Genomic DNA, 111,924 nt, shown 5'->3' with positions numbered 1-111,924 from the left:
GCGGTATTCGGACCTGCGGGTGGCCGTCCGCAACGGGGATGTCGACGCGACCCGGGCGCTGGTGGCCCGGACCTCCGTCATGGACTCCTGGCGGAAGTTCCCGGACATCGACCCTGACCTCCCCGAGCACCTCCTGCCGGCACCGTGGCCACGCCAGGCGGCCAGGGAACTCATGCTGGAGATCCACTCCGCTCTGGGCTCGCTCGCCGAGGCGCGGCTCATCGAGGTCGCGACACCATACTGGCCGGACGCCGCGTCATGGATCACCCACTTCGAGGCGTCGGAGGTCGCGGCCTCTGTCAGCGGGGACGGCTTCGGCGGAGACGGCATCGGCGGAGACGGCTTCGGCGGCAACGGCTGAAGAAACTTTCACGCGCTCGAACGGCTTGCCCGTCCGCCGGAGCGCGTTCCGTGCCCGCCGCGGCACGTGCCTTCTCGGCCGGCCCGCCGCCGTACGAGATTTCGCCGAAGCCTCGGGCCGACGGGCATCGTGACCTGCGCCGGAGTGACCGGCACCGGCCTGTCCTCCCGGCACGAGGCAGGAGCCGGTCATGCCCTTCCTCCAGCCGGCCGGCCCACGCCCGGACCCGGATGATCAAGGGGCGTCATCGGTCCGCACGCCTGCGGGCCGACTGCCCGAATGCCGTTGCTTGACACTTTTTATTACCACCGTGATATTAACTGCACGCTGCTCTCATCGGCTCGTTTCGCCTGACACGGGCGAAACCTGCAGTCGATTGTTCGCCACATCGATCTCCAGATTCGGTCGGCGCCCACCAGCCTGGCCGCGGTGGGAGCTGCCGTTTCCGTTGTCGGACTCCCTCGGCGTGCGCCCGTATGCGACGTCCGGCGCGGAGTGCCGTCGTGACACTGTCGGAGGGCGAAATGAGAAAACGCTCGATCATCAGCGCATTAGTGGTGGCCGCGGTCGCCCCGGTCTGCGCCGGAATTGTGGCGCTGACCACTACGCCGGCCGCCGCGGCGACCGGCGGCTCGGGCCCTTACCCGGCTGATTACGAGACCTCCACCAGCCTGCCCAATCACACCATCTATCGGCCCAACACCCTCCCGTCCGAAAAACTCCCCGTTTTCGTATGGGGCAACGGAGGATGCTCCGCCGACGGGACGGGACAACTGCCCTTCCTCCGTGAGATCGCCTCGCACGGATTCCTGGTCATCGCCAGCGGCAGCCCGGGCGGTTCCGGATCGACGACGTCCCAGATGCTCACCCAGTCCATCGACTGGGCGGTCGCGGAGAACAACCGTCAGGGCAGCAAATACAACGGCAAGATCGACACCAGCAAGATCGCCGTAGGGGGCTGGTCCTGCGGCGGGCTGGAGGCCTACGCCGTTTCGAACGACTCGCGCATCACCACGACCACCATCTTCAGCAGCGGCCTGCTGAACGACTCCGACGACTACCAGCTCTACCGGCTGACGAAGCCGATCGCCTACTTCATCGGCGGTCCCAGTGACATCGCCTACCCGAACGCCCTGGACGACTGGGGCAAGTTGCCCGCGGGCCTGCCCGCGTTCATGGGCAACCTGAACGTCGGGCACGGTGGCACCTACACGCAGACCAACGGCGGCGAGTTCGGCCGTGTGGCGGTGCTCTACCTCAAGTGGCGGCTGAAGGGCGACACCACGGCCGGCACCAACTTCGTCGGCCCCAACTGCGGCCTGTGCAACACGCAGTGGCAGGTCCAGCAGAAGAACCTCACGCTCGGCGACAGCAGCCCCTCCCCGTCACCCGGCGGCAGCCCGACCCCCAGCCCGACCCCCAGCCCGACCGTGTCTCCGACCCCCGGTGGCGGTAGCGGGGCGGTCAGGGGGGTGGCCTCCGGCCGCTGCCTCGACGTGCCGAACGCCAGCACCAACGACGGCACCCAGGTGCAGATCTGGGACTGCCACGGCGGCAGCAACCAGCAGTGGAGCTACACCTCCTCGCAGGAGCTCCGGGTCTACGGCAACAAGTGCCTCGACGCGGCCGGCACCGGCAACGGCGTCAAGGTCCAGATCTACAGCTGCTGGGGCGGCGACAACCAGAAGTGGCGCCTCAACTCGGACGGCTCCATCCAGGGCGTCCAGTCCGGGCTGTGCCTGGACGCCGTCGGAGCCGGCACCGGCAACGGCACCAAGATCCAGCTGTACTCCTGCCACGGCGGCACGAACCAGAAGTGGACCTGGAACAGCTGACCCGCGTCCGTGGCCTGCGGTGCGTACCCCCCACCCCGCACCGCAGGCCACTCCGGCCGTGCCTCGGCCGCTGCGACTAACCCCGTTCGAGCGGCTGCTGTTCGGCGTCGGGCTTCGCCGGCTGCGGCGCGTCGTCCTCCACGAAGCGAGGACGGCAGGCGAACCAGCCGGCGATCGCCCCGGGGACGGCGGTCGCGGCGAGCACCACGAGCGGGACCGACCACGATCCGGTCGCCTCGCGCAGCAGGCCCAGACCGATCGGGCCGACGCACGCCAGTCCATAACCGATGCCCTGAACGAAGCCCGACACGGCGGAGGCCGTCTGCGGGCTCCTGGTCCGGCGGTTGATGAGGGTCATGCAGAGCGGGAAGGTGCTCACCCCGATCCCCAGCGCGCACACCCATACCAGCGTGCCGCCGAGCGGGGACAGGAGCAGGCCCAGGTATCCCGCCACCAGGAAGACCGCGCACCCGACGACCACGACGAACGGGTTCGTCATGCGCGTGGCCAGGTGGGGAACGACCAAGGCCGCGAGCATGCCCCACGCCGAGTAGAGCGCGACCATGGTTCCGCCCAGGGCCGCGCTGCCTCCCGCGTCGGTGAGCACGGCCGGAACCCAGGTGATGATCGCGTAGTTGGACAGCGACATCATCGCGAAGAGGATCACCAGGCCCCAGGCCGTCGATGACCGGCTGATCCTCGGTCGCGCATCGGCAGCCGTCACGGCCGCGGGCGCGTGGTGATCGGCGGGCAGCCTGAGCGCCAGGACGAGCCAGACCACACAGGCCACCGCGGCCGGTCCCGCCCAGATGCCCACCGAGAGCCGCCACGTCGCCGCTTCCGCTATCGGAACCGCGAGGAGCGGGGCGGTGAACTGACCGGCCTGCAGGAGGATCAGGTAGAGCGAGGTTCCCAGCGCCACCCGGTCGGCGAACCATGCCTTGACCAGCGGAACGATCACGACGTTCGCGGCTCCGATTCCGGCCAGTGCCAGCACGGTCGAAAGCAGCAGCAGCGAGGGCGCCGGCGAGAAGGCGCGCGTCAGGAGCGACAGGGCCGTCAGGCCCAGCGCCACAGTGGCCGTGCGCTCGAGTCCGAACCTCCTCGTCACCGCCGGGGCGAGAAACCCGAAGATGCCGAAGGACGCCGCAGGCACCGTGCCGAGCAGGCCCGACAGCGCCACCCCGAAGCCGAGATCGGATCCGATGATTTCCAGGAGCGGAGTGAACCCGGTCACGGCCGTTCGCAGGTTGACCGCTGTCAGGGCGATGGCGACCCAGGCCCACAGGGTCAGACGCCCACGGCGTAACGGAACGAGCGACGAGGAGAGCGCTGTCACGTTATACTCCAGTGTAAGGTCAGCAGATGATGGGATTATGGGATGACCCACGAAGAGTCTGACACGCGACAGCCGGTGCGTCGAGTGGGTCTTATCGACCAGGCCGCCGAGCGCTTCCGCGAGGAGGTGACCTCCGGACGCTGGCCGGTCGGTGAGCGGATACCGTCCGAGGCCGCACTGGTGGCACAGTTCGGGATCGGCCGGAACACCGTGCGCGAGGCGGTGCAGTCGCTGGTGCACGCGGGTCTGCTACGCCGTGAGCAGGGCCGCGGCACCTTCGTCATCTCCACTTCGGAGCTGACGGGCACTCTCGAACGTCAGCTCGGCGGCGGCACCCGTCGCCACTACCTGGAACTCCGCCTTGCCCTGGACAGCGCAGCAGCGTCACTGGCCGCGATGAACCGCTCGGACGCCGACGTCGAACTGCTCCGCGAGCTGTGCGACCGCCGGGAAGCGAGCTGGTCGTCCGACGACCCCGACCTGCGCGCGAGCGCGGACCTCGCCCTGCACCGGGCGATCGTGGCGGCGACGCACAACCCTCTCTACGTCAAGCTGTACGCCAGCATGCTCGACATCTTCGCCGCCCACATGCGCGACGAGAAGAACGAGGACGAGGCCGCGGCGCACCGCCACCACCGCGAGCTGGTCCAGGCGATCGCGGACGGGGACGCCGACCGTGCCGCCATGAAGGTGGGAGCCATCTTCAAACTCTTCATGCGCTGAACCACGCGACCACCCGCTGCCCCAGGTGATCGCTGCCGGCCAGCTACCCGGCGCCGGAGGGACGGCGAATCGAATGCCCGAACCTTTTGTCGCACTCGTATGCCAGGATCTCCGTGATCTGTCCCCAGGAAAAAACAGGATTCCCATGAGCGGCTACGAGTGGCTCGATGACGACGCCTTCTGCGCGACCTTCGTCCGCGGCCTCACCCCGCACGAGGCGCTGGCCCGCTTTGGCATCGACGTGTTCGACGGCGATGACGAAGAAGGCGAAATCGATGAGGGCCTCATCTGTGCCCGGCCGGCCGAGGGCGGGACCATTCTGAGCGAGTGGAACGGCTACGCCGGCACGCTGGACGAGGTCCTGCGGCCCTTGTCGGCCGGGACGGTCACGGCGAGTGTCTTCGTCAACGTGAACAGGCTCGCGTCCTTCGTGCATTACGCTGACGGCCGCGAAATCCTCTCCTTCGATCCGCTGTTTCCCGGCGACGAGGATGGCATCCCGGAGGACTACCTGGCCGACCGGGCCGAGCTCGGATTGGTCGGTGACAAGTCGGAGGGCGGGCTCGCCGCTGCGCTGCTGCTGGCCGAGCGCATCACCGAAGTGCGGCCCAACGCCTCCAGCGACACCGTGGCCGCCCACGCCGTTCTCGAATACTGAGCCGCTTCCGCCGCCACCGGCGGCGGAAGCGGCGGCCCTCGCCCTGTTTCCGGCCCGGACACGCCCTCCGTGAGCGACAGGGACGGCCCTCATCTTTCCCGGCTCCGGTAGGTGGCCCGCAGCTCGATCAGCTTCTCCCGGGCCACCTCGTCCAGGGCCCGGCGCTGATCCGGGTCCTCCTCCCAGGTGGCCTCCGCGCACAGAACCCTGGCCGCCTCGTGCGGCTCGGCATCGCGCACCACGTACCAGACGCTCTCGCCGCGGCTTGGCCTCTCGTGATCGCGGCGGAGGATCGTCACGATGCCGGAGACGAGGATCTGCCTGGTCCACGGGTTCCTGGCCAGAATCTGCCGGTCCACTGTCAGCCCGCCGTCCATGAGCTCGCCGCCGAGCAGGTCGTCCTCCCACCGCCACACACGGCGGCTGACACCCGGCGGTATATGCAGGGCGCCGCGGCCTTCGACGGGCACGGAGAACGTCAGGGTGCCGCTGCGGCACAGCTCCTTGGCGATGCGCTCGCCGTCGGCGTACTCACGCAGCTGCTCCTCGCCCAGGTGCCGCCCCGGCAACGAGCCCCACCGTGCCTGCTCGGCGTAGTAGCGGTCGATCAGCGGATCCTTGAACCGCCCCGCACGCGCGAGCGGCGGTGTGCAGGAGGCCGGAGTGAGGTCCATGCCGTCCTCGATGTCCGCCCCCGCCGCGCGCAGCAACTCGTACAGGGAGCCGCCCCTCTCCTCGGCCTTGCGGCGCATCCTGTGCAGCCAGCCGTCGAAGGTGTCCAGGTCCGGGTCCGTGCGCAGCGACGCCCAGTCCGCCACCGCCGAGACCGGCACCGGCACCTCCCGCCTCGCCGACGGTTGCACGAGCTGCTCGGGCTCGAGGTCGATCGAGTAGTACAGAACCCCGCGCGCGATATAGGAGAACGGCGCCGCATGCTTGATCGGGTCGAAGACATCCCGGATCGGCCAGAACCTCAGCAGCCACGACTCCTCGCACTCACCTGTGCCATGTCCGTCGCCCGGCTCGGGCTCACGCAGGTACATGTCCACGCCGTACTCGAAATGCGGCGGCCCGATCAGGAAGTCATGTCTCCTGCCGTCCGCCATCGAGTCGATCGAGACCACGCCGCTCTCCGCGACGAACGTCGCCGAGCTGACCGGCGTCCACGAGGCATCCGCGCGCTCGGGCTCGGCGTCCCAGGACTCCATCCGTACGGCCGCGAGGAAGTGGAGGATCTCCTCGGTCGGGGAGCTCCACGCCGGCAGGTCGGTGCCGTCCAGCCCGAACGTGTTGTACTCGATGTGGATCTCGTCGTCGAGCCTGCGCAGCAACTGTGCCATGTCAGCGCCTTCGCCCTTGTCGGTGATCATCCTGGCTTGGCGGAGTATGACCCATACCACCGACAATCCGCGTCGCGCCGCACACAGCCTGATCGCATCGCGGGCGCATAGGGCGGACCGCCACCCGGCTATCGTGCACCGTCAGCATGCTTGATGAGACAACGGCGAATCGAGCGAATCTGTGAGCGACATCTTGTCGATCATCCCGACCGATCCGCACTGGCAGCCCGCACGCGACGCGGCCGAACGCACTGCGGCGATCTTCAGCGAGCTGTTCGCTCCCGTACGTCCCAACAGGAAGCACCTCCAGCCCCGCGTCCCGATGGCCGACTACGCCGCGCTTCGCCGCGAGGACGGCCTGCCCGTCGATCCCTGGCTGCGCGTGCACGTACGTGCCGGCGGAGTGATCGAAAAGATCGCCCGGCGATCCATGGTGGTGGCGGGCACCCTTGAGGAGTGGCGAGGCTGGACCGGCCTTCCGTTCGACAGGACGGGCGACGTAGAGGTTCCGGGGGCGCTGGTGCCCGTCCACTGCGACACCGACCACGGCCGCGCGGTGTACGTCGAACCCAACGTCTGGGTGCGCCACCGGCTCCAGTAGCCGCCGCAGGCAGCGCGTGCAGTGTTAGAGAGGACGGCCCCGCGACGGGCGGCGGGCCTGCGGGCGCGCCCCGGCTACACTCCGCCGAATGGATCAGCCCCTGCCCCACACGGCTCGGTCTCTTGCGGCGGACCTGCACGCGCTCGGCGTGACCGCGGGCGACGTCGTGCTCCTGCACTCGTCGATGAGAAGCATCGGCTTTGTCGCCGGCGGCCCCCAGACCGTCGTGCAGGCGTTGCTCGACGTGCTCGGCCCGGACGGCACCCTCGTCGTGCCGACCCACACGCCTGCGAACACCGATCCGGCCGGCTGGCGGCATCCGCCCGTCCCTGTGGAGTGGTGGCCGGTGATCCGCGAACAGGCGCCCGGCTTCGACCCGTTGCGTACACCGAGTCAGTGGATGGGCGTCATCGCCGAGACGGTCCGCACCTGGCCCGGCGCCCTGCGCAGCGATCATCCACACGTCTCGTTCGCCGCGCTTGGCACGCACGCGGCGGACATCGTCGACGGGCACCGACTCGACGACGCGCTGGGGGAGCGCTCACCGCTCGGCGCGGTGTACCGGCTGGATGGGAAGGTGCTGCTGCTGGGGTGCGAGCACGGCTCGAACACGTCGCTCCATCTGGCCGAGTGGCGGCAGGCATCACCGCCACGCGCCATCACCGGCGCCTCTGTCCGGCAGCCCGACGGGGCAAGCCAGTGGATCACCTGGATCGACGTGGTGCCCGATACGGACGACTTCGAGCGGCTCGGCACCGATTTCGAGGCCACGGGCGCGGCCATGTCCGGCAAGGTCGGCTGCGCGACGGCACGCTTGATGTCCCAGCGTGCTCTGGTCGACTTCGCGACAGGCTGGATGGCCGCCCATCGTCCCTCGGCGAAGCAGCGGCCAGACCTGTCGGCGAGCACGGGCGCTCCCTGTTCCACCCCGTCCTCTTCGTAGCCGCCGACGCCCCCGGACGCGGTTTCGTCGAGCGCTCCACGGGTGAAGCGCTCAGGTCCGCCGCGGTGCGGCCTGTCGCCGCCGTCGGGGAACTTCGAACAGCCACGTCGCGCGCACTGCGAGCAGCCCGCGGTGGATCGCCAGGCTCAGGCCGATCACCGCGGCGGTCAGCAGAATCGGATACTCCGCCACCATAAGCGCCTGTCCGATGCCACCCAGCCCGGACATCGGACCGACGAGGAACCCGTGCAGCAGGGCGAGCAGCGGCATGTGGATGACGTAGATCGGCAGCGTTCGTCGTCCGAGGGCGGCGAGCGCGTCCCCCACCGGGCGCCACCTGCCCACTCGCGCGGCGGCGGTCACGCCGAAGGCCACCGCCGCGACGGACACCGCCGGCCACACCCCCACCCACCGCTGACCGCCGGTCACGGCCATGACCGTCAGCGCCGCGGCGTACGCCACGAGGGTCAGGGCCAGGCGGCGGTTCGTGGCGGTCGTCGCCCACCGTTCGACGTACGGCTTGAAGTACAGACCGCCGAGGAAGAACACCAGGTTCTGGTAGACACCGCCACGGTCGCCCGGGGTGGCGAGCACGCCGGCGGCCGTGATGACGGACAGGGCCGCGGCGGCCGCGAAGATCACCGGCCGCGGCGCCCACCGTACGGCCCTGGCGAACGCGAAATAGAGCGCGAGGGCGTACAGGTACCAGAGGTTGGACGGGGTGATGGTCAGCTGTTCCACCAGCCCGAGCACGGAATCGGCGTGGGCGGTGTCGAAATCCGGGACCGCGGCCAGGATCACGGTGTGGATGAGCAGCCAGACGGCGTACAAGTACAGGAATTTGGCGACGCGGGATCTGCCCAGCACCCGCCACGGGCGGTTTACGGCGTTCGCCGCGAAAACCCCTGAGATGGTGAAGAACAGCGGCATCCGAAGCGGCAGAAGCTGCTCGCCCAGTGTTCCCCAGGCACTGGGGACGGGAGAGCCGGCATGCCATCTGATCTGCAGATAGTCCTTGACGATGACATGCCACAACACCACGAGGATGATGCAGGCGCCCTTGGCGACGTCCGCCCACTGTGCCCGTTGCCGGGTCGCGTCGGCACCGGGCGTGGTCCGGGCGTTCCCGTCGTGAATCCGAACGGTCGTCACGATTCTCCTTGGTCAGCGTGAGGAAGGGCGCGCGGGAGCCCCCGGGCGGCTGATTCGGTTTCCGGCCGGGTTTCCTGCTTCGGGGGGCAGCGGCCTGTCAGGGCCAGGGCGCGTGGGAGTGGGAGGTCCCGCTGAGCGGACCGGGGGCCTCTTGAAGGCGGCTGTCGGCTCTGGAAAAGCTTCGCTGCCGGGCACGGGACGGCGCATCGGCCTCAGGGCAGGGATCTGCCCGGCACCGGCTCTACCTTTCGGCCGATTTCGGCATCCCGCACTCTGACTACGCTGGTCACGATGACGATGCCGCAGATCCGACGCTTGTGGTTACGCCTGGGCCAGGTGGCCGGGCTGATCGTGATGGCGTTGCTCGGGATCATCGACCTGCGCTACGGCATGCTCCAGCTCTCCCCTGTCGGCCTTGTGCTGTCCCTGGCGCGGGTGGGGCTGGCCGTGGCCACCGTAGGCGTCTGGCTCCCCGAACACCCGCAGAACTCCCGGCGCCTGCCGTCGCTGGCTCTGCTGCTCGCCGCCGCGTCGATCGCCGGCACCGTCGCCACGCTGAGGGCCGGGTTCGGCCCGGCGGGCGCGTGGGGCTTCGCCGAGACGTGCGGCCTGCTCGCGAGCATTTACGTGGTGGCGCGCCGGGGGGCGCCCAGGTCGTCGGTCGCCGCGGTTCTGGCCCTTGGGCTGGCCGGGGTCCTGCTGCCGTTGCGCGGTGTCGCCGACGACCAGTACGTCATAGCCGCGCTCCTCGTCGCCCTCGGCGTGGCCGGCGCGAGCGCGGGTGGGGCCTACCTGCGGTTCCTGGACCGTGGGCGGGAGCAGGTTCTCGTCACGATGCGGGCCGAGCAGCGCGCCGAGTTCGCCCGGGAACTGCATGACTTCATCGCCCACCACGTCACGGGAATCGTGGTTCAGGCACAGGGCGCGCGGTTCATCGCCGAGCAGGATCCGCAGCGGGTGATCCTCGCCCTGGAACAGATCGAGCAGGCCGGCGCGGAGACGATGAACTCGATGCGGCGGATGGTGGGCGTGCTGCGCGACCCGCACGCCGCACCGGACGCGCCGTTGACGCCGCTGGCCGGGCTCACGGAGCTCAACCCGTTGCTGGCGGGCTTCAACGGTTCAGGTGCGCCGGTGGCCCACCTGAACGTTGACGGAGATCTGGACGGGATTCCCGTCGAGGTCTCCACGACGGCCTACCGGGTGGTGATGGAGGCGTTGACGAACACCCGCAGACACGCGGCCGGCGCCCGATCGATCGACGTGCAGATCTCCCGCGGCCCGGAGTCCCTTTTCGTCCGGGTGACGGATGATGGCGCCACCCCGCGCGCCGCCGGGCCCCGGCGACAGCACCGGTACGGTCTCATGGGCCTCACCGAGCGGGTCCATGCCCTCGGCGGACGGTTCTCCGCCGGGCCCGGTGCCGGGGGTGGCTGGGTGGTCGACGCGGAGCTGCCGCTCGAACACGAGGCGGCGCGGTGATTCGAGTAGTGATCGCCGACGATCAGGCCATGGTCCGGACCGGCTTCAGCATGATCATCGACAGCCAGCCGGACATGGAAGTGGTGGGCGAGGCGGCGGACGGCGTGGCCGCGGTCGACCTGGCCCGGCGGCTCCGGCCCGATGTGGTGCTGCTGGACATCCGGATGCCCCGGATGGACGGCCTGGAGGCGCTCCGGCTGCTGGCGGGCAAGGATGTCGCCGACCCGATCAAAGTGGTCGTGGTGACCACCTTCGATCTCGACGAATACGTGCACACGGCACTGAGCACCGGCGCGTGCGGGTTCCTGCTCAAGGACTCGGGGCCGGCACTACTGGTGGAGGCGGTCCGGGCGGCGGTGTCGGGCGATGCCATGATCAGCCCGTCGATCACGGTGCGGCTGCTGAAGCATCTCAGCCCCCCGGCCCGGGCGCACGACGACGCGGGCCTGTCGCCGCGGGAACTCGACGTGGTGAAGTTGATCGCCCGAGGCCTGACCAACGCGGAAATCGCCGAGCATCTGTTCATCGCCGTCGGCACCGTCAAGACGCATCTGGGCAGCGTGCACATGAAGCTGGGCGCCCGCAACCGGGTGGAGATCGCGGCCTGGGCGTGGGAACACCGCCTGGTCGATTGAGCCGCCGGGCTACGGCGGACAACGGCCCCGACCTGGGCGAGAAACAGTCCACGAGTGCCCGCTGCTGACCGCCCCTTCATGGCCGCTAATGGCCCGGCGATCAGGCTCGCGACCTCGCTTTCTGGCAGCAGCTCATTCAGACAGGGACTTCGAATATGAGCTCGAGGCCGTCCACCTCGTCCCACTGCTCTCCGACCTCGACGAAGCCGAATCCGGAGATAGTGGCCAGGGACGCGGTGTTCTCGGGGCTGATCGTCACCCGCGCGGTTCTCACTCCGGATTCGGCTACGGCCCGACGCATCAACTCGGTCAACATCGTCCTGGCGTACCCCTGACGGCGGTAGCCGGGAGCCACCGAATAACCGATCTCCACCATGCCCGTCTCATCCGGCGGCCCATGGAACCCGGCATACCCCACCACGACGCCCTCGGGCTCGGCCACTACGGCTCGGGTGAGCCACCCCGCGCTACCCGGGTCCGTGGCCAGCTGATTGACCCGATACCGCCAGACCCACTTTGCCTGATCGGTGAGGAAGTAGTCCGTGAGCTCGACTCCTGCCTCGGCACTGGCCCGGGCAAGGTCGTCCTCCAGCAAGGCGGCCATGGCCGTGCTCGTCAGATCGACAAATCTCACTGACCTCAGGTCCGTACGGGCTGGTGGCCGGCGTTCGGGCTCATCTGTCACAGCGCGGATGATTGCGGAGCGCCCCGGACCGTGTCCAACGGTTTTCGGAGTGGTCGATGTCCAGCGGGCTCACGTCACGACCTCAATGCGTTCACTCGGCCCAAGACCTTCGCCTTGGGTCGAAGGGGCGGCGGATGCTCGTCGCCAGGCCGCGTCGCGCAGCAGGCGCAGGCCGTTGAGACCGACGATTACCGTGGAGCCCTCGTGACCGGCCACGCCGAGTGGGAGGGGCAGCTCGCCGATCAGGTCCCAGGCGACCAGAACGGCGATGAATGTCGCGGCAACGACGAGGTTGGCGACGACCAGACGGCGGGCGCGTCGGGCCAGAGCTATTACAGCGGGTATGGTGCCGAGGTCATCACGGGTGATGACCGCGTCGGCCGTGTCGAGCGCGAGGTCGGACCCGTGACGGCCCATGGCGATGCCCACGTGTGCGGATGCCAGCGCGGGGACGTCGTTCACGCCGTCGCCGACCAGCGCCACCCGTGCCTCTCCGTTCTCCAGCCGGCGTACTTCCTCCACTTTCTGTTCGGGCAGTAGTCCGGCACGTACGTCCCTGATGCCGACCAAGCCGGCCAGCCGATTTGCGGCATGAGGGTTGTCACCGGTCAACAGGACTGGTGGGGAATCGGTCATGGCGTTCAGGCGGGCGATCACATCCGCGGCGCCGGCTCGAATACGGTCGGCCAGAGCCAAGACGGCGACCGGCTGACTGTCCAGGTGCATCAGCACGGCACTGTGGCCGCTGTCCTCCAGTTCGGTCACTACCGCGTGCGCCGCGCCTGAGCGGTCGGGGAGGCGTACGGGGCTGCCGATCTCCACTGAATGTCCGTTCACCTGGGCACGGACACCACGTCCGGGTAGCGATTCGAATGTTTCGGCGGTAGGCCAGGTCAGGTTGGCGTGACGGGCGGCTTGCACGATCGCGCGGCCCAGCGGATGCTCCGAGCCCGCCTCGGCTGATGCGGCCAGCGTGAGCAGGTCATCACGGCTCATGCTGGTGCCGGGCAGAGGGCGGATCTGGGCGATGTGGGGGCGGCCCTCGGTGAGGGTGCCGGTCTTGTCGAAGGCGACCCGAGTGATGGAGGCGAGGTGTTCCATCACCACAGCGGACTTGACCAGCACTCCATGACGGCCGGCGGTGGCGATGGCGGCCAAGAGCGGGGGCATGGTGGCGAGCACGACCGCGCACGGCGATGCGACGATCATGAAGGTCATCGCGCGGAGCAAACTGTCCTGCACAGCCACGCCCCACAGCAGCGGCAGCGCGAACAAGGCGATGGTGGCGATGACCATGACCAGGGAATATCGCTGCTCGACCTTCTCGATGAGCAATTGAGTACGGGCCCTGGTGGCGCTGGCCTGCTCCACCATGGCGACAATCCGGGCGATTACCGTCTCGCTCGCTGGTCGGGTCACCCGTACGCGCAAAACGCCGGTGCCGTTCAGGGTTCCCGCGAAGACCTCGTCGCCCGGCTGCTTGTCGACGGGCAGGCTCTCCCCGGTGATGGACGCCTGGTCGACGTCGCCGGCACCGGCGACCACTTCGCCGTCAGCGCTGATCCGCTCTCCAGGCCGCACCACGATGATGTCGCCAACGGCCAGCGCGACGGCCTCAACGATGTGTTCGTCACCGGAATCGGTCACGCGCGTCGCCCGGTCGGGCGTCAGGTCGAGCAACCCTCGGACAGAGTCGGAGGTGCGCTTGGTGGCCACCGCTTCCAACGCTCCGGAGGTGGCAAAGATGACGATCAACAGTGCGCCGTCGAAGACCTGCCCGATCGCGGCGGCGCCGATCGCCGCAGCCACCATCAGCAGATCGACATCCAATGTTCTGTTACGTAGCGCCTTGAGCCCTGCCAGGCCGGGCTCCCATCCTCCAGCGGCGTAGCAGGCCAGGTAGAGGCTCCACCACAGCCACGATGGCGCTCCGCCGAGTTGGCAGATACCACCCGCTGCGAACAGCGCCGTTGCCGCCAGCGCCCAACGCACCTCAGGCAGCGCCCAGGTGCTGGAGCGACGGAAAGGCAGCCGATCAGGCAGTGCTGACGTGGCGTCAGGCTGCGGGGAGGTTTCCAGGTCCACAGTCATTGTGTCATCGTATATGCGCACTTATGCAGATACGCAAGCAAGTGGCCTTTCGGGTTATGCTGGCGGCATGCACACCTCGCTGCCCGACTTCGACATGCCGAACGAGGAACAGGTGCAGCTGGCCGCCGAGTCGTTCCGACTGCTGTCCGACCCGACGCGGATAAAAATCATGTGGGCGTTGCTGCAAGGGGAGTCGTCCGTGGCCTGCCTGGCCGAACTCGCCCAGGCCGCCCCCACGGCAGTCAGCCAGCACTTGGCCAAGCTTCGCCTCGCCGGATTGGTCAAGGGCCGGCGCGAAGGGACCTTCGTCTACTACACCGCCGCTGACGAACACGTCCGACGCTTGCTGGCACAGGCTCTCTACCATGCTGATCACATTGACCGCGATGAGTCCGCGATCTCACCCGGATCGACACGCACGCCTGCCTAGCAGTTCTCAGGCTGTGTGCCGAGGAGGGACGTACCCAGGTTCGGCCTGGCGCCGAAGGCGATCAATCAGAAGTGATGTTCTGACGTCACGTCTGCGAGGTCGGGCCGCTGCTCGGGCGGGATGCCTCGGTGGAGCTCGACGGGCGGCGGCCAGCCGGCGAGGTGGCCGCCGCCGTCGAGCTGTTGTTCAGCGGTGGCTCTCCGCCGCGGACCTGAGCGCGTCGAGCGTGGACTGGTGTGGCTGGTCGAGGACGGCCTTCGACTCGTCGACGAGGCCGGTCAGGCGGGCTACCTCGGCGTCGGTCAGGTTCTCGGCGACCTCGGCCGCGGCGATGTTGGTGCGCAGGTGATCGGGGTTGGTCGTGCCGGGGATGACGACCATGGCAGGGGAACGGCGTAGCAGCCAGGCCAGCGCTACCTGGGCCAGCGTCGCGCCGAGGCGCTCCGCGGGGCCGGTCAGCGCGTCGTAGCTGGTGAGCCGCCCAGAGGCCAGCGGGAAGTAGGGAACGAACATGATGCCCTGCGCCTCGCAGTCGGCGAGGACCTGGACACCGCTGCGGTCGAGCAGGTTGAAGCGGTTCTGCACGGCCGCGATCGGCGTCATCTTCTGCGCGCGAGCCAGCATCTGCGGCGTCGCGCCGGACAGACCGATGCGGCGGATGAGCCCCTGGTCGCGCAGTTCGACGAGCACGCCGAGCGAGTCCTCCAGCGGCACGTCGCTCTCCTCGCTCTGCGCACCAGGAGTGTCGCCGCCGAGCCGCAGGTACGTCAGCTCGCTCACCTCCGTACCCAGGTCGGTCAGCGCCTCGTGGACCTGCCGGCGGACCGTGTCCGGGTGGTCGGTGATGATCCACGACCCGCCTGGGCCGCGCCCGGCGCCGACCTTGTTGCCGACGATCACCCCCTCCGGGAACGGCCGCAGCGCCTCCCCGATCAGCCGGTTCACCGTACGCGGCCCGTAGGCGTTCGCGGTGTCGAAGAACGTGACTCCCAGCTCGACCGCCAGGCGCAGCACCCGCCGCGCCGACCCGGGGTCGACCGGCGGCCCCCACACGTTCGGTCCGGCGAGCTGCATGGCGCCGTATCCGACACGATCCACTGGCTTCCCCCTCGATGTATCACTGCCACGCCGATCCGCGTATCACTGTTCGTTTCAGTGATACGCGAAATGCCGTAGCATTGCAACCGTGGACGATGCGAAGACCCGTACCCGGCGGCACATCCTCGAGGTAGCGGCCGACATCCTGGAACGGGAGGGCGCCCAGGCGGTCTCCACCCGCTCGGTCGCCGCGGCGGCCGGCATCCGCGCCGCATCCCTCTACCAGCTCTTCGGCGACAAGGACGGCCTCCTCGCGGCCTTGGCCATCCACGCCTTCGAGCTCTACCTGGCCGAGAAGCGCACCCTGGCGCACACCGATGACCCGGTCGACGACATGCGCCGCGGCTGGGACATCCACGTCGACTTCGGCCTGCGCCACCCCGCCTTCTACCTGCTGATGTACGGCACCGACCGGCCCGGCCGCCGCCCACCCGCCGCCGACAGGGCCCACGACCTCCTACTGAAGTTCCTCGACCGCGCCGCCACCGCCGGCCGCCTCCGGATCCCCCCCGCCCTCGCCGCCCGCCTCTTGCTGGCCGCCGTCACGGGCGCCACCCTGTCGCTGATCTGCGTGCCTGCCGAGGACCGCGACCCGGAGATCTCCACGAGAATGCGCGACACCCTCATCGACTCCCTCACCACCGACCCGCCCCCGGCCACCGACCCCGGCCTCGCCTCCCGCGCCCTCGCCCTCGATGCCGCCCTCACCGCCGCGGACGGGGCCCCCCTCCCGCTCCGCCCGACCGAAACCGCCCTCCTCCGCGACTGGCTCCACCAACTCGCCCACTGATCGCCCAGCCATGCCATCAAAATCACGAGCCAACTGAGCCACAGGCTCATCCGGGAAAGCGGATTCCACAGGACTTCGAGGCCGACAAGCGCAAGCCGACCAGAGAATCGCTGACGCACTGAGCGCCCGGGTAGAGACCGACCGGAAGGCGGCCAACGGCAAGAAGGAGAGCAGTGCTGAGAGCTGATGGCCCGTTAATGGCACGAACGCCGCTTCCCGTGATCGTGGAAGCGGCGTTTTGGCTGGTGGAGCCTAGGGGATTCGAACCCCTGACTTCCTGCTTGCAAATCGGCCCGCTCACCAAGGACAACGGCCCCGACCTGGGCGAGAGGCGGCCCGTGAGTGACCGTGAGTACCCCCTGTTGACCGCCCTTAATGGCCCGCTAATGGCCCGGAGATCACGCCCGCGACCTACCCCGGACCGTTGCCGGCGCGGCCCGCCTCCTGTTCTGCCCCCGTCCTCCTCGTAGCTGCCGATCCCCAGGACGGGACCGCTGTGTCAAGGGTCAGCGAAGCTGATCGCGAAGCGACGCCGAAGGCGCCCTTGACTCGGCGGGCACGGCCGGGAGCCTAGGGCAGCGAGGAGGACAAGCGATCACCGGACTGCATTCGCGTTCGCAGGAGCCACTCTCAAGAGACGGGTATGCACGTCTTGACTATTGAACCCGGATCAGGGACGGTCGTTCCTGACGCCTGTCGGGCGCATAGTATTTGGAGAGACATTAGGAAATGAGCGGCATCTCACTCCCTACGTGGGTTACGTCTCCCGAGGCGGTCTTTTCATTTGCATCTGCTGCCGCGGCATGGGTGGCGGCAATTTACGCGATCTCTAGTGCTAGGACCGCAAAAAGACAGTTTCGTTTGACACGAAAGCAAGAGGCGCGTAGAAGTATTAGCCTAATTGGCAACCTAGGGCGGTCATATTATGAAGCCGCAGATGATTCGCACCGATACATCTTTCCGTTGATTGTACGCAATCCATCCGACATGGATAACGCTTTGGTTAGAGCCGAATTATGGATTGGATACTCCAGGAACGACGGCTCCAATCATGTAGTTAAAATACCACAGGATAACCGCTTAGTCCTCGCTAAAAATGAGCCAGGTGAATCCCTCTTAAACCTTCCTGTACCGCTAGGCGCGCGCGAGGCCGTTTCGGGCGCCCTCGGATTCACTGTCCCTATAGGGTTGCTGAAGGAGTGCAATGTCGAAGATTTAACATTAAAACTAGAAGACAGCGTCGGTGCGATTGTTGATATCGCTCCAATACTGGTTAATAGGAAAGAATCGACATAGACTGGCGGAGTTGATGACGATGCGTGAACGACTGCCTGCCCCGTTAGACGTAATCTCTGACGCTGCGATCGCCACCGGGGGCGTTGGTCACGGCCGCCTAATTCCCTTGATAATTCTAGATACGCGCCGTAGGCCCGATGTTGAAGAGGCCATCCGAGTTCACCATTATTTGAGCGAAGGAGAAGTGCTGGTCAACTGGGCGAAGCTGCCATATGATCACGTTGGACTAGTCTTAAAGTTCGTTAGACCAGTTGAAGTTGTTGTTGTGGTGAGATTTAGCATAGAGCATCGAGGTGGCGTCGTTGATCAGATATTGAGTGCGCGTTCGCTGTATCTTCAAGCCGGCAAGCCCGGTGACCGATATATCGGTAGCCTGGATGCAACCCGAATCCTAATCGAGATACCAGACACAGGATTTCAGGAAATCTGGAGCAAGCTCCTGAAGAAGAGCATCATAAAGACGATTATGGCGCGGGGTGTTAGTCGCAAAGATGCGCATAAGCTCTATGACGAGTTCTTGCGGGAATGGCGAAAATTGGGTCGCTTTCGGATGCCATAGGGAAGTGTGAGTAGCGGAGGAGTCGCCGCAACAGAACCAGACTCCAGCGTCTTGAAAACATGCTGCTAGCAGCGGCCTGATGCGGCTATACGGTGCACATGATGTGGGTGCAATCCTCCCGCGCGGTCCCAGGCCGTCGGCGGTCGGGACCGGCCCCCAGGCCGCAAGCCCGACCGCCGAGCGGATGACGGGCCGCGAGGCGGCGCGGAGCGCCGCCCTTGATCTCTAAAAGAGCGATTCGGCAATGCACCGGATCTACCATCTGTCCTGTCCCGCGACATGCTTGACACATCAGTCCCAGGACATGTTTGACAGGTGCCGTTTTCGGTCGATCTTTCGTGCGTCGTTTGCGGGTGGCGCGCGTCAGGAGGCCGGGATTGGCCCTGGTCGATTTGTCCGTTGTCGAACAGCGTTATCGGGCGGTTTTGGCGGTCCTCGCCGGAGCGAGTGTGAGCGAGACCGCCGCTCAGGTCGGGGTGTCGCGGCAGACGATGCATTCCTGGCTGCGCCGCTATCGGGATTCGGGTTTGTCGGGGTTGGTCGACCGTTCCCGCCGTCCGAAGACGTCACCGTCGCAGTTATCGCCGGAGGTGGAGGCGGTGGTGTGTGAGCTGCGGCGTGAGCATCCGCGGTGGGGTCCTGTCCGGCTGGTGCACGAGGCAAAGCGCCTGGGGGTGGATCCGGTGCCGTCGCGGATGGCGGTGTATCGGGCGCTGGTGCGCCATGGCCTGGTGAGTCCTCGGCAGCGGCGCAAGCGCCGGGAGGACTACCTGCGGTGGGAGCGCCCTGCGCCGATGCAGCTGTGGCAGATGGACATCGTCGGCGGGGTGTTCCTGGCCGACGGCACCGAGGCGAAGGTCGTCACCGGGGTTGACGACCATTCGCGTTACTGCGTGATCGCATCTGTGGTGGCTCGTCCGACCGGGCGGGCGGTGTGCCTGGCCTTCGCCCAGGCGCTGCAGAGGTTCGGGGTGCCGGAGGAGGTGTTGACGGACAATGGCAAGCAGTTCACCGATCGGTTCGGCAAGGGCGGGGAGGTGCTGTTCGACCGGATCTGCCGGGACAACGGGATCGCGCATCGGCTGACTCAGCCGCGCTCGCCGACCACGACGGGGAAGGTCGAGCGGTTCCACCAGACGCTGCGCCGCGAGCTGCTGGACGACGCCGTGCCGTTCGAGGACCTGGCGGCGGCGCAGGCCGCGGTGGACGCTTGGGTAGCCGAGTACAACACCCGGCGACCGCATCAGGCGATCGGCATGGCCTGCCCGGCCGAGCGGTTCACGCCCACGGCCGACCCCCGCGAGGAGCTGTTGCCGCTGCGGCTGCCCGGCGCGCTCAAGGCGATCGACGGCCAGGCCGCCCCGCCGCAGCCAGCACCAGCACCAGCACCAGCACCGGAGGTTCCCGCGCCGACGCACGTCCCCGATCGGCGAGACGCGCCTGCGATCGCCGACCAGGAGCCGGTCAGGGCGTGGTCGGGCGGGCCGGTGGAGTTCGACCGCGTCGTCCCCGCCAGCGGCAACATGTTCGTGGCGGGACGCCAGTTCTGGCTCGGCCCCGACCGGGCCGGGGTGATGGTGACGTTCTGGGCCGACACCGACGTCATCCACCTGCTGGTTGCCGGGGTGCGGATCAAGAGCTTCCGCTCGCACCTGTCGAATGCCGACCTGGCCAAGCTCGCCGCAGCCGGGGGACGCGCGGCCGGGTCGGCGCCGCTGCCGCCGGCCGAGCCGGGAACCGCTGTGGAGGTGGATCGGACCGTCAGCCGCTCGGGCACGGTCAGCCTGGCCGGACGCGTCGTGCTGGCCGCCGAGATCCTCAACGGCCGGCGGGTGACCGTCCGGATCGAGGAACACACCTTGATGTTCTTCGACCCCGACACCCGCGAGCTGCTCCGTACCCGGCCCAACCCGATCAGCTGGGACCGGGTGCGGCACCTGCGCGACGCCCGCCCGGCCGGGCCGCCACCGAGGCCCTCGGCCGAGCCGGTCACCGTGCAGCGGGTGGCCAGCAACAGCGGGGTCATCATGGTCGTCGGGCAGAAGGTCGCCCTCGTCCGCATCCACGCCCGCGCCATCGTGACCGTGCACGTCAGCGACACCACGCTGACGATCGAACTGCCCGACGACACCCGCGTGGTCCGCCGCACCACCACTCAACCCGTCCGCAGCGTCAAAGCGGCCCGGCCCCGCAAGGCCGGTCATGTTTCCTAGGGCACCCGTCAAGCATGTGGTGGGACAGAACTGTCAATCATGTCGTGGGACTAGACAACCGGATCTACCATCAAATCCCGTTGAGAGCTAGCAGCAAAGTGTTTACAGGAGTAGTTGGATGCGCCCAGAAACTCTGCAGATCAGTCCGCAGGCTTTGAGAAGAATGAGACAAGTCCTCAGAGATTTCGATATCGCCACTCCTGAAACCATCAAGAAAGAATCCACATCCGAATTTCGCGTAAGCGTCTCAAGAGAGATTCTACCAGTCCCAGGTCTAATCTATTTGATACTACAGGCCCTTGGGTGCGAGAATTACGGTCGCGCGGAAAAAGTCGCATGGGCATTTCCCTTCGCTTTCGAAGGAGCTCGCTGCGTCCTTTCTTCAGAGAAATTTGGTCTTCGTCTCTACATAGACAGAGCCATAGCGCCAGATACAGAGATTGCCGCCCAAATCACTCAGAAGATAGTGGGACGATTGGCAAAGGCGCAACGGGTACTAGAGCGCGATGTTCTACGACCGATGGCGATGTCGGAGTTACAACAGGGCCGCGTGATCGTTCGCAATCAGAGATATCGACTCCGCGATTCATATGAATACTTTCGAGAGGGTGCGAGCCTTGCATATGAGGGCAACGGGCGGCGACAAAGAGCGAACTACATCTTCGAACATGAGACAGAGGCGTTCTACAACACCGTAGCAATGGTCTCATCCTACTTCAGCCTACTGGAGCACATACTTGTCCTGATTGCACCATTCACAGACAGAGCAGTAATCGGGGAAGATTTTCTAACTTTCATGGGAGATCGGTGGTCCAAGAAGTTCAAGACCGTGTTCGATATCACTTCAAACAAGGACGCTAAGAACTTCCATGACAAGCTGAATGAAATTTCGGAGGAGTATCGCAATACATATGCACACGGGGGATTCGACAAATCAAAGGGGGCCATCGGGTTCTACATACCGAGCATTGGCTGGCTTCCTGCCATGTTGAGCGACATTCGCGAAAGCCCTCATTTCGATTTTGTGCCAATAGCTGCGTCAGACTATCGCCAGATCTGCGAGCTATTCGATTCTTTCGACGCATGGCTTGAGACCGGTCCCGCATATCACGGCATGCAGTGGGCCGCGGCCGGACTGGATGTGCGCTACGATGACGAATTTTACAACGAGGTACGTTCGGCGATCGATGGTGACTCTTTCGATGAACTGCTTGATCGCACTTCGTATTTGGTGGATTTGCACACGAATATGGACTATCCGTGATCTCGGCACTCATCAGCAGGATCGATCACGAGGGGCACCATCCCTGCATGATAGAACGCTAAGCATGGAGGACCGGAGAGACCGGCTTCGGGAGCTGGGTGAGCTACTGCGGCGGCTTCGTAAGAATGCGGGGCTGACGGGTAAGGACTTAGCGCTGCGGGCCGGGGTGGCGCAGCCGACGATCTCGCGGATGGAGACGGGGCGGCTGTTACCGACTCCGGAGACGGTTGATCGGGTGTCCGCAGCTCTTGACCTCGACCAGGACGCGCGGCGCGAGTTGGACATGCTGCTCGTGCGACTGCGTGATGAGGTGTCCCGGCTGAAGGGTGGGTTGGCTGGCCGGGAAGCAGCGGACGCTGCGCGGGTGCGTTCGTCGAAGTGGATAGCGGTCTTCTCCTCGGCGATGATCCCGGCACTGTTGCAGACAGCGGAGTATGCGCGGCTGGCGGTGGCACTCGGCCGAGATGTCGATGAGGACGATGCGGCCAAAGCCGCCGCCGCACGAGTCGATGCTCAAGCGGTTCTGTTTGATGATGGCCGGCGGTTCGCCTTTGTGCTCACCGAGGGCGCGGTGCGTACCTGGCCAGGGTCTCCATCGTTGATGCTGGCCCAGCTCGACCGGTTGGCCCAGGTGTCAACGTTGCCGCATGTCCGGCTCGGGGTCGTGCCATGGAAGACGGAGGCGCCGGCCTTCCCGCTGCACGGGTTCACCATCTTCGATGGGTCCGTGAGCGTGGTGGAGAGCCTGACCGGTGACCTCACGCTGACGGAGGCGTCCGAGATCGGCGCTCATGAAGAGGCGTTTGAGGCGTTTGCGGGGACGGCGGTGTACGGGGATGAGCTGCGGGCGCTGCTGGGTGAGATCGCGTCGGACTTCCGGGAGCTGGCGAAGCAGCTCAACAACTGACGCATTTATGCGCTGTATTCCTTGAGATGCTTCTAGCGTGGTCATACGCTCCTGTTCGTAGGCATGTCTAGCCCCCTATACGACGGAGCGTGTCCCCGTGGCCCCTTGGCGCCTGTCCCGGCACTTCCTCGGCCGTCCTGCCTCGGTCACCGAAGCCCGGCGCTTCATCACCGCATCCCTCGGCGTCTGGCCTGTCGTCGAGTCGGCCGAACTCATCGTGAGCGAACTGGCGACCAACGCCGTCCGGCACACCGCCTCGGCCCGGTTCGGCGGCAAGTTCATCGTCAGCATCCAGGCCGAGCCCGATCAGGTCTGGCTCGGCGTCACCGACGAAGGCGGCTTCGAAGTTCCCCGGCTCGTCCGGCCCAGCGACGACGAGGGTGGCCGCGGCCTGCTGCTGGTCGCCAACCTGGCCGACAACTGGGGCGTGTACGGCAACCAGGCCGGCCGTACCGTCTGGGCGCTGCTCAAGGTCGACCCCATCGCAGCCGCCGCACAGGCGACGTCCCGGTGATGAGCTGCGTGAGCCCGCACGTCCCCGATCGCCGGCAGCCAGAGTGCAAGAAGCTGGAATGGTTCGAGCCCTCGGACGGAGCGCGGGTACGGGTGCTCGCCTGGACCTGCGACTGCCTGGCCATGGTTTACGAGTTGTGCCAGGCGGGCGGCCAAGGGTTCATCCTGCGCACCCTCCAGAACGAGGACGCCCCCGAGATCCGCGAGACCCATCGCTGGTCCCTCGCCCAGGCGCGTGAGGTCTGGGCGGCCCTGTTGACGGGAATGGTGCGGTGAGCCCGCGCGGTGTCCCCAACCGGCGCTCGGCGATCCGGGCCGTGGACCCAACCACTGGCAAACCCGCCAAAACCGTACTGTCAAGAGGGATAGACGGCATTTCGTCTAGGGCCCTAGACTCGGGTGCGCACCACCGAGGAGGAACCGTGCCACCGAGCGACCTGGACAAAATCGCCGCGATCGACGATCCCTACCTGCTGCTCCGGGTCGCCACCGAACGACTCAACGCCGCCCAGCAAGAAGTCACCGAACTGGCCCGGCTCCGCCGCCGCGTCATTCAAGAGCTTCACGCCCAGGGCATGTCGTATGCGCAGATCGCCGAGAAGGCCGGTCTGTCTCGCGGGCGTATCCACCAGATCCGCCACACCGGCCCCGCCCCCGAGGGCGCGTTCCTCGGCATTGGGTCGGTAACCGTGGTGACCCCTCTGCGGCACGACGCCGCGACCGGCCGCTCCATGGTCGCCCTGGACGACATGCGCGCCGGCAAGCGCCTGGAAGACCTCGCCCGGACCTTCGGCCTGACCGTCGCCACCGACAACGTCACGGTGGACGGGCAGATCGACCTCAACCGGCCCGGCCTGCTCGTCATCTGCGGCCCCCGCATGTCGGATGCCATGCGTGCTGCGTACGACGCCGATCCGGTCATCCGCTGGGACCGCGACGATATCGGCTGGAAGCTCCTCGACACGCGCACCGGCCGCGAGTACCGGTCCGGCTCCCAACTCGACCCGCAGCAGTCGACCGACTCGGCCTTCCTCGGCCGCCTACCCCGCCCGGACGGCAACGGGTCATTCCTGGCCATCGCCGGTATCCACCCCAACGGCTCCCTCGGCGTCATCCACCTACTCGCCAATGAGATCGCCACCTTGTGGGGGCAGGTCGGCGACCGCCGCTTCTCCTGCGTGGTCGGCGTCGAATACGACCCGCAAACCGGGGAACCAGTGCGAGCGGAACTGGCCAGCCCGCTCTACCGGCACGAGGACACCTGATGCGCGTCGCCTTCGCCAGCGAACCCGCCTACCCCGACCGGCCCAACGAAGACTTCATCGGCGCCACCGCCGACGCCGTCGTCCTGCTCGACGGTGCCAGCATCCCTCCAGGCATCACCTCGGCCTGCTCGCACAGCGTGCGCTGGTACTCCCACACCCTCGGTTCCACCCTGCTCGCCGAGATGACCCAAAGCGCCGGCCCCCTGCCCGAACTCCTCGCCCAGGGCATCAAGCACGTCACCTCACTGCACGACTTCACCTGCGACCTGACCCACGGCGGCTCCCCCTCCGCCACCGTCATCATGCTCCGCCAAACCGCCGACCACCTCGACTGGCTCGTCCTCGGCGACTCCACCCTCATCCTCGACACACGCACGCCCAACCCGATGGTGATCTGCGACGACCGGCTCGAACAGGTCGCCGCCCCCCACCGCACACGGCTCGACAGCCTGCCCGGCGGCACACCCGAGCACGCCGAAGCCCGCCGCCAGTACGTCGAAACCCTCGGCCAATACCGCAACCGCGACGGCGGCTTCTGGGTCGCCTCCACCGACCCCCTCGCCGCCGACCAAGCCTTCACCGGCACCATCCCCACCGACGGGATATGCGCCGCAGCCCTGCTAACCGACGGAGCCGCCGACGCCGTCAACCGCTATCGCCTTACGACTTGGCGGCGGTTGCTCGGAACGCTAGCTCAAGACGGACCAGCCGAGCTGATCCGCCAGGTCCGTGAAGCTGAGCGGTCCGACCCTCGCGGTGAGCGCTGGCCACGAAGCAAGCCTCACGATGACGCAACCGCTGCCTACTGCTGTCCAAGCGAAGGCGTCTTGGGTGATCCGGTAGAAGCGCTAGCCTCGGGCTTTCGCGACGAATTTGAGCGGGCTTGATCGTTTACATGAGAAAAGTGCCTTTGAGCTGGGAGGATTGGGCTTGTCGAGAGTCCTGTCCGCACCAGTTCAGAAGGCACTTTCCAAGTGAAGACTATCGCGTTGCAGCGCAAGATCGTGGTGTCCGCCGACGGCTCGGGACTCGTCTCGCAGGCCGGTGGGCTGCTGTTGCTGGAGACGTTGCGGGTCACCGGCCTGGGCAGGGAACTATCGGCGCAGCTGGAACGGTGGCGTCCGTCCCGGGCGGTACACGACCCGGGCAAAGTCATCGCCGATCTGGCCCTCACGCTGGCGTTAGGCGGGGACTGCCTGGCCGACATCGCGATGCTCCGCGCTCAGCCCGAGCTGTTCGGCCCGATCGCCTCCGACCCGACCGTGTCCCGGGTGATCGACCGCCTGGCCGCCGACCCCGTCCGCGCGCTTAAGGCGATCCGCGCCGCCCGTGCCACCGCCCGGCAGCGGGCCTGGGCCCTGGCCGGCCCCCACGCCCCCGGCACCGACGGCCAGCTGATTCCCCTCGACATCGACGCGACCATCGTCATCGCCCACTCTGACAAGCAACAGGCCGCGCCGACCTGGAAGAAGACCTTCGGGTTCCACCCGATGACGGTCTTCGCCGACCACGGAGCGACCGGGGGCGGGGAACCCTTGGCGATCATGCTGCGGCCCGGCAACGCCGGATCCAACACCGCCGCCGACCACATCACCGCCACCCGGCTGGCGCTGGCCCAGCTTCCCAAGCACCGCCGCCGTCAGGTACTGATCCGCGCCGATTCCGGCGGCGGCACCCGCGAGTTCCTCACCTGGCTGTCCCGGCCCGGGCGGCGGCTGTCGTACTCCATCGGGTTCGCCCTCACCGAAGAAATCCAGGCCGCGATTCTGGCTCTGCCCGCGCAGGCGTGGACGCCCGCCTACGACTCAGGCGGGCAGGTACGGCCGGGTGCGTGGGTGGCCGAGCTGACCGGCCTGGTGAAGCTGGACGGCTGGCCGAAGGGCATGCGCCTGATTGTGCGCAAAGAGCGCCCGCACCCGGGCGCGCAGTTGCGCTTCACCGACATCGACGGGCACCGCTTCACCTGTTTTGTCACCGACACCCGCCGCGGTCAGCTCGCCGACCTGGAGCTACGCCACCGCCGCCGCGCCCGCTGCGAAGACCGCATCCGCGCCGCCAAGGACACCGGGCTGCGCAACCTGCCGCTGCACGACTTCGACCAGAATCAGATCTGGTGTGAGGTCGTCGCCCTGGCCTGCGAACTCCTGGCTTGGATGCAGATGCTCGCCCTGGATGGGCCGGCCCGCCGTTATGAGCCCAAACGGCTGCGGCTTCGCCTGTTCGCCGTCGCCGCCCGCCTGGTCCGCGGCGGACGCCGCCTACGCCTGCGCATCGCCGCGTCCTGGCCCTGGGCCGGCCAACTGGTCACCGCCATCACCCGGCTCCAAGCACTCCCGGCACCGACCTGATCCGGCACCAAACCGCCCCGACGACCAGGAAGGACACCCCGCGGGCCCGTGGAACCCCGTCCACCCGGCGCGACAGCCGGGCCACCAGGCTGACCACGACCGCGATTTCACACTCCAGCCGAACCGCTCAGCCAGCGACCTGATGAACGTGAAAGATCGAGGCTAGAGCATGCATAATCGAGATTGCAGGCCGGTATGACAACTATGAGGCCATTGCCCGATTTCATCTGCCCTCTCGCGGGAGGCCGTCATCTCCACCGTCAGGTACATCACCGATGTGACCCGCCAGCGGCTTATTGACGGCCTCGCCCAGCTGCAGACTCCGTGGAGTGGGAGGCTTGACGATGTGGATTTCCTGGCCCGGCTCTACGACATAGATAGATTGCCCAGCCGCGACCCTCGCTTCGCAACAGCAGCCCAGGACATCGCTCAGCATCGGTTGTGGAACAACGACTGGCCCGACGACTGGATCTTCGAGGACACGCGCTTCGGCCTGACAGATGGCGATGAGGCGCTGCTGGCGTTCCTCGCGGAGATGCTGCACCCCGCCGTACGGCTTGACTCGTCCGAAGTCGAACAGCTGCGTACCTTCTTCAATAGCGTCTTAATTCATGACGGCTATGAACTAGTCAAGATTGACGAGATCAGCGGTGCCCCCGTCTTCGCTCCGCGCCGGATAGGGTCCGGCGTACGCGGCGCGATGAAGAACTTAATCTTCGCCGCCATTGGCCCCAAGCCCAAAATTGTGCTCGATGATGCGGTCAATAACGACTTGCGTATCGTGCAGAATGAAAAAGGTTGCCTGGTCTACGACCGTCCGCTAGCTGCACACGGCCTCACCTGGGCGGAGCTGACTGACTGGTGGGCTGATCGGGAGGGAATGAACGGTGCCGCGGCGAGTGACATCTCACTCAGCCTGTACCGACGGCTGGACCGCTCTTTGGGTAATAATGACGCCGAACGTCGCATTCTTCGGAGGTACGCTCAACGGTATATCCGGCTTGGTCCCGAAATCCCGGCACTTATACCACAGGTCTATCTTCACTACGACCCGTACACGCGCACTCGCTACTTGCCGGGGGCCTCGCCACTAGGGCGGCAGCGGATGGACTTCCTTCTACTCTTACCGCACCACGTCCGTGTCGTTATCGAATGCGATGGGAAGCAGCACTACGCCGACGATGACGGAAAGGCAAGCCCACGTCGCTACGCCAAAATGGTGGCCGAGGACCGCGAGCTGCGCCTGAAGGGGTATGAGATTTATCGCTTCGGCGGTGACGAACTCGTCGACTCTCCAACCAGCATCCAAATGCTCGACGACTTCTTCGACCGCCTCGCTAGCCGCCACGCCGACTGAAACTCGCCAAGTAGACCGTAGCTCTATCGCGCCGCTCGCTGTGATCCCTTGCGTCAAGACCTCAGCTGGCGCTCCAAGGTCGCAACCCTCCATCGTTTACCCCCCTAGACAGTCCATGCTTCTACTTGCTAACGTCTTCCGCGTAGCCCCCTAGACAGTTCTCGTCGCGGACCAGCCGCCAATGTCTAGGGGGGTGGACAAGGAGGTGGTGAACTATGGCACTGCAAGGACCCATCCCGATCAGCTTCGAGCTGCTGTTCCCGCACGGCTGCTACGTCGTGGGCGAGGTGACCGCGGCGAAGGACTTCGACGCCAAGCGGGACACCCAGGCCAAGGACAAGACGACCGGCCTACCGGTCTGGCAGGTCCCGGTGATGGACGCCGATCCTTCACTGAAGGCCGCGCAGAAGACGGTGACCGTGAAGATCCTGTCGGAGGTGCAGCCGGTCGTCCCGCCGTCGCTGCCGGGCGTGCCGCTCGCTCCGGCCGAGTTCGAAGGGCTGGAGGTCAAGCCGTACGTCCATCAGGCGACGGGGCGGCTGGCCTACTCGATCTCGGCTCGGGTGATGCGGGCTCCCCGCACAGGGGCCGGCAAGACCGCCAACGCTGCGAAGGACGCGGCGTGATGGGGCGGCGGACGGTTCGGCCCTCGGCCGTGATCAGCCTCAACACCGGGTGCGGGGCCTCGGCCAAGACCCTGCCGTACCCGGCCCGGACTCCGGTGCTGGCGCTGGACTTCGGCTCGACGTCGGTGCTGCTGTCCACCTCGGACAGTGATCAGGTCAGCCCGGCCGATGTCGAGTTCGCCCGGCAGCTCGCCCGTGAGGCGGCCTCGTTCGCCCGGTCGATCGAGCGGCGGTTTCACGGTCTGGCCAACGGTCGGGGGGTGGCGTGATGACGCACGGTCCCTACACCCACGTGTCGATGTCGATCGACCCCGGTCAGCGTCCCCGCATCGGGATCTCGTTCTACGCCTCGATCACGTGGGCGCGTGCTCGGGTGCTCGAGTCCGGGCGGCCGTACCTGGTCCTGGAATCCGACGAGGCGGACGTGACGGTCTCGACCACCGGAGCCGGACCGGTCACCGCCGAAGACCTGGAGATCGCGCGGCAGATCTTCAACGCCGCCGCGCGGTACCTGGCCGACTGCGAACGCATACACGCCGACCACGCCCAGGTCACCGATACGGCGGCCTGACGCAAGCGGGGCCGCTGGAAGCGGCAACTTCCGGCGGCCCCTCGGTCTCTCCCTGACTGCGCATCACAAGAGAGGAGTTCAGCTTATGCTCAAGCGCCTTCCCGGTGGCGAGGTCCGTAACCTCGTGTCCACCACTCCAGACACGGCGGTCGTGTTCAAACCGGCCGTCGTCCAGACCCCGGCGATCCTCACGATCCTGGTCTTCCTCGGCCGCCTAGTCGCCGGTCTCGTCCGTACCCTCATCGTCCACCCCATCGCGGTTGCGGTGCTCGCCGTTCCCGGCGTGATCTGGGTCCGGTACGGTGGGCCCGTCGCGGTCGCCGCCGTCACCATCCCCGGTTCGCTGTTGTTCGGCTGGGTGCTAGCCGACCGGGCATCGTTCGCCCGCTGGATCGGCTGGCGACTGTTGGCCTTCTGGCGCCGGTTCTGGATCTACCGGCGGCACTGGCAACCAGTGATGATCATGTCCGGGCTCGGCCGTCACCTCCAGGGCCGCGACTACCTGCCCCGCCTCATCCACGTGGAGTGCGACGGCTGGGCCGACCGCGTCACCGTGCGCATGCTGTCCGGGCAGGCCGTCAAGGACTGGGCCGACCGCACCGACCACCTGGCTCATGGCTTCGGCTCCCCCTCCTGCCGGGTGGCGGTCGTGCGGGCCGGGCGGCTCGTGCTCACCTTCCCCCGGCGTGATCCGCTCGCCGAACCCCTGCCCGCCGTGCCCATCCCTGAGGTTGCCTCGGTGGGGCCGATCGAGATTGGCCGGTGCGAGGACGGCTCACCGCTGCGGCTCAAGGTCCATGGCACCCACATCCTGATCGCCGGTGCGACCGGGGCCGGTAAGGGCTCCTACCTGTGGTCGACCATCCGCGGGCTCCTCCCGGCGATGCGGGCCGGACTGGTGCAGGTCTGGGCGCTCGACCCCAAGCGGATGGAACTGTCCTTCGGCCGCGCCTTGTTCGCCCGGTACGCGGCCGATCCGAAGGAGTGTGCCGACCTGCTCGATGAGGCCGTGTGCGTGATGCAGGAGCGGGCCGACCGGTTCGCCGGCCTCCAGCGCTCCCACACGCCGACCGTCGATGACCCGTTCGTCCTGGTCCTCGTCGACGAGGTTGCGTTCCTGACCGCCTACCAGTCCGACAAGCAACTCCGTCAGCGGATCACGGCGGCCCTGGCCACCCTGACGACACAGGGCCGGGCGGTCGGCGTCGGCGTCATGGCTGCACTCCAGGACCCCCGCAAGGAGGTCATGAACATCCGCAACCTGTTCCCCGACAAGATCGCCCTCCGTCTCGATGAATCGGAACAGGTGGACATGGTCCTCGGCGACGGCGCACGCGACCGGGGCGCACTCGCCGACCACATCTCGCCGATTCCAGAGCTCGGCGCGGGCGTCGGCTACGTCCGGCTGGAGACCTCACCCGATCCCGTGCGAGTCCGGGCCGCCTACGTCTCCGACTCCGACATCCGGCAGATGGTCGCCGAGTACGGCGGTCGAAGCGAGGCCGCATGAACAGCCCGGCGCACTTCCTCGACGGACTGCGCTGCTCCATCTGCGGCGCGCTCAACGTCTTGTGGCTCGACCCCCTGCGCGGCCTGGTCGAGTGCCACGAATGCGGCCAGACCGCCCTCACCGTCCCCGAGGTCGTAGAGGAGGACAGTTGATCGACCTCACCGACGCCCAGCAGGCCGGGGGAGACCAGCCGATCTCCCCCGCTCGGCTCAACGACCGGTCCACTCCCCGCGCCGTCCGTATGGCACAACCGCTCGCGCGGGACGTCGTCGAGGAGATCGCCAAGCAGTACGGCGTGTGCATCCGCCCCGTGCCGCTGCGGCGGCAGGACATCCTCACCGGACAGGTCGAGGTCATCGACGTCCCCTGCGGGGCCACGCTGGAGAGCAAGTGCCCGCCGTGCGCCACACGCAACCGGCAGCTTCGCCGGGCGCAGTGCCGGGAGGGCTGGCACCTCGACCACGAACCCGTCAACCTCCCCGACACCCCGGACGACTACCAGCGGCACCTTGTCGAGCTGCGCGCGGACGCTCAGGCGTGGCGGGACGAGGTCGTAAAGGCCGGCGGGGACACCACCGACCTGGACGCCGCGATCGCGGAGCTGGATGAGGAGATCAACCGGGCGGGGATGCGCGGCAACGTCCTCGGCCGAGTCTCCGGCAAGCGCACAAGGTCCACCAAGCGGCGGCAGGACGCCCCGGATCTGCCCAGGCGGCGAATGGCCACGACGACGCTCGGGCGGAACTTCACCGGCTCGAACGGCAGAACCTACCGGCCGTCGATGTTCGTCACGCTCACCCTGCCCTCCTACGGCCGGGTGCTGGAGGGTGTCCCTGTCGATCCGGCCGCCTACGACTACGCGCGGGCGGCCCGGGACGCCCTGCACTTCTCCAAGCTCGTGGACCGCTTCGTGCAGAACCTCCGCCGCGTCGCCGGGTTCGATGTGCAGTACTTCGCCACCGTCGAACCGCAAAAGCGGCTCGCGCCCCATCTGCACATGGCGATCCGCGGCACCCTCCCCAGGGCGGAGCTGCGGCAGATCGTCGCGGCCACCTACCACCAGGTGTGGTGGCCACCCACGGATGTCGTGCGGTTCGAGGGTGAGCACCTGCCGGTGTGGGAGGACGGGACCGGCTACCTCGACCCCGACACCGGGGAAGTCCTGCCCACCTGGGACCAAGCCCTCGACGCCCTTGACGCCGACGAGGACGCCCGGCCCCTGCACGTGCTCCGCTTCGGCGACCAGATGGACATTCAGAGCGTCCTCGCCGGGACCCCGGACGCCGACCAGCTGATCCGGTACCTGTCCAAGTACCTCACCAAGTCCCTCGGTGACGCGCTCGGCACCGACGACCCGCGCCGCAAGGCCCATGCCGAACGGCTGCTCGACGCCCTGCGCTTTGAGCCGTGCTCGCCCACGTGCCCGAACTGGCTGCGCTACGGCATCCAACCCAAGGGCGCCAAACCGGGGATGGCCCCCGGTCGGTGCAGGGGCAAGGCGCACAAGCCGGACCACCTCGGCTACGCCGGCCGCCGCGTCCTGGTCTCCCGCAAGTGGTCCAACAAGACCCTCACCGAGCACAAGCACGACCGACGCACCTGGGTCCTGGAAGCCCTCGGCCTGCCCGACGAACCGGCCGACCCCCACCGCTACATCTGGCGACCCGTCAAACCCGGAGACCCCGACCTGGCCCCGATCGGCGTACGGCTCCTGCGGTCGGTTCACGAACGGCAGCGCTGGCGTAACCACCTGGCCCGGCTCGAAGCCGAGGCAGACGGCAGAGATTTTTCGGCAACTGAAGGGAGGGCTGCATGACGAACGCGCTTTCTCCTAACGCGCTACTCCCCCCCGAGGCCCAAGGTCGGCTTCTCCGTGTCGAAGAGGCGGCCGAACGGCTGAACACCTCGGTTCGCTTTCCTCGTCGGCTGATCGCCGAACGCCGTATCTTCTTCGTCCGCGTCGGCCGGGGCGTTCGCATTCCCGAAGCCGCCCTCGAAGCGTTCATTGCGGCCGGGCTCGTCGAGCCGGTCAAAGCGCCGAAGGGACGGGCGGCCTGATGGCGAACAGAGACGGTCACCGGCGTTTCGGCAATATCCGCAAGCTTCCCTCCGGCCGCTTTCAGATTCGCTATCCCGGCCCCGATGGGCGGATCCACACGGGCTCCACGACCTACGCAACCAAGACGGACGCCGACCGTGCGCTCACGCTGCTCGAAGCGCAGATGATCTCTGGAGAGTGGACGGACCTCGATCGCGGCAAAGTCCTGCTCGGCGACTACGCGCGGACCTGGATCAAAGAACGTCCTGGCCTGCGGCCCAAGACGGTCGAGCTCTACACCTGGCTCCTTGAACGGCACATCGTTCCCGGCCTCGGCGAGGTGCCGGTCGGCAAACTCACGACAGCGCTTGTCCGCTCCTGGCGAGCCGCCCTTATAGACAAAGGCGTCTCGGTGTCCACGGCGGCCAAGGCGTACCGGCTCCTCCGGGCCGTTCTGATGACGGCCGTCGAAGAGGACAAGCTGATCAGCCAGAACCCCTGCCGCATCAAGGGCGCGGACAACGAGCAGACGCCGGAGCGGCCCATTCTCACCGTCGCCCAGGTCTTCGAGCTGGCCGACCGGATGGCGGACCGGCGATTCCGCGCGTTGATCCTGCTGACCACTTTCGCAAGCCTGCGTTGGGGCGAGGTCATCGCGCTGCGGCGCTCGGACATCGACATCGAGGCGCGCACGGTCCGCGTACGCGAACAGCTCATCGAGCTGGACGGGGGAGACATGGTGCTCGCTCCGCCCAAGTCGCGGGCCGGCAAGCGGACGGTCAGCATCCCCTCGGCCATCGTTCCGGCCCTCGTCGACCACCTCGACCAGTTCACCGGCACGGGAGACGACGCGTTCGTCTTTCTCGGCAAGCGCGGTGCGTTCCTCCGCGGTGGCAACTTCCGGCGTGAGGCCAAGTGGGCGGAAGCGCTCAAGGAGATGGGCGTCAAGGGGCTGCACTTCCACGACCTTCGGCACACCGGCAACACACTCGCCGCGCAGTCAGGCGCGAGCCTCGCCGACCTCAAGGCCCGGATGGGTCACGACAGCGACCGAGCCGCGCTGATCTACCAGCACGCCACCCGCGACGCAGACCGGAAGATCGCCGACGCGCTGAGCGCGCGAGTCGAGGCGGAGCGCGATGCCGGCAAGAGCTAATGGCACGTTAATGGCACGAACGCCGCTTCCCATGATCGTGGAAGCGGCGTTTTGGCTGGTGGAGCCTAGGGGATTCGAACCCCTGACTTCCTGCTTGCAAAGCAGGCGCTCTGCCAGCTGAGCTAAGGCCCCGTGACGGGTGCGAACTGCGCAAATGTGCAGATCCACAGGCCGCCGGTGCATACACGGTAGCAACAGCCCGCACTCGAGCGCCACTCGATACCGCCCGTGCCGCCCGCGTGGCCCCCGGCGCCGGGAAAACCTTCGAGGGAGACGGGCGATCAGGAGGTGGCCACGGGCGAGGCGCCGACCTCGTTGGCGAGGACGAGCCCGGGGAAGTCGGCGATGGATTCGATGATGTGGGTGGCGCCGCCGCCGATCAGGCGGTCCTTGCTGTGGACGCCGGTGAGAACGCCGGCGACGATCGAGGCGCCCGCGCGCCGGCCGCACAGCATGTCGCTCTCGGAGTCGCCCACCAGGGCGACCTGCCGTACGTCGTCGATGCCGGAACGCAGGATGGCGGTGAGCACCATGTCGGGGTAGGGACGGCCGCGTCCGGCGTCTTCGGGACACAGCGCGAGATCCAGCATGTCGACCCAGGTGAGGGTGCTCAGCACCCGTCCCAGGGTCGCCCGGCTGAATCCGGTGATCAGGGCGATCTTCAGGCCCGCGTCGCGGAGCTTCGTGATGGCCTCGACGGCCCCCGGAAGCGGCACGAGACCGGCCCGTTCGATGGCTCCCTCGTACGAACGCTCGAAGGTCAGGTTGGCGGCCTGCGCCTGGGCTTCGTTGCCGGGGAAGATGCCCCGGAAGACTTCGATCTTGGGACATCCCCGAGACCTGTGCACATGCACCATGGCACGGGCATAGGCACTGGTCCCGGGGACGATGCCCTGCGTGGCGATCGCCTCGGCGAACGCCCGTTCCACCATGTCGATGTCACCGATCGTGGTGCCGGCCAGGTCAAGACAGGCCAGCTTCACGGGGCTCATTCCCGTACCCTTGCCACGATCAAGCACCATCCCTGGTGGTCAGTTCTCGCTGCCGGTGGCCTCGGTCCACAGGTCGAGCTCGGCACGGTCGGCCTGCACCTTGCGCCAGACCAGAAGCCCGCCGACGGCGACCAGAGCGAGAACAAGCAGCTTCTTCACGGTGTGACCCCACTTCTCGACGGTCTCACCTGCCGGGTGAGACAACGCCCGGTTCTACGGTTCCCTGCAGCCTAGCAAGGCTTCGGCCTCCGGCCCGGATTGCCAGAAATTCCGGTGCACCAAAATCATGATTACGGCCCGCCCTGCATGCCTGCCGTCCGACCCTGGCGGCAGGGCGGCGAGATCAGAAGTGCCCAGCTCACAACGGTGCTAACCCTGCGCGGGGATCATGTTCGGGGAGATGAGGAGGCCCGTTTTCGGTCAGGCGGCCCCCGCTCCGCTCTCAGCGGAAGTCGGATGTCGTTCAGTCGAGCGCCGCGCAGAGGCGGATCGTGGTTCCCTCGGCTCCCGTACGCACGACGAGGTCGGCCAGGCGGTTCATGAGCCACAGTCCGCGTCCCCCGAAGTCGAACCGCGTGACCGTCTGCTCGCGTTCCAGGGCCTCGTCGGGTATGCCGGGGCCCTTGTCGGTGATCTCGGCGACCAGCGTCCCCGCCTCGCGCCACATGGCGATTCCCCGCGGCGGCGAGCCGTACCGTACGGCGTTGGTGACCGCCTCGTGCACCGCGAGCACGAAGTCCTGCAGGGCCACGCCCTCAAGACCGGCCTCCTGCGCCGACACCATGACGAGATGCCGCACCCTGGTGACCGAACTTCGGTCGAACTCCAGGCTGAGCAGGCTGCCCGCCAAGGTTCTCACCGCCCTCCTGCTTGCCCACGGTGGTAGTCACTCCACTTACCTCCCACGGGCGCCTGACACGTATTTCCAGGTGCGGCTTGCGCCATCGTTTCCTGTGGGCGTGCGGCAGCGGGGTCGCGCAGCGACGCTAGCGCATCGTCACAGCTCCGTCAGGAGCTGCTGCAACATCCGCTTGGTGTCCGTCACCGGCCTGGCCTGGATGCACAGCCGTTCCATGACGGCGAGATAGCGGTCGACGTCATCCCGCTTCTCCAGGTAGATGGCGCTGGTGAGCTGTTCGAGATAGACGACGTCGGGCAGGCCGACTCCCGCGAAGCGCAGGATGCTGAACGGCCCGCCGGCGGCGGCATGCCCGCCGGCGCTGAACGGGATGATTTGGAGCGTTACACGAGGAAGGGTGATCATTTCGAGCAGGTGCTCGATCTGGGCCCGCATCCCCCGGGACCCGCCCACCGGACGTCGCAGCACGGCCTCGTCGATCACCGCCCACACGGTGGGCGGGTCCGGCCGGACCAGCACCTCCTGGCGGTCCATCCGCAGCCGGACGCGGCGCTCGACCTCCTCGTCCGACGCGTCGGGGTGGCCGAGTCGCACGACCGCTTCGGCGTACTCGGGGGCCTGCAGCAGCCCGGGCACGAACTGCACCTCGTAGCAGCGGATCGCGCTCGCGGCCTGCTCCAGGCCGACGTACGCCTCGAACCAGGACGGCAGGACGTCGTCGTACTTGTGCCACCAGCCGTGGGCGTTGGCCTGCGCGACGAGGGAGAGCAGCGCCTCGCGCTCGCTCTCCTCGGTGACGCCGTACAGCGTGAGGAGATCGGCGACGTCGCGGCGGCGGAATCCGACCCGCCCGAGCTCCATCCGGCTGATCTTCGAGTGGGAGGCGCGGATGGCCTGGCCGGCCTCCTCCAGGCGGATGTGCCGGCTTTCGCGGAGCCGCCGCAGCTGGGTGCCGAGCAGGATGCGCAGGACAGTGGGGCTACGGCGTGATCGTGCCGCCAGGTCGAGCGGGTGAGGCACACCCTCGGTAGGGGCCGCAGTCATATGGGGTCCTTTGAGGTGCACCGACGTTTACGCCACGTTAACGATACCCGCCGCGCCGGGCCGCGCAAGTGGCGAGATCATTTCTCTGCTTCGTCCAGAAGGTCGTCGAATTCGCCCTCCTTGACGGAGCGGAGGAATGCGGCCATGGCCTGTAGAGACAGGATCAGCGCAGGTCCGCACGTGTGCCGGGAGTTGCGTACGGCCACCCGCCCGTCGGACAGCAGGGCGATCTCGACGCAGTTGCCGCTCGGATTGCTGTGCCGGCTCTTGCGCCAGTCTTGCCGTCCCAGTTGTGAAGAGGGCATTCCGTTGTAGATCATGGACACGGGGCGCCTCGTTTCGGAATCCCAGCCCAAGCAACGACATTCGTGCGTTTGCACGTGCATCTGTACTTGCACAGGAGCATCAATGGGAGCAGTATGACTTACTGAGTCATCCCGCCACATGGTCGACATCAACCTCATAAGGCTCTCAATGACTGGTTATCGGACAGACCGCGCTTCCCTCGCAGAAGCCGATAGCGGTGCCCGGGACCCCTGGCTGGGCACACTTGAGCAGGTCTTTCCGGATGGCAAGCGCTGGCCCTGGACCTGCGGCGAAGAGCCGTGTGGTGTCCCCCAAGTGGCGGTGCACGAGTTCCACCGTGAGAGCCTCGCCGCGCGCACCGCGCGGCGTTTCACCGCCGGGGTGTTGCAGACCTGGTCCATGGATGACGTCGCCGACGACGCCGCGCTCGCGGTCTGCGAACTGGTCACCAACGCGCTGCGCCACGGCCTGCGGCACCAGGCCATCCATCCCCTGCCGGTGCGCCTGTTGATGTTCCGCTCGGCCCGCGCGCTGCTGTGCATGGTCACCGACCCCAGCAACGACGCGCCGGTGCTGCGCGAGCCCGACTACGTCGCGGAGACCGGGCGCGGCCTGCAGGTCGTCGCCGGGGTCAGCCGCATGTGGGGCTGGGCACGGCTGCGTCCCGTGGGCAAGGCCGTGTGGGCCGGCTTCACGGCCGAGGCCGCCGGCTACCGCTGATCCCTCCAGCCGGGAAGCACCCTCCAGCCTGGCAACACCCTCCAGCCGGGAAACTCCGCCCGGAAAGCACCTCCGGAGAAGGCCCGCTCGCAGGCGCGTACGGATCCTCATCAAGGCCCGTCTTGCACCGGTAAGATCGGTGATCAGGCCTGAACGGAGGATCATGCCGGGTTTCCCCCCGGTCGAGCCTGTGGGTTTCGACCCGTCCGTCCCGAACGAGGCCCGGGTCTACGACTACTGGCTCGGCGGGAAGGACAACTTCGCCGCGGACCGCGAGGCGGCGGAAGCCGCGCTGCTGATCGCGCCGGAGCTCCCCCTGATGTGCCGCGAGGGGCGGAAGTTCCTGCGCAGGGCCGTACGGTTCCTGGCCGCGGCCGGGATCCGCCAGTTCGTCGACATCGGCTGCGGCCTGCCGACCCAGGGCAACGTGCACGAGATCGCACAGGAGTGCGCTCCCGACGCCCGCGTGGTCTACGTGGACAACGACCCGGTCGTGGTCAGCCACGGCCAGGCGCTGGTGGAGGACGACGAACGCGTCGCGGTGATCCGCGGCGACGTACGCGACCCCGGCTCGATCCTCACCCATCCGCGGCTGCGTGAGCTCGTCGACCTCGGCGAGCCCGTGGGCGTCCTGCTCGTCTCGGTGCTGGCGGCGATCAACGACGACGACCTCACGATGTCCATCACCGCACGGCTGCGCGAGGCGATCGCGCCCGGCAGTTATATGGTCATCAGCCACGCGATCTGTGACCTCCGGCCGGAGGTGACGGACAGGCTCGCCCTGCTGTTCGCCAGCGAATGGGCGGTCAAGGACGACGGCCGCCTGCGGCTGCCCACCCAGGCCGAGATCCTGCCGCTGTTCGGCGACCTGGAAATGGTGGAGCCCGGCCTCGTCCAGGTGCCCGAATGGCGACCGGAGCCCGGCGAGCTGCGACCACCGAAAGACACGGTCTGGTCGGTCGGCGGCGTCGGCCGCAAGCGTTGACCGACCGGCCGCAAGCGGTGACCACTCGCCCGCGACCATCAGCCGGTCGGCCGCGAACGTAGCCACCTGGCCGCAACCACCAGCCCGGTCAGCCGCGAACGTAGCCACCCGACCACGAACCCGGCCACTCGGCCATGACCACAGCGGGTCGGCAGCGGACGCCGGCCGCTCGGCCGCGAGATGCTCGACCGGTGACGGCCGCGCCTGCCGGGCTCAGGCGAGCAGGCCCCGCGCCAGCGCCTCTATCCGGTCCCGCCACGCCCGCAGCGGCCCGTCGGGGTCGGGCAGGCCGGTCTCGGTGACGACCAGCCGGGCGCCGTGCCCGGTGCCCTGCGACAGCTCCCAGCGCACGCGCCTGCCCGGCTCGCCGGACTCCACGTACGCGGGAAGCCCGGCAGCGGGTTCCCGTACGGCGGTGACGATCCCCTCGCCGATGCCGCCGGGCACCGGCGCGCCCGGTGTCGCGGCGGGCGCGCCGGCGGCCGTCCAGACCTCCTCGACCGGCCGGGTGAGCTGGCGCTCGAAGCGCACCCGCCAGCCGCCGCCCGCCTGGTCGCCAAGGCTCTCGTCCAGCCGCTCGGCCGTGCCCTCCGCCAGCCCGAGCGCCTCCACGTACGCCTCATGGAGGTGGGCGAAGTTCCCCGCGGGCCACTGCGCGGGCCGTCCGCCGACGATCGCGTCCATGGCGTCGAGGCAGACCTGCCAGCCGGACGCGTAGCTCGCGGCGGCGGGCCGGTCCTGGAAGACCTGGGTGAACACGAGCAGGCAGCCGCCCTCGTCGGGCAGCAGCTCGAAACGCAGGATGTTGTCGCCCTCGCGCGGCATCTCCCGCGGCGCGTGCTGCAGGAAGGCGAACAGGCGGGGCGGGTCGAGCTCGGTGATCTCGGCGTCCATCGTCATGCCGCCGCCGTCGAAGGCGATCTTCCCGCCGACTCGCAGGTCCATCTCGACGACCTTGAACGGGAACCACTGGCCGAGCCGGTCGGGCTCGGTGAGCGCCCGCCAGACCTTCTCCCGGGGGTGGGCCAGCCTGCGCTCCATGCGCAACGCCGCCTGTCCTTCGTACATGCCGAGTGTCGCGTTCACGGTGTCTCCTCTGACTGATCGGGCATCGCGTCCAGGTGTCGTTCCAGCGCGTCGAAGCTGTCCGACCACAGCCGCCGATAGGGCGCGAGCCAGGCGTCGATCTCGGCGAGCGGCTCGGGACACAGTTCGTACCACCGGCGCTGGGCGTCCCTGCGCACACGGACCAGCCCGGCCTCCCTGAGCACCTTGAGGTGCTTGGAAGTGCCGGGCTGGGTGAGGCCGAGCCGCTCGGTGAGCTCCCCGACCAGGCGAGGACGTTCGAGCAGCAGGTCGAGGATGCGCCGCCTGGCGGGCTCGGCGAGTACGTCGAAGGTCGCTGACATGCCCTAGAACATACCCGCTCAGCTATATAGCCACAACGGCATATTATCAGCTCGCGATCTCGTTGAGCTCCTTCAGCGCCGCGTCGTCCGGCCGCCACGCCGCCGCCGCGACGTTGGCCTTGATCTGCTCGGGCCGGGTCGCCCCCGCGATCACCGAGGAGACGGCCGGCTGCGCGAGCAGGCCGCCGATCGCGACGTCCAGCAGGGTCACGCCCTGCCGCTCGGCGAACTTCTGCAGCCGCTCCACCACCTCGAACCGCGCGTCGGTCAGATACTCCGGCCGGCCCTGGAGGCGGGTGCCCGCCGGGGGCTCCTCCCCGCGCCGGTACTTGCCGGTGAGCAGGCCGTTCGCCAACGGGAAGTACGGCAGCAGGCCGATGCCGTGGTGCAGCAGCGCGGGGACGAGCTCCCGCTCCACTCCGCGGTCGAGCAGGCTGTATTCGTTCTGCGCGCTCACGAAACGCTCGAAGCCGCGGGTGCGGGCGATCCAGTCGGCGTCGGTGACCTGCCAGGACGCGAAGTTGGACGAGCCCACATAGCGGACCTTGCCCTCCCGCACCAGGTCGGTCAACACCGACAGGGTCTCCTCGATCGGCGTGGAACCGTCCGGGAAGTGCAGCTGGTAAAGGTCGATCCAGTCGGTCTTGAGGCGGCGCAGGGACCGCTCGACCGCCAGGCGGACGTAGCGCCGCGAGGCCCGCGCACCCCAGTCGGGCCCGTTGGCGCCGTTCAGGTCGCCGCCGAACTTGGTCGCGATGACGACCTGGTCACGCCGCCCCTTCAGCACCTCACCGAGGTACGCCTCCGACTCGCCGTAGATGTCGGCCGTGTCGATCAGCGTGACGCCGGCGTCGAGCGCCGCGTCGACCACGGCGCGCGTGGCGTCGATGTCGATCCTGCGGCCGAAGTTGTTGGCGCCGAGGCCGAGAGCCGAGACGACGAGTCCCGAGTCCCCCAGCCGCCGGTAGGTCATTTCGGTCATGCCCGTGGATCCCTTCTCATGGAGCATCTCCCTGCGGGAGATCTCTCCTCACCGTATTTCGGTCCCTTCCAGGGGCCGCCACCGGACCATCCGCGAGAAGATGCGGAGCATGACCTCCGTACGGCACAGCGTCCGGGCCATCCTGTTCGACGGCGACGACATCGTCCTGTTCCGGCGTGTGCGGGCGGGGCGGGAGCCGTACTGGATCACGCCGGGCGGCGGGGTGGAGGACACCGACGCCGATCCCGAGGCGGCGCTGCGCCGCGAGCTCGACGAGGAGCTCGGCGCGACGGCGGGGCCGGCGCTGCACGTGTTCACCCTTGTCGAGCCCGGCCGCCTGAGCACGGTCTTCGCCTGCCGGCTGGTGTCGCTCGACCTGTCGCGCCGCAGCGGCCCGGAGTTCCTCGAACCGGACATCGGCCTGCACGAGGTGCGGCGGGTGCGCCCGGAGGAGGCGCGCACGCTGAACATGGTCCCGCCCGAGCTGGGGGAGTACATCTCCGCGAACGCCGCGACCCTGCCCAAGCTGCTCGACGCCGCGACGTACGCCCCGGGCCGCTATCGGCCGGTCGTGGACGTGCACCTGCTGCTCACCGATGGAGAGAAGGTGCTGCTCGGCCGCCGCCAGGGCACCGGCTATGCGGACGGCGAGTGGCAGATCATGCCGTCCGGGCATCTGGAGGAGGGGGAGTCGGTGGTGGACGCCGCCGTCCGCGAGGCCCGCGAGGAGCTCGGCATCGAGGTGGACGGCTGCGAGGTCGTCCACGTCATGCATCACCACAATGCGGGTGGGACGGCACGGATCGGGATGTTCCTCATGCCGCACTCCATCACCGGCACACCGGTCAACGCCGAGCCGCACAAGTGCGCCGAGCTGGCCTGGTTTCCGTTCGACCGGCTGCCCGAGCGGACCGTGCCGTACTCACGGGCGGGCGTCGAGGCCGTGCGGCGGGCACTCGCCGCGCGCCCGCCGGGCCTCCCCACGGCGAACAACGCCGCACACGACGCCACCATCGACGCCGCGCCCCCGCCGGGCCTTCCCGCAGCGAACAACGCGGCACACGACGCGGCCCTCGACGCCACGCGCCCGCCGGGCCTTCCCGTGGCGGACAACACGGCGGACAACACGGCGGACAACACGGCCATCGACGCCGTTGCAGACGCCGCCCCTGTCGTCTCCGGATCGCCGCTCTTCTCCCTGCACGGCTGGGACGTCCCCCGCCCCGCCGATCTGGCGGCCGAGGCCGTACGCGCCGGGTTCGAGGAGATCACGGTGTGCCTGGTCGCCCGGCTCGACGGCGCGGTGCTCGTCCACTCCGACGACGAGACCGACCGCCTGCCCGCCACGGTCGTACGGCCGGGCGAGAGCGTGGAGGCGGCGCTGGCGCGGCTCGCCCCGGTGGGAGAGGTGACGTTCGCAGGATCGGACGACTACGTCTCGCACCAGGGACGCACCGGACGCCGTCTCGCCTTCTCGGCCCTGCTGACCGAGGCGCCGGAGGCGCCCAAGGGGATGGTGCCGGAGACGCCCAAGGGGATGGTGCCGGAGGCGCCCAAGGGGATGGTGCCGGAGGCGCTCAGGGGCATGGTGCCGCTCCCGGCCGGGTCGCTCGGACGCCTGCCGTACGCCGAGGGGGTATTCGTCCGCGCCTCTTCAGGGGTTTTGTACGGCCTGTCCAGTCGATAGCCTGATGCGGGGTGTGCCGGGAAGTCTGGTCGGCGAATGGGTCCCCCCTACCCGGGGACCGTATCGACGACCGGAAGGTGGACATGAGCACAGCCACACGTGGCAGGCAGGTGAGAGCATGCGTGCCCGGGATCTCGTAGTGCAGTTCCCCACCGTGGATCTCGACTCCCCCGTGGCCGACGCCGCCCGCCTCATGGCCGAGCGCGAGCTGCCCGGGCTGATCGTGCTGGACGAGCGCGGCGTGCCGGTGTCGATCCTGCCGGGCACGCAGGTGCTGCGCCTGGCCGTGCCCCGCTATTGCCAGGACGACCCCGCGCTGGCCCGGGTGATCGACGAGGCGCACGCCGACGCGTTCGTCCGCGCGCTGGGCGATCGCACGGTCCGCGAGGCGCTGCCGGAACGGCCGCGCGAGCTTCCGGTGACCGATCCGGACGCCACGCTCCTGGAGATCGGCGCGCTGATGGCGCGCACCCGCAGCCCGCTGGTCGCCGTGCTCGACGGCGACCGCCTGCTGGGCGCGGTCACGCTCTCCGCGCTGCTGAAGCGGCTCACATGACGGTGACCGCATGGCTGGCGGCGATCGTCTTCGTCGCCACGTACGTCCTCATCGCCAGCGAGAAGATCCACCGGGTCAAGGCCGCCCTGGGCGGCGCCGCGATCATGCTGCTGGTCCACGCGACCGCGGCCGACTCCGCGTTCTTCTCGCAGGAGTCCGGCGTGGACTGGAACGTCGTCTTCCTGCTGCTCGGCATGATGATCATCGTCGGGGTGCTGCGGCAGACCGGCGTTTTCGAATATCTCGCCATCTGGGCGGCCAAACGGGCCAGGGGACGGCCGTTCCGGCTCATGGTGCTGCTGTTGGTGATCACGGCCGGGGCGTCGGCGCTGCTGGACAACGTCACGACCGTGCTGCTGATCGCGCCGGTCACGTTCCTCGTCTGCGAACGGCTCGCGCTGCCGGTCGCGCCGTTCCTGATCGCCGAGGCGATGGCGTCCAACATCGGCGGCACCGCGACCCTCGTCGGCGACCCGCCGAACATCATCATCGCCTCGCGCGCCGGGCTGACCTTCAACGACTTCCTCGTCCACCTCACCCCGCTGGTGATCGTGCTGACGGCGGTCTTCATCGGAATGTGCCGGCTGCTGTTCCGCAAGGCGTTCCGGTACGACCCCGAGCGGGCGGCCGAGATCATGCAGCTGGACGAGCGGGCGGCCATCCAGGACAAGGTCATGCTCGTGCAGAGCCTGTCCGTGCTCGGCGTGGTCATCGCGGCGTTCGTGCTGCACCCGGTGTTGCACTACGAGCCGTCGGTCGTGGCGCTGCTCGGGGCGGGGCTGCTCGTGCTGGTCACCAAGATCACCACCGAGGACGCGCTCCGCGAGGTGGAGTGGCCCACGCTGGTGTTCTTCGCCGGGCTGTTCGTGATGGTCGGCGCGCTCGTCGAGACGGGGGTGATCGCCCAGGTGTCGCAGGCGGCGGCGGAGGCGACGGCCGGGCGGCCCGGCGTGACCACCATGGTCCTGCTCTGGGCCTCGGCCGGACTGTCCGCGATCGTGGACAACATCCCGTACGTCGCGACGATGAGCCCGATCGTGGCCGACCTCGCGCAGCAGGTGCCCGGCGACCACAACGTGCTGTGGTGGGCGCTCGCGCTCGGCGCCGACCTCGGCGGCAACGCCACCGCTGTGGGGGCCTCCGCCAACGTCGTCATCCTCGGCATCGCCGAGCGCAACGGCGCGCGGATCAGTTTCTGGCAGTTCACCAAATATGGCCTGGTGGTCACCGTCGTCACGGTGGCCCTCTGCGTGCCGTACCTCTGGCTCCGCTACCTCCTCTAGCCCGCTGGGCCCCTTCTCTCCAGGGGTCCGGCTTGACGCGGAAATACCATAGGGGGGTATGGTGTTCCCGTCGATGCGGAACGAGTTATCAGGAGTGATCGGCATGACCAGCACCTACACCGTCACCGGTATGACCTGCGGCCACTGCGTCAGCTCGGTCAGCGAAGAGGTCGGCGTGGTCCCCGGCGTGACCGGCGTTCAGGTGGACCTGGCCACCGGCCTGCTGACGGTCGAGAGCGACGGCGGCGTGGACGACGCGGCCGTCGTGGCGGCCGTCCGGGAGGCCGGATATGACGTGGCGGGTGTCTCGTGAACACCCCGGCCCGGCTCGGCGCGTACGCCGCGGGCCTCGCCGTGATCTTCGTGGCGGCGCTGGGCGCGGGGACCGCGCTGGGCTCCGGTGAGCCCCCGCGCGCGACCCCGCGCCCCGCCCACGGCCATACGGATCCCACAGGCCCCGCGGACTCCACAGGCCCCGCGGACCACACTGGCTCCGCGGACCACACTGGCTCCGCGCCCGGCCACGCTCACGAGCAGACCTCAGAGGTGGCGAGCGCGCCCCCGGGCCTGCAGATCTCCCAGGACGGTTACACGCTGGTCCCCCTGACCACGACGCTCAAGCGGGGGAAGGCCACCGACTTCCGCTTCACCGTCAACGGGCCCGACGGCGCGCCGGTGACCCGCTATCAGGTGAAGCACGAGAAGAAGCTGCACTTCATCGTGGTCTCCAGGGACCTCGGCGACTTCTGGCACCTGCACCCGGAGGAGGCCGGTGACGGGGTCTGGTCGGTGCCGCTGACGCTGCCCGACGCCGGCGCCTATCGGATGTTCGCGGACTTCGCCCCCGAGGGCGGGCCCGACCTGACGCTCGGCGCCGACCTGTTCGTCCCCGGCGACTACCGGCCCCGGCCGCTGCCGCCGGTGGAACGTACGGCCCAGGTGGACGGATACACGGTGACACTGGCCGGCGACCTCACGGCGGGCCAGGTGACTAAGCTCGTGTTCACGGTGAGCAAGGACGGCACGCCGGTCGGCGATCTCGAGCCCTACCTGGGCGCCAAGGGCCACCTCGTCGCGATCCGTGCGGGCGACCTGGCCTACCTGCACGTGCATCCCGAGGAGGACACGACGGCGGCCGGGGTGACCTTCGCCGCGTCGGCACCGAGCGGCGGCGACTACCGCCTGTTCCTCGACTTCAAGCACGGCGGCACCGTGCACACCGCCGCGTTCACCGTACGGTCCACCGGCACGGCGGCGGGGCATGGTCTCGAAGACGCCCATCCCGGCCACTGACAGCGCACAAGACGCGGAAAGGAGGAGCGATGTCCTCCATCACCGGCGACAAGCCGTCTGCCGCGGGCGGCACCGTCGAGCTCTCGATCGGCGGCATGACCTGCGCGTCGTGCGCGAACCGGATCGAGCGCAAGCTCAACAAGCTGGACGGTGTCACCGCCACGGTGAACTACGCCACGGAGAAGGCCAAGGTGACCTTCCCGGCCGATCTGGACCCCCATCTGCTGGTGGCGGAGGTGGAGAAGGCCGGTTACACCGCCGCGCTCCCCGAACCGCCGAAGCCCGAACAGGCTCCCGAGGAGCCGGGCGACGAGCTGGCTCCGCTGCGGACCCGGCTGCTGGTGTCGGTTGTGCTGGCGGTGCCGGTGATCGCGCTGGCGATGATCCCCGCGCTGCAGTTCACCTACTGGCAGTGGCTGTCGCTCACGCTCGCCGCCCCGGTCGTGGTGTACGGCGGGCTGCCGTTCCACAAGGCGGCCTGGACCAACCTGCGGCACGGCACCGCCACCATGGACACCCTCGTCTCCCTGGGCACGATCGCCGCGCTGGGCTGGTCGCTGTGGGCCCTGTTCTTCGGGGATGCGGGGGTGCCGGGGATGACCCACGGGTTCGACCTGACCATCACCCGCAGCGACGGCGCGGGCAACATCTACCTGGAGGCCGCCGCCGGGGTGACGGCGTTCATCCTCGCCGGGCGCTACTTCGAGGCCCGCTCCAAGCGGCGGGCGGGTGCGGCGTTGCGGGCGCTGCTGGAGCTGGGCGCCAAGGACGTCGCCGTCCTGCGCGAGGGCCGCGAAACACGCATCCCTGTCGGGGAGCTGCGGGTGGGCGACCTTTTCGTGGTCCGTCCCGGGGAGAAGATCGCCACCGACGGTGTGATCGAGGAGGGCACCTCGGCGGTCGACGCCTCGATGCTCACCGGCGAATCCGTCCCGGTCGAGGTGCGGCCCGGCGACCCGGTGACCGGCGCCACGGTCAACGCCGGCGGGCGGCTGGTGGTGCGGGCCACCCGGATCGGCGCCGACACCCAGCTCGCCCAGATGGCCCGCCTGGTGGAAGACGCCCAGACGGGCAAGGCACAGGTGCAGCGCCTGGCCGACCGCATCTCCGGGATCTTCGTCCCCATCGTCATCGCCCTGTCGGTGGCGACCTTGGGATACTGGCTCGGCACCGGCGAAGGAGCAGGCGCGGCGTTCACCGCCGCGGTCGCGGTGCTGATCATCGCCTGCCCGTGCGCGCTGGGGCTGGCCACGCCGACCGCGCTGCTGGTCGGCACCGGCCGCGGCGCCCAGCTCGGCATCCTGATCAAGGGCCCCGAGGTGCTGGAGTCGACCCGGCGGATCGACACGATCGTGCTGGACAAGACCGGCACCGTCACCGAAGGCCGGATGACCCTGGTCGAGGTCCACACCACCGGCGGGGTCACCGAGCGGGAGGTGCTGCGGCTGGCCGGGGCGCTGGAGCACGCCTCCGAGCACCCCATCGCCCAGGCGATCGCCCGGGGCGCCGCCGAACGCGTGGGCGAGCTGCCCACCACCGAGGACTTCGCCAACGTCGAGGGCCTGGGGGTGCAGGGCATCGTGGACGGCCACGCCGTACTCGTGGGACGGCCCCGGCTGCTGGCCGAGTGGTCCCAGCACCTGCCCGCCGACCTCACCGAGGCCCTGGAGCAGGCGCAGGCGGCCGGCCGTACGGCGGTGGCGGTCGGCTGGGACGGCCAGGCCCGCGGGGTGCTGGTGGTGGCCGACGTGGTCAAGCCCACCAGCGCCCAGGCCATCGCCGACCTGCGGGCGCTGGGGCTGACCCCGGTGCTGCTGACCGGCGACAACCAGGCGGTCGCCCGGGCGGTCGCCGCCCAGGTGGGGATCGACGAGGTGATCGCCGAGGTGCTGCCCGCCGGGAAGGTCGACGTGGTCAAGCGACTGCAGGCCGAGGGCAAGACCGTCGCGATGGTCGGAGACGGGGTCAACGACGCCGCCGCGCTGGCCCAGGCCGATCTCGGTCTGGCCATGGGCACCGGCACCGACGTGGCGATCGAGGCGGCCGACCTGACGCTGGTGCGGGGTGACCTGCGGGTGGCGGCCGACGCGATCCGGCTGTCGCGGCGCACGCTGCGCACGATCAAGGGGAACCTGTTCTGGGCGTTCGCCTACAACGTCGCGGCCCTGCCGCTGGCCGCCGCGGGGCTGCTGAACCCGATGATCGCCGGAGCGGCGATGGCCTTCTCCAGTGTCTTCGTCGTCAGCAACAGCCTGAGGCTCCGCCGCTTCCGTTGAGGCCGCTTCCGCTGACGTCGCCTCCGGGCCATTCGAGGCCGGGTTGTCCACAGCCCGTGGACAACCCGGCCTTGGTCATTCCCGGCGCGCCGGGCCGGTGGAGTGCGGGCTATCCATGCGGCGGCCGGTCTCCTCGATCACCTGCCGCAGGACGTCCGCGAGCTCCGGACGCTCCGTCAGGGCGTCCTCGATCCGGGCGCGCCAGGCGCCGACCTCGGCGGACAACGCGTCCCCACCTGCGGCGCGGGTGCCCTGGGCCGGCCCGGCCTCCTCGCGCTGGAGGCGCAGGCGGGTGCGGGCCAGGTCCGATTCGTACCCCTGCCCGAGACGGCGTGCGAGCGTCTCACCGAGCCACCAGTAGGCGTCGGCCGTCGCGGCCGCGACGAACACCCTGGCGCTCTCCCAGGCCACACGTTCCCTGTGGATGACTGCCACGCCCTGACGGTACGTCCGTACTTTCCGGCGGGCAATGGCCCGTTTCGTCACCGGTTCTCGCCGCGCTTTTGGTGCCCCGGCGGGCGTGACCTGAGTTTGTCGCTACCTACACACGGATACGAAGGGTGACGATCAAGCACGATCGGTTACACCTGAGATGAGGAATCTTCATGCACCGCCCTATTCGTCTTATGTCCCTGGCCGCCCTGACCTGTGCGGGCATCCTCGCCGCCGCGCCCGCCTACGCGGGCTGCGGCGGTGACGCGCCGAAGGCCACCACGCCCGCCACCGCCACCGCCGCGGTGGGCCTCGGCGCCAAGGCCGACGCGAACGTCGGCCTGGGACTCGGCCTCAACGTCGCCCTCGACGTGAACGTCGACCTCGGCCTCGGCCTCGGCCTGGACGCGCAGGGCGGCACCCGCTCGGGGACCCTGGCCTGCGGCAAGCCCGCGGTGCTGCGCTACTGCGGCTGACCGGTCGGCGGTGACCCGGCCGGCACCGGGTCACCCTCGACATAAAACCTTGTGCACGATTGGAACGTTCACGTGCCAATGGCGGGCCAGGCTCCTACAGTGGAGAGATGACCAGCACCACAAGCGACGGGCTGCCCCGCGTTCTCGACGACAAGATGTGCTTCGCGCTGTACGCCGCCTCCCGCGCCGTCACCGCCCTCTATCGGCCGATTCTCGATGAGATGGGGCTGACGTACCCGCAGTTCCTGGTCCTGCTGGTGCTGTGGGACGGCCCCGAGGAGGGCGTCGCGGTCAAGGAGCTCGGCGGGGCGTTGCAGCTCGACTACGGCACGATGACGCCCCTGCTCAAGCGCCTGGAGGCGAACGGCCTGCTGCGCCGGGAGCGCCGCGTGGACGACGAGCGCACGGTGCAGATCACGCTGACCGAGAAGGGCGCCGCACTGCGGGAGCGCAGCGACGCGGTCTTCACCTCCGTCGGCGATGCGATGGCGCTCGAACCCGACGAGTTCGCCCGCACGCTCACCACCCTGCGCCGCCTGACCGCCAACGTCACCGCCCACGCCGACCGGCGAGGCTGAGAGCCGCCCTCACCGCTCGGCCGGCACATCCCGCGATGCCACCCGGCGCCCCAGCGTCCGTTCGAGGGCGATGCGGGCCAGCCAGCCGAGGCCGGCGGTGAACAGTGGCGGCCACACGATCGGGCCGAACGAATAGACGACCAGCACCACGAGCGGGATCCACACGCGGTGGACCGCCTGGTAGAGCACGCCGGGCGGCCGGACCCCGGCGAGCCGCGCGATGTCGATCAACGCGAAGAACGCGAGCGCGGCGAGGGTGGTCGGCAGGCCGTACTTGACGCTCTCGAAGACCGCGAACGCGGCCAGGAAGAGCGCGAACGCTCCCCAACCGATCCTCCGCAAACCGGCCAGCATCCTTCTCCACCCTTCCCCCGGGCCGCGGCGCGACCGGCACACCCGTGATCGTACTCACATCCGGACTCCTCGGACGCGATTACCTTGCGCACAACTTAATCGTGGTCTAGTCTCTAGCGCGTACCAAGATTGCGAACCGCAACGGAGATCAGAAGGAGCGCGTCATGGCGTACATCACTGTCGGCCAGGAGAACAGCACCGACATCAACCTCTACTACGAGGACCACGGCACCGGGCAGCCGATCGTGCTCATCCACGGCTACCCGCTGGACGGCCACTCGTGGGAGAAGCAGATCCCCGCCCTGCTCGACGCCGGCTATCGCGTCATCACCTACGACCGCCGCGGCTTCGGCCAGTCGAGCCAGCCCACCGTCGGCTACGACTACGACACCTTCGCCGCCGACCTGAACACGCTGCTGGAGACCCTCGACCTGCGCGACGTGATCCTCGTCGGCTTCTCCATGGGCACCGGCGAGGTCGGCCGCTACCTCGGCACGTACGGCTCGGCGCGGGTCGCCAAGGCCGCGTTCCTGGCCTCCCTCGAACCGTTCCTGCTCAAGACGGACGACAACCCGGAGGGCGTCGACGGCAGCGTGTTCGAGGGCATCCTCGCGGCCGTGACCAAGGACCGCTACGCCTACTTCACCGAGTTCTACAACGCCTTCTACAACACCGACGAGAACCTCGGCACCCGCCTGAGCGAGGAGGTCGTCCGGGCCAACTGGAACACCGCAGCGGGCGCCTCCTGGTATGCCTCGTCCGCGGTCGTCCCCACCTGGACGACGGACTTCCGGGCCGACATCCCCAAGATCGACGTTCCGGCGCTCATCGTGCACGGCACCGCCGACCGCATCCTGCCCATCGAGTCCACCGGCCGCCCGTTCCACCGGGCGCTCCCCCAGGCGGAGTACGTCGAGATCGAGGGCGCCCCGCACGGTCTGCTGTGGACCCACGCCCAGGAGGTCACCGACGCGCTCCTCGCCTTCCTGGCGAAGTGATCCCCATCGTCGCGATGACCCGGCACCGCTGACGCCGTCGGCCGTCCGAGACGCGCCGCCCCGCTCCTCCACACGCGGGGCGGCCGGGGGCCGTCCCGGGCAAGGAGCACGGCCGGGCGGTCCCGGGAAAGCAACGCGGCCGGTCTCAGGAAGCAACGCGGCCGGTCTCAGGAAGCAACGCGGCCGGTCTCAGGAAGCAACGCGGCCGGCCAGTCTTAGGGGGAGCGCGGCCGGTCTCAGGGGGAGCAGCACGACCGGGCGGTCTTGGGGAAACAGCGCGGCCGGTCTCAGGGAAGCGCGCGGCCGGGTCGGGTCAGGCGAGGAGGGCGGCCAGCGCGAATCCGGCGGCCGCGGCGAGGACGCCGAAGACCAGGCTGCCGAGCGCGTTGAGCCCGGCCTCCAGCACCGAGCCCTCCTCCAGCAGCCGTACGGTCTCGAAGCCGAACGTGCTGAACGTCGTGAACGCACCGCAGAAGCCGGTGCCGAGCAGGGTGAGCATGGCGGTGGGCAGCCCGAGGTGGTCGTGGGCGCCGAACAGCAGCCCGAGCACGAACGCCCCGGACAGGTTGACCGACAGCGTGCCCCACGGGAACACGCTGTCGTGCAGGCGCTGCACCAGGCGGTCGAGGAGATAACGGGCGGGGGCGCCGACGATGCCGCCGAGGAAGACGAGCAGCAGGGTCACGACTCGGCCCGCCCCGCCTCACGCCCGACGTAGCGGTAGACCTCCACGGGATCGACGACCACCAGGCCCTCGGTCACCAGCTCGTCCAGTTCCGCCAGGAACGCAGTGATCTTCTCCGGGATGTCCACGATGACGACGGCGACGGGCAGGTCCTCGCTGAGCGACAGCAGGCGGCTCGTGTGGATGCGCGAGGACGCGCCGAAGCCCTCGATGCCCCGGAACACGCTCGCCCCCGCCAGGCCCATCGCCCTCGCCCGGTGCACGATCTCGGTGTACAGCGGCCGGTGCCGATACTGGTCGCTCTCGCCGATCAGGATCGTCAGCCGCTGCGCGGGCCCCTGCAGTCTCATTCGCCCTTCCTCCCGCCTCGCCGTACGGGGAGGCCCGCCAGGGTGCGGGCGAGGACGATGCCGCACCAGACCGCGACCAGTCCGGCGACCAGGCTCGCCGCGGCGTACGCACCGGCCACCACCCCCGCGCCGCGCGACACCCTGTCGACGATCTCCACGCTGAAGGTGGAGAACGTCGTGAACCCGCCGAGGACGCCGACCCCGAAGAACGGCCGGACGTAGCGGCTCGGCGGCCAGACGTCCAGGACGAAGACCATCAGGAGCCCGAGCGCGAAGCAGCCGGTGACGTTGATGAGGAACGTCCCCCAGGGAAACCCGGTGGGCGGCCCGGGGAAGGCCTGGCCGACCAGATATCTGGCCACGGCGCCGGCTCCGCCGCCGAGGGCGATCACCGCGAGGACATCCCAGGTCCGGCCGCGAGCCGGGGGCGCGGGCGTGCGGAACGGGTCCGGTGCATGCCGGAGGTCCACGTCGGGGTCGACCGGCAGATCCGCCTCTTCCCGATCGCCGCGTACGCGCCGGCTCACACCGTCCTCCTCACCACCCGGCCTGCCACCCGCCCCGCGTTCGTTCTGCGCCCGTTTCGCGGCCCGTTTCGCGGCCCGTTTCGCGGCCCGTTTGCGGCCGGGCCCGCCGCCCGGCCTGATCACGGGTCCGTACGACGGTCGCCAAGGGGAGCGGATCCCGCACGAGTGCGTCCCAGTTTAGGTGGCGGCCTGCACCGCCTTCCGGCCGCGGCGGCGACGACGTCCACGTGCTGCTGCAACGCATCTCCGCCCCGGGTGCCACGCGACGGCGGGGCCGCCGACCCGACCGCCCTGCAGCTCCTCGCCCTGGCCGAGGAGCTGCTGCACCAAACTGCTGTGTCCCCTGGCGTGGCTTGGCCGAGTCTGGGATCTCGGTGGAGATTGCCGACCTGGTCGAAGGCGGTATGAGCCAGGACGAAAGCCACGATCGTCAGAGGGAGCAGCCGCCCATGGAAATGCCCGTAGTCAACCGTTGCCAGGCCACCTCGTGCGCGTACAACCGCGACGGCACCTGCCACGCCACCGCCATCACGGTCGGGGACGTGTCCCACGCGCACTGCGACACGTTCTTCACCGCACCCACACCGGGGGGCGACCAGCAGACCGTGGGCCGGGTGGGCGCCTGCAAGATTTCCGACTGCCAGCACAACGTGTCGCTGGAGTGCCAGGCGCCCGGCATCGACATCGGCTACTCCCTGGACGAGGCCGACTGCCTCACGTACGCGCCCGCGTAACCGCTCCGCCCTCACGACGAACCGGAGCGAATCGGGCGATGGGGTTGACCAGCTCGCCGGCCATCTGCAGTGCCGCCGACGGGTCGGTCAGGTCCACCATCTGCCGGTTGTCGCGCAGTTGCAGGCGGTTGAGGCACGACAGGGCGAACGTCTCCGCGAACAGGTCGTAGCGCCGGAACCGCTCCGCGAGGTGAGGGACCGACCGCTGGTAGGCCGTCGCGCACTCGGCGACGGTCCGCCAGAAGGCGTCCTCGTCGAGCACGCCGTCCGTGGCGAGCACCGCGTTGAGGAACCGCAGGAAGCAGTCGAAGACGTCGGTGAAGATCGACAGCAGCCGGTGCTCCTCGGGCACCTCGGCGCGGATCCGCCGGGCCTCGGGCGGCAGCTCCGCGTGCGGGTCCATCACCACGATCTCCTCGGCGATGTCCTTGAAGATCACCCGTTCCACCGCGCCGCCGTTCAGGACCAGGATGACGTTCTCGCCGTGCGGCATGAACGCCAGGTCGTACGCGTAGAAGGCGTGCAGCAGCGGCACGAGGTAGGCGTCGAGGTAGCGCCGCAGCCACACCTCGGGGGCGAGGCCCGACTGCTCGATCAGCGCCGCCGCGAACGACCGGCCGTCCTGGTCCGTGTGGAGCAGGGAGGCCATGGTGGCCAGGCGCCTGCCCGGCTCCAGGCCCGCGACCGGGCTCTCCCGCCACAGCGCCGCCAGCATCTTGCGGTAGGGCGAGTGGCGGTCGGTGGCCGCCTCGAACCGGCGGTTGCGATAGCCGACGGCCGCCCGCTCGCGGATGATCGTCAGGCGGGTCGTGCGGAGGACCTCGTCGTCCGCGATCAGGTCGGCGAGCCAGTCGTTGATCGCCGGGGTGCCCTCCATGTACGCCGCCGACAGGCCGCGCACGAAGCCCATGTTCAGCACCGAAAGGGCGGTCTTGACGTAGTGCCGGGACGGCTCGCTCGCGTTGAAGAACGTGCGCACCGACTGCTGCGCGAGGTGCTCGTCGTCGCCGGGGCCCAGGCAGACCAGCCGCCGCTCGGCGACGTCCGCCGCGAACGTCACGGCGATCCGGTTCCACCACTGCCAGGGGTGCACCGGCACGAGCAGATAGTCGGCCATGTCGAGCCCCAGGCCGGCCAGCGTGCCCGCGAAGCGGGCCAGGACCTCCTCGCCCAGCTCGCCCCGCATGAGCCGTTCGTAGTCGATGTCGCGCGAGCAGGTGAACGTGGTGTGGTCGCGGTGGGCGGCCAGCCAGATCAGCCGTACGGGCGCGGCGGCCTCGGGGGCGTAGCGGTGGTGGTCGTCTATGCCATAACCGATCCGGCCGCTGTTGGCCACGAAGCACGGGTGGCCCTCGGTCATGGCGGCCTCGATGTCCTGGAAGCCCGCCTTCGCCAGCTCGGCCGCGCCGACCGGCGGGCGGCTCAGCTTGTACGCGAGGCTCGCCAGCGTGGAGGTGATCTCCTCCAGGTAGACGGGGAGGATCGCGTCGCTCAGCCCGAGCGGGCCGCGCATCTCGGTGACGAACTCCAGCGCGTCGAGCGGCAGTGGCTCGCCATCGGGCCCGTGGCGGGTGACCTCGCCGATGTGCCAGTGGTCGAGGGACAGGACCGCGGCGGTGAACCGATACTCCACCCCGCCCGGCCCGCGCACGGCGTACCGCCCGTCGCCGAGCGGCCGCGGGGTGAGCAGCCGCTCGTGGGCGAACTCGGCGAGCGCCTTGCGCACCAGCCGCCGGTTGGCCTTCTCCCAGGTGGCGGGGGTGAGATGCGCGACCGCGGCCATGGGGTCGTGTGCCGCCACGGGATTCGCCGTCATGGGGGCCGCCGCTGACGAGTTCACGCGTGCACCTCCCGGGCCGCCGCGCGGAACCTCTCCCGGGTGCAGACGCTCAGCAGGGCGTCCTTCTCCGGCTTGGCGATCGTTCCGACGACCTCGAAGCCGACGGCCGCGTTGAGCGCGTGCACCGCCGTGTTGCGTACGTCGGGCTCGACCACCACCCGCCGGGTCGCGGGATCGGCGAACAGCAGCTCCATGACCGTGGTGATCACGGCGAGGGTGAAGCCGTGGATCGGGGTCTCGGCGGGCGCGCACAGGAAGTGCATGCCGACGTCGCCCTCCTCGGCGTCGTAGAGGCCCGCCAGCTCGACCCGGGCGGGGTCGTAGCGCTCGGCCAGGAAGGCCGGGCGGCCGTTCACCAGCCCCAGGTACGCGTCGCGGTGCGGGTGCTCGACGATCTCGCGGTACTCCTTCTCCACGCGGGCGACGTCGGCGTCCTGCATCATCCAGAACACGGCCTTGGGATGGGTGACCCACAGGTGCACGGTCACCGCGTCGGCCTCCGGATCGAGGCGGCGTACGGCGAGCTCGCCGACCTGCCCGTCGGTGCGGCGGAACAGGACGTCACTCATGCGATCACGCCCTCGGGCGCGCCGAAATCCTGGAAGGCGATGGTCTTCTCGATGGGGTAGTGCTCCCGGCCGAGGATCTGGGCGATGATCCACGAGTTGCGGTAGGGGCCCATGCCGAGGTCGGGCGAGGTCACGCTGTGGGCGTGGGTGGCGCCGTTCTGCAGGAAGATCCCCCGGCCGGTGACGTCGATGCTGTAGTTCCTGGCCACGTCGAAGCGGCCGTGCCGGTCCCACCGGATCCGGTCGCGTACGGGGTCGAGGAAGGCGGGGGGCTCGTAGCGGTAGCCGGTGGCCAGCACGAGCCCCTGGGTGACGAGCGTGAAGTCGCGCTCCTGCTCCACGTGGCGCAGCCCGAGCGTGTATTCGCCCCGGCCCGCGTCGTACGCCGCCTCGCGCAGCTCGGTGCAGGTCAGCAGCCGGGTGGGGATCGGGCCGCCGGCGGTCTTGGCGTAGAGCAGATCGAAGATCTCGTCGATCAGCGCGGCGTCGATGCCCTTGTAGAGGCCCTTCTGCTCGCTTTCGAGGCGATAGCGGGTGTCCTCGGGCAGCGCGTGGAAGTAGTCCACGTACTCCGGCGAGGTCATCTCCAGGGTCAGCTTGGTGTATTCCAGCGGGAAGAACCGCGGCGACCTGGTCACCCAGGTGAGCCGGTAGCCGCGCGTGTCGACGTCGGCCAGCAGGTCGCGGTAGATCTCCGCGGCGCTCTGCCCGCTGCCGACGATCGCGATGCTCTCCTTCGCCTGCAGCGCGGCCTTGGCGTCGAGATAACCGGCGGTGTGGACGAGGTCGCCGCCGAGGCCGCGGCAGGCCTCCGGCACGTACGGCGGGGTGCCGGTGCCGAGCACGAGATGGGGGGCCCTGTGCTCGGTCTCACGGTGCTCGGTCTCCGCGCCGCCGTCGGTGACCGCGCGTACGACGTAGTGCCCGTCGGCCTCGTCGTACGTCACCGAGGTCACCCGGTGGCCGAAGCGGACACTGCGCAGCCGTGCGGCGGCCCATCGGCAGTAGGCGTCGTATTCGGCGCGGAGCGCGTAGAAGCTCTCGCGGATATAGAAGGGATAGAGCCTGCCGGTCTCCTTCAGGTAGTTGAGGAAGGAGTAGGGCGAGGTCGGGTCGGCCAGCGTGACGAGGTCGGCCATGAACGGCGTCTGCAGCGTCACGCCGTCGAGCATCATCCCGGGGTGCCAGGCGAAGCCGGGCCGCGCCTCCAGGAACACGCCGTCGAGCTCCGCGATGGGCTCGGCCAGGCAGGCCAGGCCCAGGTTGAACGGCCCCAGCCCGATGGCGACGAAGTCATGAGCAGACATGCGTCACCTCCTCGGTGAGCGGAGCCAGGTCGTCCACGTACCGCTGGGCGTGTCCGGCGAGGAGGTCGAGGACGTGCGCGACGTCGTCCAGCGTGGTCTCCGGGTTGAGCAGGGTGAGCTTCAGGTAGTGGCGGCCGTCGACCGTGGTGCCCGCGACGACGGCCTCGCCGGAGGCGGCCAGCGCCTCCCGGGCGTACAGGTTGGCGTCGTCGGCGAGCTTGCGGCCCAGGCCTCCGTGCCGCGGGCCGTCCGGCGGCAGGTAGCGGAAGACCAGCGTGCTCAGCGGCGACCGCGTGACGATCTCGAAGCGCGGGTCCGCCGCGATCAGGTCGTACGCCTCCGCCGCGCGGTCCACGACCTCGTCGAACAGCTCGCCGACCGCGTCCGGGCCCATGATCCGCAGCGTCAGCCAGAGCTTGAGCGCGTCGAAGCGGCGAGTGGTCTGCAGGCTCTTGTCCACCTGGTTGGGGATGCCGCGCTCGGCCATCCGCCGGGGATTGAGGTAGTCGGCGTGGTGGGCCGCGTGCCGCAGCATCGCGCCGTCGCGCACCAGCACGGCGCTGGAGCTGACCGGCTGGAAGAAGGACTTGTGGAAGTCGACGGTGACCGAGTCGGCCCGCTCGATGCCGTCGAGCAGGTGCCGCCGCCTGCGGGAGACCAGCAGCCCGCAGCCGTAGGCCGCGTCGACGTGCAGCCACACCCCGGCGGCCTCGCACAGCGCGGCGATCTCCGGCAGGGGGTCGATCGAGCCGAAGTCGGTGGTGCCCGCGGTGGCCACCACGGCCATGACCACCTGCCCGGCGCGGTGGCATCGGTCGAGCTCGCGGGCGAGCGCGGCCGGCCGCATCCGCCGTTCGCCGTCGGTCTCCACGGTGACGACGGCGTCGGGCCCGAGCCCGAGCAGGTCGGCCGCCTTGCGCACGCTGAAGTGCCCGGCCTCCGAGGTGATCACGCGCAGCCGCGCCGGTGGGGCCTCCGTACGGGCCTCCTCGCGGGCGAGCAGCAGGGCGTGGAGGTTCGACTGGGTGCCGCCGCTGGTGAAGACGCCGTCGGCGGCGGGTCCGAAGCCGATCCGGCCGGCCGTCCAATCGATCAGGCGGCGCTCGATGAGCGTGCCGCCCGCGCTCTGGTCCCAGGTGTCGAGTGAGGAGTTCACCGCGGACAACACGGCCTCTCCCAGCAGCGCGGGGATCACCACCGGGCAGTTGAGGTGGGCCAGATAGCGGGGGTGGTGGAAATAGACGGCGTCGCGCAGGTAGACCCGTTCGAGCTCGTCGAGGGCGGCGGCGTGGTCGTGCAGCGGCCGTTCGAGGTCGATCGCGGCGATCTCCGGCGCGAGCCGTTCCGGGGACACGCCGCTGAACGGCCGGTCGGCGCGGCGGATCCGGTCGGCCACCCGCGCGGTCGCCTCGGTCATCGCCCGCCGGTATCCCTCCACCGTGCGGTCGTTGAAGAGGTACGGCCGCACGGTCCCGGCATGGGGAGAGGTCATTGTCATCCTTACCGTGAAGAAGTTAGGGTAGGCGAACCTAACTTTTGGGAGTCGACACGTGTCCCCGGGTTCCGGAGTGGGGTCAGCCGAGCTTCTCGGCGTTCCTGATCGCCGTCGCCAGGCCCTCCAGGATCGGGGCGGCTCCGGCGTACGAGAAGCGCGGCACGGGGTCCCAGCCGATGATCTGGCCTGCCTTGACGGCGGGCAGCTTGGCCCAGGACGGCTTCGACGTCAGGTCCTTGGGCTGCAGCGCGGTGCTGCGGTTGTCGAGCAGGATCAGATCGGCGTCGTACTTGTCGGCGTTCTCCCAGCTCAGGTTCTCGTAGTAGCCGCCGTCACCGGGCTTGTCAGGCTTGACGATCTCGACCCCGAGCTGGGCGAAGTACATGAGGTCGGTGTTGACCTCGGGGTTGGAGACGTACAGCACGTCGGGGCTGCCGGAGGCGGCCAGCACCTTGATGCCGGGGTTGTCGGCGACCGCCTTGCGCACGCTCTCGGCGGCGGCCTCGAACCTGGCCTTGGCCTCGGTGACCTTCGGTGCGCCGAGGTCCGCGCCCAGCGACTCGGCGAGGGCGGCGTACCGCTCGATCGGCTCGGTCATCGGCACCCGGGCCACGCTGACGGCCACGGTCGGGGCCAGCTTGACGATCTTGTCCTTGCTCTCGTCGGGGACATACCACAGGGCACCGGGGTCGTACATGTGCGTGACGAGAAGGTCGGGACGCAGCGCGGCGTACTTCTCGATGTTGAACTCGCCCCAGACGTTGCCGAGGATCGTGACCTTGTTCACGTCGAGGTCGCCGGCCTGCGGCTCGGGCGAGCCGTCGGCGCGCTTGGTCTCGCCGAAGACACCGACGATCTTGTCCTGCAGCCCGTAGTCGACGAGCGCGGCGGCCGTCCCGGTGAACGCCACGATCCGCGACGGGACGGCCGCGGCCGTGACGGTCTCCTTCCTGTCGTCCACGAAAGACCACGATTTCGCGCTCTGACCTGCGGAGGAGGGTGCCGGATCGCTCGACCCGCAGGCGGCGAGCGCCAGGGTGAGTACGGCCGCTCCGCCCGCCGCGAAGAAGCCGCGACGGGGCATGGGGGAGTTCAGGTATCGCACGGTTCGTCTTTCTCTTGCGTTGACCCGGGGGTCTTTGGGGTTGATCGGTAGTTAGGTTACCCTTACCTAAGTTCTTGTCCAGAGGGGTGAGCGAAATCGCCCCCACGCCCCCCACCGGAGCCGGCCGTGGTCGTCATGGAGTCCTCGCAGATCAGCGGGCCTGCGGGGCCGCCGCGAAAACGCGCGGAAAACGGCCGGCGCGCCGCGGCACTGCTGGGCTCGGCGATCGCCCTGGCCGCCGTGCTCGTGCTCAGCCTCGGCCTCGGCGCCCGGCAGCTCTCCCCGGCCGAGGTGTGGCACGGGCTCGTCGACCCCGGCTCGGCCGCCTACACGGTCGTCCACCAGATGCGGCTGCCGCGCACCCTGCTCGGGCTGCTCGCCGGAGTCGCGCTGGGCGTCGCGGGCGGCGTCATGCAGGCGCTGACCCGCAACCCGCTCGCCGACCCCGGCCTGCTGGGGATCAACGCGGGCGCCTCCGCGGCGGTCGCCACGGCCGCCGGGATCTTCGGGGTGGGGACGTTCCAGGGCTACGTCTGGTTCGCGCTGGCCGGCGCGGCGGCCGTGTCCGTGCTGGTCTACGCCGTGGGCGGCGGGCGCGCGGCGACCCCGGCGCGGCTGGCGCTCGCCGGAGCCGCCGTCAACGCCGCGCTCTACTCGTACGTGAACGGGACGATGCTGCTCGACTCGGCCTCGCTGGAGACCATGCGCTTCTGGACGGTCGGCTCGCTGGCGAGCGCACAGGGCGAAACCTCGGCCATGATGGCGCCGTTCGTCGTGGCGGGCCTGCTGCCGGCGCTGGCCCTGGCCAGGCCGCTCAACGCGCTCGCGCTCGGCGACGACTCGGCACGCTCGCTCGGCGCGCACCCCGCACGGGTGCGTGCGGGCGCCATCGTGGCGGTGACGCTGCTGTGCGGGGCGGCGACGGCGGCCTGCGGGCCGATCGTCTTCGTCGGGCTCATGGTGCCGCACCTCGTGCGGGCGCTGACCGGCCCCGACCAGCGCTGGATGCTCCCCTGCTGCGCGCTGCTCGCGCCCGTGCTGCTGCTCGGCGCCGACGTGCTCGGGCGGCTGGTGGCCAGGCCGGGCGAGCTGCAGGCGGGCATCGTCACGGCGGTGCTCGGCGGCCCGCTGTTCCTGTATTTCGTGCGAAGGAAGGTCCGCGCATGACCGCCGTCGGGCCCATGCCCGTCCGCAGGGTCGCCGGCGGCATCCCCCTGCGGCCGAGGGCCGTCGCCGTCGGAGCCGGCTGCCTGCTGCTCGCGCTCGTCTTCGGCGTGCTCGCGGTGGGCGGCGGCGACTATCCGATGAGCCCCTCCGACGTCGTCCGCACCCTCCTCGGCGGCGGCGCACCGGCCGATGAGTTCATCGTGTGGGAGCTCCGGCTGCCCCGCGTGGTCACCGCGCTGCTCGTCGGCGCCGCCCTCGCGCTGGCCGGGGCGGTCTTCCAGTCGCTCGTACGCAACCCGCTGGGCAGCCCCGACCTGCTCGGGTTCACCCAGGGCTCGGCGGCGGGGGCGCTGCTCGTGGTCGTCACGGGCGGGAGCAGCGCGGCGCTCGCGGGCGGCGCGGTGCTCGGCGGCGTCGTCACCGGCGCGGTCATCTACGCGCTGGCCTGGCGCGGCGGACTGCACGGCCACCGCCTCGTGCTGGTGGGCATCGGCGCCACCGCGATCCTCACCGGCGTCAACGGCTATCTGCTGACCCGGGGACGGCTGATGGAGGCGGCGCGGGCCATGCTGTGGCTCACCGGCAGCCTCGACGGGCGCGGCTGGGAGGACGTCCTCCCGCTGCTCGCCGCGATGGCCGTGCTCGCGCCGGTGGTGCTGATCGGCTGCGCCCGCCCGCTGGCCATGACGGAGATGGGCGACGACCTGGCGCGTGGCCTCGGCGTACGCGTCCAGGGACTGCGGCTGACCCTGGTGGCGGCGGCCGTGCTGCTCACCTCGCTCGCGGCGGCGGCCGCCGGGCCCGTGTCGTTCGTCGCGCTCACCGCCCCCCACCTGGCGAGGCGGATGACCGGGGCGCCCGGGCCCAACCTGCTCGCCGCGACGTGCACCGGCGCGGCGCTGCTGACCGGCGCCGACCTGGCCGCGCAGCGGCTGTTCGCCGGCCACCAGCTTCCGGTCGGGGTGGTGACGGGGGTGCTCGGCGGCGGCTACCTCGTCTGGCTGCTCGCCGCCCAGCGGAAGGCGGGACGGATATGACCGGCACGATCGTGGACGGAAACGTGATGGCAGGCATGCAGGAGGACGGGCCGCGCCTGCGCGGCAGCGCGCTCACCCTCTCGTACGACAAGAGGGTCGTGGCCGAGGGTCTCGACGTCGTCATCCCCGACCGGTCGTTCACCGTGATCATCGGGCCCAACGCCTGTGGCAAGTCCACGCTGCTGCGGGCGCTGGCGCGCACGCTCCGGCCCGCCGCGGGCAGCGTGCTGCTGGACGGGCGGGACATCTCCGCCCTGCCCGCCAGGAAGGTCGCCAGGACCCTCGGCCTGCTGCCCCAGACGTCCGTCGCGCCGGACGGCATCACGGTCGCCGAACTCGTCGGCCGCGGGCGCTATCCCCACCAGCGGCTGCTGCGCCAGTGGTCGTCCGACGACGAGCGGGTGGTGCACGCGTCGATGGAGGCCACCGGGGTCGCCGACCTGGCCGGACGCCTGGTCGACGAACTGTCCGGCGGGCAGCGCCAGCGCGTGTGGATCGCGATGGCGCTGGCGCAGGAGACGCCGCTGCTGCTCCTGGACGAGCCGACGACCTATCTGGACATCGCCCACCAGATCGAGGTGCTCGACCTGTGCGCCCGGCTGCACGAGGAGCGCGGACGCACGCTCGTGGCGGTGCTCCACGACCTCAACCACGCCGCCCGCTACGCCACTCATCTGATCGCGATGCGCGACGGCCGGGTCGTGGCCGCCGGGACGCCGGGCGAGGTCATGACGGCCGACCTGGTGGAGGAGGTCTTCCGGCTGCCCTGCCGGGTGATCGACGACCCCGAGACCGGCACACCGCTGGTCGTCCCCGCCGCCCGCCGCCGTACGGCCACGCGATGACCACGCCGAACGGGCTCTATCGGGACGCCTGGGGCATTCCCCACCTGCGCGCGGGCGATCCGTACGAGCTGGCCTTCGCGCAGGGACGTGTCACGGCGATCGACCGGGCCTGGCAGATCGAGGTCGAGCGGCGCCGGGCGACCGGCACGTCGGCGGCGATCCTCGGTCCGGACGCCGTCGCATGGGACCGCTTCGCCCGGCAGGCCCGGCTGGCGGACACCGCCGAGCACTGCCTGCGCGCCCTGGACGCCCTGGACGACGACACGGCGCGCTGGGTGCGCGCCTACGTGGACGGCGTCAACGCGGGGCTTGCTGCGGGGGTACGCCGGGCTCCCGAGTTCACCGCGTCACGGGAGGGGACGGCCGCGGGAACGCGCCGGAATCCGGAGTCCGCGCGGGAGGAGACGGCCGCGGGAACGCGCCAGGCTCAGGAGTGCGCGCGGGAGGAGACGGCCGCGGGAACGCGCCAGGCTCAGGAGTGCGCGCGGGAGGAGATGCCCGCGGGAGCACGCCGGGCTCCGGAGTTCGCGGCGTCGCGGGAGGGGACGGCCGCGGGGCTCACGCCGGGCCGGTGGGAGCCGTGGACGCCGATGGCGATCTGGCTGTCGCACCACATCCTCTTCGCGCATTTTCCGGCCAAGCTGTGGCGCGCGGCGGTGGCCGAGCGGCTGGGTCCCGAGGCGGTCGCGGTGTTCGCGGCCGACGGGCCGGGCAGCGGCGGGAGCAACGGCTGGCTGGTCCCCGCCGATCGCACCACCACCGGCGCGGCTCTGATCGCGGGCGATCCTCATCGCTTCATCGAGGACCCCGGCTTCTATCAGCAGATTCGTCTGGCCTGTCCCGAGTTCGACGTGATCGGGCTGGCCGTGCCAGGCGTTCCGGGCATCGCCCATTTCGGGCACGCCGGCTCGGTCGCCTGGGCGATCACCAACGCCATGGCCGACTACCAGGACCTCTACCGCGAGCGGCTCCGGCGGCGGGACGGCGGCGTCGAGGCGCTGGGACCGGACGGCTGGCGTCCCTGCGCCGCCCACGTCGAGACCATCGAGGTGGCGGGGGAGGCCCCGGTCGAGGTCGAGGTCGTCGAGACCGAGCGCGGCCCGGTCGTCATGCACGCCGGGCCCGGGCCGGAAGTGGGCGAGGGGGGACCGGCGACCGCGGAAGGTCCGGATCACGCGCGTGGCTTTCCGCGTGGCTTTCCGGGCGGTGTGTGGGAGGCGGTGAGCCTGCGCTATCCGCCCCGGGTGCGCCATGACCTGGGGTTCGCGGCGCTGCCGTCGCTGCTGCGGGCGAAGACGGTGGCCGACGTGGACCGGGCGCTCGACCACTGGGCCGAGCCCGTCAACGTCGTGCTCGCCGCCGACACCTCCGGCGGCCTCCTGCACCGCGTCGCCGGGGTGGTGCCCGTCCGTCATCCGGACAACGGGCTGCGGGCCGTGCCCGCCTGGGAGCCCGGCCACGAGTGGAGCGGCGACTACGCGCCGCTGCCCCGCCGCGAGATCTCCGGCATCACCGTCATGGCCAACGAGCGGGGGATCGCCGCGCCGCTCGGCGTCGAGTTCGCACCGCGCCACCGCGCCGACCGGATCCGGCGGCTGCTCGACGGTTCGCCGCGCTGGTCGGCCGCGGACATGGCGTCCGTCCACACCGACACCCTGCTGCCGAGCGCCGGCCCTCTCCTCGACCTGCTGCGCGGGCAGGCCGGGCTGGACGGACTGGCCGGGCTGGACGGACTGGCCGGGCTGGACGGCCTGGGCGGGCTCAGTCCCGAGGCCGTACGCCTGCGGGACCGGCTGGCGGCCTGGGACCGGCGCATGGACGTCGCCAGCATCGACGCGGCGGCGTACGCGGAGGTCCGCGCCGAGGTGGTGCGCCGCCTGGCGGCCCACCCCGCCCTGGCATGCCTGGCCGGGGTGGACGCGGAGGCGCCCGAGGTCTTCCGGCCGTGGCTCGCGCTGACCCCCCGTGTCGCGTACGCGCTGGAGAGCCTGCTGACGACCGACGTGCTGCCCGGGCTGGACCGGGCGGCCCTTGCGGAGCTGGCCCGGGCGGCGCTGGAGGAGGTGGCGGCACGCGACGAGCTCGCCGGCGTCCGGTGGGGCGACCTGCACCGCCTCGCCCCCTGGCGCGCCCTGCAGTCTTCTGTGGACAACCCAGGCTCTGTGGACAACGCATGCGCGGGTTCTGTGGAAGGCGCGAGCCCGGTGGACACGGGCCGTGTGGACGACCCGGCTTCTGTGGACGACGCATGCGCGGGTTCTGTGGAAGGCGCGAGCCCGGTGGACACGAGCCGTGTGGACGACCCGGCTTCTGTGGACGACGCATGCGCGGGTTCTGTGGAAGGCGCGGGCTCTGTGGACACGGGCCGTGTGGAAAGCCAGGGCTCTGTGGACGACGCGGTGCCGGGGGAGGCGGGCGTGCCGGGGGACCACGACTGCGTGCTGTCCACGTCGAGCGTGCCGGGCGTCACCCATCACTTCGCCCGGGGCCCGGCGGCGCGCTACGTGTGGGACCTCGCGCGGCGCGACGGGAGCCTGTGGATCGTGCCGTTCGGCGCGAGCGGCGTGCCCGGCGACCCCCATTGGCGTGACCAGCACCCGCTGTGGCTGCGCGGTGAACTCGCACCGGTGATCACCGACTGGGACCTACTCATCGAGGAGCGGCATGACGACTGAGGCGCACACCACGGCCCCCGCACGGCGTGCGGCCGTGTGGGAACAGACGGTCGAGGGGTTCGGCACCTTCCGCATCGTGCCGGTGGACCCGCCGGCCGACGCCGATCTCATCCACTCCTGGGTCACCGAGGAGCGGGCCCGGTTCTGGGGCATGCTCGACGCGAGCCGCGAGCGGGTGCTGGAGATCTACGACTATCTGGATGGCCTCGCCACCCATCACGCCTATCTCGTGTGCCGCGACGACCGGCCGGTGGCGCTCTTCCAGACATACGAGCCGGAGGCCGACCCGGTCGGGGAGTGCTACGACGTCCAGCCGGGCGACTTCGGCGTCCACCTGCTCGTCGGGCCGGCGACGGGGAAGGGCGAGCGCGGCTTCACCCCCGCCCTGCTGTCCGTGCTCCTGGCGTACGTGTTCGCCGACCCGCGCCACACCCGGATCGTCGCCGAGCCGGACACCCGCAACGACAAGGTGATCGACCGGATGCTGCGGACCGGCTTCACGCTCGGGCCCGAGATCGACCTGCCGGACAAGCGGGCCCGGCTGCTCTTCCTCGCCAGAGACCACCACCGATGACCACCACTGAGACCAAGGAGTGCGGAGTGCTGCTCGACACCCTTTCCAGCCATCTGGAAGGCCTCGCGGCGGAGCGCGGCGGCGTGCTGGGGGTGCTGCCCGGGCTGGTCGCCGACGACTCCCCCGGCTGGACCCCTGCCGCCGCCCTGGTGCGAGAGCCGTACGAGGGACTGCTCGCGCTGGTGGACGAGACGGCCGCACGCTGGAGCGCGCCGCGTCACGTGGCGGCGGCGCTGCTGTGGAAGACCTACGGCTACTGGCACACGATGCCGATGGCCCTGGGCTGGGGTCTCGGCCGCCGGGTGCCGCTGATGCGCCTGGAGGACACGCTGGTCAGGCCGTCCGCCGCGGGGGTGACGGTGGCGGCGTCGCGGGTGACCGTGGCCGTGCTCCCCGGCGACCCGCTGGCCGGAGCCGAGGGCACCGTCGTCGTGCCCGACCTCGCGGCGGCCATCAGGGAGGCGCTCCTGGAGAGCCAGTATCCGTTCGTCAGGGCGCTCGGCACCCTGACCAAGGTGGGCGAGCGCACCCTGTGGGGCTCGACCGCGGAGGCGTTCGCCCACCCGCTGCTCACGATCGGTCCGTACGCCGAGGCGGCCCGCCTGCTGGACGAGATCGGGCCGCCGGTGGCCGGACTGCTAACGCCCGACGGCGACGGATATCGCCGCCGCACGTGCTGCCTGTGGGTCACGCTGCCGGACGCCGAGGTCTGCTCCACCTGCTGCGTGTCCTGAGCGGCCACCCTCACGCGGGGCTCACCGCGTCCCGAGATTGCGGGGAGTGCCATCCGCGACCGCCTGGAGCTTGTCCGGGTTGGCCACGTTGTGGATGGTGGTGATCCGGCCGTCGGTGTCGAAATCGAAGGTGACGGTGGCGATCACGCGACCCGGGGCGCCGAAGACGATGCCGGGACCGCCGTTGATCTCGACGAGCTCGGCGTTCATGTCTGCGGGCTCGACGCCCTGGTAGCTGACCGTGCCGATGGAGGCGAACCAGGCGGCCACCGTCGCCGCGCCGATGACCGGGCGCAGGGCCTGGCGTACCTTGCCGCCGCCGTCCGTCCACAGGGTGACGTCCGGGGACAGCAGCTCCATCAAAGCATTCATGTCACCGCCGGTCGCGGCGGCGAAGAACCGCTCGGTGACCTGACGCTGCCGCGACCGGTCCGCCGCGAAGCGCGGCCGCCGGGCCGCCACGTGCTCGCGGGCGCGGTGCGCGGCCTGCCGTACGGCGGCCTCGGAACGCTCGACCGCCTCCGCGATCTCGGCGTGGCTGAAGTCGAAGACCTCCTTGAGCACGAACACCGCGCGCTCAAGCGGGCTCAGCGTCTCAAGCACCACGAGCATCGCCATCGACACCGAATCGGCGTCGGCGATGGTCTCGGCGGTGTCTGCGCTGGTCAGGATGGGCTCCGGCAGCCACGGCCCCACGTAGGCCTCACGCTTGCGCTGCGTGGAGCGCAAGCGCTCCAGCGCCACGTTCGACACGATCCGCGTCAGGTACGCCTTCGGGTCGGCCACCTGCGAACGGTCGGCCGCCGACCAGTTGAGCCAGGCGTCCTGGACCGCGTCCTCGGCGTCGGCCGCGGAGCCGAGGATGCGGTAGGCCACCGAGAACAGCAGGTTGCGATGCTGCACGAACACCTGCTGGTCGAGGTCGCCAGGCTGCGTGATGCCGGGACGCCGGGTCATACCGGGAGGCAGGCCCATGCCGGAGAGCTCGGCCACGCCGGGAGGCCCGGTCATGCCAGGAGTCTCGCTCACGCCGGGAGGCTGGGGCATGTCGGGAGGCCCGGTCATGCCGGAGGGCTCGGCCACGCCGGGGAGCTCGGTCATCACGCCTCCCGCACGCGGGTGAAGCGGCCACCGCGGGGCCAGAACGCGCCCGAGGCGGGCATCTTCTTCATGCGGCCCCACGTGGGCCATGGTGCTGCGGTCACCGTCTCCTTGTATCGCATGGCGACGCGGCCCGTCAGATACAGCCGCCGGGGGCTGTCGTCGGGGTGGGTGAACTGCACGACCGCGTCGTTCCGGCCCAGGCTGACCGGCGTGTGGTAATAGCCGAAGCGGAACGGCTTGGGCCGCTTGCCCTTCAGCGTCCGGAGGATCGACAGCGCGGCGTGCACACCGGTCGGCATGCCGCCCTGGCAGGTGCCGTGCATGACGCCGTAGCCCTGACGGATCGCCGCCGCGTCACCCACGGCGTACACCTCGGGGTGGGACACCGACCGCAGCGCGGCGTCGGTGACGACCCGGCCGTGGTCGTCGACGGTCAGCCCGGCGGCGGACGCCAGCGGCGACACCCGCGTGCCGCTCGTCCACAGGACGGCGTCGGCCGGCACGCTCTCCCCGCCGGCCAGCTTGACCATGCCGGGCAGCACCTTCACCACCTCGACTCCGCTGCGCACCTGCACCTTCAGGCGGTCGAGCGCGGCCCGCACATAAGCCCTGGCCTTCGGGTTCATGGCCGCACCGGGTTCGCCGCGGCCCAGCAGCACGACGCGCAGCTCCGGGTGCCGCTCGGCGATCTCCGCGGCCGACTCGACACCGGTCAGCCCGCTGCCGACGACCACCACCGTGCCGCTGCCGAGCCCCGACAGCCGGTCGGCCAGCACCTCGGCGTCCTGGGCGGTGTTCAGGGTGTAGGCGTGGTCCTCGACTCCCGGGACCGCCGCCGTGTCGGCCACGCCGCCCAGCGCGTACACGAGCGTGTCGTAGGGCAGGACGCGTTCGTCGTCGATCCGCACGGTCTTCGCGTTCACGTCCACCGCCGTCACCCACCCGCGCTCGAAGTGCGCGGCCGTGCCCTCCAGCAGCTCGGGGATGCTCAGCTCGGCGAGCCGCTGCCCGCTCGCCGTCATGTGCAGCCGCAGCCGCTCGGTGAACCGCTCCTGCGCGTTCACCAGGGTCACCCGAACGTTGCCGCCCGGCTTGACCCTCGTCCCGAGCTGGATCGCCGCGGACAGGCCCGCGTATCCCGCCCCGAGGATCACCACTCGGTGGGTGGTCGCCGCCCCGGCTTCGTGCTGTGCGCTCATCGTTCCGTCTCCTCGTCCGAACCGTTGACGACCAGCAGATGGAAGCGGCCCGCCCATACGTGACACGCACCTGATGTGATCCGCACCACACACCCCCTTGGAGCGCGCAGGCCGGGTCTACTCGGGCTGGGGCGTGGCGGACTCCTTCCTGCGTACGGCGGCGGCGCGGGCGGCGAGGAGCACGGACAAGGCCTCGCAGTCGTCGGGGGTGAGCGGTGCGAAGGGCAGCAGGTAGAGCCTCCCTCCCGGGCCGTCGATGAGCTCGACCGGCAGGGCACGTGCCGACGCCTCGGCCGGCGCGGCAACGGGCGGCGCGGCAACGGGCGGCGCGGCAACGGGCGGCGCGGCAACGGTGGCCGGGACGGGCGGGGGCGGCGCAGTGATGGTCCGCGCGGCGACGGGCGGCGCGGACGTGGGCAGCGCGGTGGTGGTCATGATGAGAGTGATTCTTCCGGACCCGACCGACAGTTCCGCGCCCTCGACCCCGTCCCTCGACGCACTTTCCCAACGCCCGTTTCGAGCCGTCCGCAGGACGCCGTCCCGAGGCGTCCTGCCGCTAAGCGCCGTCCCACGACGCGTGCCGGAGCGCTCGAAGGATGGCAGCGGAAGTGCGGCCGTCAGGAGGTGAAGCGGTAGCCCATGCCGGGCTCGGTGATCAGGTGGACGGGGTGGGCGGGATCCTTCTCCAGCTTGCGCCGGAGCTGAGCCATGTACTGCCGCAGGTAATGCGTCTCCTTGACGTACTGCGTGCCCCACACCTCGCGCAGCAGCTGCCGCTGGCTGATCAGCTTGCCGGGATTGCGCACGAGCAGTTCGAGGATGTGCCATTCGGTCGGGGTCAGCCGTACGTCGCCGGAAACGGTCTTCTCGGCGAGGTCGATCACGTGCTCCCCGATGCTCACACGGGCGGGCTCGCTCTCCCGGGAGCCGGTGCGCCGGGTCACCGCGCGTACGCGGGCCAGCAGCTCGTCCACCCCGAAGGGCTTGGTGACGTAGTCGTCCGCCCCGGCGTCCAGCGCGTCGATCTTGTCCTGGTTGCCGCTGCGTCCCGACAGCACGATGATCGGCACGCTGCTCCAGCCGCGTACGCCGTGGATGACGTCGACTCCGTCCATGTCGGGCAGCCCGAGGTCCAGCACGATCAGGTCGGGACGCCGGTCCGCGGCCTCGCGCAACGCGGAGCCGCCGTCCGCCGCGACGGCGACCTCATACCCGCGCGCCGCCAGGTTGATCCGCAGCGCGCGGAGGATCTGCGGCTCGTCGTCGACGACGAGGATCCGGCTCATGACGCCGCACCCCCCAGATCCGCGGGGCTCTCACGCAGGTCGTGGAGGTGTACGGCGACGGGCAGGGTCAGGATCATGGTGAGCCCTCCCCCGGGTGTCTCGTCGGGTGACAACCGGCCTCCCATCGCCTCGGTCAGTCCGCGCGCCAGGGCCAGGCCCAGCCCGACGCCGCTGTGGTTGTCCCGGTCGCCCAGCCGCTGGAAGGGCAGGAAGATCCGGTCGTAGGCGTCGCGCGGCACACCGGGCCCGCGGTCGATTATCCGGATCTCGGCCCGGTCTCCGTATCTGCTGGCGGTGACGAGCACGTTCTCTCCTGCGGGGGTGTAGCGGACGGCGTTGCCGACGAGGTTGGCGAGCACCCGCTCCAGCAGCGCCGGATCGGCGACGACCTCGGGGAGGTCGTGCGGGATGTCGATCTTCACCTCGGCGGCGAGCGGCCCGAGGTCGTCCACCGCCCGGGGCACGACCTCCTCGACGGCGACCGGCTGGGCGGCCACGCCGAGCACCCCGGCCTGCAGGCGGCTCATGTCGAGCAGGTTGGCCACCAGGCGGTCGAGTCTGGCCAGCGACTCGTCCGCGGCCTCCAGCAGCTCGGCGCGGTCCTCCGGGGACCACTCGACGTCGGTGGCGCGCAGACTCTCCACGGATGCCTTCGCCGCGGCCAGCGGGGTGCGCAGGTCGTGGCTGACCGCCGCGAGCAGCGCGGTGCGCATCCGGTCGGCCTCCGCGAGCGGCCTGGCCTGCCCGGCCTCCTCCTCCAGCCGTTCCTGCCGCAGGGCGACGGCCATCTGCGCGGCGAACGCCTCGATGACGCGGCGCTCGGAGGCGTCGAGCAGCCGACCGCGCGCGGCGAGCACGAGGTCGCCGTCGATGTCCACGTCGGTGCCCGCGGCGTCCGGGCAGGTGCACGGCTCTCCCCCCGAGGTGGCGACGATCCGCCACGAGGCGGGGTCGGACCGGTCGTCCGGCCCCTGTCCCGCCTCGGGCCGCCGTTCCAGCAGGGTGACCGAGACCAGGCCGAACGTCTCCCGCGTACGCGCGAGCAGGGACGGCACGGCTCCCTCGCCGCGCAGCACGTGCCCGGCCAGCGCGGACAGGATCTCGGCGTCCGCCCCTGCGCGGGCCGCCTCCCGCGTACGGCGGGCCGCCACGTCCACGATCATGCTGACCGCCGCCGCGACGACGACGAAGACGGCCAGGGCGAAGAGGTTCTCCGGGTCGGCGATCGTCAGCGTGTGCGTCGGCGGGGTGAAGAAGAAGTTGATCAGCAGTGATCCGGCGACCGCCGCCGTGATCGCCGGCCACATGCCGCCGATCAGTGCCACGCCCACGACGGTGGTCAGGAACAGCAGGATGAAGCTCGGCAGCGACAGTGTGTCCCGGAAGGGCAGCAGGACGGCGGTGAGCAGCGGCAGGCCGGTGAGCGCGACGGCCCACCCCGTCAGCCTGCGCCGCCGGGTGAGGGCCGCCCGCGACCGCTGCGGGCCCTCCCGTCCCTTCTTGACCTGCTCGTGCGTGATCATGTGGACGTCGATCGAGCCCGACCTGGCGGTCGTCTCGACGCCCACCCCTCGGCCGAAGATCTGCGCGATCCGGCCGCGCCGGGAGGCGCCGAGCACGAGCTGGGTGGCGTTGACGCCGCGGGCGAAGTCGAGCAGCGCGCGGGGGATGTCGTCGCCGACGACCTGGTGATAGGTGCCGCCCATGCTCTCCACGAGGGCGCGCTGGCGCGCCAGCAGCGCCGGGTCGCCCCCGGAGGCGAGCCCGTCCGCCCGGGTGACGTGAACGGCGAGCAGGTCGGCGCCCTTGGTGCGGGCGGCGATGCGGGCCGCGCGCCGGACGAGGGTGTCGCCCTCCGGTCCCCCGGTCAGCGCGACGACGACCCGCTCGCGCGCCTCCCACGTGTCGGCGATGCCGTGCTCGGCCCGGTAGCGGTCGAGCTGCTCGTCCACCTCGTCGGCGAGCCACAGCAGGGCCAGCTCGCGCAGCGCGGTGAGGTTGCCGACGCGGAAATAGTTGGCGAGCGCGGCGTCCACCTTCTCCGGCAGATACACGTTGCCGTGCGCGAGCCGCCGCCGCAGCGCCTCAGGAGCCATGTCGACCAGCTCGACCTGGTCGGCCCGCCGTACGACCTCGTCGGGCACGGTCTCGCGCTGCGGAATGCCGGTGATGTGCTGGACGACGTCGTTGACCGACTCCAGGTGCTGGATGTTGACCGTGGAGATCACGTCGATCCCGGCGTCGAGCAGGTCGTCGATGTCCTGCCAGCGCTTGGCGTTGCGCGAGCCCGGCGCGTTGGTGTGCGCCAACTCGTCGACCAGGGCGACGCTCGGGCGCCGGGCGATCACCGCGTCGACGTCCAGCTCGGTGAAGGCCGCACCCCGGTACGTCACGGTCCTGCGGGGGACGATCTCCAGCCCCTCCAGCAGCTCCGCGGTGCGAGCGCGGCCGTGGGTCTCCACCAGGCCGACCACGACGTCCGTGCCGCGTTCGCCGCGGCGGTGGCCCTCGCACAGCATGGCGTACGTCTTCCCGACCCCGGGTGCCGCGCCGAGGTAGATCCGCAGCCGCCCGCGTGGCATGGCCGATCACCTCTCCCTGTCGAGGGCCGGATTGAGTTCGAGCACGGTCACGCCGGGCTCCCCAGGAAGCCCGGCGCGCGGCCGGTCGTGTGCGCGGCCGCGATCAGCGCCCGCACCCCGCGTACGTCCCGCCCCCGTTCCCTGGTCACTCTAGGAGCCTGCAGCTCGGCGTACGGGACCGGTGGACCGTTGACGGTCTCAGCACAAGCAAAGTCCCGAATCGGTGGCAGTTGGACGCTCTTGACGGCTTTCATACGGGTTCGCACCGAGTATTGACGCGCTCTGTACGCGGTCCACGCCGGGGGTTTCGGGCACACTCGCGCCGGAAATCAACGCGGTTCAACCGGCGAGCGGCGCCCCCCGATCCATCTGTGTCGGCTCCGGGGGAGGGGGCGCGGGGTGAGCGAGATGACCGGCCAGATCGTGGAGGTCGTCGTGAAGGCGCTGGCCGGGGGCGTCTTCGTGCTGGCCTTCGCGGCGCTGGCCGAGATGCTGACGCCGAAACGGCTCGCCGGGGTGTTCTGCGCCGCCCCTTCGGTGGCCCTGGCCAGCCTCATCGTCACCGCCGCCATCACCGGTGTGCCCGACGTCCTCGCCTCGGCTCAGGGCATGCAGATCGGCGCGGTCGGGTTCACCCTCTATTGCTTGATCGCCGCTCCTCTGCTGCGCAGGTGGGGCGCCTGGCGGGGGGCGCTGGCCGCGCTCGCCGTCTGGGGCGTCGTCGTGGCCGCCGGGTACGCCCTGGCGCCGCAGGGCCTGCTCGGCGTCCGGACGACGGCGGTCCCCGGTCCACGCCCCCAACCGACGGCACTGGACCTCGCCCCGCCACCGGCGCACCCGTCATGAGCGCCCGCCGAGACGACGGCCCGGCACCCGGCGACCGGCGGTCTTCGGATGACGAGCGGCCCTCCGATGACGGCGCGGACGGCCGGATGGCCGATGACGGCCCGGTTGCCGGCGACGGGCGACCTTACGAAGGCCGGCGACCTGCTGAAGACGAGCGACCTTGTGAAGACGAGCGACCTGCTGAAGACGAGCGGCCTCCTGAGAACGAGCAAGAGGTGCGGCTGCGGCTCAGCGAGCTGCGGCGGCCGCCCAAGCGGGACTGGGCGGTCCGGTTCGCGTTCGGCGTGGGAGTGTCGGCGCTCGCCGGGGTGGTGTCCGTGCTGGCCGGCCCGCGCGCGGGCGGGCTCTTCCTCGCGTTCCCGGCGATCCTGCTGGCGAGCGTCACCCTCGTCGCCAAGGAGGAGGGCGTGCGCCAGGCCGTACAGGACGTGGGGGGTGCGACCTTCGGCGCCATCGGCCTGATCGGCTTCGCCGTCGTCGTCGCGCTCACCGTGACCGCCTGGCCGCTGTGGCTGTCCCTCACGACCGCCACCCTGAGCTGGGCGGCCCTCTCCCTGGCCCTGTACGCCACCGTGACCCGGCTCCGCCGCTGAGCCCGAACGACGCGGGCATGAGCCGAATGTGCGAAAAAACGGTGCGCGACCCCGAGGCGCGCACCTCATCGGGGTCACGTTCAGCCGGTATGTCCTGGCCGGCGGCCCCATCGCGGCCATGTCGGCCGACGAGCCGACCCGCTGCCTCACGATGACGCTCGACGGCACCCTGTTCCGCTCCGCGGGGACGGCACCCGCGTCGTCCTGATGCGGCCCGCTGCCCCCAGCACCTGCCACGAGAAGGATATGATCCGTCCACTCTTGCGGACTTTGCGAGAAAAGGGCTGATTTGTCGCACCCCCCATGCCCCGGTCCTCTCGCCGCCGGTGACGGGCGAACGTCGACGACGGGCGGACACCGGTGACGGACGAGACGCTGGCACGCCTCCAGTTCGCGACGACGGCCGGCTTCCACTGGCTGTTCGTCATGCTCACCCTCGGCCTCGCCCCGTTGATCGCGGTGATGCACACCCGGCACGCCCTCCGGGGCGCACCGCTCCTGGAGCGCATGACCCGGTTCTGGGGACAGATCTACGTCGTGAACTACGCACTGGGCGTCGTCACCGGCCTGGTCATGGAGTTCCAGTTCGGGCTGGCCTGGAGCGGGCTGGCCGAGTACGCCGGCAACGTCTTCGGCGCTCCGCTCGCACTGGAGACGATCGTCGCCTTCTTCGCCGAGTCCACCTTCCTGGGCATGTGGATCTTCGGCTGGGGGAAGCTGCCCAAGGCGGTGCACGTCACGCTGATCTGGCTGGTCACCCTCACCGCGTACGCCTCGGCGTACTGGATCATGGTGGCCAACGGCTTCCTGCAGCACCCGGTGGGGCACGAAGTGCGCGGCGGCGTCGCCTACCTCACCGACTTCGGCGCCCTGCTCACCAACCCCAACGCGATCAACGCGCTGGTGCACGCGGCCACCGCCGCGCTGATGACCGGTGGAGTGTTCGTGGCGGGGGTGAGCTCCTACCACTTCCTCAAGCGCACGGCGGAGCGGGAGTTCTTCCGCGCCTCGCTGCGGCTCGGTCTGTTCGTGGCCACGCCCGCGGCGTTCGTGGCGCTCTACTACGGGTTCGTGCAGATCCCGACGCTCGTGGACACCCAGCCGATGAAGGCGGCGACCCTGCAGGGCCACATCGACGACCTCGGCTCCCTGCGCGTCGAGGACGTGCAGGCGCACCTGGTGCAGCGGTTCGGCGCGGGCGACTACCGGCCGCCCGCCTGGATCGCCACCGCCTTCGACGTCATGCAGGACGTCGGCTATCTGATCTTCCTGCTGATCGTCGTGGCCCTCGTCCTGCTCTACCGGGACTGGTACCTCCGGTTCCGCCCGGCGGCCTACCTGATGCTGGTCGCCGTCCCCCTGCCCTTCGTCGCCGCGCTCGGCGGATGGCTGCTGCGCGAGGTGGGGCGCCAGCCGTGGGCGGTGTACGGCGAGCTCACAACGGCCGCCGCGCGGTCGCCCGTCGGCTCGATGACGGCGTCCCTGATCCTGTTCTGCGGGGTGTTCCTCGCGCTTGCGGTCGCCGATGTGGCGCTGATCGTCCGGTACGCCCGCCGCGGCCCGGCAGGCACCGACCTGGGGGGCGCACCCGGCGACGGGCAGCCGGAGCGGCCCGCCTCGTCGCTCGCTTTGTGAAACAGGAGCCCTCGTGACTTTCGGACTCGTGTGGCCGGCCCTGCTCGGGCTGCTGCTCGCCGGTTATTTCGTCCTGGCCGGCTTCGACTACGGCGTGCAGATGCTCGCTCCCCGGCTCGGCCGCGACGACCGCGAGCGGCGCGCGCTGCTCAACGCCTTCGGCCCGTTCTTCCTCGGCAACGAGGTCTGGCTGGTGGCCGCGGCGGGCGTGCTGTTCGGCGCCTTCCCCTTGCTGGAAGGGCGGCTGCTGTCCGGGATGTACTTCCCGTTCGCGGCGATCCTGGTCGGCATCGTCGTCGGCAACACCGCCGTACAGTTGCGCAGCCGCCACCGGAGCGCCACGGCACGCCGGCTCTGGGATGGGTTGATCTTCCTGGGCGGGCTGGTGCCCGCCGTGGGGTGGGGGCTCGTGACCGGCCGCCTCCTCGCCGGGGTGCCGCTGGACGCCCGGAACGTCTTCTCGATCGGACCGGCCGACCTGCTCCACCCCTTCGTGCTGCTGTGCGGCGCCACGACCACGGCGGTGTTCCTCGCGCACGGGGCGGCCTTCCTGGCCTGGCGAACCGGCGGCGCGCCGGGCGCGCGGGCCGCGCGGGCCGGCTGCCGCGCCCTGCTCGTGGCGGCCGTGGCGGCGGCGGCCGTCCTCGTCACCGGCTTCCTCTCCTCGGCGCGGCACGCCCTCGTCAACCCGTGGCCCGCCCTCGCGACGGGCGGGGCCCTTGTGGTCGTGCTCCTCACCGGGGCGGCTCTGCTGCGCGCGGGCCGTACGGGCCGTGCCTTCGCCGCGACCTCGTGTGCGGCCGCCCTGCCCGTCGTGGCACTCGGTGCGGGCCTGCACCCCTTCGCGCTGGTCACCTCCGGCGCCCCCGGCACCTCCGGCACCGGCCTGCGGCTGGCGGAGGCGATGGCGGATGCGGGCACCCTGCGGATTCTGACGGTCTTCGCCGCGGTCATGGTGCCGCTGATGGTGCTTTCCCAGGTCTGGAACTGGTGGATGTTCCGCGACCGGGCCGGTCGTACGCGGACGTACCTGTAGCTCCTTCGTCCACGAGTTCGCCGAGTGGCTCGACGTGCTCGGCCCGGTTCCGTTCACGACCCGGAAGACGTACGGCGGTCTGTCTGGTTCCGCCCGCCTGGGGCGTACGCATGTGCTGAAATATGCCAGTGAATCGGACGAGGCAGGCGATGGGTGAGATCCTCGTCTACCTTTTCGCGGCCTTCCTGATCACCGGTGGCGTGCTGGCGTTCTCCTACGTGCCCAGCGGCGAAATGGTCTCCTACACCGGCGACTACGAGCCGCTGCGCGGGGTGCAGATGAGCGCCGCCTACCACTCGATCCTCGACATCGGCTTCGACGAACGCGGCCTGCTCGCGCGGCAACTGCACCATCGCTGCGCGATCCTGCTCGGCCTGGGGGCCGTCGTCTGGGCCCTGCTCGGCCGGTTCCGGTATGCGCTCCCGGTGCTGGGCCTGGCCGCGGTCGCCGCACTCGGCGGCTACGGGTCCACCGACGACCTGCTCTCCGGCACCTTCCTGGCCAGGGTGCCCATTCCCGTCTGGTACGGCCTGCACCTCGTGGCGGCGCTCGGCGTGGGCGCCCTGCTGGTGGTCTCCTCCCGCCGGGAGGCCGCCCGGCAGCCCAGGACGGGGGGCTTCATAGCGGTGACCCTCGGCCTCACCGCCATGCTGATCTTCCTGGTGTGAACGGCGGAGCCGTCACAGCTCGATGACGACCTTGACGTCCTGCGGCCCGGCGGTGAAGGCGTCGTGGAACGCCTCCAGCGGCACCCTGCGGCTGATCAGCCGGTTCAGCCAGGCGAGGTCGGCCCTGGCCAGGGCGTCGGCCGCGCCGGCATAGTGGCCGAGGTTGGCGTTGACCGAGCCGATGAGCACGTCGTTCTGTAGCACGATGTCGCGGTTGAGGCCGCCCGCGTCGAGCGTGATCCGGCGCCCGGCCGAGGAGACGCCGGTCAGACAGACGATGCCGTACGGCGCGGTGTTGGCGGCCACGGCGAAGATGACCGGTCCTGCGCCGGTCGCCTCGATCACCACGTCGGGGCTCACCTTCGCGGCGACCTCTCCGGCGTCCCCGGCGTGGTAGACCGCGCCGAGGTCCCGTACGAGGGCCGGTTTGGGGCCGTCCGTGACCCGGTCGAGGACGTGCACCTCCAGCCCGCGCTGCACGCCGAGCAGCGCCGCGAGCAGGCCGATCGGCCCCGCGCCGGTGACCAGCGCGGTCTTCGGCGCGAACCAGGCCCGGGCACCGACCTTCTCCACCTCGTCCCACGCCTTGGCGACGACGCTGGTCGGTTCGAGGAGCATTCCGACGTCGGCCAGCCGGGGATCCAGCCGGACGGCGTATCCGGGCTCGACCACCCAGCTCTGGCCGGCATATCCGTCCAGTTCCTTGATGCCGCGCTCGGTGTAACGGCCGTTGCGGCACATGTCGAACTGCCCGTGCGCGCAGGCGCCGCACGGCACCGGGTCGGGCCGCCGGACCACTCCGACCACGAGATCCCCCGGGGCGAAGCCGCTGCCGGACGGCGCCTGCCGCACCCTGCCCAGCGACTCGTGGCCGATGACCAGGCGGTCGCGGCCGGGCGGGGCCCAGCCGTACTCCCCGGCGGCGATCTCCTTGTCCGTGCCGCACACGCCGACGGCGAGACCCTCGACGAGCAGGTCACCCTCGCCCGGCTCCGGCTCGGGGACGTCGGTGACGGCCAGGGAGTCCTTCTGCGACGGGATGACGGTGAGAGCGCGCATCAGCGCTCACCTCCAACGTGTTCGCGGCCGTGCGCGACGTGCCCGGCAGCCGCCTCGGAACCAGCGTAGGTTGATCGACTCATCGCGTCCCATCAGGGCCGCCCTGCGCGGCTCGCCGTGTCCGGCGGCCGTGTGCAGGCCGCCGCACAAGGGCCGCCGTGTCCGGGCCGCCGCGCAAGGGCCGCCGTGTGGAGGCCGCCGTGTGGAGGCCGCCGTGTCCGGGTCGCCGCGCAAGGGCCGTCGTGTCCGGGCCGCCGTGTGGAGGCCGCCATGCCGGGGCCGCCGTGTGCAGGTCGCCCGCCAAAGGTCGTCGAGCAGGCCGTAGTCCTCGATCCGCTGTGCCACCGATCTTCCCCCTCCGGCGGTCGATCTCGCCGTCGCGGACAAGGGCCGGGCTACCCGGACAACGGAAACGTATGCACTGGACGGAGAACGGCGTCCTGTGCAGGGCTTCGCGGCCTACCCACCTTTTTGTGGGTACTTGTCGGGCCGGGACGGGCGGCGTGAAGCTTGGTTGCGGGCAGCCGGAAGGCCGCCTGAGTCCAGGCGAGAACGGGGGTGACGGCGATGTCTCAGGAGACCGGGAGAGGCCCTGCCTGCGCCTCCGTCTTTCCAGACGGCCAATCCCCAGACGGCACTTCCCCGGACGGCGTCTCCCGGGCCAGCTTCTCCAGGCGGCGATGTCCCCAGTCGGACAGCGGCGCCAGCGCCTCGGAGAGGTCACGACCGAAATCGGTCAGTGAGTACACCGTCTTCAGCGGGCGGCCGTCGTACACCTCACGGTGCACCAGCCCGTCGGATTCCATTTCCCTGAGCGTCTGAGTCAGCACCTTCTCGGTGAGGCCCGGCAGCCGCCGGAGCAGCTCGCCGGGACGACGCGGAGCGGATTCCAGCAGCCAGAGCAGGATCGTCTTCCACTTGCCGTCGATCACCGCGATCGCGGCGGTGACCCCGCAGACGTTCGGGTCTTCGGCGCGGCTACGCGTCATCTTTCCATCCCGTTCAGCGCTATCGCTGTCATGCATGCAGGAGTCGAGACATGAGCCAGCACGTCCACCAGTCTGCCGTCACCGTGCTCGGTCTGGGACCGATGGGCCGCGCCTTGGCCGGGGCCTTCCTGGACGCCGGCATCCGCACCACGGTCTGGAACCGGACGCCGGGCAAAGACCAGCAGTTGACCGAGCGTGGCGCGTACAGCGCCCCCACGCCGGAGTCGGCGGTCGCCGCGAGCGAGGTGACCGTGATCTGCGTGGTGAACTACGACGCCGCGGACGCCGTCGTACGGCGTGACGCTGTCGCCGGCGCGCTCCGGGGACGCACCCTCGTGAACCTGACCGCCGACACGCCAGGCCGCGCCCGGAGCACCGCGGCCTGGGCCACCGAGCACGGCATCGGATATCTCGACGGCGCGATCATGACGCCGACCACGACCATCGGCACCCCGGCCGCGGCGTTCCTGCACAGCGGCCCGGAGGAGCTCTACCGGCGGCACCGGCCGCTCCTGGAGGCCCTCGGCGGCACGCACACCCATCTCGGCGAGGACATCGGCCGGGCGGCGGCCTACGACATCGCGCTGCTCGACGTCTTCTGGACCGCGATGGCGGGCTACGCGCACGCGCTGGCGGTGGCACGGGCCGAAGGGGTCAAAGCGCGGGAGCTGGCGCCGTTCGCCAAGGGCATCGGCGCGATCCTGCCGCCGATCTTCGAGGAGGCGGCGGCGGAAGTGGACAGCGGCGGCTTCTCCGGCGAGGGCAACCCGATCACCTCGGCGGCCTCGTCCATCGCCCACATCATCGAGACCTCCGAGGCCCACGGCATCGACGCGAGCGTGATGCGCGCGGCCCAAGGCTGGGCCCGCCGCGTCATCGCACAGGGCCACGGCGCCGACGGGTTCACCCGGATCACCGAGCTCCTCACTCCCCGCGCCCACACCTGACCCGGCTCCCCGGTGTCCCCGGCCCGGTTTCCGTAAGTCGAAGGGGCACCCGGCCGCTCCCAGCTCCCGGTCTCCGTACGGCGAAGAGGCGCCCGGCCGTTCCCGGCCCGGCACGTCCCCACCTGGCTTCCCCGGTGCTTCCGGGGCTCGTCCCCGGCCAGACTGCCAGACGTTCCCGGCCCGGCACGTCCCCACCTGGCTTCCCCGGTGCTTCCGGGGCTCGTCCCCGACCGGACTGCCGGACGTTCCCGATCCGGCTGATCCGGGCCCCGGGATCCCGCACGCCCCCGGGCCCGGCTGCCGGATGTCTCGCACCCGGTCCCCGTACGGCGAAGGGGCGTCCGGCGGCACCGGGCGCCCCAGTCGTGGTGAGTCCTCGAAGATCCCGAACGCCACGACGTCCTCCTGATGCGGGTGCGGGCTCGGTGTCCCGCATACGCATCGAGGAGGACGTCAAGTCCGGCCGTACCGGCCTGAGCCGTGGTCGGTCGGTCCTGTGATCAGTCAGTGGCGTGATCAGTCGGTGGCATGGTCAGTCGGTGCCGAGCTCCATGGCGGCCTGGTCGAGGAGCTCCTCCTCGGTGGAGACCTCGCCGCGAGAGGCGATCGCCTCGGCTCCGCCCTCGGGCATCGCGCCGATCAGCCCGGTCGACGCCGCCTGGGCGGCTCCGATCAGCGCCGGCTGCTGGCTGCCGACCATGCCGAGCCTGGCGTACTGCTCCAGTTTGGAGCGGGAGTCGGCGATGTCGAGGTTGCGCATCGTCAGCTGCCCGATGCGGTCCACCGGACCGAAGGCGGAGTCTTCGGTGCGCTCCATGGAGAGCTTGTCCGGGTGGTAGCTGAACGCGGGCCCGGACGTGTCCAGCACGGAGTAGTCCTCACCACGCCGCAGCCGCAGGGTCACCTCGCCGGTGACCGCCATGCCGACCCAGCGCTGCAGCGACTCGCGCAGCATCAGCGCCTGCGGGTCCAGCCAGCGGCCCTCGTAGAGCAGCCGGCCCAGCCGCCGCCCCTCGATGTGGTAGCTGGCGAGGGTGTCCTCGTTGTGGATCGCGTTGACCAGCCGCTCGTAGGCCGCGTGCAGCAGGGCCATGCCCGGCGCCTCGTAGATGCCCCGGCTCTTGGCCTCGATGATCCGGTTCTCGATCTGGTCGGACATGCCCAGGCCGTGACGGCCGCCGATGGCGTTGGCCTCCAGCACCAGATCGACGGCGGAGGGGAACTCCTTGCCGTTGATCGTCACCGGACGTCCCTGCTCGAAGCCGATCGTGACGTCCTCGGTCGCGATCTCGACGGAGGGGTCCCAGAAACGCACACCCATGATGGGCTCGACGATCTCGATGCCCGTGTCGAGGTGCTCAAGAGACTTGGCCTCGTGAGTGGCGCCCCAGATGTTCGCGTCGGTGGAGTAGGCCTTCTCCACACTGTCCCGGTAGGGCAGCCCGTGCGCGAGCAGCCACTCGGACATCTCCTTGCGCCCGCCGAGCTCGTTGACGAAGTCGGCGTCCAGCCACGGCTTGTAGATCCGCAGGGAGGGGTTGGCGAGCAGACCGTAACGGTAGAACCGCTCGATGTCGTTGCCCTTGAAGGTGGAGCCGTCTCCCCAGATCTGCACCCCGTCTTCGAGCATCGCGCGCACCAGCAGGGTGCCGGTGACGGCCCGCCCGAGCGGGGTGGTGTTGAAGTACGTGCGGCCGCCGGACCTGATGTGGAAGGCCCCGCAGGCCAGAGCCGCGAGCCCCTCCTCGACCAGGGCCGCCCGGCAGTCGACCAGCCGGGAGATCTCCGCGCCGTACGCGGTGGCACGCCCCGGCACCGAGGCGATGTCAGGTTCGTCGTACTGGCCGATTTCGGCGGTGTAGGTGCACGGCACTGCACCCTTCTCCCGCATCCACGCGACCGCTACCGAAGTGTCGAGGCCACCGGAGAAGGCGATCCCGACACGCTCGCCGACAGGCAGAGAAGTGAGCACCTTGGACACGAGTAGAATATATACACGGGAATGCATGATCATGCAATCCCGTGCGCAGCGGATCTCGGCGGGAGCGGACCCCCGAGGCCGGCGTCGATCACCGGGAGAAGCCGTAGACCTCCTCACTCACGAGCCTGGCCGCGCCGATGACGCCGGCCTGCGGGCCGAGATCGCTCATCGCGATCGGCAGGTTCCTGGTGGCGAGAGGCAGCGAACGGCGGTAGATCGCGCCGCGGATCTCCGCGAGGAGGATGTGACCCAGTTGCGTGAGGCCACCGCCCAGCACGATGAGGCTCGGGTTGAAGAACGACACCAGGCCCGCCAGCACCTCGCCCACGCGCCGTCCGCCGTCGCGCACCATCTGGACGGACGCCGCGTCACCGGCGGCGACCGCCTCTCCCACCTGCGCGGCGGTCAGCGTGCCGTCGCGTTCGAGGAACTCCTTGAGCAGGGGCGAGCGCCCGGACCTGGCCGCGGCGAGCGCCTGTCGCGCCAGCGCGTCACCGCCGAAGGACGCCTCCAGGCATCCCGTGTTGCCGCACGCGCAGATCTCGTCGGAGCCGGTGACCGGTATGTGCCCGATATCCCCCGCGCACCCGTCCATGCCGCGATAGAGCTCACCCTTGGCCACGATTCCGCAGCCGATGCCCGAGCCGACCTTCACGTACAGGAAGTTCTCGGCGGTGCTCGCCGAGCCGGCGTGTTGTTCGCCCAAGGCCATTACATTGACGTCGTTGTCCAGTAAGACCGGGCAGTCGAACCGCCCGCCGATGACATCGCGGACCGGATAACCGTCCCACCCCGGCATGATCGGTGGCGACACCGGGATACCGCGGGAGAAGTCCACCGGTCCGGGCACACCGACACCGACGCCCATCGGCTTGTCCACGCCCAATTTCTGGAGCAGCGCCCGGCTCTGTTCCATGGCGAGTTCGAGCACGGGCTCGGGGCCCTGACGCACATCGCATTGCGTGCGTTCGAACGCGAGGACGCGCAGCCTGCCGTCGGTGATCGCGGCGGACACCGAGGTCGCGCCGATGACGATGCCGACGAACCGCACCCGGCCGGCCAGATCGATGACGGTCGACCTGCGCCCTCCACGAGACGCGGCCGGTCCGATTTCCTCGACGAGTTTCAGCGCCGTAAGCCGGCCGAGTTCCGCCCCGATCGTCGTACGTGACACTTCGAAGTGTTCCGACAGCTGAATGCGGGATTGCGGGCCCGCGTCACGCAATCGCGTAAGTATTTTGGCCTGGAGCCGCGTTTCGGCTCGCCCTGGCACCGAAGTCTCCACCTGCCAAGTTTCTCATCCGAGGACGCCTCTGACGTCATCCTCTGACGTCATCCGCGCGCAGTCCGGCGTCGGCCGAAATCTCGCCTTGATCACTAGTCGGAGACGCATTTGTGAGGAACTCCCGATCAGACCCGCGGACCCGCTCCGCAATGAAACTTTCATTGCCACCTCGGCGTAACTCCGGCGTTTCGTCAGGCCGCGTTCGGCGACCCGGCCGATGTTTTCCCCGGCCGGACCCGAGAGCCGGGGAACCGCCGCGCGCTCACCCGTCGGCGGACTCGGAGAGGGAGCGCCACTCCCGCCAGGTGTCCAGGCGTTCGGAATAGACCCGCTCGGCGATCGGCAGGCAGTAGCTCCCCAGGAACAGGCGCAGCGGGGGCCGTTCCGCGTCCACGACCGCGAGGACCGCCTCGGCCGTGACCTCGGGGTCGATCGGCGCCCTGCCCGCCGCGGCGGCCCGGCGGGCCTGCCTGACCTGCTCGTACGCGGCGTGCGGCTCGGCGTGGACGGCCGAAGAGCCGCTCCAGTCGGTGCCGTACGGGCCGGGCTCGATGATCGTCACCTTGATCCCATGTGGGGCGACCTCCTGGGCGAGCGACTCGCTGAACGCCTCCAGGCCCCATTTCGACGCGTTGTAGAGCCCGAGCATGGGGAACGCGGCGACGCCGCCGATGCTCGACACCTGCAGGAAGTGGCCCCGCCCACGCTCCCGCATCCCGGGCAGCGCGGCCTGGGTGACCCAGAGCGCGCCGAGCAGGTTCGTCTCCAGCTGGGCCCTCGCCTGGGCCTCGGTGACCTCCTCCACCGCGCCGAAAAGGCCGTATCCGGCGTTGTTGACGACGACGTCGATCCCGCCGAAGCGCTCGGCCCCACGGGCGACCGCGGCGAAGGCGGCGTCCCGGTCGGTGACGTCGAGCGGCAACGGGAGGATCGCGTCGCCGAACTCGTCGGCGAGCGGCTTCAGCGTGGAAACGTCGCGGGCCGTCGCGACGACCCGGTCGCCGCGCCGCAGCGCCGCCCGCGTCCACACGTCGCCGAAGCCGCGGGACGCCCCCGTGATGAACCAGGTGATTGCGTTTTCTGTGCTCATGTCCATCGACTCTGCCCCGCACGGGACGGCACAGCCATCACCCCGGCAGGGTCACCATCACCCGCCGGTGCTGCGTACAGTGGCGGGTGACATGCCCGGCACCAACGCTCTCGGCAGCTTTCTCAAGGCCCGCCGCGCGCTCGTACGCCCGGAGGACGCCGGGCTGCCCGCGATCGGCCGGCGCCGCGTGGCCGGGCTGCGCCGCGACGAGCTGGCCACGCTCGCGGGCGTCAGCCTCGCCTATCTGACCCGGCTTGAGCAGGGCAGGGACCGCAATCCCTCCGAGCAGGTGCTCGACGCGCTCGGCGCCGCCCTGCGCCTCGACGCCGACCTCACGGCCCACCTGCACGCCCTGGCCCGAGACGCGTCGAGACCGAACGGCGGCCCGCCCCGCCGGCCGCGGGAGCAGCCTGCCCCCGGAGCCGGGGATCTCCTCGACGCGTGGGCAGGCATACCCGCCTACCTGCGAGGACGGCGGTTCGACGTGCTGGCCGCCAACGCGGCGGCGATCGCCCTCGCGCCCATGTATCGGCCCGGCCGCAACCTCGTGCGAGACGTCTTCCTCGATCCCGGCGCGCGGGCGCTGTTCCCCCGGTGGGACGCGGTCGCGGCCGGCTCGGTCGCCGCGCTCCGGGCCGTGGCCGGCGCCGACCTCGACGACCCGGCCCTGCGCGAGCTGGTCGAGGAGCTGTCGGCGGCCTCCGACGACTTCCGCCGCCTGTGGGAACGCCATGACGTCCGCCCGACGCGGAACGAGACGAAGGAGTTCGCCCATCCCGTCGCCGGGCGGCTCGTGCTGCGGCGGCACAGCCTTGCGGTCGGCGGGACGGACGGCCAGGTCGTGATCGCCTACCAGGCCGATCCGGGAACGCCCTCGGCCGCCGCGCTGGCCGGGCTCACCGCTCCGGATCACGCTGCGGCCATCCACGTGGCAGAGCCCCGGCCGCCCGCGTCACACGGGCCAGCCGCCTCGTTTGCGCGGTGACCTGAGCGGCACGGCGTCCGGCAGCGGGGTGGCCGCGCCGGGCGACAGGGCGTCGAGGACGAGCGCGAGGTAGCGCCGCCAGCCGTCGCTGCCGGGCTCCATCGTCCACAGCACGCCCATCAGCATGACCATGATCCTCGGCAGGTCGTCGGCGACGAGGTCGGCGCGGATGAGACCGGCCTCCTGCCCGCGCCGGGCCAGCAGGGTCAGCGACTCGATGAACGGGCTGCTCGCCTCGGCGGTGACGGCGCCGGAGTTCCGGGCGGCGGCCAGGGTGTTGCGCTCCCGGTCCGCCGAGGACATCGCCGCCTCCAGCACGGTGGCCAGAGCGCGGCGGGGATCGTCGTCGCCGAGCGCCCGTTCGATGGCGGGGGCGATCTCCTCGGCGAAGCTCTGGTCGAGGGCCGCCCTGACCAGGCCCGCCTTGTCGGGAAAATGGCGATAGAGGGTAGCGATGCCGACACCGGCGCGGCGGGCGATATCTTCGAGCAGCGCGTCGGGCCCCTGCTCGGCCCAGACCTCCCGGGCCGCGCGCAGGATCCTCCCCGAGTTGCGTGCGGCGTCGGCGCGCAGCCGTCGCGAGGTCTCGGTGGTCACGCCCACAGGATAGCCAAAAAATGATAGGCGACTATCGATAAGCCCCGTCAGGGCCGGTCCCACGTGACAAGCATGTGCTCGGGGCCCCGGGTGGACAACCCCGTCTTCCACACGACGTCGTCCTCGGAGCCGGCGAGGCGGAGCCCGGGCAGCCGGGTGAGCAGCGTACGCAGCGCGACCTGCAGCTCCATCCGGGCGAGCGGGGCGCCGAGGCAGTGGTGCGCCCCGTGCCCGAACCCCACGTGCGAGGCCTGCTGACGGTCGAGTTCGAGGTCGTCGGGGTTCGTGTAGACCGACTCGTCGCGGTTGGCCGATATCAGGCTCACGACCACCGGCTCACCGGCGCGCACCATGACGCCGCCCAGCTCGACGTCCTCCAGTGCGTAGCGCGCGATGGACGCGCCGCCGCCGAGCGGGACGAAGCGCATCAGCTCCTCGACTGCCCTGGGGATCAGGTCGAGGTCGGCGCGCAGCGCCGCGAGCTGCCCGGGATGGGTGAGCAGCACGTAGACGAAGTTGGGGATCTGCGTGGCCGTGGTCTCGTGGCCGGCGACCAGCAGCGCCTCGGCCAGCGACAGCATCTCCTCCTCCGACAGCCGCTCCTCGTCGTCGCGGGCCGCGACGAGCGCGCTGAGCAGGTCGTCCTTCGGAGCCTCGCGGCGCTGGGCGATGAGCCCCGCCATGTAGTCCCGGAGCAGCCCCATGCAGCGCACCACCTCGTCCGGGGTGAACCGCGTCGTGGACAGCAGCGCGTCCGACCAGGTGCGGAAGTCGACCCGGTCTTCGACGGGCACGCCCAGCAACTCGCAGATGACCGTGATCGGCAGCGGCAGCCCGAAGTCCTCGACGAGGTCGGCCGGGGCGCCCTTGCCGAGCATCGCGCCCACGAGACCGTCGGCGATCTCCTGGGTGCGGGGCCGCAGCAGCTCGACCCGCCGTACGGTGAACGCCTTCGACACCAGCCTCCGCAGCCTGCTGTGCTCGGGCGGGTCGAAGCTGAGGATGCTGCCGGGGCGGGACCGGTGGGGCCGCATCCGCGGCTCGTCACGGCCGATCGCCGCGGCCCGGCTGAACCGCGCGTCACCGAGCACGACCTTGACGTCCTCGTAGCGGGTCGCGAGCCACGCGGGCTCCCCGTACGGCAGCCGGACCCGGCACAGCGGTTCCTCCTGCCGCAAGCGGGAGAAGAGGGGATCCACATCCAGCCGGTCCGTCTGTCCGAAGGGGAAGATCCGGGGTTCGACAGTGGTCATCATGCCTCCCAGAGCGGATCGCCGTTCACCACGATTCGTCGAGTCGCCACTTGATAGTCAACTCTCACATGACTCGTGTAAAGAGATCAACGCAAGCGAGAGCAAAATCTCACTTGAAGGAGGCAGGACGGGTCCTATCGGGCGCCGGAGTCCCCCTCGGCGACGGTGACGAGGTCCGCCAGCCCGGAGATGGTCAGTACGGGGGTCAGCAGGGGGTTGGCGATGAGCGCGATGTGGTCGGCGTGCGCGAACAGCACGCTCAGGCCCGCGCTGTCGAGATATTCGACCGAGGTGAGGTCGATGACGACGGGCCCCGGGGTGCTCTCAAGAGCCGCCGCGAGGGCGTCGGTGTTGCTCATGTCGATCTCGCCGGCCGCGGTCAGGAGAGCGACGCCGTCCGGGCGAACCCCAGGGGTGATGGTCAGGGGTGTGGTCATCAGGCGATCCTCATCTGCATGTCGACGGTGGTCCCGTACGGGCCGGGGGTGATGGTGACCTGCTGCATCATGGCGCGCATGAGCGCGACGCCGCGCCCGCGGTGGGAGTTGGCCTCGGGCTCGGGGGACTTCCAGCGGCCGCTGTCGGCGACGGTGAGGCGCAGGTTGTCGACCGACGCCTCGACCCGCAGGCGGACGATCTCACCGGGGGCGTGCCGGTGGCCGTGCTCGATGGCGTTCGCGCACGCCTCACCCGCCGCGACCAGGACGTTCTGGACGATCTGGGTCGGCAGGTCGCACTGGCCGAGCCAGCTCCGCAGCGCCTTGCGTACCGGCGCGAGCTGGGACGACTCCGCCGGGAAGGTCACCTCCAGCGGGGCCGGGTGCCGATAGAGCAGCAGCGCGACGTCGTCGTCGTAGCCGTCCGCGGGCGCAAGGCGGATCATCACGTGCGTGGCGAGGTCGTCGACGGCGACGTTCCTGCCGTCCTGTACGGCCTGACTGGCCTGGTCGATGCCCGAATAGAGCGGACGGCGGCGGCGCTCGACCAGGCCGTCCGTGTAGAGCATGAGCGTGGCGCGCGGGGGGATGACCGTCTCGCTCTCCGGGCGGGCCGCCCCCGACCGTACGGCGAGCGGCACCGAACGCCCGCCGTCGAGCAGGCCCGTGCTGCCGTCGGGGTGGGCGAGGATCCCCGGCGGGTGCCCGGCGCTGGAGTAGGACAGGCGCCCGGTCTCCGGATCGAGGACGGCGCAGAAGACGGTGGTGCACCGGGCCCCGGGGACACCGGCGGCGAACTGGTCCAGGGCCATGAGCACGCGGGCCGGGCTGTCGTCCTGCAGCAGCAGCGCGCGGCACGCGCTGCGCAGCTGTCCCATCACGGCGGCGGCCTGCACCCCGCGCCCGACGCAGTCGCCGACGACGATGCCGATGCGCCCGCCGGGCAAGGCGACGGTGTCGTACCAGTCGCCGCCGACCTCCAGGGGCCGGGTGGCGGGCTCGTAGCGTACGGCGAACCCGTCGGGAAGCCGGGCGGGGCCGAGGATGGCGCGCTGCAGCGCGATGGCGGTCTCGCGTTGCTGGTCGATCTGGTGGGCGCGCACAAGGCCCTGGGCCAGACGTCCGGCCAGCAGCGACAGCAGCACCTGGTCCTCACCCGTGAAGGGCCGGTGGCCGCCCAGGTCGATCCACAGGGCGAGCTGTCCCTCGGGGTGCTCCAGCAGGATGCCGGCCCCGTCGCGCTCGGTGACCGGTGTGAGCAGCGGCCGTCGCAGCAGATCGGCGAGCGCCCGGCGGCGTTCGCCCGGCAGCCCGTGCCAGTCCACCGGCCCGCCCTCGACGGTCAGGGACGGCTCCTCGCCCTGGCCGAAGACCGCGGCGACGACCGACGTCGCACGCCACAGGCCGCGCAGCTCCCGCAGGGCGCCGGTCAGCGCGTCGGAGAGGCTCGCCGCCTGGGACAGGCCGGTGCTCAGCGAGGCGAGGGCGCTCTCGCGCTGGATGGCGTAGTGCTCGGCGGTGACGTCGCGGAAGGTGCCGACGACGACACGCCGCCCGGTGTCGGGATCCTGCGCCTCGTTGAAGGTCACGCTGATCCACAGCCGGTGCCCGTCGCGGTGGACGACCGGGATGGTGTGGCTGCCCCGGCCCGGGCCGAGCAGGCCGCTGAAGGCGTCGGCGACCTGCTGGTAGGCCTCGGGATCGGCGGCGTCCGGCCACCACGGATGGATCGGCGTGTAGGGCAGGTTCTCCGGGCCGTAGCCGAGGATGTCGGTGAAGGCGCTGTTGATCTCGATGACGGCACCCTGCTCGTCGCAGACGAAGAACGCCTCCTGCAGCGAGTCGACCAGCGCGCTGCGCCAGCGCGCCTGGTGCTGGCGCAGCCGTGCCATGTCCATGTTCGCCCGCACCCGCGCGAGCAGCTCCGCGGCGGCGAAGGGCTTGACCAGGTAGTCGTCGGCCCCGGCCTGCAGGCCCTCGATCGACGCCTCCTGGCCCGCCCGGGCCGACAGCAGCACCACGGGCACGGCGGCGGTGCGCGGATCGGACCGCAGCGCCGCGACCAGGGACAGCCCGTCGAGGCGCGGCATCATCACGTCGCTGATCACGACGTCGGGCGCGTCCGCGCGTACGGCGTCCAGGGCCTCCATGCCGTCGCTCGCGGTGCCGACGAGATATCCGGCGCCCTTGAGGAGTCGGACGAGATAGCCGCGCATGTCGGCGTTGTCGTCGGCGACCAGCACACGCGCCGGGGCGGCCGAGCTCCCCGGCCGGATGGCGGAGCCGTCGTGCGACGGCAGCTCCATGCCGTTCCCGGCGGGCTCGCCGTCCTCGTCCGCGGGCAGCCAGCGCAGCGCCTCTTCGACGTACGGATCCGCGGCGGTGGCGCCCGCCCCGGTGCCGGCCGTGATGATCGACTCGGCGGGCAGGTGCGCGGAGCCGTACGGCAGGCGGATGGTGAAACGGGTGCCCGCACCCTCGGCGCTGTCGGCGCTGATCGTGCCGCCGTGCAGGCCGACCAGCTCCTGCACGAGGGCCAGCCCGATGCCGCTTCCCTCGTTGGAGCGCGAGCGCGCGTTCTCGATGCGGTGGAACCGCTCGAACAGCCGCGGCAGCTCGTCGGCCGGGACGCCGACGCCCGTGTCGGTGACGGTCACCACGGCGTGGTCGTCCTCGCCGCGCACGGTGACGCCGATCGCGCCCTCGAAGGTGAACTTCAACGCGTTGCTGAGCAGGTTGAGCACCACCTTCTCCCACATGCCGAGGTCGATGTAGACCGGCTCGTCCAGGGGAGGGCAGTCGACCCGGAACTCCAGGCCCGCCTTGTCGATCGCGGAGCGGAAGAGGCTGGCCAGCTCGGCCGTGACGGCGGCCAGATCGACCGGCTCATAGCCGGCCTGCATGCGGCCGGCCTCGATGCGGGAGAAGTCGAGCAGGGTGTTGACCAGCTTGCCGAGCCGCAACCCGTTGCGGCGGATGACCTCCAGCTCCTCGCGCACCTGCGGGTCCGCTCCGTGCAGCCGGGCGCGCAGCTCCTCCACCGGCCCCATGATCAGGGTCAGCGGCGTGCGGAACTCGTGGCTGATGTTGGAGAAGAAGACGGTCTTCGCACGGTCGAGCTCGGCCAGCTCCTCCGCCCGCCGCTGCTGGGCCTGATAGCTGCGGGCGCTCGCGACGCCCGCCGCGACGTGCCCCGCCGCCAGCTCGATGAACCCGCGATACGCCTCGTCCAGCGGCCGATAGCGGTTGAGCGCGGCCACCAGGAACCCGTACGGCGCGCTGCCCTGCTGGAGCAGCGGCACCACCAGCGCCTGCGCGGGCGGCTCCGGCCAGGCTCCGGCCGGAAGACCGGCGAACGGCGCGCCGTCGAGCGGCACGATCACCGGCTCCCCCCGGGCCGGCGCCGCCACGGGCCACACCGTGCCGGGGTCGCCGGCCGCCAGGGTGAGCGGGGCGGCCGGGTGCCCGGCGGCGATGCCGGTCACCCCGGCCAGCCGCGCGCCGCCGCCGTCCTGGAACAGATAGGTCAGTGTGAACGGCAGGTCGTAGAGGTTGCGGCCGAGCTGCCGGCAGGCGAACCCGAGCATCTCCTGCTCGGTGCGGACCACGCTGGGGTCGGAGCCGAGATCCCGCAGCGTCGCCATGCGCCGCTCGCCGATGACCCGCTCGGTCTCCTCGCTGACGACGCACAGCATGCCGACCACGGCGCCCGAGTCGTCGCGAAGGGGGCTGTAGGAGAACGTGTGGTAGCTCTCCTCCGGATAGCCGGCCCGCTCCAGGACCAGCAGCAGCGCCTCGTCCCAGGTGGCCTGCCCGGTGGCCAGCACGGTGTCGATCCGCGGGCCGATGTCGTCCCAGATCTCCGCCCAGACCTCGGCGGCGGGCCGACCGAGCGCCCATGGATATTTCCGGCCCAGCGTGTCGCGCCGGTAGGCGGCGTTGCAGAAGAAGGTCAGCTCCGGCCCCCACGCCATCCACATGGAGAACCGGGACGACAGCAGGATGCTCACCGCCGTCTGCAGGCTCTGCGGCCACTCCTCCGGCGGCCCGAGCGGGGTGGCCCGCCAGTCCACCGACGCCAGATCACGGCCGACCTCGTCCTCGGCGGCGAACACCCCGGCCCCGGCCGCCTCCGGCGGCCCCTGCTCAGCGTCATCACAGCGCGTCACTTGACACCCTCTCGTTCACGCCGAGCCCGGCCCACCCGCGCCGGACCCCGCCATGCCGTTGCCGTGCTACTGCCACGCGGCGGGTCCCGCAAAAGTCGGGTGACACGTTCGGAGCAGGATATCCGGCCCCCCGAACCCGGATGGATCCGTACGGAATGCTCATCGGCGGCCTGACGGCACGACCGAGGTAGGACTTGTGGGGTTCTACGCTGAGCTGGACACGTCCTGGCGGCGTTTCCCCCGCGCCGCCGCGCACACGGCACCGCCGCGACGAGAACCCGGCGCGCGGAGAGCGGAACAGTGAGCGGAACAGTGAAAGGATCCCGAGGGTGACGGCAGGAACCGGTGACATAGAGAAGGCGGCGGCCGTGCTGCGCGCCGGAGGCCTCGTGGCCCTCCCGACCGAGACCGTCTATGGTCTGGGCGCCGACGCCGAGAACCCCGCCGCCGTCGCGCGCGTCTTCCAGGTCAAGGGGCGTCCGCCCACCCACCCGCTGATCGTCCACATCGGCGGCGCGGAGCACCTGGGCGACTGGGTCGAGGACGTGCCCGAGACGGCACGCCTGCTGGCCGAACGCTTCTGGCCGGGGCCGCTCACGCTGGTCCTGCGGCGCGGCCCCCGGGTGCCCCTCGAAACGACGGGCGGCCTGGAGACGGTGGCCATACGCGTGCCCGACCATCCTGTCGCGCTCGCGTTGCTGGAGGCCTTCGGCGGCGGTGTCGCGGCCCCCTCCGCCAACCGCTTCGGCTCGGTCAGCCCCACGACCGCGGACCACGTCCGTACGGAGCTCGGCGACGCCGTCGACTTCGTGCTGGACGGCGGCGCCTGCGGGGTCGGCGTCGAGTCCACCATCGTCGACGCCACGAGCGACGTCCCGACCATCCTGCGGCCCGGCGGGGTGACGCGCGAGGACCTCGAAGCGGCGCTGGGCCGCCCGCTCGCGGTCCCCTCCACGAGCCGCGTACGGGTGCCCGGCCAGCATCCGTCGCACTACGCGCCACGTGCGCGGGTCGTGCTCGTCGAGCCAGAGAAGGTCGTCGCCGAAGCGGAGCTCGCCCAGGAGCTGGGACACCGGGTGGGCGTCTTCCTTCCCCCCGCTTTCGCCGACGCCGAGGTGAAGGCGCACGCCGTGGTGGAGGTCCCCGCCTCGCCGGACGCGTACGCGCGCGAGCTGTACGGCTTCCTCCGCGAGCTCGACCAGCGAGGATGCGACCTGATCATCGCGTCCCTGCCGGTGGAGGAGGGGCTGGGACTCGCGATCGCCAACCGGCTCCGCCGCGCGGCAGGACCCCGGCCCTCCGACTGACCGGCCGATCACGCTGACCCTCCGTGACCGGTCCATGGACGGGGCAAGACGTGTTGCTGCGACGTTCCTCGGCCGCCGCGGGTGACAGTGGAGCCCGAGCCGGAGGGGGAGCGAAACGATGACGATCGAGCAGACCGTGCCTGACACCAAGCTCGCGACGGAGGCCACCGAGTTCGTCCGTGACGTCACCAGCGACCTGATCTATCACCATTCGCGCCGTGTCTACTTCTTCGGCAGCCTGCTGGGGCGGCGACGGGACCTGAGCTTCGACCCGGAGCTGCTCTACATCGGCGCGATGTTCCACGACCTGGGGCTCAACGAGGAGCATCGCGGCAGCGGGCGGCGCTTCGAGGTGGACAGCGCCGATGCCGCCCGCGGCTTCCTGCGGCGACGCGGGGTGCCGGAGGACAGCATCCGCCGGGTGTGGACCGCGATCGCCCTGCACACCACTCCCGGTATCCCCGAGTTCATGGAGCCGGAGGTGGCGCTGGTCACCGCGGGCGTGGAGTATGACGTGCTCGGCATCGGCTATCACGATCTCGACGACGCCCAGCGGGCCGAGATCACCGCCCTCCACCCGCGCCCGGGGTTCAAGGAGGCGATCCTGCGGGCGTTCACCGAGGGCATCGCACCCAAGCCCGAGACGACGTTCGGCAACGTCAAGGCCGACGTGCTCGAACGCTATGTGCCCGGCTATCGGCGGGGCAACTTCGTCGACACGATCCTCGGCTCCCCCTGGCCGGAGTAGGGCGCGGCCCGCGCCAACGCCCGGGCCGCGGTGGAGCCGCTGAGCGGCACGACGCGGGGGAGCTTCCGCCGCGTGCCCGCCGCGTGTCCCCGCTCGTCCCTGATCGTCCGCCGCGTTCGTCCGCGTTCGTCCGTGCTCGTCCCCGCTCGCGCGCCGCGTTCGTTCCTGATTGTCCGCCGCGCTCGTCCGTGCTCGTCCGCCGCGCTCGTCCCCGCTCGTACGCCGCGCTCGTACGCCGCGCTCGTCCTCGCGTTCGTCCCTCGTGCGAGCTACCGGCGAATGTCCACTGAGCGGTGACGATCTCGGACCACCCGATCCGTAGCGTTACGACGCAGCCACGGCGCCGTGCCCGCTTTCCCGCCGCACCGCCGTGCGCGTCCCCCTGCGTCGAATCCCCCACCGGAGGACCTCATGCTTCCCAGGATCAGGACATCCGTCGTGGCCGCGCTGTGCTGCACCGTGCTCGGCGCGGGAGTCGCGGGCTGCGACGGCGAGTCGCTGGACGACTGGGACCCCCTCGCCCCCGCCACGCGGACGGCCGCCGCCCCGATCTCCGGGACCACGAAGATCGAGGTCGCGGGCCGGTCGGTGAACGTGTCCTGTTCGGGCGACCCGGAGAAGGGCGGGCCCGTCGTCGTCCTGCTGGCCGGGGCGGGTGACGGGCTCGACAAGCTGGCCGCCTTCCAGAAGACGCTGAGCGAGCACAACCGGGTCTGCTCCTACGACCGGCTCGGCGAGGGCGCGAGCGACAAGCCGGACGGCCCGCAGAGCTTCTCCAGCACCGGGAAGATCCTGACCGGGGTGATCGACCGCGTCGCCGGCGACGGCCGGGTCGTCCTGGCAGGCCACTCGCTGGGCGGGCTGATCGCCGCCAGATATGCCCCCGACCACCAGGACAGGGTCAAGGGCCTGGTCCTGATGGACGCCACCCCGTCCACCATGCTGCACGACATCAGCACGGCGATCCCCGAGTCGGCCACCGGCCCGGCGGCCGAGCTGCGCGCGCAGAACCTCGCGGTGTTCAAGGGCGAGAACCCGGAGAAGCTCGTCGTCCCCGACGGCAAGGTCCGTTCCGCCGGGGACATCCCGGTGGAGGTCATCCAGCACGGCATGCCGTACCTCGCGGCCGTCCCCACGTACGGCCCGCGCCTGGAGCGGGCGTGGGCCGCGGGCCAGCGCAGGTGGCTCGCGCTGTCGAGCGACAGCACGCTGAGCACGGCCGCCAAGAGCGGCCACTACATCTACGTCGACCAGCCCGACGTGGCCGTCAAGGCCGTCGAGCGCGTCACCGCCCAGGCCGCACGTCAGGCTGAGGACGAGTAGCCGGGGCCGCGCGATATGACATTTCGCCCTTTCATGGAAGAAAGCGCCGCCGAAAGGCCCGGATATCTTGGCTTTATGCCTTTCCGACATAGAGTCGGGCCATGACTCGACGACGTGTGGTCGTGCTCGGATACCATGCGGCGGAGTTGCTGGACATTTCCTGCGTGACGTCCAGCCTGATAATGGCGAACCTGCACGGCGCCGCGCCGCCTTATGACGTGTGCCTGGCCACCCCGTCGGGCCTGCCCATCACGTGCGCGAGCGGGTTGACGCTGCAGGGGCAGCAGGCCCTTGAGCACATCACCGGACCGCTCGACACGCTCGTGGTGTCGGGAGGAATCGGGCACGAGGACGCCGCCGCCAGCCAGGTGATCGTCGGTCACGTACGCCGTCTGGCCCGGGAGAGCCGCCGCGTCGCCTCGGTGTGCACGGGCGCGGCGGTGCTGGCCGCCGCCGGACTGCTCGACGGACGCCGGGCCACCACGCACTGGAAGTACGGATACGTGCTCGCCACCCGCCACCCGGAGATCACCGTCGACGCCGAGCCGATCTTCATCCGCGACGGCAACGTCGCCACGGCGGCCGGGGTCACGAGCGCCCTCGACCTCACCCTCGCCTTCATCGAAGAGGACAACGGGGCGCCGCTCGCCCGGGAGGTGGCCCGCTATCTGGTGGCCTACCTGCAGCGGCCCGGCAACCAGGCCCAGATGAGCATGTTCACCGAGAGCCCGCCGCCGAGCGACGGCCTGGTCAAGCGCGTCGTCGACCACATCACGAGCCACCTCGACGGCGATCTGACCACGGCCACCCTCGCGGCAGGCGCGGGCGTGAGCGAGCGGCATCTCACCCGCCTGTTCCTCCGGCACCTGGGCCAGACCCCGGGCCGGTTCGTCCGCCGCGCCCGCACCGAGGCCGCCGCCCATCTCCTCGTCTCCACGTCCCTGCCCATGGCCGCCATCGCGGCCCGTTGCGGCTTCGGCACGACGGAGAGCCTCCGGCAGAACTTCCTCGACCGGTACGGCATCCCGCCCTCGCGCTACCGCCTGACCACGGCCATGCGGTGACGGCGGCTATTTCGTGCCGTCCGCGGGCAGGCGCTCCGGCAGGCCGAGCCGCGGGAACCGGTCGGCGTGGAAGATGAAGATCTCCGTGATCACCCCGCCGGTGATGCGCAGGACGTCGATCGTCAGCGGCAGGTAGGCGCCCTCCTGCTCCCGCCAGAGATAGAAGGCCACGGCGGGCTGCCGGTTCACGGAGGCCGGGACGGCGCGCAGGTTCTCCAGGCGCTCGAAGCCGTCCTGGATCCAGTCGTTCACCACCGCCTCACGGCCGACGTACAGGCCGGGGGTGGGCGGCATCGAGCAGCGGACGTCGTCCCGCAACATCGTGGTGATCGTCTTGATGTCCGTGGCCACACTGGCCTCGGTGAAGCGGCGCACCAGCTCGCGCGTCCCGGCGTCCTCCTCGCCGCCGGTCCAGTCCTGCCGCTCGGCGGGCAGGTGCTCCCGCATGCCGGCGCGGGCCCGCTGCAGCGCGCTGTTCACGGAGTTGACGGAGTCTCCGAGGAGCTCCGCGACGTCCTTCGCCGGCCAGCCGAGCACGTCCCGCAGGATCAGCACGGCCCTCGGGCGCGGCGCGAGGTGCTGTACGGCGACCAGGTAGGCCAGCTCGATCGTCTCCCGCGCGACGGCGACGCTCTCCGGCTCGTCCGCGTCGCCCGCGGGCAGCTCGTCCAGCAGCCGGTCCGGGTACGGCTGCAGCCACCGCGCCTCGCCGCCGGTCGCGGGCTCCGGACGGCACTTGGCGAGCAGGTCCAGGCAGGCGTTGGTGGCGATCCGGTAGAGCCAGGCCCGGAACGTCGACCGCCCCTCGAAGGTCTCCCGCCGCCGCCAGGCCCGCAGGAACGTCTCCTGTACGGCGTCTTCGGCGTCCTCGAACGACCCGAGCATCCGGTAGCAGTGCACGTGCAGCTCCCGCCGGTGCCGTCCTGTCAAGGCCGAGAAGCCCGGCTCGTCGAGCTCGCCCAGACCGCTCACGCCCAGCTCCTTCAGCAGCGTGTCCGCACCCATCGCGTCATCCTTCCGCGTCGTCGTGTCCCGTCGTAGGTGTGACGGCCGCGGGCGCGACAACTCATCACCAGGGATCCGCCGGAGGGGCGGGAGGACACCGGGCGGGCGCGGGCTCCCGGTGTAAAGATCTTGTCCCTGGTGTGGATTTATCTCCTATCGCCCCCTCTACGGCCGCTCGGGGGATAAAACCACACCCCTCGTGGTCCAGTCGTGATCATGATCGGATAGTGTCTGCCCACGTGAACACGCTCCCCATGCCTGGGTCGCATGATGGCTGGCGGATCCTGCGGAGCGATGCCGGGCGGCTGTGGGCGACCCGCGAGCGCCCCTTCGACCGCGCGGCCGAGATGGCAGGCGCCTGCCGCACCGTGGATGCCGACGACCTCGGGCAGCTGAAGGCCGAGATCATGCGGCAGGAACGCATCGCCAGCGCGCTCGTGTCGGGGAGCAATAACGCGGCCGAGGCGTGAGCCGGGGGAGGAAATCCCTACTTTGCGCCGATCTCGCCCCCGTCTACGCGGCCTAGAACGCACGGCCACGGCCCTTCCCGGGAGCGTGAGCGCACGCCGGCCCGCTTCCGGGGCGCCGAGCGCCGTCCGGCGGCGAAACCGACCGGAGTAGCGTGGTGAGCGGCGCCGCGGACACGGCCCGGCCGCATGGTCGTCGCCCGCGAGTCCTACATCGAGCGCAATCGACGCGGTGAGCGAGGCTTCGATGGAACTGCATTGCATCGGCAAAATCGTGCACAGTCTCGGGATTTCGACCATTCGGTATGGTCTTGCGCTCAACCTTCTGGAGATCGGCCGGCTGAAATTCGAGGACTACGAGGTGGACAACATCCGCCCCCTCGTGACCGCAAGCCCCCCGCTCGCATGGCTCGTCGCCAGGCTGGGGGAGAAGAGGCTCGCCGGCCTGCTCGGCGTCGCCGAGATCGCTCTGGGAGCGCTGATCGGAGCGAAGCCGATCGCGCCGAGAGTGTCGGCCCTCGGCAGCCTCGCCGCCGTCGGCATGTTCGCCACCACCCTCAGCTTCCTGGCCACGACGCCCGGGGCGTGGCAGGAGACACACGGCGAACCGAAGCTGTCGCTCACGGGGCAGTTCCTGCTGAAGGACGCCGTGCTCCTCGGAGCCTGCCTGCTCACGGCCGCGGACGCCCTGCGGGCCGCCGAGCGCCGGTAGCCCAGGCCGGGTGTCGCGCCGGGCTAACGGAGCGCTCCGCTGCTTTTGCCGCGATTTGCCCAGCCCGTACGCACGGTCGTGGTCTTCTCCGGGTATCGGGCGTTGATGAGCACCACCCCCATCGCCGACCTCGCGTTGGTGTCCGATCGCCATTCCGCCGGCCTCATCAGCAGGGACGGATCGGCCGAGTGGCTGTGCTTCCCCCGGTTCGACGGGCCGTCCGTCTTCGCCCGCCTGCTGGACGACGAGGCCGGGCACTGGTCGATCCGCCCGGCCATCCCCTTCGAGACGACGCGCCGTTATCTGCCGCGGACGATGGTGCTGGAGACCACGTTCCGCACCGGGAGCGGCACGGCCGTCCTCACCGACGCCCTGCTCACCGGGCCTGACGACGGCGGCCACCGGCTCGGCGTCGGGGTGCCGCACCTGCTCGCCCGACGGGTGTCCGGCCTCGGCGGCGAGGTGCCGATGGAGGTCGATTACCGGCCCAGGCCGGAGTACGGCCTGATCCACCCGATCCTGTCCGTCGCCGACGGCGGCGTCACCGCCCACGGCGGAGCCGAGTCGCTCGTGCTGACCACGCCGGTCCCCCTCCGCATCGAGGACGGCAGCGCGTACGGCGCGTTCACGGTGCACGAGGGCGAGACACTGCACTTCGGGATGCACCGCTCGACGCCGCAGGAGACTCCCGCGCGGGTGTGGGACCAGACGGAGCTGGCGGCCCGGCTGGACGGCACGATCGCCGCCTGGCGGTCGTGGTCCAGCCTCCACCAGGCCTATGACGGCCCATGGTGCGACCTCGTGCACCACAGCGGGCGGGTGCTGCAGGCGCTGTCCTTCCAGCCGAGCGGCGCGATCGTCGCGGCCGCCACGACGTCGCTGCCCGAATGGCCCGGCGGTGCGCGCAACTGGGACTACCGGTTCACGTGGGTCCGGGATGCGTCACTGACCATGAGCGCCCTGTGGGTCGCGGCCTGCCCCGACGAGGCGAGCGACTTCTTCTCCTTCCTCACCACCGCGGCCCCGACTCTGGACGAGGACCGCGCGCTGCAGATCATGTTCGGCGTCCGCGGCGAGCACGACCTGAGCGAGCGCACCCTGCCGCACCTGCGCGGCTGGCGCGACAGCCGGCCCGTACGCGTCGGAAACGGCGCGTGGAACCAGCGGCAGATCGACGTCTATGGCGAGCTGCTCGACGCGGCCGCGCGCCTCGAACGCCAGATCGGCGGCATCGACGACGACGTCAGGCGCTTCCTCGTCGCCTGCGCCGACACCGCGGCCGAGCGCTGGACGGAAAAGGACCAGGGCATCTGGGAGATACGCGGAGAGCCACGCGACTTCCTCTACTCCAAGCTCATGTGCTGGGTGGCGCTGGACCGCGGCATCACCCTCGCCGGCCTGCTCCGGGCGCAGGATCGTACGGAGTCCTGGCGGCTGACCCGCGCCGAGATCCGCGACGCCCTGCTGCGCGAGGGCTGGAACGAGCGGGTGGGGGCGTTCACGCAGTCCTTCGGCTCCGACGAGCTGGACGCCAGTGCCCTCATGGTGCCGATCACCGGCTTCCTGCCGCCCGACGACCCGCGGGTGCTCTCCACGATCGACGCGATCGCGCAGCGGCTCACCGACGACCAGGGCCTGGTCTACCGCTACCGCACCGAGGACGGCGTCGACGGCCTCGCCGGCGAGGAGGGCACGTTCCTGCTGTGCTCGTTCTGGCTGGCGCAGGCGCTCGCCGTGTCCGGGCAGGTCGGCCGGGCCAGGGAGGCATTCGAGCGGGCCGCCGCGTACGCCAACGACGTGGGCCTGCTGTCGGAGGAGGTCGATCCCGGGAGCGGCGCGCTGCTCGGCAACTTCCCGCAGGCGTTCAGCCACATCGGGCTCATCAACGCCGCCTGGGCCATCGACCAGGCCGAACGGACCGCGCGGGCGCACACCTCCTGACTTCGGCGTAGGCGCCCGCGTAGCCGGCGGGCGGCGCCCTCAGGCAGGTGTCCTGCGCTCGTCGCCGGCCGACGGCAAGCGCGTTCAGGGGCTCGTACGCATGCACGGCTCGACCACGGGATCAACGCCCTGGTCACCGGTGGCGTCGACACGCCGCTGCTGCGCGACAACATGGGTCCGTCGCCGGGAGAGTCCCTGCGCGTGGCCGGGGCGATGCACCCGATCGGGCGGATCGGGCAGCCGGAGGAGATCGCCGCGTTCGTGGCGTTCCTGCTGAGCGACGAAGCCCGGTTCATCACCGGTGCCGCGCTCGCCGTCGACGGCGGAATCACCGCCGCCTGAGTGGCAGGGAAGCGGTGTCCGCGAGCACGTCCGGGAAGCCGAACATCGCGACCAGCGCGGGATCATGGAACTTGACCACGCGGGAGACACCCGTGGCGGTCGCGGCCAGCACCACGGCGCCGTCGGCGCGGAGCACGCCGCCGGCGTCCCGGTGATACACGACGGCGGCGGGCCGGCCGTTGGCCGCGGTGGCGATCATCCGCCAGTCGCCCGGAGTGCCCAGCACGTACGTGCCGAGCATGTGGACGCACCTCGCCCGGCCCGACTGCCAGTCGCGGAACGGCGTCGCCTCGAGCGTGGCGTCCGCACGCAGCACCTGTTCAAGCAGGCCGGCGTCGGAGCGCTCGAAGGCCGCGATGTAGCCGTCGAGCAGCGCGCGTGGGGGCCCCGGTCCCGGGGCGGTCACCCCCTCGCCCATCGCGACGACCTCACCGGCGGCCTCGAAACCGGCATCGAAACCGGCCTCGAAACCGGCCACGTACGGCGGTCGCGGGCCGTCCAGGAACGTGCCGTACAGACCCCGGTCGCCGCGAAAAGGAATCGGCCGCACCCGGACGGAGGGGGGTCACTTCGCCTGGTCGAGGATCACCCTGGCGAGGGCGTCGGCGGCGTCGGGCCGTCCGCGGGCTCTGGCGGCATGGGTCATGCGTACGCGGAGGCCGGGATCGGCGAGCAGCACGTCGAGTTCGGCCAGGAGCTGCTCGGGGGTGGGGCCGGGTTCGAGCAGGGCGCGGGCGGCTCCGGCCTCGACGAGGTAGCGGGCGTTGCCGCGTTGCTCGTCTCCGGCGGCGGGGATCAGCGGGATGAGGACGGACGGCTTCCCGACCGCGACCAGCTCGGCGACGGTTCCCGCGCCGCTGCGGGAGACGACGACGTCCGCGGCGGCGTACACGTCGGGCAGTTCCTCGCCGACGTACGCCGTGGGGTGATAGCGCGCGCCGATCCCGGCGGGCAGGCCGGCGGCGACCTCGGTGAGGTGGCCGATCCAGTCCCGGCCGCACTGGTGGAGCACCTGGGCGCGGGTGAGCAGCGTGGGCAGGATCCGCTCGATCAGGGTGTTGATCTGCCTGCTGCCCTGCGCGCCGCCGGTCACGTAGACGAGCGGCAGGTCCGGGGCGAGGCCATACCGCTGGTGCGCTCGGACAGGGTTTCCGTGCAGGAGCTGGGGACGGATGGGGTTGCCCGTGACCACGGCCCGCGCGCGGGCCCGCGCGGGGAGGTGGTCGATCGAGGTGGGATGGGTGAGCGCGATCGTCGTGGCCACGCGGGCCAGGATGCGGTTGGCCAGGCCGAGCGCGGTGATCTGCTCGTGCATGACCAGCGGACGGCCGAGCAGGCGAGCGGCGAGACCGAGGGGCACGCAGACATACCCTCCCGTCGACAACACCACGTCGGGCCGGTAGCGCGCGGCGATCCCGGCGGCCTGCAGAACCCCGATCGGGATCCGGAAAAGATCGGCCACGTTCCGGCCGAGCTCACGGAGGTTCGGCGATCGCCTGACCTTGCCCGCGCTGATCGCCCTGAACGGGATGTGGTGCTCCATGGCGATCCGCGCTTCCAGCCCGTCGGCCGTGCCCACCCACAGCACGTCCAGGTCGCGGCCCTGCGCCGCGGCATGCCGGCGGACGGCCGAGATGGTCGTGAGCGCGGGATAAGTGTGCCCGCCGGTCCCGCCTCCGGTGACGAGCATCCGGATCTTCCGCGCGGCTGTCATGCGGTGGTCTCTCCTCCATGTGTACGGCATCGGCACTCATGATCGTTTCACGGGTGCGGCCGTGCTCCGGTGCCCGCCTCGGTCCAGGCTCGGACCGGCTCAGGCCTGCTCGGTGCAGGCTCAGGCCGGGCGGTCGGCGGGTCGGAGGCCGTCCATCAGCAGGTCGAGCAGGCGACCGGCCCTGGCGTCCTGCTCTCGCCGGGGTGCCACGGTGAAGATGCCGATGAGGGAGGCGGCGATGTCTTCGGCGCCGACGTCGGAGCGGAGGTCGCCCGCCGTCCGGCCGGCGTCGAGGATCGTGGTGATGGCCGCCAGCAGCTCGTTCCGGGTCTGCGCGTGGGCGATCTCGCCCGACTCGATCATCGCGAGCAGCGTGCCGAGCATGCCGTTCTTGGTCGCGATCCAGTCGCCGAACAGGTCCATCCAGCGCCGCATCGCCGCGGCCGGAGGCATCTCGCCGAGCAGCTCGCGGGCGCCGGTCGTCAGCCGTACGACCTGGTCCCGGTAGACCGCGTCGACCAGCGACTCTCGGGTCGGGAAGTGCCGATAGAGCGTGGCGATGCCGACCCCGGCCTCGCGGGCGATCGCACGCATCGACGGCTCGGCGTCGGCCGACGCGAACACGCGGGTCGCCACCGCGAGCAACTGGTCGCGGTTCCGGGCCGCGTCCGCCCGTGTCGCGCGCATCTCTGCCTCAGTCAAAACGGAACACGCTCCGGTTGTGTTAGGGTCGTCCATCGAAACGGAGCATAGTCCGTTTCGTGTTCCCCCAAGGAGGCAGGCGCACATGCAGCACGATCAACCGCCGACGGGCAGGGGCAGGGCGGTCCGGCTCGACTCGTTCGGCGGCCCCGAGGTTCTGGACGTCCGCGAGGTTCCCGCTCCCCAGGCGGGCCCGGGACAGATCCGCGTACGGGTCACCGCGGCCGGGCTGAACCCGATGGACTGGATCATGACCGCCGACGCGGACACCGCCGCCCGGTTCGGCCTGAGCCTCCCGGCCGGGTTCGGCACCGACTACGCGGGGCTGGTCGACCAGGTCGGTGGCGGGGTGACCGGCTTCGCGCCCGGCGACCGGGTGTTCGGGGGCGCCCTGTCCCGCGCGGTCGCCGACTTCGTGGTGATCGACCCGGCCGGAGGGATCGCGGCGAACGAGGCCCATCACACTCCCGACGGCGTCGACGACCGCACCGCCGCCACCCTCACGATCGCCGGGCGAACGGCGTCCGCCGCCCTCGCCGTGATCGACCCCGGCCCGGACGAAACCGTGCTGATCGGCGGCGCGGCGGGCGGGGTCGGCGTGTTCGCCGTCCAGCTCGCCCGGCTCGCGGGAGCGCGCGTGATCGGGACGGGATCGGCGAACTCGGCCGGCTTCCTGCGCGATCTCGGAGCCGAGCCGGTCGTCTACGGCGACGGCCTGGCCGACCGGGTCCGCGACCTCGCCCCCGGCGGTGTCACCGCCGCCATCGACCTGCACGGCACGGAGACGGTGCACGCCGCGAGGAAGCTCGGCGTCCCGGACGGCCGCATCTGCACCATCGCCGCACAGGTCGAGGGCGTGGCGGCGGCCAACGGCGCGAACGCCGCCCCCGGCGCCCTGGAAGAGATCGCCCGCCTGGTCGCGGCGGGGCGGCTCCGGGTGCCCATCGCGGCGAGCTTCCCGATCGAGGAGATCCGCCGCGCGGCCGAGCTCCAGGCCGGCCGGCACGTGCACGGCAAGGTCGTCATCGACCTCTAGCCCGCGACCGCGGCCGGGGGTCTGCGCGCCCAGCCGCTCCGGGCCCGTACGGCACCGGCGGCGCGGCAGGCCAGATAGATGACGAAGGCGATCGTGGTGACATACGGGCTGATCGGGATGCTGCTGCCCAACGCGATGAGGATGCCGCCGACCACGGACGTGACGGCGAACAGGACGCTGAGCAGCGGGATAAGCCGAGGGGAGGCGGTCACCCGGGTGGCGGCGGCCGCTGGGGTGACCACCAGGGCGAGCACCAGCAGAGCGCCGACGATCTGGATGGTCGTGGCCACGGCGAGACCCAGCACCAGGGTGAACACGGGAGACAGGGCCCGGACGGGCACGCCGCGGGCGGCGGCGACCTCGGGATCGAGGCTGGCGAAGGTCAGCGGACGCCACATGACCGCCAAGGCGACCAGGACGACGACCGACACGCCGATGAGCCAAGCGGTCTGCGGCGTGTCCACGGCCACGATCTGACCGGTGAGCAGCCCGAACTTGTTGGCGGCGCGGCCCTTGTACAGCGAAAGGAACAGCACGCCCAAGCCCAGGCCGAACGGCATCAGCACGCCGATGGCGGAGTTGCGGTCGCGGACGCGCACTCCCATGGCGCCGATGACCGCGGCGGCCAGCACCGATCCGGCCAGGGATCCCGCCACCACGTTCACCCCGAGCAGGAGCGCGGCCGCCGCGCCGGCGAAGGACAGCTCGGCGATCCCGTGCACGGCGAAGGCCAGATCCCGCATCATCACGAACGTGCTGATCAGGCCGCCGACCACGCCCAGCACGGCCGCGGCGATGATCGAGTTGGTGACCAGAGCCAGCAGTTGCCCGTAGTCGTCGTAGTTGAAGATCTGGTGCCAGATGCCGGTGCTCATGACGGGACGCCTTCGGTGTGGTCGAGGTGATGCGGGACGGATGCGCCGGCGACCAGGTAGCGGCCGTGGGCCCGGACCACCTCGACCTGGCCGCCGTACAGGTCGGACAACACGGACGACGTCATCACCTCGTCGGGCGTGCCGACGCGGAACCGGCCCCCGGCCAGGTAGAGCACCCGGTCGACCAGCGGCAGCACCGGGTTGAGCTCGTGGGTGACGAAGAGCACCGCGGTGCCGCGGGCGCGCCGCCGCCGGTCGAGCAGGTCGACGATCGCGTGCTGGTGATGCGGGTCCAGCGACAGGAGCGGCTCGTCGCACAGCAGGAGCGCGGGATCGGTGGCCAGGGCCTGCGCGATGCGCACCCGCTGCTGCTCGCCGCCGGACAGCAGGCCGAGCGGCATGTCCGCGTACGTCTGCGCGCCGACCTCGGTCAGCAGTTCGTCGATGCGGCGCCGCAGCCCCCGGCCGCCGAGGGGCAGACCCCAGCGGTGGCCGTCGACGCCGAGCCGTACGAGATCGCGGGCGCGCAGTGGCGTGTGCGGGGCGACGGCGCGCTGCTGGGGGATGTAGCCGATCAGATCGCCGCCTCGCCGCGGCGGGCGGCCGCCGATCAGCAGGGTGCCGGCGGAGAGAGGCACCTGGCCCAGGACGGCGTGCAGCAGGCTGGTCTTGCCCGCTCCGTTGGGCCCCAGCACGGCGATGAACTCGCCGCCGTGCAGCTCCAGGTCCAGCCCGGACCACAGCACGCGCTCGCCACGGCGCAGTTCCGCGCCGGTCAGGCTGAGGACGACGGGCGATCCGCCGGTGGGGGCGGCCTGCGGTGCGACGGCGCCCGGTCGCTCGATCATCGGCCCAGTCACCGGCTCGGCCACCGGCTCGGCCACCGGCTCGGTCATCGGCTCAGTCATCGTGCAGGGCCTTGCCGAGCGCGTCGAGGTTGGCGGTCATCCAGCCGATGTAGTCCTCACCGGAGGGCAGGGTCTCGGTGACCGGGACGACGGGGATCCCGCTGCCGTCCGCCGCCTCACGGACCTTCTCGGTCTCCGGGCCGGAGGTCTGGGAGTTGTAGACCAGGGCCCGCACCTTCTTGCCGCTGAACAGGGCGAGGGTGTCCCGCAGGACGCGGGCGGAGACGTCGTTGCCCTCCTCGATGGCCTCGCTGAAGTCCTCGGGGGTGGCGTTGGTCAGGCCGCAGGCCTCGATCATGTACAGCGGGACCGGCTCGGTGATCGCCACGGCGGTGCCCTTCGCGCTCTGCGCGATCGTCGCCTCCTGCTCCTCCAGCGGCGTGAGCTTCTGCTTGAAGGCCTCGGCCCCTGCGGTGAAGGCGGCGGCTCCGGAGGGATCGGCCTTGCCCAGCGCGGCGGCGATCGAGTCGGCCAGCCGCGCGACGGACGGGAAGTCATACCAGACGTGCTCGTTGAGCTCCTCCCCGGCGGCCGCCGTCTTCCCGGAGATCTCGACCGCGTTCAGCACCTGGGCCGTGGTGTTGCCGGCGGCGTCGCGCATCTTGTCCATGAAGTCGTCGTAGCCGCCGCCGTTCTCGATGATCACCTTGGCGTTCGACAGGGCCAGCTGGTTCTGCGTGTTGGCCTCGTAGGAGTGCGGGTCCTGGTCGGGGCTGGCGATGAACGAGGTCACCGCGACCTTGTCGCCGCCGATCTGCCGCACGATGTCGCCGTACACGTTGGTGGAGGTCACCACGGCGACCGCGCCGGTGGACGCGCTCGTGGACGCGCTCGCGGACGGCGCCGCGGACGCCGCGGGAGCAGGCGAGCCGCCGCAGCCGGCCAGCAGCACGGAAGCCACGCCCGCGACGACGAGCACGGCGGGACGACGGAGGGAGGAGGTGTTCATGTCAATCCTTGTGGTTCGAACGGGTCGACGGTCTGCCCGCCGAGGGCCGGGGGCGCCGTGCCGGTCAGGAACGCGGCTGGGATGCGTAGGGGAGCAGCGCCATCTCACGGGCGTTCTTGATGGCGCGGGCGATCTGGCGTTGCTGCTGCACGGTGACGCCGGTGACGCGGCGGCTGCGGATCTTGCCGCGGTCGGAGATGAACTTCCGCAGCAGGTCGGTGTTCTTGTAGTCGACGTAGCTCACGCCCTGCAGCGGGTTGCCCTTCTTCCGGGGCGTACGGCGGGGCTTCATGCGATCTCCTTGAGGTCGAGGATGTGGGCGAAGGGGTCGTCGTAACCGGCCCACACGCCGGAGCCCGCCCGTGCCTCCTCCCCGGTGAGCAGGCAGGAGTCGAGCAGGGCGTGGAGGCGCTCGCGGTCGAGGTCGGGCCCGGTGAACACCAGGTGCTGGACCCGGTCGCCGGTGACGGGGTCCCAGTCGAGGCCGGCGGCCGTACGGCGGGCGGGGGAGACCATGTCCCAGGCGGCCTCCGGCAACGCGGCCAGCCAGGGCCCGGCGTCCTCGACCGACACGATGCCCGCGACCGCGTCCCAGGCGAGCTGCCGATCGGGCCGGCTGGCCAGCCAGAACCGCCCGCGGGAGCGTACGGACTGGGTGACCAGCTCGTCCACGGCCTCGAACAGGCGGGCGGGGTGCAGCGGGCGCAGCCGGTGCCAGACGACCGTGGTGATCTCGTCGGTCTGGGCGTCGCAGGGCAGCTGGGCGGTGGCGGGGTCGACGCGTTCGGCCAGTTCCCGCGTGCACAGCCGGGCGCCGGTCACGTCGGGCAGCGGCGACTCGGCGGAACCCGGGGCGAAAACCGGCGTGCAGGGCGCGAGGTGGGCGAGCACGGCGCGGGAGAGCTCCACATCCTCTTCGTCGCCGCCGTGCACGGACAGGGCGGTCGCGTACTCGATCTGCCGGGCCAGGACCTCGGCGAGAAAGCGCTGGTCGCCGGACGCGGCGATCTGGCCGGTCTCGCGGAGGCGGTCGCCGCGGGTGATGTCGACGGGCATGTGCTCGGCGTGCAGCGCGGTCAGCACGCAGGTCAGCCGCAGGATGTCGTGGGCCTCCTCACAGTCGAGCGCCTCGGCGACCGAGCGCGGCTCGACCGAGTCCCACAGGTCGACCACGAGCAGCGACGCGGTGGCGGCGTGCCGCACCAGCTGAGGGAGCAGGTCCTCGCGGACGGTGCAGGTGACGCAGCCGTGCGCGAGCCGTACGTCGGCCAGGTCGAGCACGGTGGACGCGTCGCGCACCACGCGCTGCACCCGGTCGGCGGTCACCTCCCGCAGGTCGTGGTGGACGGCCACGGAGCCGGGATGGTCGCGCAGGAGGCGATCGACGACGGCCGTGCGAGCAGAGGCGTGCAGGCCCGCGACCAGGACGACGGGGGTGGACATGGGTGCCTCCGGGTTGCCGGAATGAAAACGATTATCGTTATCATTACACATACCGACGGCGAGAGAGGAACGGCCCATGGCCAGAAACGAGCTACGCCCCGTGATCAAGCTGCGATCGAGCGCGGGCACCGGCTACACCTACGTGACCCGCAAGAACCGGCGAAACGACCCCGACCGGCTCACGCTCCGCAAGTACGACCCGATCATCCGCAGGCACGTCGCATTCCGGGAGGAACGATGAAGAAGGGCATCCACCCCGACTACCACCCGGTCGTGTTCCGCGACCCGGGCGCCGGGTTCGCCTTCCTCACCCGCTCGACCATCACCAGCGGCAAGACGATCGAGTGGGAGGACGGCAACACCTATCCCGTGGTGGACGTCGACGTCTCCTCCGCGAGCCACCCCTTCTACACCGGGCGCAGCAGGGTGCTCGACACCGCCGGCCGGGTCGAGCGGTTCAACCAGCGCTACGGGAGGGCCTGATGTCGGCGCACTGCCAGCTCACGGGAGCCGCGCCGGTCTTCGGCAACCGCGTCTCCCACTCCCACCGCCGCACCCGCCGGCGATGGAACCCCAACATCCAGCACCGCCGCTACTGGCTGCCCAGCGAGAACCGCTATGTACGGCTCACGCTCAGCACCCGGGCGATCAGAACCATCGACAAGATCGGCATCGAGACCGCCGTCGCCCGGATCCGGGCCCGCGGAGAGAAGATCTGATGGCCAAGAAGAGCAAGATCGCGGCCAACGAGAGGCGCAAGGCCGTGGTCGCCCGCTACGCCCGGCGGCGTGCGGAGCTGAAGGAGGTCGTACGCACCGGCACTCCGGAAGAGCGGGCATCGGCCGTACGCGAGCTGGCGCGCCAGCCGCGCGACGCGAGCGCGACCCGCGTGCGCAACCGCGACTCCGTCGACGGCCGCCCGCGGGGATATCTCGGCACGTTCGGGCTGTCGCGGATCCGGTTCCGGCAGATGGCCCATCGGGGCGAACTGCCGGGCGTGACGAAGGCGAGCTGGTGATCGTGGCCGTTCCCAAGCGCAGAACCTCGCGCAGCAACACCCGCCACCGTCGCAGCCAGTGGAAGGCGACTCCGCCCGACCTGGTGCCGATCACCGTGAACGGCCGCGAGCTCCTGGTGCCCCGCCGGCTGGTACGCGCCTACCAGCGCGGGCTCATCGTTCCCGGCTGAGCCACCTCGGGGGCGGGGTCACCTCGGGGGCGGGGTCATGGTCCCGCACGGGCCTGGGCCGAAGCGGCGGCGACCTGTGGGCCGCATCGCAGGTCGCCGCCGCCCCTGCCCTGCTGGGCACCCCTCGGCGCAACCCTTCGCCGCCCATCTGCCGCGCGCCCGTGATGCGGCCACCCCGAACGGCCGCCGACGGCCACCCCGAAGGGCCACCGCTCTCGCGGGGGTACCGAATCGTGGTCTTGGCCTACCGGGACACACCACGCAGGTACTCGTCGAGACGGCCACGGACGTGGTTCCGGGCGCGGGCCAAGGAAGCCGTCGCCGATGGCTCATCGAGCCCGAGTGCCCGCGCCGCGCCGGTCAGCGGGTAGCCCTGTATGTCGACGAGCGCGAGAAGGTCGCCGAGCGGCTCGGGCAGTTCGCCGAGCGCCTTGTCGACCAGGTCGTACACCTCTCCGGTCTCGTCCACTTCCTCCGGGCCCAGGATCTCCGCGCCGTACCGCCACCGGCTCGGGCTGACGACCCACCCGTCGATCCCGCCCTCACCCGGGTAGAGATCCGGATAGAAGAGCTCGGGCTCATCGGCATCGCTGTTGAGGTCGTCCAGTGAGCCCGCCCGGGCTCGGGCGGCCGCGCCGACGTCGACGGCGGGCGTCGTGCGGCCCTCCAGCCGCATCTGCGCGTCACTGAGCGCGTGCATGATCGTGGTCAGCTCGGCGATCCCTCGCGGGCGGGAATCCCTGCGTTGCAGGGCCAGGCCCACCTCCAGCGATCGCTGGGCGAGGTCCTCGGCGTTCGCGGGGTCGAGCAGTTCGGCACGCGCGAAGAGAGCACGTCGCAAGGCCTCGGCGCCCGCCGGGGACCCGTCGTTCCGTACGCCACCGGGACCTGAGCGCCGTCCGAGGACCTCGCGGGTCGTGGCGATCTGTGAGACATACGACGCGCAGTCCGGGCAGTCGGCCAGATGAGCGGTCAGCGAACCCCGGAGGTGTTCCGGTGCCAGCCCGAGATCGCCGCCGAATCGCACCATGTCGGAGCATCTGCCATCAGTCACGGAGTCACCTTCTCGGTTCGCCAGGCCGCGCCACGACATCACCGGCCGGAGGCGTTGATCGACAGCCTGCCTCCCTGGCCATCTCGTCGGAGTTTGGTCTATGTAGTCCAATTTCTGCAACCTATCTCATGGTCACATGCGGCATATAGCGGGCCAGGTACGCTTTGACACCGGTCGCAGCCGGACCCTAGTTTGGACCAAAGAGTCCATCAACTCGTCCGTGAGGCGCCCACCACTAGAGACCGTTGGGTCTGGAAGAGAGCACAGGGTGACAATCTCGCGTGGCTTCTTCGGCCATCACGACCCGCGTGCCGCCGATCTGCCGCCCGGCCAGCATCTGACCCACGGATTCCCCGTGCTGACGGCCGGTCCGACGCAGCTGATCCCGACGGAGAGGTGGAGCTTCACCATCACACCGGAGATCGGCGAGCCGAAGCGGTGGAGCTGGGACGAGATGACGGCCCTGCCCTCCGAGGAGATCAACGTCGATATCCACTGCGTGACCCGGTGGACGAAACTCGGGACCCGGTGGCGGGGCGTCGCGCTCGACACCTTCTTCGAGGACGTCGAGACCGACGACGACTATGCGATGGTCCACTCGTACGGCGGCTACACCACGAACCTCCCTCTGGAAGACCTGCTCGGCGGCAGGGCCTGGATCGCGTACGAGTTCGAGGGAGAGCCGCTTCACGCCGAGCACGGCGGTCCGGCCAGGCTCCTGGTGCCGCATCTCTACTTCTGGAAG

General features: G+C 70.3%; 117 protein-coding genes, 1 tRNA gene and 1 pseudogene (2 of these 119 running past the window's edge). 69 read left to right on the top strand and 50 right to left on the bottom strand.

Going from position 1 to position 111,924, the window contains the following annotated elements:
- Positions 1–361: the end of a PaaX family transcriptional regulator C-terminal domain-containing protein gene (locus OHB01_RS10765; RefSeq protein WP_328855290.1), read on the top strand. The gene continues 686 nt to the left of window position 1, outside the view; 361 of the gene's 1,047 nt are visible here — the last part of the coding sequence; its start codon lies off the left edge, out of view; its stop codon occupies positions 359–361.
- A 524-nt stretch (positions 362–885) separates the two neighbouring features.
- Complete coding sequence (locus tag OHB01_RS10760; RefSeq protein WP_328855289.1) at positions 886–2,196, top strand: RICIN domain-containing protein; 1,311 nt, start codon at positions 886–888, stop codon at positions 2,194–2,196.
- Positions 2,197–2,272: 76 nt separating this feature from the next.
- On the opposite strand, the gene OHB01_RS10755 is transcribed toward OHB01_RS10760, so the two are convergent.
- The gene (locus OHB01_RS10755; RefSeq protein WP_205830533.1) at positions 2,273–3,535 is read right to left on the bottom strand and encodes a CynX/NimT family MFS transporter; all 1,263 of its coding nucleotides are present in this window, start codon (positions 3,533–3,535) and stop codon (positions 2,273–2,275) included.
- 84 nt (positions 3,536–3,619) lie between these two features.
- Between OHB01_RS10755 and OHB01_RS10750 the strand changes: the two genes are divergently transcribed.
- Both OHB01_RS10750 and OHB01_RS10745 read left to right on the top strand, forming a co-directional pair.
- On the top strand, positions 3,620–4,258 hold the full coding sequence (locus tag OHB01_RS10750; protein ID WP_312845756.1) for a FadR/GntR family transcriptional regulator: 639 nt from the start codon (positions 3,620–3,622) through the stop codon (positions 4,256–4,258).
- A 145-nt stretch (positions 4,259–4,403) separates the two neighbouring features.
- Positions 4,404–4,916 carry a DUF6461 domain-containing protein gene (locus OHB01_RS10745; RefSeq protein WP_142649116.1) on the top strand — a complete coding sequence of 171 codons (513 nt, stop codon included), beginning with the start codon at positions 4,404–4,406 and terminating at the stop codon, positions 4,914–4,916.
- Positions 4,917–5,005: 89 nt separating this feature from the next.
- On the opposite strand, the gene OHB01_RS10740 is transcribed toward OHB01_RS10745, so the two are convergent.
- Complete coding sequence (locus tag OHB01_RS10740) at positions 5,006–6,256, bottom strand: hypothetical protein (RefSeq protein ID WP_328708725.1); 1,251 nt, start codon at positions 6,254–6,256, stop codon at positions 5,006–5,008.
- Between the two features lie 181 nt (positions 6,257–6,437).
- Between OHB01_RS10740 and OHB01_RS10735 the strand changes: the two genes are divergently transcribed.
- Positions 6,438–6,857, top strand: a complete 420-nt coding sequence (locus OHB01_RS10735; protein WP_261985770.1) for a hypothetical protein — start codon at positions 6,438–6,440, stop codon at positions 6,855–6,857.
- Positions 6,858–7,005: 148 nt separating this feature from the next.
- A complete protein-coding gene (locus tag OHB01_RS10730) occupies positions 7,006–7,800 on the top strand; it encodes an AAC(3) family N-acetyltransferase (protein ID WP_312845755.1) in 795 nt (264 codons plus the stop codon).
- A gap of 51 nt (positions 7,801–7,851) precedes the next feature.
- Here OHB01_RS10730 and OHB01_RS10725 read toward each other — a convergent pair whose 3' ends face one another.
- Positions 7,852–8,952, bottom strand: a complete 1,101-nt coding sequence (locus tag OHB01_RS10725) for an acyltransferase family protein (RefSeq protein ID WP_328855288.1) — start codon at positions 8,950–8,952, stop codon at positions 7,852–7,854.
- A 291-nt stretch (positions 8,953–9,243) separates the two neighbouring features.
- Here OHB01_RS10725 and OHB01_RS10720 point away from each other — a divergent pair, with 291 nt between their 5' ends.
- Positions 9,244–10,434, top strand: coding sequence for a sensor histidine kinase (locus OHB01_RS10720; RefSeq protein WP_205830531.1), 1,191 nt, complete (start codon positions 9,244–9,246; stop codon positions 10,432–10,434).
- A complete protein-coding gene (locus OHB01_RS10715; RefSeq protein ID WP_142649113.1) occupies positions 10,431–11,069 on the top strand; it encodes a response regulator in 639 nt (212 codons plus the stop codon). Before OHB01_RS10720 ends, OHB01_RS10715 begins: the two co-directional genes overlap by 4 nt.
- 136 nt (positions 11,070–11,205) lie before the next feature.
- On the opposite strand, the gene OHB01_RS10710 is transcribed toward OHB01_RS10715, so the two are convergent.
- Together OHB01_RS10710 and OHB01_RS10705 are read right to left on the bottom strand one after the other, a co-directional pair.
- On the bottom strand, positions 11,206–11,673 hold the full coding sequence (locus OHB01_RS10710) for a GNAT family N-acetyltransferase (RefSeq protein WP_205830530.1): 468 nt from the start codon (positions 11,671–11,673) through the stop codon (positions 11,206–11,208).
- A 150-nt stretch (positions 11,674–11,823) separates the two neighbouring features.
- Positions 11,824–13,845, bottom strand: coding sequence for a heavy metal translocating P-type ATPase (locus tag OHB01_RS10705; protein WP_328855287.1), 2,022 nt, complete (start codon positions 13,843–13,845; stop codon positions 11,824–11,826).
- A gap of 67 nt (positions 13,846–13,912) precedes the next feature.
- Here OHB01_RS10705 and OHB01_RS10700 point away from each other — a divergent pair, with 67 nt between their 5' ends.
- Complete coding sequence (locus OHB01_RS10700; protein ID WP_142649110.1) at positions 13,913–14,275, top strand: ArsR/SmtB family transcription factor; 363 nt, start codon at positions 13,913–13,915, stop codon at positions 14,273–14,275.
- Positions 14,276–14,461: 186 nt separating this feature from the next.
- Here OHB01_RS10700 and OHB01_RS10695 read toward each other — a convergent pair whose 3' ends face one another.
- Positions 14,462–15,373: an aldo/keto reductase gene (locus OHB01_RS10695; RefSeq protein ID WP_147943276.1), complete on the bottom strand. Its 912-nt coding sequence runs from the start codon at positions 15,371–15,373 to the stop codon at positions 14,462–14,464.
- 88 nt (positions 15,374–15,461) lie between these two features.
- Here OHB01_RS10695 and OHB01_RS10690 point away from each other — a divergent pair, with 88 nt between their 5' ends.
- From OHB01_RS10690 to OHB01_RS10600, 19 genes and pseudogenes are all read left to right on the top strand, one after another.
- Positions 15,462–16,163, top strand: a complete 702-nt coding sequence (locus OHB01_RS10690; protein ID WP_142649108.1) for a TetR/AcrR family transcriptional regulator — start codon at positions 15,462–15,464, stop codon at positions 16,161–16,163.
- Positions 16,164–17,472: 1,309 nt separating this feature from the next.
- Positions 17,473–18,018 carry a hypothetical protein gene (locus OHB01_RS10685; RefSeq protein WP_328855286.1) on the top strand — a complete coding sequence of 182 codons (546 nt, stop codon included), beginning with the start codon at positions 17,473–17,475 and terminating at the stop codon, positions 18,016–18,018.
- 392 nt (positions 18,019–18,410) lie between these two features.
- A pseudogene (locus tag OHB01_RS10680) lies at positions 18,411–19,676 on the top strand (IS481 family transposase); the annotation flags it as partial.
- Between the two features lie 673 nt (positions 19,677–20,349).
- A complete protein-coding gene (locus tag OHB01_RS10675) occupies positions 20,350–21,495 on the top strand; it encodes a hypothetical protein (protein ID WP_328855284.1) in 1,146 nt (381 codons plus the stop codon).
- Between the two features lie 64 nt (positions 21,496–21,559).
- Complete coding sequence (locus OHB01_RS10670; RefSeq protein WP_328855283.1) at positions 21,560–22,402, top strand: helix-turn-helix transcriptional regulator; 843 nt, start codon at positions 21,560–21,562, stop codon at positions 22,400–22,402.
- Between the two features lie 97 nt (positions 22,403–22,499).
- On the top strand, positions 22,500–22,916 hold the full coding sequence (locus tag OHB01_RS10665) for an ATP-binding protein (RefSeq protein ID WP_328855282.1): 417 nt from the start codon (positions 22,500–22,502) through the stop codon (positions 22,914–22,916).
- Between the two features lie 8 nt (positions 22,917–22,924).
- Entirely contained in the window at positions 22,925–23,191 is a 267-nt protein-coding gene (locus OHB01_RS10660) for a hypothetical protein (RefSeq protein ID WP_328855281.1), read from the top strand.
- A gap of 146 nt (positions 23,192–23,337) precedes the next feature.
- The gene (locus OHB01_RS10655) at positions 23,338–24,180 is read left to right on the top strand and encodes a sigma factor-like helix-turn-helix DNA-binding protein (RefSeq protein ID WP_328855280.1); all 843 of its coding nucleotides are present in this window, start codon (positions 23,338–23,340) and stop codon (positions 24,178–24,180) included.
- Entirely contained in the window at positions 24,180–25,067 is an 888-nt protein-coding gene (locus OHB01_RS10650) for an integrase (protein ID WP_328855279.1), read from the top strand. Before OHB01_RS10655 ends, OHB01_RS10650 begins: the two co-directional genes overlap by 1 nt.
- Before the next feature lie 87 nt (positions 25,068–25,154).
- Entirely contained in the window at positions 25,155–26,528 is a 1,374-nt protein-coding gene (locus tag OHB01_RS10645; protein ID WP_147945574.1) for an IS1380 family transposase, read from the top strand.
- A 277-nt stretch (positions 26,529–26,805) separates the two neighbouring features.
- Entirely contained in the window at positions 26,806–27,885 is a 1,080-nt protein-coding gene (locus OHB01_RS10640) for a hypothetical protein (RefSeq protein WP_328855278.1), read from the top strand.
- Positions 27,886–28,100: 215 nt separating this feature from the next.
- The gene (locus OHB01_RS10635; RefSeq protein ID WP_328855277.1) at positions 28,101–28,511 is read left to right on the top strand and encodes a plasmid replication, integration and excision activator; all 411 of its coding nucleotides are present in this window, start codon (positions 28,101–28,103) and stop codon (positions 28,509–28,511) included.
- Entirely contained in the window at positions 28,508–28,780 is a 273-nt protein-coding gene (locus OHB01_RS10630) for a hypothetical protein (protein ID WP_328855276.1), read from the top strand. The genes OHB01_RS10635 and OHB01_RS10630 overlap by 4 nt, the downstream gene beginning before the upstream one ends.
- Entirely contained in the window at positions 28,780–29,082 is a 303-nt protein-coding gene (locus tag OHB01_RS10625) for a hypothetical protein (RefSeq protein ID WP_328855275.1), read from the top strand. The genes OHB01_RS10630 and OHB01_RS10625 overlap by 1 nt, the downstream gene beginning before the upstream one ends.
- A gap of 85 nt (positions 29,083–29,167) precedes the next feature.
- Positions 29,168–30,592: an FtsK/SpoIIIE domain-containing protein gene (locus OHB01_RS10620; protein WP_328855274.1), complete on the top strand. Its 1,425-nt coding sequence runs from the start codon at positions 29,168–29,170 to the stop codon at positions 30,590–30,592.
- Positions 30,589–30,744 (top strand): hypothetical protein, encoded by a 156-nt coding sequence (locus tag OHB01_RS10615; RefSeq protein WP_328855273.1) that lies wholly within the window; start codon positions 30,589–30,591, stop codon positions 30,742–30,744. Before OHB01_RS10620 ends, OHB01_RS10615 begins: the two co-directional genes overlap by 4 nt.
- An 89-nt stretch (positions 30,745–30,833) precedes the next feature.
- Positions 30,834–32,408, top strand: coding sequence for a replication initiator (locus OHB01_RS10610; RefSeq protein ID WP_328855838.1), 1,575 nt, complete (start codon positions 30,834–30,836; stop codon positions 32,406–32,408).
- Entirely contained in the window at positions 32,405–32,650 is a 246-nt protein-coding gene (locus OHB01_RS10605; protein WP_142649975.1) for a helix-turn-helix domain-containing protein, read from the top strand. Before OHB01_RS10610 ends, OHB01_RS10605 begins: the two co-directional genes overlap by 4 nt.
- Positions 32,650–33,786 (top strand): tyrosine-type recombinase/integrase, encoded by a 1,137-nt coding sequence (locus tag OHB01_RS10600; RefSeq protein ID WP_142649976.1) that lies wholly within the window; start codon positions 32,650–32,652, stop codon positions 33,784–33,786. Before OHB01_RS10605 ends, OHB01_RS10600 begins: the two co-directional genes overlap by 1 nt.
- A 56-nt stretch (positions 33,787–33,842) precedes the next feature.
- On the opposite strand, the gene OHB01_RS10595 is transcribed toward OHB01_RS10600, so the two are convergent.
- The 6 genes from OHB01_RS10595 to OHB01_RS10570 all read right to left on the bottom strand — a co-directional run bounded on the left by OHB01_RS10595 (position 33,843) and on the right by OHB01_RS10570 (position 37,001).
- A tRNA-Ala gene (locus OHB01_RS10595) sits at positions 33,843–33,918 on the bottom strand.
- A gap of 149 nt (positions 33,919–34,067) precedes the next feature.
- Positions 34,068–34,778, bottom strand: a complete 711-nt coding sequence (locus tag OHB01_RS10590) for an HAD-IA family hydrolase (RefSeq protein ID WP_142649977.1) — start codon at positions 34,776–34,778, stop codon at positions 34,068–34,070.
- Positions 34,779–34,817: 39 nt separating this feature from the next.
- Positions 34,818–34,937 carry a DLW-39 family protein gene (locus OHB01_RS10585; RefSeq protein WP_208802288.1) on the bottom strand — a complete coding sequence of 40 codons (120 nt, stop codon included), beginning with the start codon at positions 34,935–34,937 and terminating at the stop codon, positions 34,818–34,820.
- A 304-nt stretch (positions 34,938–35,241) separates the two neighbouring features.
- Positions 35,242–35,637 carry an ATP-binding protein gene (locus OHB01_RS10580; protein WP_142649978.1) on the bottom strand — a complete coding sequence of 132 codons (396 nt, stop codon included), beginning with the start codon at positions 35,635–35,637 and terminating at the stop codon, positions 35,242–35,244.
- Positions 35,638–35,775: 138 nt separating this feature from the next.
- Positions 35,776–36,681 (bottom strand): helix-turn-helix domain-containing protein, encoded by a 906-nt coding sequence (locus OHB01_RS10575; RefSeq protein WP_142649979.1) that lies wholly within the window; start codon positions 36,679–36,681, stop codon positions 35,776–35,778.
- 77 nt (positions 36,682–36,758) lie between these two features.
- On the bottom strand, positions 36,759–37,001 hold the full coding sequence (locus OHB01_RS10570) for a DUF397 domain-containing protein (RefSeq protein ID WP_185949036.1): 243 nt from the start codon (positions 36,999–37,001) through the stop codon (positions 36,759–36,761).
- Positions 37,002–37,302: 301 nt separating this feature from the next.
- Between OHB01_RS10570 and OHB01_RS10565 the strand changes: the two genes are divergently transcribed.
- Positions 37,303–37,707: an ATP-binding protein gene (locus tag OHB01_RS10565; RefSeq protein ID WP_185949035.1), complete on the top strand. Its 405-nt coding sequence runs from the start codon at positions 37,303–37,305 to the stop codon at positions 37,705–37,707.
- A gap of 163 nt (positions 37,708–37,870) precedes the next feature.
- On the top strand, positions 37,871–38,692 hold the full coding sequence (locus tag OHB01_RS10560) for an SAM-dependent methyltransferase (protein WP_142649982.1): 822 nt from the start codon (positions 37,871–37,873) through the stop codon (positions 38,690–38,692).
- A 213-nt stretch (positions 38,693–38,905) separates the two neighbouring features.
- On the opposite strand, the gene OHB01_RS10555 is transcribed toward OHB01_RS10560, so the two are convergent.
- Genes OHB01_RS10555 through OHB01_RS10545 form a run of 3 tightly spaced genes read right to left on the bottom strand, consistent with a single transcriptional unit; the run spans position 38,906 to position 41,083 of the window.
- Positions 38,906–39,778: an SRPBCC family protein gene (locus tag OHB01_RS10555; RefSeq protein WP_205830711.1), complete on the bottom strand. Its 873-nt coding sequence runs from the start codon at positions 39,776–39,778 to the stop codon at positions 38,906–38,908.
- A complete protein-coding gene (locus OHB01_RS10550) occupies positions 39,775–40,101 on the bottom strand; it encodes an ArsR/SmtB family transcription factor (protein ID WP_142649983.1) in 327 nt (108 codons plus the stop codon). Before OHB01_RS10550 ends, OHB01_RS10555 begins: the two co-directional genes overlap by 4 nt.
- 46 nt (positions 40,102–40,147) lie before the next feature.
- Entirely contained in the window at positions 40,148–41,083 is a 936-nt protein-coding gene (locus tag OHB01_RS10545) for an aldo/keto reductase (protein ID WP_205830712.1), read from the bottom strand.
- A 109-nt stretch (positions 41,084–41,192) separates the two neighbouring features.
- On the opposite strand from OHB01_RS10545, the gene OHB01_RS10540 reads away from it, so the two are divergent.
- From OHB01_RS10540 to OHB01_RS10515, 6 genes are all read left to right on the top strand, one after another.
- A complete protein-coding gene (locus OHB01_RS10540) occupies positions 41,193–42,770 on the top strand; it encodes an NUDIX domain-containing protein (RefSeq protein WP_205830713.1) in 1,578 nt (525 codons plus the stop codon).
- 118 nt (positions 42,771–42,888) lie between these two features.
- On the top strand, positions 42,889–43,326 hold the full coding sequence (locus tag OHB01_RS10535) for a CBS domain-containing protein (protein WP_142649984.1): 438 nt from the start codon (positions 42,889–42,891) through the stop codon (positions 43,324–43,326).
- Positions 43,323–44,609, top strand: a complete 1,287-nt coding sequence (locus tag OHB01_RS10530) for an ArsB/NhaD family transporter (protein ID WP_142649985.1) — start codon at positions 43,323–43,325, stop codon at positions 44,607–44,609. The genes OHB01_RS10535 and OHB01_RS10530 overlap by 4 nt, the downstream gene beginning before the upstream one ends.
- 103 nt (positions 44,610–44,712) lie before the next feature.
- Positions 44,713–44,922, top strand: coding sequence for a heavy-metal-associated domain-containing protein (locus tag OHB01_RS10525; RefSeq protein ID WP_142649986.1), 210 nt, complete (start codon positions 44,713–44,715; stop codon positions 44,920–44,922).
- Complete coding sequence (locus OHB01_RS10520; RefSeq protein ID WP_328855272.1) at positions 44,919–45,902, top strand: hypothetical protein; 984 nt, start codon at positions 44,919–44,921, stop codon at positions 45,900–45,902. The genes OHB01_RS10525 and OHB01_RS10520 overlap by 4 nt, the downstream gene beginning before the upstream one ends.
- Before the next feature lie 29 nt (positions 45,903–45,931).
- A complete protein-coding gene (locus tag OHB01_RS10515) occupies positions 45,932–48,178 on the top strand; it encodes a heavy metal translocating P-type ATPase (RefSeq protein WP_142649988.1) in 2,247 nt (748 codons plus the stop codon).
- A gap of 75 nt (positions 48,179–48,253) precedes the next feature.
- Here OHB01_RS10515 and OHB01_RS10510 read toward each other — a convergent pair whose 3' ends face one another.
- Positions 48,254–48,613: a hypothetical protein gene (locus tag OHB01_RS10510; RefSeq protein ID WP_142649989.1), complete on the bottom strand. Its 360-nt coding sequence runs from the start codon at positions 48,611–48,613 to the stop codon at positions 48,254–48,256.
- Between the two features lie 170 nt (positions 48,614–48,783).
- On the opposite strand from OHB01_RS10510, the gene OHB01_RS10505 reads away from it, so the two are divergent.
- Both OHB01_RS10505 and OHB01_RS10500 read left to right on the top strand, forming a co-directional pair.
- Positions 48,784–49,086, top strand: coding sequence for a hypothetical protein (locus tag OHB01_RS10505; protein WP_142649990.1), 303 nt, complete (start codon positions 48,784–48,786; stop codon positions 49,084–49,086).
- Positions 49,087–49,193: 107 nt separating this feature from the next.
- Positions 49,194–49,664 carry a MarR family winged helix-turn-helix transcriptional regulator gene (locus OHB01_RS10500; protein ID WP_328855271.1) on the top strand — a complete coding sequence of 157 codons (471 nt, stop codon included), beginning with the start codon at positions 49,194–49,196 and terminating at the stop codon, positions 49,662–49,664.
- Between the two features lie 9 nt (positions 49,665–49,673).
- On the opposite strand, the gene OHB01_RS10495 is transcribed toward OHB01_RS10500, so the two are convergent.
- Positions 49,674–50,006, bottom strand: coding sequence for a hypothetical protein (locus OHB01_RS10495; protein ID WP_222709546.1), 333 nt, complete (start codon positions 50,004–50,006; stop codon positions 49,674–49,676).
- 176 nt (positions 50,007–50,182) lie between these two features.
- On the opposite strand from OHB01_RS10495, the gene OHB01_RS10490 reads away from it, so the two are divergent.
- Positions 50,183–51,016: an alpha/beta fold hydrolase gene (locus tag OHB01_RS10490; RefSeq protein ID WP_142649993.1), complete on the top strand. Its 834-nt coding sequence runs from the start codon at positions 50,183–50,185 to the stop codon at positions 51,014–51,016.
- A 313-nt stretch (positions 51,017–51,329) separates the two neighbouring features.
- On the opposite strand, the gene crcB (OHB01_RS10485) is transcribed toward OHB01_RS10490, so the two are convergent.
- Genes crcB (OHB01_RS10485) through crcB (OHB01_RS10475) form a run of 3 tightly spaced genes read right to left on the bottom strand, consistent with a single transcriptional unit; the run spans position 51,330 to position 52,578 of the window.
- Positions 51,330–51,701: a fluoride efflux transporter CrcB gene (gene crcB, locus OHB01_RS10485; protein WP_142649994.1), complete on the bottom strand. Its 372-nt coding sequence runs from the start codon at positions 51,699–51,701 to the stop codon at positions 51,330–51,332.
- Positions 51,698–52,051 (bottom strand): DUF190 domain-containing protein, encoded by a 354-nt coding sequence (locus tag OHB01_RS10480; RefSeq protein WP_142649995.1) that lies wholly within the window; start codon positions 52,049–52,051, stop codon positions 51,698–51,700. The genes crcB (OHB01_RS10485) and OHB01_RS10480 overlap by 4 nt, the downstream gene beginning before the upstream one ends.
- Positions 52,048–52,578 carry a fluoride efflux transporter CrcB gene (gene crcB / locus OHB01_RS10475; RefSeq protein ID WP_261985815.1) on the bottom strand — a complete coding sequence of 177 codons (531 nt, stop codon included), beginning with the start codon at positions 52,576–52,578 and terminating at the stop codon, positions 52,048–52,050. The genes OHB01_RS10480 and crcB (OHB01_RS10475) overlap by 4 nt, the downstream gene beginning before the upstream one ends.
- A 449-nt stretch (positions 52,579–53,027) precedes the next feature.
- Between crcB (OHB01_RS10475) and OHB01_RS10470 the strand changes: the two genes are divergently transcribed.
- Positions 53,028–53,312, top strand: a complete 285-nt coding sequence (locus tag OHB01_RS10470; protein WP_142649996.1) for a DUF1540 domain-containing protein — start codon at positions 53,028–53,030, stop codon at positions 53,310–53,312.
- On the opposite strand, the gene OHB01_RS10465 is transcribed toward OHB01_RS10470, so the two are convergent.
- The 5 genes from OHB01_RS10465 to OHB01_RS10445 form a co-directional block, all read right to left on the bottom strand.
- Entirely contained in the window at positions 53,293–55,128 is a 1,836-nt protein-coding gene (locus tag OHB01_RS10465; protein WP_315985201.1) for an IucA/IucC family siderophore biosynthesis protein, read from the bottom strand. The genes OHB01_RS10470 and OHB01_RS10465 overlap by 20 nt on opposite strands.
- A gap of 20 nt (positions 55,129–55,148) precedes the next feature.
- Positions 55,149–55,721 (bottom strand): GNAT family N-acetyltransferase, encoded by a 573-nt coding sequence (locus OHB01_RS10460; RefSeq protein ID WP_328855270.1) that lies wholly within the window; start codon positions 55,719–55,721, stop codon positions 55,149–55,151.
- Positions 55,718–57,028, bottom strand: a complete 1,311-nt coding sequence (locus OHB01_RS10455) for a lysine N(6)-hydroxylase/L-ornithine N(5)-oxygenase family protein (protein WP_328855269.1) — start codon at positions 57,026–57,028, stop codon at positions 55,718–55,720. The genes OHB01_RS10460 and OHB01_RS10455 overlap by 4 nt, the downstream gene beginning before the upstream one ends.
- On the bottom strand, positions 57,015–58,520 hold the full coding sequence (locus OHB01_RS10450) for an aspartate aminotransferase family protein (RefSeq protein ID WP_328855268.1): 1,506 nt from the start codon (positions 58,518–58,520) through the stop codon (positions 57,015–57,017). The genes OHB01_RS10455 and OHB01_RS10450 overlap by 14 nt, the downstream gene beginning before the upstream one ends.
- Before the next feature lie 82 nt (positions 58,521–58,602).
- Positions 58,603–59,628, bottom strand: coding sequence for an ABC transporter substrate-binding protein (locus tag OHB01_RS10445; RefSeq protein WP_221889972.1), 1,026 nt, complete (start codon positions 59,626–59,628; stop codon positions 58,603–58,605).
- Positions 59,629–59,763: 135 nt separating this feature from the next.
- Between OHB01_RS10445 and OHB01_RS10440 the strand changes: the two genes are divergently transcribed.
- The 6 genes from OHB01_RS10440 to OHB01_RS10415 are packed head-to-tail and all read left to right on the top strand — an operon-like array spanning position 59,764 to position 66,660.
- A complete protein-coding gene (locus tag OHB01_RS10440; protein ID WP_142650076.1) occupies positions 59,764–60,795 on the top strand; it encodes a FecCD family ABC transporter permease in 1,032 nt (343 codons plus the stop codon).
- A complete protein-coding gene (locus OHB01_RS10435; protein WP_328708741.1) occupies positions 60,792–61,832 on the top strand; it encodes a FecCD family ABC transporter permease in 1,041 nt (346 codons plus the stop codon). The genes OHB01_RS10440 and OHB01_RS10435 overlap by 4 nt, the downstream gene beginning before the upstream one ends.
- A 35-nt stretch (positions 61,833–61,867) precedes the next feature.
- Positions 61,868–62,677, top strand: a complete 810-nt coding sequence (locus OHB01_RS10430) for an ABC transporter ATP-binding protein (protein WP_142650078.1) — start codon at positions 61,868–61,870, stop codon at positions 62,675–62,677.
- Positions 62,674–65,352, top strand: a complete 2,679-nt coding sequence (locus OHB01_RS10425; protein ID WP_328855267.1) for a penicillin acylase family protein — start codon at positions 62,674–62,676, stop codon at positions 65,350–65,352. Before OHB01_RS10430 ends, OHB01_RS10425 begins: the two co-directional genes overlap by 4 nt.
- Positions 65,342–65,926 (top strand): GNAT family N-acetyltransferase, encoded by a 585-nt coding sequence (locus tag OHB01_RS10420; protein WP_142650001.1) that lies wholly within the window; start codon positions 65,342–65,344, stop codon positions 65,924–65,926. The genes OHB01_RS10425 and OHB01_RS10420 overlap by 11 nt, the downstream gene beginning before the upstream one ends.
- The gene (locus OHB01_RS10415) at positions 65,923–66,660 is read left to right on the top strand and encodes a (2Fe-2S)-binding protein (protein WP_328855266.1); all 738 of its coding nucleotides are present in this window, start codon (positions 65,923–65,925) and stop codon (positions 66,658–66,660) included. The genes OHB01_RS10420 and OHB01_RS10415 overlap by 4 nt, the downstream gene beginning before the upstream one ends.
- A gap of 21 nt (positions 66,661–66,681) precedes the next feature.
- Here OHB01_RS10415 and OHB01_RS10410 read toward each other — a convergent pair whose 3' ends face one another.
- From OHB01_RS10410 to OHB01_RS10385, 6 genes are all read right to left on the bottom strand, one after another.
- Positions 66,682–67,761, bottom strand: a complete 1,080-nt coding sequence (locus tag OHB01_RS10410) for an RNA polymerase sigma-70 factor (protein WP_328855265.1) — start codon at positions 67,759–67,761, stop codon at positions 66,682–66,684.
- Positions 67,761–68,963, bottom strand: a complete 1,203-nt coding sequence (locus OHB01_RS10405) for an NAD(P)/FAD-dependent oxidoreductase (protein WP_328855264.1) — start codon at positions 68,961–68,963, stop codon at positions 67,761–67,763. The genes OHB01_RS10410 and OHB01_RS10405 overlap by 1 nt, the downstream gene beginning before the upstream one ends.
- A 117-nt stretch (positions 68,964–69,080) precedes the next feature.
- Positions 69,081–69,398 carry a hypothetical protein gene (locus OHB01_RS10400; RefSeq protein ID WP_328855263.1) on the bottom strand — a complete coding sequence of 106 codons (318 nt, stop codon included), beginning with the start codon at positions 69,396–69,398 and terminating at the stop codon, positions 69,081–69,083.
- 182 nt (positions 69,399–69,580) lie between these two features.
- Complete coding sequence (locus OHB01_RS10395; RefSeq protein WP_142650005.1) at positions 69,581–70,249, bottom strand: response regulator; 669 nt, start codon at positions 70,247–70,249, stop codon at positions 69,581–69,583.
- The gene (locus OHB01_RS10390) at positions 70,246–72,831 is read right to left on the bottom strand and encodes a sensor histidine kinase (protein ID WP_147943615.1); all 2,586 of its coding nucleotides are present in this window, start codon (positions 72,829–72,831) and stop codon (positions 70,246–70,248) included. The genes OHB01_RS10395 and OHB01_RS10390 overlap by 4 nt, the downstream gene beginning before the upstream one ends.
- Before the next feature lie 47 nt (positions 72,832–72,878).
- Positions 72,879–72,980 (bottom strand): potassium-transporting ATPase subunit C, encoded by a 102-nt coding sequence (locus OHB01_RS10385; RefSeq protein WP_142650007.1) that lies wholly within the window; start codon positions 72,978–72,980, stop codon positions 72,879–72,881.
- A gap of 259 nt (positions 72,981–73,239) precedes the next feature.
- Here OHB01_RS10385 and OHB01_RS10380 point away from each other — a divergent pair, with 259 nt between their 5' ends.
- The 6 genes from OHB01_RS10380 to OHB01_RS10355 all read left to right on the top strand — a co-directional run bounded on the left by OHB01_RS10380 (position 73,240) and on the right by OHB01_RS10355 (position 77,609).
- Positions 73,240–73,677 (top strand): DUF3147 family protein, encoded by a 438-nt coding sequence (locus tag OHB01_RS10380; RefSeq protein ID WP_328855837.1) that lies wholly within the window; start codon positions 73,240–73,242, stop codon positions 73,675–73,677.
- Between the two features lie 215 nt (positions 73,678–73,892).
- Positions 73,893–74,270, top strand: coding sequence for a DUF3147 family protein (locus OHB01_RS10375; RefSeq protein WP_168066259.1), 378 nt, complete (start codon positions 73,893–73,895; stop codon positions 74,268–74,270).
- 28 nt (positions 74,271–74,298) lie between these two features.
- Positions 74,299–74,478, top strand: a complete 180-nt coding sequence (locus OHB01_RS10370; protein ID WP_142650010.1) for a hypothetical protein — start codon at positions 74,299–74,301, stop codon at positions 74,476–74,478.
- A gap of 152 nt (positions 74,479–74,630) precedes the next feature.
- Complete coding sequence (locus tag OHB01_RS10365; protein WP_142650011.1) at positions 74,631–75,905, top strand: cytochrome ubiquinol oxidase subunit I; 1,275 nt, start codon at positions 74,631–74,633, stop codon at positions 75,903–75,905.
- A 13-nt stretch (positions 75,906–75,918) separates the two neighbouring features.
- A complete protein-coding gene (gene cydB, locus OHB01_RS10360; protein ID WP_328855262.1) occupies positions 75,919–76,941 on the top strand; it encodes a cytochrome d ubiquinol oxidase subunit II in 1,023 nt (340 codons plus the stop codon).
- Positions 76,942–77,090: 149 nt separating this feature from the next.
- Complete coding sequence (locus tag OHB01_RS10355; RefSeq protein WP_142650013.1) at positions 77,091–77,609, top strand: hypothetical protein; 519 nt, start codon at positions 77,091–77,093, stop codon at positions 77,607–77,609.
- 12 nt (positions 77,610–77,621) lie between these two features.
- Here the strand turns inward: OHB01_RS10355 and OHB01_RS10350 are convergent, their stop codons facing one another.
- Positions 77,622–78,668, bottom strand: a complete 1,047-nt coding sequence (locus OHB01_RS10350; RefSeq protein WP_142650014.1) for a glucose 1-dehydrogenase — start codon at positions 78,666–78,668, stop codon at positions 77,622–77,624.
- Between the two features lie 572 nt (positions 78,669–79,240).
- Complete coding sequence (locus tag OHB01_RS10345; protein ID WP_328855261.1) at positions 79,241–79,657, bottom strand: helix-turn-helix domain-containing protein; 417 nt, start codon at positions 79,655–79,657, stop codon at positions 79,241–79,243.
- A 50-nt stretch (positions 79,658–79,707) separates the two neighbouring features.
- Between OHB01_RS10345 and OHB01_RS10340 the strand changes: the two genes are divergently transcribed.
- Positions 79,708–80,604 (top strand): NAD(P)-dependent oxidoreductase, encoded by an 897-nt coding sequence (locus tag OHB01_RS10340; RefSeq protein ID WP_142650015.1) that lies wholly within the window; start codon positions 79,708–79,710, stop codon positions 80,602–80,604.
- Between the two features lie 532 nt (positions 80,605–81,136).
- Here OHB01_RS10340 and argG read toward each other — a convergent pair.
- The 3 genes from argG to OHB01_RS10325 form a co-directional block, all read right to left on the bottom strand.
- Positions 81,137–82,585 (bottom strand): argininosuccinate synthase, encoded by a 1,449-nt coding sequence (gene argG / locus OHB01_RS10335; protein WP_142650016.1) that lies wholly within the window; start codon positions 82,583–82,585, stop codon positions 81,137–81,139.
- An 88-nt stretch (positions 82,586–82,673) separates the two neighbouring features.
- Complete coding sequence (locus tag OHB01_RS10330; RefSeq protein WP_142650017.1) at positions 82,674–83,870, bottom strand: ROK family transcriptional regulator; 1,197 nt, start codon at positions 83,868–83,870, stop codon at positions 82,674–82,676.
- Between the two features lie 262 nt (positions 83,871–84,132).
- Positions 84,133–84,960, bottom strand: coding sequence for an SDR family NAD(P)-dependent oxidoreductase (locus tag OHB01_RS10325; RefSeq protein ID WP_328855260.1), 828 nt, complete (start codon positions 84,958–84,960; stop codon positions 84,133–84,135).
- Positions 84,961–85,051: 91 nt separating this feature from the next.
- Here OHB01_RS10325 and OHB01_RS10320 point away from each other — a divergent pair, with 91 nt between their 5' ends.
- Positions 85,052–85,945, top strand: a complete 894-nt coding sequence (locus tag OHB01_RS10320) for a helix-turn-helix domain-containing protein (RefSeq protein ID WP_142650019.1) — start codon at positions 85,052–85,054, stop codon at positions 85,943–85,945.
- On the opposite strand, the gene OHB01_RS10315 is transcribed toward OHB01_RS10320, so the two are convergent.
- From OHB01_RS10315 to OHB01_RS10300, 4 genes are all read right to left on the bottom strand, one after another.
- Complete coding sequence (locus OHB01_RS10315; RefSeq protein ID WP_260617403.1) at positions 85,913–86,542, bottom strand: TetR/AcrR family transcriptional regulator; 630 nt, start codon at positions 86,540–86,542, stop codon at positions 85,913–85,915. The two genes, OHB01_RS10320 and OHB01_RS10315, sit on opposite strands and share 33 nt — an antisense overlap.
- Positions 86,543–86,589: 47 nt before the next feature.
- A complete protein-coding gene (locus tag OHB01_RS10310) occupies positions 86,590–87,798 on the bottom strand; it encodes a cytochrome P450 (protein ID WP_328855259.1) in 1,209 nt (402 codons plus the stop codon).
- Positions 87,799–87,929: 131 nt separating this feature from the next.
- Positions 87,930–88,232 (bottom strand): STAS domain-containing protein, encoded by a 303-nt coding sequence (locus OHB01_RS10305; RefSeq protein WP_142650022.1) that lies wholly within the window; start codon positions 88,230–88,232, stop codon positions 87,930–87,932.
- A complete protein-coding gene (locus OHB01_RS10300) occupies positions 88,232–92,401 on the bottom strand; it encodes a SpoIIE family protein phosphatase (RefSeq protein WP_328855258.1) in 4,170 nt (1,389 codons plus the stop codon). The genes OHB01_RS10305 and OHB01_RS10300 overlap by 1 nt, the downstream gene beginning before the upstream one ends.
- 329 nt (positions 92,402–92,730) lie before the next feature.
- Between OHB01_RS10300 and OHB01_RS10295 the strand changes: the two genes are divergently transcribed.
- The 4 genes from OHB01_RS10295 (at position 92,731) to OHB01_RS10280 (ending at position 96,843) form a co-directional block, all read left to right on the top strand.
- Positions 92,731–93,708 carry an L-threonylcarbamoyladenylate synthase gene (locus OHB01_RS10295; RefSeq protein ID WP_328855257.1) on the top strand — a complete coding sequence of 326 codons (978 nt, stop codon included), beginning with the start codon at positions 92,731–92,733 and terminating at the stop codon, positions 93,706–93,708.
- 118 nt (positions 93,709–93,826) lie between these two features.
- The gene (locus OHB01_RS10290; protein ID WP_142650025.1) at positions 93,827–94,456 is read left to right on the top strand and encodes an HD domain-containing protein; all 630 of its coding nucleotides are present in this window, start codon (positions 93,827–93,829) and stop codon (positions 94,454–94,456) included.
- A gap of 411 nt (positions 94,457–94,867) precedes the next feature.
- The gene (locus tag OHB01_RS10285) at positions 94,868–95,779 is read left to right on the top strand and encodes an alpha/beta hydrolase (protein ID WP_328855256.1); all 912 of its coding nucleotides are present in this window, start codon (positions 94,868–94,870) and stop codon (positions 95,777–95,779) included.
- Positions 95,780–95,880: 101 nt separating this feature from the next.
- Complete coding sequence (locus tag OHB01_RS10280) at positions 95,881–96,843, top strand: GlxA family transcriptional regulator (protein WP_142650027.1); 963 nt, start codon at positions 95,881–95,883, stop codon at positions 96,841–96,843.
- A gap of 6 nt (positions 96,844–96,849) precedes the next feature.
- Here OHB01_RS10280 and OHB01_RS10275 read toward each other — a convergent pair whose 3' ends face one another.
- The gene (locus OHB01_RS10275) at positions 96,850–97,848 is read right to left on the bottom strand and encodes an RNA polymerase subunit sigma-70 (RefSeq protein WP_328855255.1); all 999 of its coding nucleotides are present in this window, start codon (positions 97,846–97,848) and stop codon (positions 96,850–96,852) included.
- 239 nt (positions 97,849–98,087) lie between these two features.
- Here OHB01_RS10275 and OHB01_RS10270 point away from each other — a divergent pair, with 239 nt between their 5' ends.
- From OHB01_RS10270 to OHB01_RS10255, 4 genes are all read left to right on the top strand, one after another.
- On the top strand, positions 98,088–98,318 hold the full coding sequence (locus OHB01_RS10270) for a hypothetical protein (RefSeq protein ID WP_205830729.1): 231 nt from the start codon (positions 98,088–98,090) through the stop codon (positions 98,316–98,318).
- Between the two features lie 229 nt (positions 98,319–98,547).
- Complete coding sequence (locus OHB01_RS10265; protein ID WP_142650029.1) at positions 98,548–99,027, top strand: YkgB family protein; 480 nt, start codon at positions 98,548–98,550, stop codon at positions 99,025–99,027.
- Between the two features lie 105 nt (positions 99,028–99,132).
- Positions 99,133–100,968: a glycoside hydrolase family 15 protein gene (locus OHB01_RS10260; protein ID WP_142650030.1), complete on the top strand. Its 1,836-nt coding sequence runs from the start codon at positions 99,133–99,135 to the stop codon at positions 100,966–100,968.
- Between the two features lie 120 nt (positions 100,969–101,088).
- Entirely contained in the window at positions 101,089–101,310 is a 222-nt protein-coding gene (locus tag OHB01_RS10255; RefSeq protein ID WP_142650031.1) for an SDR family oxidoreductase, read from the top strand.
- Here OHB01_RS10255 and OHB01_RS10250 read toward each other — a convergent pair.
- From OHB01_RS10250 to OHB01_RS10240, 3 genes are all read right to left on the bottom strand, one after another.
- Complete coding sequence (locus OHB01_RS10250; RefSeq protein WP_328708760.1) at positions 101,297–101,860, bottom strand: hypothetical protein; 564 nt, start codon at positions 101,858–101,860, stop codon at positions 101,297–101,299. The two genes, OHB01_RS10255 and OHB01_RS10250, sit on opposite strands and share 14 nt — an antisense overlap.
- A 15-nt stretch (positions 101,861–101,875) precedes the next feature.
- Positions 101,876–103,024 carry a UDP-N-acetylglucosamine--N-acetylmuramyl-(pentapeptide) pyrophosphoryl-undecaprenol N-acetylglucosamine transferase gene (locus OHB01_RS10245; RefSeq protein ID WP_328855254.1) on the bottom strand — a complete coding sequence of 383 codons (1,149 nt, stop codon included), beginning with the start codon at positions 103,022–103,024 and terminating at the stop codon, positions 101,876–101,878.
- A 120-nt stretch (positions 103,025–103,144) separates the two neighbouring features.
- Positions 103,145–103,711 (bottom strand): TetR/AcrR family transcriptional regulator, encoded by a 567-nt coding sequence (locus tag OHB01_RS10240; protein WP_142650033.1) that lies wholly within the window; start codon positions 103,709–103,711, stop codon positions 103,145–103,147.
- Between the two features lie 100 nt (positions 103,712–103,811).
- On the opposite strand from OHB01_RS10240, the gene OHB01_RS10235 reads away from it, so the two are divergent.
- Entirely contained in the window at positions 103,812–104,762 is a 951-nt protein-coding gene (locus OHB01_RS10235; RefSeq protein WP_328855253.1) for an NADP-dependent oxidoreductase, read from the top strand.
- Here the strand turns inward: OHB01_RS10235 and OHB01_RS10230 are convergent.
- The 5 genes from OHB01_RS10230 to OHB01_RS10210 all read right to left on the bottom strand — a co-directional run bounded on the left by OHB01_RS10230 (position 104,759) and on the right by OHB01_RS10210 (position 108,937).
- Entirely contained in the window at positions 104,759–105,637 is an 879-nt protein-coding gene (locus tag OHB01_RS10230; protein ID WP_142650035.1) for a metal ABC transporter permease, read from the bottom strand. The genes OHB01_RS10235 and OHB01_RS10230 overlap by 4 nt on opposite strands.
- A complete protein-coding gene (locus OHB01_RS10225) occupies positions 105,634–106,545 on the bottom strand; it encodes a metal ABC transporter ATP-binding protein (protein ID WP_240971817.1) in 912 nt (303 codons plus the stop codon). The genes OHB01_RS10230 and OHB01_RS10225 overlap by 4 nt, the downstream gene beginning before the upstream one ends.
- Complete coding sequence (locus OHB01_RS10220) at positions 106,538–107,494, bottom strand: metal ABC transporter solute-binding protein, Zn/Mn family (protein WP_142650036.1); 957 nt, start codon at positions 107,492–107,494, stop codon at positions 106,538–106,540. Before OHB01_RS10220 ends, OHB01_RS10225 begins: the two co-directional genes overlap by 8 nt.
- A 64-nt stretch (positions 107,495–107,558) precedes the next feature.
- Positions 107,559–107,786 (bottom strand): 30S ribosomal protein S18, encoded by a 228-nt coding sequence (rpsR, locus tag OHB01_RS10215; RefSeq protein ID WP_142650037.1) that lies wholly within the window; start codon positions 107,784–107,786, stop codon positions 107,559–107,561.
- A complete protein-coding gene (locus OHB01_RS10210) occupies positions 107,783–108,937 on the bottom strand; it encodes a CobW family GTP-binding protein (protein WP_142650038.1) in 1,155 nt (384 codons plus the stop codon). Before OHB01_RS10210 ends, rpsR begins: the two co-directional genes overlap by 4 nt.
- Before the next feature lie 76 nt (positions 108,938–109,013).
- Between OHB01_RS10210 and rpmG the strand changes: the two genes are divergently transcribed.
- From rpmG to rpmF, 5 genes are read left to right on the top strand one after another with little or no spacing between them, the layout of a single operon-like run.
- Positions 109,014–109,178, top strand: a complete 165-nt coding sequence (gene rpmG / locus OHB01_RS10205; protein ID WP_142650039.1) for a 50S ribosomal protein L33 — start codon at positions 109,014–109,016, stop codon at positions 109,176–109,178.
- Positions 109,175–109,420 carry a type B 50S ribosomal protein L31 gene (locus OHB01_RS10200; protein WP_142650040.1) on the top strand — a complete coding sequence of 82 codons (246 nt, stop codon included), beginning with the start codon at positions 109,175–109,177 and terminating at the stop codon, positions 109,418–109,420. Before rpmG ends, OHB01_RS10200 begins: the two co-directional genes overlap by 4 nt.
- Complete coding sequence (gene rpmB, locus OHB01_RS10195; protein ID WP_147943627.1) at positions 109,420–109,656, top strand: 50S ribosomal protein L28; 237 nt, start codon at positions 109,420–109,422, stop codon at positions 109,654–109,656. Before OHB01_RS10200 ends, rpmB begins: the two co-directional genes overlap by 1 nt.
- Positions 109,656–109,955, top strand: a complete 300-nt coding sequence (gene rpsN / locus OHB01_RS10190) for a 30S ribosomal protein S14 (RefSeq protein ID WP_142650042.1) — start codon at positions 109,656–109,658, stop codon at positions 109,953–109,955. The genes rpmB and rpsN overlap by 1 nt, the downstream gene beginning before the upstream one ends.
- 2 nt (positions 109,956–109,957) lie before the next feature.
- The gene (gene rpmF, locus OHB01_RS10185) at positions 109,958–110,125 is read left to right on the top strand and encodes a 50S ribosomal protein L32 (protein WP_076443167.1); all 168 of its coding nucleotides are present in this window, start codon (positions 109,958–109,960) and stop codon (positions 110,123–110,125) included.
- Positions 110,126–110,369: 244 nt separating this feature from the next.
- Here rpmF and OHB01_RS10180 read toward each other — a convergent pair whose 3' ends face one another.
- A complete protein-coding gene (locus tag OHB01_RS10180; protein ID WP_328708766.1) occupies positions 110,370–111,179 on the bottom strand; it encodes a hypothetical protein in 810 nt (269 codons plus the stop codon).
- A gap of 268 nt (positions 111,180–111,447) precedes the next feature.
- Between OHB01_RS10180 and OHB01_RS10175 the strand changes: the two genes are divergently transcribed.
- Positions 111,448–111,924 carry the 5' portion of a sulfite oxidase-like oxidoreductase gene (locus OHB01_RS10175; RefSeq protein WP_260617404.1) on the top strand. Its footprint extends 120 nt past the window's final position, so the window shows 477 of its 597 coding nt (coding positions 1–477); its start codon is at positions 111,448–111,450; the stop codon falls past the right edge of the window.

This window comes from Microbispora hainanensis (assembly GCF_036186745.1).
Classification (GTDB): domain Bacteria; phylum Actinomycetota; class Actinomycetes; order Streptosporangiales; family Streptosporangiaceae; genus Microbispora.
The sequence above is the reverse complement of the archived record's forward strand: the minus strand, read 5'-3'. Positions and strand labels throughout refer to the sequence as shown.

Excerpts from the sequence above, each read along its gene's own strand:
- OHB01_RS10230 (WP_142650035.1), bottom strand. The coding sequence starts at position 105,637 with ATGAGCACCGGCATCTGGCACCAGATCTTCAACTACGACGACTACGGG.
- OHB01_RS10235 (WP_328855253.1), top strand. The coding sequence starts at position 103,812 with ATGCAGCACGATCAACCGCCGACGGGCAGGGGCAGGGCGGTCCGGCTC.
- OHB01_RS10210 (WP_142650038.1), bottom strand. The coding sequence starts at position 108,937 with ATGTCCACCCCCGTCGTCCTGGTCGCGGGCCTGCACGCCTCTGCTCGC.
- OHB01_RS10470 (WP_142649996.1), top strand. The coding sequence starts at position 53,028 with ATGGAAATGCCCGTAGTCAACCGTTGCCAGGCCACCTCGTGCGCGTAC.
- OHB01_RS10450 (WP_328855268.1), bottom strand. The coding sequence starts at position 58,520 with ATGACCTCTCCCCATGCCGGGACCGTGCGGCCGTACCTCTTCAACGAC.
- rpmB (WP_147943627.1), top strand. The coding sequence starts at position 109,420 with ATGTCGGCGCACTGCCAGCTCACGGGAGCCGCGCCGGTCTTCGGCAAC.
- OHB01_RS10600 (WP_142649976.1), top strand. The coding sequence starts at position 32,650 with ATGGCGAACAGAGACGGTCACCGGCGTTTCGGCAATATCCGCAAGCTT.
- OHB01_RS10260 (WP_142650030.1), top strand. The coding sequence starts at position 99,133 with ATGAGCACCACCCCCATCGCCGACCTCGCGTTGGTGTCCGATCGCCAT.
- OHB01_RS10740 (WP_328708725.1), bottom strand. The coding sequence starts at position 6,256 with ATGGCACAGTTGCTGCGCAGGCTCGACGACGAGATCCACATCGAGTAC.
- OHB01_RS10605 (WP_142649975.1), top strand. The coding sequence starts at position 32,405 with ATGACGAACGCGCTTTCTCCTAACGCGCTACTCCCCCCCGAGGCCCAA.
- OHB01_RS10700 (WP_142649110.1), top strand. The coding sequence starts at position 13,913 with ATGCACACCTCGCTGCCCGACTTCGACATGCCGAACGAGGAACAGGTG.
- OHB01_RS10325 (WP_328855260.1), bottom strand. The coding sequence starts at position 84,960 with ATGAGCACAGAAAACGCAATCACCTGGTTCATCACGGGGGCGTCCCGC.
- OHB01_RS10275 (WP_328855255.1), bottom strand. The coding sequence starts at position 97,848 with ATGGGTGCGGACACGCTGCTGAAGGAGCTGGGCGTGAGCGGTCTGGGC.
- OHB01_RS10440 (WP_142650076.1), top strand. The coding sequence starts at position 59,764 with ATGGAGTCCTCGCAGATCAGCGGGCCTGCGGGGCCGCCGCGAAAACGC.
- OHB01_RS10280 (WP_142650027.1), top strand. The coding sequence starts at position 95,881 with ATGACTCGACGACGTGTGGTCGTGCTCGGATACCATGCGGCGGAGTTG.
- OHB01_RS10350 (WP_142650014.1), bottom strand. The coding sequence starts at position 78,668 with ATGCGCGCTCTCACCGTCATCCCGTCGCAGAAGGACTCCCTGGCCGTC.
- OHB01_RS10460 (WP_328855270.1), bottom strand. The coding sequence starts at position 55,721 with ATGAGTGACGTCCTGTTCCGCCGCACCGACGGGCAGGTCGGCGAGCTC.
- OHB01_RS10220 (WP_142650036.1), bottom strand. The coding sequence starts at position 107,494 with ATGAACACCTCCTCCCTCCGTCGTCCCGCCGTGCTCGTCGTCGCGGGC.
- OHB01_RS10355 (WP_142650013.1), top strand. The coding sequence starts at position 77,091 with ATGGGTGAGATCCTCGTCTACCTTTTCGCGGCCTTCCTGATCACCGGT.
- OHB01_RS10550 (WP_142649983.1), bottom strand. The coding sequence starts at position 40,101 with ATGTCAGCGACCTTCGACGTACTCGCCGAGCCCGCCAGGCGGCGCATC.
- OHB01_RS10305 (WP_142650022.1), bottom strand. The coding sequence starts at position 88,232 with ATGACCACACCCCTGACCATCACCCCTGGGGTTCGCCCGGACGGCGTC.
- OHB01_RS10310 (WP_328855259.1), bottom strand. The coding sequence starts at position 87,798 with ATGATGACCACTGTCGAACCCCGGATCTTCCCCTTCGGACAGACGGAC.
- OHB01_RS10240 (WP_142650033.1), bottom strand. The coding sequence starts at position 103,711 with ATGCGCGCGACACGGGCGGACGCGGCCCGGAACCGCGACCAGTTGCTC.
- OHB01_RS10545 (WP_205830712.1), bottom strand. The coding sequence starts at position 41,083 with ATGACCGAAATGACCTACCGGCGGCTGGGGGACTCGGGACTCGTCGTC.
- OHB01_RS10400 (WP_328855263.1), bottom strand. The coding sequence starts at position 69,398 with ATGACCACCACCGCGCTGCCCACGTCCGCGCCGCCCGTCGCCGCGCGG.
- OHB01_RS10425 (WP_328855267.1), top strand. The coding sequence starts at position 62,674 with ATGACCACGCCGAACGGGCTCTATCGGGACGCCTGGGGCATTCCCCAC.
- OHB01_RS10415 (WP_328855266.1), top strand. The coding sequence starts at position 65,923 with ATGACCACCACTGAGACCAAGGAGTGCGGAGTGCTGCTCGACACCCTT.
- OHB01_RS10430 (WP_142650078.1), top strand. The coding sequence starts at position 61,868 with ATGCAGGAGGACGGGCCGCGCCTGCGCGGCAGCGCGCTCACCCTCTCG.
- OHB01_RS10710 (WP_205830530.1), bottom strand. The coding sequence starts at position 11,673 with ATGGCCGCCTTGCTGGAGGACGACCTTGCCCGGGCCAGTGCCGAGGCA.
- OHB01_RS10620 (WP_328855274.1), top strand. The coding sequence starts at position 29,168 with ATGCTCAAGCGCCTTCCCGGTGGCGAGGTCCGTAACCTCGTGTCCACC.
- OHB01_RS10245 (WP_328855254.1), bottom strand. The coding sequence starts at position 103,024 with ATGACAGCCGCGCGGAAGATCCGGATGCTCGTCACCGGAGGCGGGACC.
- OHB01_RS10505 (WP_142649990.1), top strand. The coding sequence starts at position 48,784 with ATGCACCGCCCTATTCGTCTTATGTCCCTGGCCGCCCTGACCTGTGCG.
- OHB01_RS10435 (WP_328708741.1), top strand. The coding sequence starts at position 60,792 with ATGACCGCCGTCGGGCCCATGCCCGTCCGCAGGGTCGCCGGCGGCATC.
- OHB01_RS10535 (WP_142649984.1), top strand. The coding sequence starts at position 42,889 with ATGCGTGCCCGGGATCTCGTAGTGCAGTTCCCCACCGTGGATCTCGAC.
- OHB01_RS10530 (WP_142649985.1), top strand. The coding sequence starts at position 43,323 with ATGACGGTGACCGCATGGCTGGCGGCGATCGTCTTCGTCGCCACGTAC.
- OHB01_RS10390 (WP_147943615.1), bottom strand. The coding sequence starts at position 72,831 with ATGCCACGCGGGCGGCTGCGGATCTACCTCGGCGCGGCACCCGGGGTC.
- OHB01_RS10380 (WP_328855837.1), top strand. The coding sequence starts at position 73,240 with ATGACCGGCCAGATCGTGGAGGTCGTCGTGAAGGCGCTGGCCGGGGGC.
- OHB01_RS10480 (WP_142649995.1), bottom strand. The coding sequence starts at position 52,051 with ATGAGACTGCAGGGGCCCGCGCAGCGGCTGACGATCCTGATCGGCGAG.
- OHB01_RS10285 (WP_328855256.1), top strand. The coding sequence starts at position 94,868 with ATGCTTCCCAGGATCAGGACATCCGTCGTGGCCGCGCTGTGCTGCACC.
- OHB01_RS10610 (WP_328855838.1), top strand. The coding sequence starts at position 30,834 with ATGGCACAACCGCTCGCGCGGGACGTCGTCGAGGAGATCGCCAAGCAG.
- OHB01_RS10720 (WP_205830531.1), top strand. The coding sequence starts at position 9,244 with ATGACGATGCCGCAGATCCGACGCTTGTGGTTACGCCTGGGCCAGGTG.
- OHB01_RS10200 (WP_142650040.1), top strand. The coding sequence starts at position 109,175 with ATGAAGAAGGGCATCCACCCCGACTACCACCCGGTCGTGTTCCGCGAC.
- OHB01_RS10705 (WP_328855287.1), bottom strand. The coding sequence starts at position 13,845 with ATGACTGTGGACCTGGAAACCTCCCCGCAGCCTGACGCCACGTCAGCA.
- rpsR (WP_142650037.1), bottom strand. The coding sequence starts at position 107,786 with ATGAAGCCCCGCCGTACGCCCCGGAAGAAGGGCAACCCGCTGCAGGGC.
- OHB01_RS10760 (WP_328855289.1), top strand. The coding sequence starts at position 886 with ATGAGAAAACGCTCGATCATCAGCGCATTAGTGGTGGCCGCGGTCGCC.
- OHB01_RS10570 (WP_185949036.1), bottom strand. The coding sequence starts at position 37,001 with ATGATCTACAACGGAATGCCCTCTTCACAACTGGGACGGCAAGACTGG.
- OHB01_RS10635 (WP_328855277.1), top strand. The coding sequence starts at position 28,101 with ATGGCACTGCAAGGACCCATCCCGATCAGCTTCGAGCTGCTGTTCCCG.
- OHB01_RS10490 (WP_142649993.1), top strand. The coding sequence starts at position 50,183 with ATGGCGTACATCACTGTCGGCCAGGAGAACAGCACCGACATCAACCTC.
- rpsN (WP_142650042.1), top strand. The coding sequence starts at position 109,656 with ATGGCCAAGAAGAGCAAGATCGCGGCCAACGAGAGGCGCAAGGCCGTG.
- OHB01_RS10525 (WP_142649986.1), top strand. The coding sequence starts at position 44,713 with ATGACCAGCACCTACACCGTCACCGGTATGACCTGCGGCCACTGCGTC.
- OHB01_RS10345 (WP_328855261.1), bottom strand. The coding sequence starts at position 79,657 with ATGACGCGTAGCCGCGCCGAAGACCCGAACGTCTGCGGGGTCACCGCC.
- OHB01_RS10395 (WP_142650005.1), bottom strand. The coding sequence starts at position 70,249 with ATGAGCCGGATCCTCGTCGTCGACGACGAGCCGCAGATCCTCCGCGCG.
- OHB01_RS10290 (WP_142650025.1), top strand. The coding sequence starts at position 93,827 with ATGACGATCGAGCAGACCGTGCCTGACACCAAGCTCGCGACGGAGGCC.
- OHB01_RS10575 (WP_142649979.1), bottom strand. The coding sequence starts at position 36,681 with ATGACTGCGGCCCCTACCGAGGGTGTGCCTCACCCGCTCGACCTGGCG.
- OHB01_RS10650 (WP_328855279.1), top strand. The coding sequence starts at position 24,180 with ATGCGCGTCGCCTTCGCCAGCGAACCCGCCTACCCCGACCGGCCCAAC.
- OHB01_RS10420 (WP_142650001.1), top strand. The coding sequence starts at position 65,342 with ATGACGACTGAGGCGCACACCACGGCCCCCGCACGGCGTGCGGCCGTG.
- OHB01_RS10685 (WP_328855286.1), top strand. The coding sequence starts at position 17,473 with ATGACGATGCGTGAACGACTGCCTGCCCCGTTAGACGTAATCTCTGAC.
- OHB01_RS10625 (WP_328855275.1), top strand. The coding sequence starts at position 28,780 with ATGACGCACGGTCCCTACACCCACGTGTCGATGTCGATCGACCCCGGT.
- OHB01_RS10455 (WP_328855269.1), bottom strand. The coding sequence starts at position 57,028 with ATGTCTGCTCATGACTTCGTCGCCATCGGGCTGGGGCCGTTCAACCTG.
- OHB01_RS10670 (WP_328855283.1), top strand. The coding sequence starts at position 21,560 with ATGGAGGACCGGAGAGACCGGCTTCGGGAGCTGGGTGAGCTACTGCGG.
- OHB01_RS10500 (WP_328855271.1), top strand. The coding sequence starts at position 49,194 with ATGACCAGCACCACAAGCGACGGGCTGCCCCGCGTTCTCGACGACAAG.
- OHB01_RS10515 (WP_142649988.1), top strand. The coding sequence starts at position 45,932 with ATGTCCTCCATCACCGGCGACAAGCCGTCTGCCGCGGGCGGCACCGTC.
- OHB01_RS10225 (WP_240971817.1), bottom strand. The coding sequence starts at position 106,545 with ATGACTGAGCCGATGACCGAGCCGGTGGCCGAGCCGGTGGCCGAGCCG.
- rpmG (WP_142650039.1), top strand. The coding sequence starts at position 109,014 with ATGGCCAGAAACGAGCTACGCCCCGTGATCAAGCTGCGATCGAGCGCG.
- OHB01_RS10405 (WP_328855264.1), bottom strand. The coding sequence starts at position 68,963 with ATGAGCGCACAGCACGAAGCCGGGGCGGCGACCACCCACCGAGTGGTG.
- OHB01_RS10540 (WP_205830713.1), top strand. The coding sequence starts at position 41,193 with ATGACCTCCGTACGGCACAGCGTCCGGGCCATCCTGTTCGACGGCGAC.
- OHB01_RS10615 (WP_328855273.1), top strand. The coding sequence starts at position 30,589 with ATGAACAGCCCGGCGCACTTCCTCGACGGACTGCGCTGCTCCATCTGC.
- OHB01_RS10590 (WP_142649977.1), bottom strand. The coding sequence starts at position 34,778 with ATGAGCCCCGTGAAGCTGGCCTGTCTTGACCTGGCCGGCACCACGATC.
- OHB01_RS10320 (WP_142650019.1), top strand. The coding sequence starts at position 85,052 with ATGCCCGGCACCAACGCTCTCGGCAGCTTTCTCAAGGCCCGCCGCGCG.
- OHB01_RS10745 (WP_142649116.1), top strand. The coding sequence starts at position 4,404 with ATGAGCGGCTACGAGTGGCTCGATGACGACGCCTTCTGCGCGACCTTC.
- OHB01_RS10675 (WP_328855284.1), top strand. The coding sequence starts at position 20,350 with ATGCGCCCAGAAACTCTGCAGATCAGTCCGCAGGCTTTGAGAAGAATG.
- OHB01_RS10465 (WP_315985201.1), bottom strand. The coding sequence starts at position 55,128 with ATGACGGCGAATCCCGTGGCGGCACACGACCCCATGGCCGCGGTCGCG.
- OHB01_RS10340 (WP_142650015.1), top strand. The coding sequence starts at position 79,708 with ATGAGCCAGCACGTCCACCAGTCTGCCGTCACCGTGCTCGGTCTGGGA.
- OHB01_RS10560 (WP_142649982.1), top strand. The coding sequence starts at position 37,871 with ATGCCGGGTTTCCCCCCGGTCGAGCCTGTGGGTTTCGACCCGTCCGTC.
- OHB01_RS10410 (WP_328855265.1), bottom strand. The coding sequence starts at position 67,761 with ATGACCGAGCTCCCCGGCGTGGCCGAGCCCTCCGGCATGACCGGGCCT.